Consider the following 112,134-nt stretch of genomic DNA (forward strand, 5'->3'; position numbering starts at 1 on the left):
AGCGCGATCAGGATCAGGACGCCGAGCCCGAGTACCCAGCGGGTGGAGCGCAGGGACCACAGTTTGATCCACTCGGCGGCGAGGAGACCGCGCCATCGGACGCGCGGCTCGGCCGGTGCCCGGGTGCGGGCGGAAGTGGCCGTCCGGGGTGTCACGGGCGAGGTCATCGGCGGTCACCCGCGAGGTACTCGGCGCGGTCGGCGGTGAGTTCCATGAAAGCCTCCTCCAACGATGCGCTGTGCGGGGCGAGCTCGCGCAGCATGATCCGGTGCTCGAAGGCGAGTTCGCCGATGCGGTCCGCGGTCAGCCCGGTGACCGTGAGCGTCTCCCGGCCGTCGGGCTGGACGCCGGCGCCTTCCGGGGTCAGTACGGCCGCGAGCCGGGCGGAGTCCGGGGTGCGCACGGTGACATGAGTGCGGTTGCGGGTGCCGCGCGCGGCGAACTCGTCGACGCTCTCCTCCGCGATCAGTTCGCCCCGGCCGATGACGACGAGACGGTCTGCGGTGTTCTCCATCTCGCTCATCAGGTGACTGGAGACGAGCACCGTGCGTCCCTCGGCGGCCAGCCCTTTGAAGAGGCCGCGCACCCATCGCACGCCCTCCGGATCCAGGCCGTTGACCGGCTCGTCGAACAGCAGCACGGGCGGGTCGCCGAGGAGGGCGGTCGCGATGCCGAGCCGCTGCCGCATCCCCAGGGAGAACCCGCCGACACGGCGGCGCGCCGCGCCCGCCAGACCCACCTCCTCCAGGACCTCCCGCACCCGGCGGCGGGGCAGCCCGTTGCTGCGGGCCAGCGCCGACAGATGGGCGGCTGCGCTGCGGCCCGGGTGGACGTCTCCCGCGTCGAGCAGCGCGCCGACGTGGTGCAGGCCGGCCTGCCGCCGAAGGAACGGGCGGCCCTCGATGGTGGCGGTACCGGCGGTGGGCCGGTTCAGGCCCAGGATCATCCGCAGGGTGGTGCTCTTGCCCGCGCCGTTCGGGCCGAGGAACCCGGTCACGGTCCCGGGCCGCACCGTGAAGCTGAGGTCGTTGACGGCGAGGACGTCGCCGTAGCGCTTGGTCAGTCCGTTGACTTCGATCACGAGAACCACGGTGCCGCGCGCCAGGGGCGGGTCACATCGGCCCGGCGACAGCGATCGCAGACGCGCCTCGGCCCGGAGGCATACGCCTGCGGTCTGATGCCCGCCGAGTGGATGCCGCCTACGATCGGCCGATGCCCGTGCCCGTGCCAGTACCGGTGTCCGAGACCGTGCCCCACGCGCCTCCTCCGCCCCTGATGCAACGCCTTCCGCGCGGTGCGCGAACAGCGGTGACGGGCTGCGCGGTGGCCTTGCTTGGGCTGCTGCTGTACGCGGCGATCACGGGCGGTGCGCAGCCGGGAGACGGGCCGGACAGCGGGGGCGCGGGCCTCGCGGCGGCGACGGTCGTGATGGCCGCCCCGCTCGCGGTGGCGCGGCGCCGGCCCTCCGCAGCCCTCGCGCTCCTGCTGGCCGAGGCCGCCGCCGCGGCGGCCCTGGGCCTCCGGGCCGAGCAGGTCTGGCCCCTCTTCCCGGTCACCGGCCTGCTGGTCGCCGCCGTCGCGGCCACACGGACGCCCCGCGCCGGTCTCGCCGCCGCCTTCGCCACGGTCGGCGTCCAGGAGACGTACCTCCAGGTGGACCTCTTCCGGGAGGGCGGCTGGGCCCGTGTACTGGCCCCCGGCTTTCTCGGCGTGACGGCATGCCTGGCCCTGCTCGTCCTGCTGGCCTGGCTGACCGGCACGTACGTACGCCAGCGGCGCACGTACGGCGAGGCGCTGCGCGCCCACGCGGCAGCCCGGGCGGTCACGGCCGAACGGCTGCGCATAGCCCGCGAACTCCACGACATGGTCGCGCACAGCATCGGGGTGATCGCCATCCAGGCGGGCGCCGGAAGCCGGGTGATCGACAGCGAACCGGAGCGGGCGCGCGGCGCGCTCACCGCCATCGAGACCACGAGCCGCGAGACGCTGCGCGGACTGCGGACCATGCTCGACGTCCTGCGCAGAACAGACCCGCAACCGGAGTCGGGCGCCGAGGCCGGGCCGTTCTCCGGACTCGGCGACCTCGACCGGCTGGTCGCGACGACGGCGCATGCCGGAGTGCGCGTGGAAGTACGGCACGGTGGGGAACGGCGTGGACTGGCCGAAGCCGTCGACCGGTCCGCGTTCCGCATCATCCAGGAGTCCGTGACCAACGTGGTGCGTCACGCGGACGCCCGGCACTGCCGGGTGACGGTCGACTGGCGCCCCCACGCCCTGTCCGTCGAGATCGTCGACGACGGCCCCGGCCACCCGGACACCGCAGGTCCCCGGGATGCGGCAACCGGAACCGAGACCGGCTACGGGATCCGCGGCATGCGGGAGCGGGTCGCCCTCCACGACGGCGACTTCACCGCCGGGCCCCGCCCGGAGGGCGGCTACCGGGTCGCGGCCCGCTTCCCCCTCACCCCCACCGAGGCGCCATGACGACGATCCGCGTCGTCCTCGCCGACGACCAGCCGCTGGTCCGCACCGGCCTGCGCATGGTCATCGACAGCACACCCGGCATCGACGTCATCGGAGAGGCCGAGACCGGCGCCCAGGCCGTCGCCCTGGCCAGGGAACTCGCCCCCGACATCGTCGTCATGGACATCCGCATGCCCGGAATGGACGGCATCGAGGCCACGCAGATGATCACCGCCGAGTCCCCGGAGGCCCGGGTCGTCGTCCTGACCACCTTCGACAGCGACACCCACGTCCACGCTTCCCTGCGGGCCGGAGCGAGCGGCTTCCTCGTCAAGGACATGGATCTCGACGGGTTCCTCACCGCCCTCCGGGTCGTTGCCGCCGGCGACGCCTTGATCGCGCCCGGCGTCACCCGCCGCCTCATCGCGGAGTTCGCGGGCCGCCCCGTACCCGCCCCGCCCGCCCCGCCAGCGCCGGAACTCGCCGCCCTCACCGCGCGAGAACGCGAGGTGCTCACTCTCGTCGGCCGCGGCCTGTCCAACACCGAACTCGCGACCCACCTCCACATCAGCCCCGGCACCGCCAAGACTCACGTCGCGAGCCTGCTGTCAAAGCTGCGCGCCCGCGACCGCGTCCACCTCGTCATCGCGGCCTACGAGGCAGGACTGGTGTCGCCGTCCCGCTGAGGGAGAAGGAATCCTCCGCGCGGGCATCGACTCCTGAGACGTTCCGGCGAGTTGGGGCTCGACGAGGCCGAAGAGGTCCAGACAACGAAGAAGGCCCAGGTCGCTGACCTGGGCCTTCTTGCAAGAGCGGATGACGGGAATCGAACCCGCGCCATAAGCTTGGGAATCTATGGCGCGGAACGCATCTGTAGGGCTTTTGACATGCGGTAATCGGCCTTCTGGAGCGGCTTCGGGGTCGTTTCTGCGCTCCGGTTCTGACCGCTGTTGACCGTCCCTAAGGGCACGGTTGGGGCACGCCCCTCACGCTGGCCTCTGTGGCGTGGCCTGAGTCGTCCGGAACGCCTACGAGTGGCCTTCGGCGGCAGGCGGCTGGATCGGGGATTGCCCCCTCAAGCGCTCAGGCGGACGAGGTGGGGATCTGTGGCTGCCGTGCACCCGAACGGTGCGCGGCACTCCGGCCCTCTCCCTGCTCAGTAGGAGATGACAACGGCTCCGTCGTGGCCCTTCTCGCCTGGCGCGCCGGCGGCGCCGTCGGTTCCCGCACCGCCGCTGACGCCGGCGGTGCCTCCACCGCCCCCGCCGCTCTCGCCGACACCGGTCGCCTTCTGACCGCCCGCACCACCGCCTCCGCCACCGGCGCCGCCGGTGCCGCCTGCACCGCCGCTGCCGGAGCCCCACACCCTGACCGTGATCCGGTCGACTCCCGCAGGAACCTTCCAGCTGAACGATCCGGGCTTGTCGAACGTCACCTCCTTCCCTGCGGCAGAGGGGACACGGGGGCGGTGAAGGCGCCGGCGCCCATCACCGTCCTGGATGCGGGTGCGCAAATAGCGGGCAAGGTCCTGGTAGTGCTTCAGAACGTCGATGACGCCGGAGCGGCCCAGGTGACGCAGGGTGGCCCACAGTTTCAGGGCGGGGGTGCCGGGGCGGGTGAGCTCGATCGTGTAGTCGGACATCACGGGCCACACCCTGTCGACGCAGTCCGGCGCGACCCTCAAGGACACGCTGGTCCGCGCCGGCCAGTCTTCAGAGAAGGCCGCGATGATCTACCAGCACTCCGACGACGAACGCCAGCAGGAGGTCGCCGGGGGCATCGACGCCCGGGTACGCGCTGCCCGCGTCAAGGGAGCGGTGAAGAGGCAGGCGAAGGGCGCTTGACGATCGGTGGGGGAGGGGAGGGAGGCGTCTCGCCTTCCTCCCCTCACCGGCTCTCTGGGTGCCGTTGGACCCGAACAGCAGCGGCGGCGCTCGTCGATGGCCCGTCTACGGCCGTGCCGTGTCGAGAGGAAACCTGGCGCTCAGACACACCTCCATGCGTCGAGGAAGGCTTTCCGCTCAGCCGGATCAGCTGATTTGTGGTCCGCGTGCAGGACCCGCCAGGCGGTGAGTTCGAGATCCCGGAGCCACAGCTCGCCGATGACCTGCGTCTTGAGGTCGGGGAGGTGGTCGGATTCGGCGAGCGCCTGGCCGATTACCTCTCCGGCTGCGACGCGCTGGGGCGGGGTCATCTCGTCGACAGCCGAGAGGATCTGACCGGCCAGACCGGTGCCTTCTCCGGCCAGCGAACTCAGCACGAACGTCTTGATGTTGGCGGGCAGCAGGTAGAGGGAGCCTGAGGTCCTCCACAGGTCCGACCAGAAGCGTTCTCCGGCATCGGTGGGAGCGGGGAGCGCGGCCAGCAGTCCGAGGAGGTGCGCGGTGGCCGCGTACCCATCGGAGTGGGCGGATGCGACGACGGCGATGTCGGCGACGCGCTCGACGTCGATTCGGCCCGCTTCGAGGCGTGGGTCCAGTCCCAGTCGCTGTTCCAGCTGGTGGGAAAGGGGGGCGGATGCGTGGGAGCGGAACTCGGGAAGCATCGGCGGTCCTTGAACGTAGGAGAGCGGAGAGGCCCGTTCGGAAGCCCTGATCGTTCCCATGGCCCGCCGACTTACACGACTTCCACGGCCCCAGTTGGCGGCAGGCCTCCAGGACCGGAACCATGGACGGCTGAACAAACCGTGTCCGGCGGTGCCGGCCCGGTGGTCCGAGGCAGGCCTCGGGCCATGCTCCTGCGGGCAGGCTCCTAACATGAGCACGTGGTTGCCAGTGACGCCCAGCAGTCCGAGGCAGGAAGGGAAGCAGTGTCCCGCGACGACGTCGAAACCGGCGGTGTGTCTTCCGCACCGACGGTCGGAGGCTGCGAGGCAAGTGGTCCTCCCTCCGGATCGCACCGTGACAAGGCCGCCGAGGACTCCCACCCGGTTGCCGACCTGGTCGAGCGAGCGGCCGATCTGGTGGAGCCGATCAAGCCGAAGCTACGAGGCTGGCTTCACGCCGGAATGGTCCCCGCATCGCTGGCCGCGGGCATCGTCCTCATCTGCCTGGCTGGGACGCCGGACGCCACCCTGGCCTGCACCGTGTACTCCGTCACCGCCTGGATGCTGTTCGGGACGAGCGCCGTCTACCACCTCGGCACGTGGGGACCACTCGGTGAGGCCGTTCTGCGTCGCCTCGACCACGCCAACATCTTCCTGATCATCGCCGGCACCTGTACCCCGCTTGCCGTGCTCCTTCTTCCCCCTGACCAGCGGTCCGTCCTGCTGTGGATCGTGTGGACGGGCGCTCTGGCCGGCATCGCCTTCCGTGTCCTGTGGGTCGGAGCTCCCCGCTGGCTGTACACCCCCTGCTACCTGGCCCTGGGCTGGGCACCGGTGCGTTACCTGCCCGACTTCCTGGACAGTGGTGGGACGCCCGTACTCGCCTTGATCGTGACCGGCGGGCTTCTCTACAGTGCGGGCGCGGTTGTCTACGCCCTTCAGCGCCCCGACCCCTCGCCCCGCTGGTTCGGCTTCCACGAGGTCTTCCACGCCCTGACCGTGGCAGCCTTCACCGCGCACTACATCGCCATCTCCTTCACCGTCTACTGAGCACGGCAATGTTCTGCCCGGGGCTGCTGTCGCCCTGGGGCGGGCGAGTTGCCGACTGGCTTCGGGTCAGGGTGCGAGGGGGCGGCGGAGGGAGAGGTAGTAGTCGCCGACGGCGGACAGATAGCGGTGGTCAGCCGTTTTGCTGTCGGTGGTGAACTGGGGAGCGGCTTTGATCTCTTCCCGGGTCCCTGACACCTTTACCGTCCGTGTTTCGGTGTCGATGCCGGCGACGGCGCCGGCCGGGATCAAAATGCTCTTGCCGAACACCCACACGCCGGTGTCGACGACCAGGTGTTGCATGCCGGGCTGGTCCTGCTGGCGGTCCACGTGCCCGATCGTTCCGTCAGCCGCCTCAACCGTGAACCCCACCAGTGACTGCCGGGACGTGTAGCCGCTGTCCTGTGCGTACATCCACACACCGCTCACAACCCCGTCTCCTCACGCTCGGCTCGAAGGCGACGGCCACAGCCACACCGCCGACTTGACTCGTCCATCCCCATGCCCCGGTGCTTGCCCCGCAACCGGGTCCTCAGAGGATTCCGGGCGGGCGTGCTATGCCGGTGACCGGGCAGCGTCCCCGAGTAGGGCCGATGCCTGCTGTTCGGGTGAACCAGTCAGGCAGCGCGGCCTGCGCGGGCAGCAGCAGCCACCTGGCGTGCGGGTCCTCGGGCAGGGTTGAGCACGGTCGGCCCCGCGGGTTTCCCGGATCTGTGCCGGCCGTGGTCACAGGCTGCGACCCCAGATGGATGGCTTCGCGACGAGGCAGTGGGGGCCGACCGTAAGGCCTCGGGCGCTCGGAAAGAGCGTCAGGGAGCAGTTCTCGTGGAGGGGCCGGTCCCACGGTGTCGGAGGAGGAGAGGAGCGGTCATGCCCCCAACCGAGGAGCGAGATCCAGGCGCCCATCAGGGACGCGCCGGCGGAGAGCAGCTGGTGGAGGTGGACCTTGCGGGCGTGCTCGCGGCAGCGGAATCCGCCTCCCCTGTGGAGTCCCTGGACGTTGTCGCGCGGCTGCTCCGGGACCGCCTGCAGGCTGCCTCGGTCTCGTTCCTGATCGTCGACTTCACCGGTTCGTCAGTGGTGCGGCTCGGGGCAGCCGACAGCGTCGAGTCTGACGAGCCCCCTGAGCGCGTCGCTCTGCCCGGCACCCTCTACGCGGACGCGTTGCGCACACAGCGGCCGGCCCTCCAGCGAGAGGGCAACAGCCGGGTCAGGGTCGTGGCGCCCGTCACTAACCGCGGCGACGCCATCGGCCTGCTCGAACTCTTCCTGCCGGATCACCCCGACGACTTCGCGATGAGGCAGATCGGCGCGACCGCTCACGCCCTGGCCTACATCGTGATCGCCAATCGGTCCTTCACCGACGTCTACCAATGGGGTCGCCGTACACGGCCCCTGAACCTGGCCGCCGAGATCCAGCACCGACTCCTGCCCACCTCACTGGCGTGTGAGGCAGCCCAGTTCACGGTCGCCGGAGCGCTGGAACCGGCCACGCACGTCGGCGGTGACACCTTCGACTACGTCGTCGACCGCGACACCATGCAACTCTCCGTCACCGATGCCATGGGCCACGACGTGGAAGCCGCGCTACTCGCCACCCTCGCAGTGGGCGCCCTTCGCAGGGCCAGGCGTGCCGGCGCCGAGCTCGAAGTACAGGCCTTGGAGGCCAACCGGGCCGTCATCGACCACGGCAGGCGAGGCTTCGTCACTGGGCAGCTGCTGCGCATCAGCCTGCTCGACGGGACCACTCAGTTCGTGAACGCCGGGCATCCCTGGCCGCTCCGCCTCAGGCGGGAAAGGGTCGAGCAGATGGTTCCCGAGGTCGATCTCCCCTTCGGTATCCAGCCGCGTACCGACTATCGGGTGCAGCGGCTGGACCTGCAGCCGGGTGACCGCCTCGTGATGCTCACCGATGGCATGCTCGAGCGCCGCGCTGTGGAGGTCGATCTGCCCTCCCTGGTTGTGCGCACGGGCGATCTCCACCCCCGCGAGGCCTCCCGCGCTCTGGTCGCCGAGATTCTGCGCGCGCATGGTGGCCGTCTCCAGGACGACGCGACGGTCATGTGCCTGGACTGGCACGGTACCCACCAGGTCACACGCAGCGCTGACGCCGGGGCGGACCTGGCGGAGGCGTCCGCACCCGAGTAGCACTCCTTCGACGACCGAGGCCCGCCGATCCCGACGGGCACACTCGGGTCAGGTTGAGGACGGCGACGCGGAAGATTCGGCGGCGCGGCGGTACTCGGCGTTGATGCGCTGCGCCTCCTCGAGCTGATCTTCGAGGATGATGATGCGGCAGGCGGCCTCGATGGGGGTGCCCTGGTCGACGAGCTCCCGGGCGCGGGCGGCGATGCGCAGCTGGTAGCGGGAGTAGCGGCGGTGGCCGCCCTCGGAGCGGAGCGGGGTGATCAGGCGGGCTTCGCCGATGGCGCGGAGGAAGCCCTGGGTGGTGCCGAGCATCTCGGCGGCCCGGCCCATGGTGTAGGCGGGGTAATCGTCGTCGTCGAGCCGGCCGAACGAGTCGTCTGCTGTCATTGAACCTCTCTCGTGGAACGCGTGGAGGGGCCCTGGTGCCGTACGGCACCAGGGCCCCGAAGGAACTACTACACCATCTGTCGGCCCTGATACTGCGCCGACCCTGTGTTTCCGCCGACCCGGCCGACACGCTGCCGGGAGTGCGGGGATCGCGGTTGCTTGACCGGAGACCACCTCACTATCGATGTCCTGCGGTACCCGGGCTCTAGGCTTCCGCCCGGGCGATCCTGATGGTGCTCGGCTCCTCCGTTCTTCCCTCGGTGATCAACTGCTTACTGCTTGTACTGCTCTACTTCGTACTGCTCAGTGGCCTGTGTCAGCGCCACTCTTCGGCAGCCAGCCCCGTTGCCCATCTTGCGTCTGCTCTGGCGTAGAACCCCACTGCCGAACTTCCCGGTGCGTGCGCCTGCAGCCGACGCCTTCACCGAGGTGCTGCTCACTACTTCACTGCTGGGTACTGCGAACTGCACTTACAGGTACTGCCACTGCGTTAACTGCTGGTACTTCTCGCGGCGGCCCCTGATGACTGCGGGCCACCCGGTCCGGTCGTCAGTCCCGTCGCCGTCCTGCAACAACCCTGGCTTTGGAACTCCACCACCGCACCGTCCTGCGAACTGCAACTGCGGGTACTGCTGCCCGGCAGTTCGTCTCTGCCGGACCCTGCTGTCTCTCTGGGCTACGAGAGAAACCATAACCACGCCACAGCTCAATGTCTACTCCGGCCGTCATAGATTTTCGCGTGGCGGGTGAGGAGGTAATCGACCCCGAACGCACGATCGCTCCTGTCGATGCGCAGCACAGGGAGCAGCTGGGGGCGGTCAACGGTGTGTGCCTCATCGAGGGCCAGAGCAACGGTCGAGAGCGTCGCGGCACACCGGAAGCGGTGTCCTGGAGGATGGAAGAATCGTTTTGACGAACGTGACGGACGATCATTGGACGGACTCCAGCCGCGGCGCACAGGCCGGCAGTGGCAAGCGCAGAGAGGTTGGCCGTCTTCCGGAAAAAGCGCGCCGAAGGCCTTCCCATAGCCCGGGCACGCGCCCGTGGCCGGATTCCCGGAGAACCCCCGGACCAGGGCACACCCCTATACACGCAGCTTGCCGAGGAGTGGGCTGCCCGCGGCGCCACCGTCCCCGGCCTCCCCGACCTGCTGTGGCAGCGTCTGGCCTCTTCCGAACACCTCAGGCGCGAGACGGAAAGCACCATGCGCCAGCTCCGCCCGGCGGGGGAGCCCCGCCCCGTGGACGGCGCAGCCGGGTCGGTTCAACCGGAGGCACTCACGTGAACCACGCTGCACTGGTGTGCCGGGGCTGCTTCGGCAACCTCTACGCCGTCTCCACCAACTGCGCCCCCGCCGCACCCTTGCCCACCTGGGAAGTCGACCACGATCACACCCCGGCCGACTGTCCTCTGCGCCCTCTCCTGCCGCTGGAAGGCGCGGCCGCCCACGTCCACGAGCTCCCCGACGCCGGCCACGTCCTGACCGAGCCGGCCTGACACGATCCCGGCTCGTCACACCGCGCTCCGGCTCGCTGGCGCGGTCACCTTCATGAGGCGCCGCGCGGACCGCTGCGGCATCCAGGCCGGCTGGACCATGGCCGAACGCTTCGCCCCGAGCGTCACCCCATTGCCAGCGGCCCGTCTGTTTAGGAGGGATCCCGCCGGTCATACGGGGTTCTGTAAGACCTTTCCATCGAACAGGGAGTGATCAGCTGTGTCTGGTGAGCAGAAGGCCGAGGCGAAGGGCGAGCAGGCCAAGGGCAAGCTCAAGGAGACCGCTGGCCGCCTGACGGGCAATGAGCGGCTGACCGCCGAGGGCCGCGCGGAGCAGGCCAAGGGCGATGCCCGCGAGGCCAAGGAAAAGATCAAGGACACCTTCAAGCACTGACCCCTCGCGCGCACGGGGCCGGGACCGCTGGAGCGGTCCCGGCCCCGTTGCATGTCCGCGCGCAATCGGCCCCGGTCAGGCGGCGGCGTGCTGAGGCCGGCGCAGTTGCGCCTGACCGAAGAGGAGTGCGTAGTCGTCGGGGAGTCGATGGAGGACGCGGGCAAGGAGGTCGGGTCCGGCGAGCGCGGTGACGGTGGCGAGTACGGCGCCGGTGTCCCAGCGGGCGACGGCCGGGCTCACGCCGGTTCGTGCGGCCAGGTCCTTGACGAAGCCCCAGCCGGTGAGGTGTTCGGTGTCGGGGATCTGGGCGGTCAGGGTGAGGGCGGCTTCGACGGGCAGGCACTGGGCGAGGTCGACGCGCTCGTCACCGGTGACCTGCCGGCCGAGCGCGGCAAGCACGGTGCGGACGGCTTCTTCCGCGCGTTCGCGGGTGGGGTAGGCGCCCTCGTAGCGGACGCGTTCCAGCATCTGGTCGAACGTCATGGCGGGGGTGGGCCGGTCCGGTCGAGGCTGGTCGTACATGGTGCTGCGGTTGCCTTTCTCTTCGAAGGTTCGAGTTCCGGCCGTCGGCGCCGTCAGATGGGCTGGGGGTGGCCGAAGAGGAGGTCGTAGCCGGGCGGGAGCTGGATCAGGACCTCGCGCATGAGGACGTCACCCGCCGCTGCGGCCACGGTGGAGAGGACCGCGCCGATGTCCCACAGGGCTGTCTTCTCGGTGGCGCCTTCGATCCAGGCCGCGGTCGCGCGGACGAAGCGTTCGGGTGAGAGCGGTTCGGCGGCCTGCAGGGGATTCAGAAGGATCAGGGCGTACGTCTCGGGGAGCCGGGCGGCGAGCTCGGCCCGCACGGTGCCGACCAGGTGCGCGCCCAGTAGGGCCAGGACGACGCGCGCCGCCCGTTCGGCTTCCGGCAGGGTCGTGTACTCGCCGCGTTCCTGGACGTGGGCCAGGAACGCCTCCCTGCGTATCGACATCACGTCACCTCCGGGGAGGGGTGAAGGGGCGAGGGGCGCGGAGGACGGGATGCCGGAGGGGGATCGGTTCCCCGTCCTCCGCCGCTGTGGGGCCGATCAGCCGGAGATCTGCTTGCGGCCGGACTCGCCGCCGATGCTGATCTTGCGGGGCTTGGCTCGCTCGGCGATCGGGATGCGCAGGGTTAGGACACCCGCGTCGTAGTCCGCTTCGATGTGCTCGGTGTCGAGGGTGTCGGCGAGCATGACCTGGCGGGAGAAGACGCCCAGGGGCCGCTCGGAGAGCTCCATCTGCACGCCGTCGGACTTCCCCGTGGGACGACGCTCGGCCTTCACCGTCAGCATGTTCCGCTCGACGTCGATGTCGATCGCCTCGGTGCTCACGCCGGGGAGGTCGAAGGCGATCACGTACACGTCGCCCTGACGGTAGGCGTCCATCGGCATCACCGACGGCTTCGACCACGTGCCCGACGCACCCGACAGCTGCTGGACGATCCGGTCCATCTCGCGGAACGGGTCGGTGCGCATCAACATCGCGAAACACCTCCAGTTGGTTCAGGCAGGAACTGCCAATGCGCTTCAACGTGCTCCCGTTGTAACATGTCATCGAAACGATGACAAGCAAGCAGTCATCTGGAGGATGACAAGCCAACGGAGAGTCCCATGAACGAAGCCGAACGCGAGGCCACCCCACCGCCCACCCAGATCCCCTTCCTCGCCGCCGCGGCGGCACTGGAGACCATTGACCAGGCCCTGCGGGACGCGCAGCAATCCTCCGCAGCACCAGCGACGGCCCCGACGGGGTGCGTGCCGGACCCGGGTCGACACCCGGCCCTGGCCGCACTGTTGCTGCTGCGCGAGGTCCGCGAGCAGCTCGCCGACTGGGAGAGCGGGCTGATCGAGACCGCCCGCGGGCGGGGTGCGAGCTGGGCCGACCTCGCGGGCCCGCTCGGGGTCGCCAGCCGCCAGGCCGCAGAACGGCGCTACCTGCGGCTGCGCCCGGGAGCGGCCGGGAGTACCGGCGAGCAGCGCGTCCAGGCCACGCGCGACACGCGCGCCGCCGACCGCACGGTGACCGCCTGGGCTCGCGACCACGCGGCCGACCTGCGCCGTCTTGCCGGCCAGGTCACTGCTCTGACCGGTCTCCCCAGCGGTGCCGAGGGCGCCGTCGGCGACCTGAACCTGGCCCTCGCCGACGACGACGCCGCCCGCCTCGTCCGCCCTCTGATCGAGACCCGTGCCCACCTGCGACCCGAGGACACCGAGCTCGCCGAACGCATCGACGCCCTGACCCGGCACACCGACCGGCTTCGCCAGGAAACCCACGACCAGCGCAGCACCTGACCCGCCCCTCCCCCGAACCGCCGACCGGACCACGGGCTTCGGGGGCCACGCCACGAACCTAAGGAGTGACCCACCATGGCCGAACGCCCTTCCCCGGAGGCCGGCGGCAACGCCATCGCCGTGGAAGTCCTGGAGCACGCCGTTGCCATCAGGCCCTCGGGCGAGATGGACATCGAGACGGCCCCCGCCCTGCGGTTCGCCCTCGCCGAAGCCCTCACCCACGCCTCACCGGCCAAGCCCGTGACGGTCGACTGCAGCCGCGTCTCCTTCTGCGACTCCGCCGTGCTCAACGCACTCCTCGCCGCCCGGCGCGCAGCACAGGAGACCGGAACCGTCGTTCGGCTGGCAGTCCCCAACCACCAGCTCCTGCGCCTCCTGGAGATGACCGGCACCCTGCCCCTCTTCCCCGTGGACCACGACCCGCCGACCAGGACCGAACCCTCGGGCCGCCGTCGCTGGGGTGGGCTGGAGTGGGGGTGACACTGCTTCGGCGCCAGGCGGTCCGAAGTGTGGCGTGCTCGCGGGACGTCTGCTCCGCATGGCGCAGGACCCGGCCGGTGTGGCTACGGGGCCCCGGCCGGGTCCTGCTTGCGTGGGGCAACCCGTCGTCGTACCCCACGTGCACTGTCACATGTGCCCGGTTGCGCGTCCTGCTGGGTGCAGCGGGTGGGTGACCTGGTGGGCAGTACGGCGGCGTCGGCGTGCGCAGCTCCTGCTCTGCCCTGACCATGGGCCCGTATTGTCCCTCCCCCTGTCCGTCAGGAGTCTCTCGTGCTGGAACGCGCCGTGCGCAAGAACCGCGCCAAGGTCACCTTCGTTCTGCCCGCCGACATGCCTGCGGCCGAGGTGAGCGTGGTCGGCGACTTCAACGACTGGTGCCCCGGCGTGCACCCTCTTACCCTCCGCAAGGACGGCAACCGCGCGGTCACCGTTGAGCTGCCCACCGGCAGCAACCATTCCTTCCGCTACCTGGCCGCCGACGACTACTGGTTCAACGACGACACCGCCGACGAGCACGACGGCCCCAACAGCCGTATCCGCACCTGATCGCGTCTGGCAAGTGCTCTCCTAGTCCTGGCAGCTGCCGTCCTGGGCGATGAAGCCGGCTCCTTCTCCGCATCAACCTTCACGGCGAGGCCTCCCACTCCATGCGGAACGCGGAGGGTAATCGCCCTGGTTCGTGACTAGCCGGGCCGCTTCCACGACAGTGCCGTGGCCGACGAGCTCCCGGACGTGGGCGGCGCTGCGCAGCTGGGTAGCGGAAGTAGTGGCGGAGGACGCAGGCGAGCGGAGCGGGTGATCAGACAGGCCTGGAGAGCAAGAGGGGGCGGAACGAAAGGAGGGGCCCCGGTGCGTTCAGCACCAGGGCCCCGAAGGAACTGCTACACCATCTGCCGGCCCTAGTTCTGCGCCGGCCTACTGTCTCCGCCGACCCGTCCGAACGGGGACAGGCTGTGCGGGGATCGCGGTTGCTCGACCGGAGACCACCTCACTATCGATGTCCTGCGGTACCCGGACTCAAGACTTCCGCCCGGGCGATCCTGATGGCGCCTCAACTCCTCCGTTCTTCCCTCGGCGATCAACTGCTTACCAAACGGGAGAGACTGCAACTGCGGGTTACTGCGGTACTGCGTACTGCTGGTGGCCTGCTGCAGCGCCACTTTTCGGCAGCCAGCCCCGTTGCCCATCCTGCGACTGCTCTGGCTTAGAACCCCACTGCCGAACTTCCCGGTGCGCGCATCCGCAGCCGACGCCTTCACCGAGGTGCTGCTCACTACTTCACTGCTGGGTACTGCTCACGGCGGCCCCTGATCACTGCGGGTCACCCGGTCCGGTCGTCAGTCCCGTCGCCGTCCTGCAACAACCCTGGCTTCGGAACTCCACCACCGCACCGTCCTGCGCACTGCAACTACGTACTGCTGCCTGGCAGTTCGTCTCTGCCAGGCCCTGCTGTCTCTCTGGGCTACGAGAGAAACCATAGCCACGCCACCACCCAATGTCTACTCCGGCCGTAATAGATTTTCGTGCCCGCCGAGGAGAGCTAGACATCGCGGTCGGAGTGGATGCGCAGAGCAGCCTGCACAGCAGGTCAGGGGCTCGGGCCCGTGTCCTGTGTGGCCATACCGGTGGATTCGGCTGGCCCATGGTCACGGCATCGCCCGAGCAACCGGTGTCGTCACCCGTCGGGCCTCCGGCGGGACGGCGGTGAGTGCACTTCTCGGCCGGTAGCGCTACCGGTCGAGAGGACGGGACGACTGGTGCATAAAATCGGCTCTCATGTCGAACCCTGACGAGCTGCTCGTTGACGTTGCCACCCTGGTGGAGTCCGGGCAGAGCAATCAGATGTCCCTGACCGTGGTCACCGGTGGCGCTGTCATCACCGGTCGGCTGGCACCGGAAGCTGTGTGGAGGCAGCGCGTGTCGGAGGTCCTGACTGACTCCACCCGCTTGGGCGAGTTCGCCGCCATCTTCACCGCCACGACACCTCACGAGGGACCGCCCACTCACCTGCACTTCCACGTAGCCCGCATCCTTCAGGGCACGGTCGGGATCCCGGAGACGGGTGGGATGTATCGCGTCTCGATCGCGGATGTCAGCGCATGGACCATGGGCGACTTCAGCTACTCCGACCACTGACCCGACATCGCGTAGGACACCCCTGGGTACGCGGGAGGGCCCGACCGGCGTATGCCGGTCGGGCCCTCCTCGCTGTGTTCGGGTGTCGGCTCGTGCCGGTCCTGTCCGTCAGACGGTCACCGGGATGCCGAGCATCGCTGAAGCCTGCTGGAGCGGGCTGAGGATGCGCGTGGGCACGGTAGCCAGGGGGAGGCCGCGGCAGGTGAACCCGAGCTGGGTCATGGCCCGGAGGACTTCACCGGCGCTGAAGTCACGCCGGTCCTGGCGGGTGATGACCTGGCCGACCTGCTTGACGGGGTAGGTACGGCGCCCGATGATCACGGACTCGCCGACGACCTACTCGGGCTTGACGCCCTTCATCGACTCCAGGACACCGCTCTTGGTCAGGTCGAACGGGAAACGGGCGATGACACAGCGCATGTTGCCTCACAGGAAGAAGAAGGGGGGACGGCCGTGCCGCGGTGAGGCGGTTCAGCGGGCAAGGGCGAGGACGCCCAGAGCACTGCCCTGCTCATCGACGACCGGCAGGGCATCGAGCCGGCGGTAGCGCATCGCGTGTTCGGCTTCGGCCATCGTGGTTGCGGGTGAGGCGACCGGCCCGCGGTCCCCCAGCAGGTCGCGGAGACGGACCCGGTCGGTGTACGCCGCGCTGTCGTGGACAGCGGTGAGCTGGGCCTGCGTGACCAGCCCGGTGCACAGGCCGTCCTCGTCGCAGACGAGCAGATGATCCGCGCGGGCGCCGGCCATGACGGCCAGGGCCACCGCGACCGTCATGTCGTCACATACCTGTGGACCGGCCGCCTCCATCGCGTCGTCCACCGTCCGGTGCACAGGGTTGGCGTTCGTCGAGCGGTGCTGCATCTGGACCAGCGTCAAAACGTGCCTCCTGCAGAGATGGGTCAGTTTCCTGATCACGTGGTTCTCAGGCCGCCGCATCGAAGGCGGACTGCCGCACGCTCACGCGCCGGACCGTCGAAGCGGGCCGTCGCCTGCCGCGGGAGGCCGTGCTGCGCTTGGCGCGTTCGACGACGGGTGCGGTGATGACGACGGGGATGCCGGAGGGGGCTTGGGCGCCGGTGATCCGGTTCAGTGCCTCTTCGCCGGAGCGGACCTGGGTGGTCTGCGGTGTGATGCCGGCGGCCTGCATGAGGCGGGTCATGTCGCGGCGCTGGTTGGGAGTGACGAGGGTGACGACGCTGCCGGACTCGCCGGCGCGGGCGGTGCGGCCGCCGCGGTGGAGGTAGTCCTTGTGGTCGGTGGGCGGGTCGACGTTGACGACGAGGTCGAGGTGGTCGACGTGGATGCCGCGCGCCGCCACGTTCGTCGCGACCAGTACGGTCACGTGTCCGGTCTTGAACTGGGCGAGGGTGCGGGTGCGCTGGGGCTGCGACTTCCCGCCGTGCAGGGCGGCGGCCCGGACACCGCTGTTCAGCAGGTCCTGGGTCAGCCGGTCGACGGCGTGCTTGGTGTCCAGGAACATCATCACCCGGCCCTCGCGCGCCGCGATCTCCGTCGTCGTCCGGTGCTTGTCGGCGCCGTGGACGTGCAACACGTGGTGCTCCATCGTCGTCACCGCACCGGCCGAGGGGTCCACCGAGTGCACGACGGGGTCGGTCAGGTAGCGGCGCACCAGCAGGTCGACGTTGCGGTCGAGGGTGGCGGAGAAAAGCATCCGCTGCCCCTCGGGACGCACCTGGTCCAGGAGGGCGGTGACCTGCGGCATGAAGCCCATGTCGGCCATCTGGTCGGCCTCGTCCAGGACGGTGATCGCGACCTGGTTAAGCCGGCATTCGCCACGGTCAATGAGGTCCTTCAACCGGCCGGGCGTAGCCACGACGACCTCGGCGCCTCCGCGCAGCGCTCCGGCCTGCTTGCCGATCGACATGCCGCCGACGACCGTGGTCAGGCGCAGCTTCACGGCGCGGGCGTACGGGGTGAGGGCGTCGGTCACCTGCTGTGCCAGCTCGCGGGTGGGGACGAGGATCAGGGCGAGGGGCTGGCGGGGCTCGGCGCGCTGCCCGGCGGTGCGGGCCAGCAGGGCGAGGCCGAAGGCGAGGGTCTTACCGGAGCCGGTCCGTCCGCGGCCGAGGACGTCGCGGCCTGCGAGGGTGTTGGGCAGGGTGGCTCCCTGGATCGGGAACGGCACGCTCAGGCCCTGCGCGCCTAGGGCAGCAAGCAGCTCCGCCGGCATGTCGAGGTCGGCGAAGGCCTCGACGGCGGGCAGCGCGGGAGTGATGGTCTTCGGCGGAGCGAACTCGCCCTGTACCGCTGCGGGTCGGCGGCCGTAGCCGCCCGAGCGGCGCGGACCTCCGGAACGGCTCGGGGCCGACGAGCTGAAGCGGCTGCCCCGCTCCGAACCGGCGGCAGCGCCGAAAGCGGGACTGCCGGTGCGGCTGCGGGTGCGAGAGGAACGGTCGTTCGTACGTGTGCGGTTCATTCAGAACCTTTCCTTGATGCGGCGCGTATCAAGGAATTCCCGCTGCGAAACGCAGCGCAGGGAATCACAAGAACGGGCCGAATGGAATGCGAAAGCGACTTTGGCCAACAGAGATTCTGTACGGGCGCATGCGCTGAGATGAGGTGGCGTCACGGGGACGCGAAATCAAGAAATCGAGTGGGGTGAAGTGCCGAGCAGGCTGTAACCCTGAAATACTTCATCCCGCAGGTGACACCACTGCGGGAAATGCGTGCAGCTGGGGCCCGCACCCCGAGGGATGCGGGCCCCAGCTACGAAATGCGCGTCAGCGTCAGGCGGGAACGATGTTCTCGGCCGTCGGGCCCTTCTGGCCCTGCGCGATGTCGAAGGTGACCTTCTGGCCTTCCAGCAGCTCGCGGAAGCCCTGGGCGGCGATGTTCGAGAAGTGGGCGAAGACGTCGTCGCCGCCACCGTCCTGCTCGATGAAGCCGAAGCCCTTGGCTGCGTTGAACCACTTCACGGTGCCAGATGCCATGTCATATCTCCTTTGGGGCAGTACACCAGCATCCGCACCATACGGACACCGTGTCGCCGCGATGATGCCCCGCCGGAAAATGACCGGAAATATGAAGCACTCGAATGTGGCGCGGAGGCGACTGGAGCACTTGAAGTTTTTGGGTACCAAAACTGCAACCGAGACCGACAGTAGCACGCTGCAGCGGTTCGTGTGCGTTAAATATCTCCATCGTGTGCGGTGCGGAAAAACTCTCCCTGCGGGGTCCATTAAACTCTCTGACCGCGGGGATAGATATTGATTCCCCCCGAGTGCAGCGTTTCGCGAGCAAGGGCGTCCGCCAGCTGCGACGTGCAGTCCAGGGGACGTGAGCCTGCGGGGTGGGTCCGCAGAGCCCTCCCTAAGGATCGGCAGCTCGCAGGTGCTCCATGGGTAGGCCCGTACCATCCCGCCGACCGGCATCGGGGGATGGTGAGGTGGCGCATTCCTTCCTGCCCGCAGATCGCGTGCTGGCGGGGAGAGAGGACTAGGCAGACCCGTCGAGGGTCTGAGCCAACCCCTCCGACCAACCGCCCCTTTTGGAAAGCGAATTCACGCGACGGAGACAGCGGTGTGACGCAGGTCATCGAGGACGTGTCTCACGACGCGAGACCGGCGGGGGCTCGTGTGGTGCAAGTGGTGCGCGAACAGCCCTCCGGCCAGGGAGTTCCTGCGAGTTGGGGCACGCGGAGGGCACGGTGAGGGGTGAGAGGTCTAGACAACGAAGAAGGCCCAGGTCGCTGACCTGGGCCTTCGTTCAAGAGCGGATGACGGGAATCGAACCCGCGCTATAAGCTTGGGAAGCTCATGTTCTACCATTAAACTACATCCGCGCGGTGGGCCAGTTGCCTGGAGCTCCATCGTCGCCCACTCTACCTCATGATCGACCCCCGGTGAATTTGCCGCGGGGTCGTCGTCGTGTGTGGTGTGCACCGAGGCGTGTGCGTGCGGGAGTTGGGGCGTACGGTGTGGGTGCGGAGCGGCGGCTGGAGTGGGTGCCGATCATCCCCTAATGTGGCGATTCGTCGCAGTACGGCTCGTTGGGGAAAGGGACTCGATGGAGCACACCGTCGTCCGTTGTGCCGAAGGGCACGTTTTCAGTACCGCCTCCTTCCCGCTGCAGCACCTCGGTGCCGGCCGGATCGGGCCCGGGCGGCTGCTGCGGTGTCCGCGGTGCGCGCGGTTGCGGCACGCCGTGCCCGTCGGGGCGGTCAAGCGGTAGCGGACGGGCGCGCGGGCGCCGCTCTCGATTGGGGGTGGCCCGCGCGCTCTGCGTATCCTCGGGACGTGCTTCTCTCTGACAAAGACATCCGGGCCGAGATCGACAGCGGACGGGTTCGCATCGACCCGTTCGAGGAGTCGATGGTGCAGCCCTCCAGCATCGATGTACGTCTCGACCGGTTCTTCCGGGTGTTCGAGAATCACCGGTACGCCCACATCGATCCGGCGATCGAGCAGGCGGACCTGACCCGGATGGTCGAGCCGGAGGGTGACGAGGCCTTCATCCTGCACCCCGGTGAGTTCGTGCTCGCCTCCACCTACGAGGTCATCTCGCTGCCCGACGACATCGCCTCCAGACTGGAGGGGAAGTCCAGTCTGGGCCGCCTCGGCCTGGTGACGCATTCGACCGCCGGGTTCATCGACCCGGGGTTCTCGGGCCACGTGACCCTGGAGCTGTCGAACCTCGCCACGCTGCCGATCAAGCTCTGGCCGGGCATGAAGATCGGACAGCTGTGCATGTTCCGGCTCAGCTCGCCCGCGGAGTTCCCGTACGGCAGCGAGCGGTACGGGTCCAGGTACCAGGGGCAGCGCGGTCCGACCGCCTCGCGCTCCTTCCAGAACTTCCACCGCACCCAGGTGAGGCACGAGGCATGAGTGACGCAGTACGCGAGAACCTCGACTACGAGGGCTTCGGGCGGGCCGTGCGGCAGCTCGCGCAGACCATCGCCGACGACGGGTACGAGCCCGACATCATCCTGAGCATCGCCCGTGGCGGCGTGTTCGTCGCCGGTGGGCTGGCCTACGCGCTCGACTGCAAGAACATCCACCTGGTGAACGTCGAGTTCTACACCGGTGTGGGGACCACGCTGGAGATGCCGGTCATGCTGGCACCCGTGCCCGAGGCGATCGACTTCACCGCCAAGAAGGTCCTCATCGCCGATGACGTGGCCGACACGGGCAAGACGCTGAAGCTCGTCCACGACTTCTGCCTGGGCCACGTCGCCGAGGTGCGCTCCGCCGTCATCTACGAGAAGTCCCACTCGCTCGTGAAGTGCGAGTACGTGTGGAAGAAGACCGACGAGTGGATCAATTTCCCCTGGTCGGTCGAACCGCCCGTCGTGAAGCGCGAGGGCCAGGTCCTCGACGCCTAGCCCCCCGCACAACCCGAAGGACCCGCCGCGCAGAGACTGCGCGGCGGGCCCTTTTCGTGTGCGGGGGCTACGGCTAGATGGTGCCCAGCTTGATGATCGACAGGAGTGCGATCAGCTGGATCGCGGAGGCGCCCAGGGCCTTCGGCCACGGCAGGTCGTGCGACTTGCTGATCAGCGAGGTGAAGAGCGCTCCGGCCGCCACCCAGGTGGCCCAGCCGAGGACCTGCACGACCATGTTGTCGCCGCCGAGGAACACCGCGAACAGCAGGCGCGGCGCGTCCGTGATGGACATGATCAGCATGGACAGGCCCACCGTCGGCTGCCACGTGCCGTCGCCGCCCAGCTGGCGGGCCAGCGTGTGGGTGACCGCGCCGAGGATCAGGCCGCAGATGACGAAGGCCACGCCGGCCGACAGGACGATCGGGACGGCCTTCGACAGGGTCGCGTTGATCGCGTCCTCGCGGGCGTCGTCGAGGCCGAAGACCGCGAGGAGGCCGTAGAGGAAGGTCACGGTCAGCGCGGGGCCCCAGACGGAGTAGTCGCGCATCTGCAGGAAGGTCTGGCCCGGCCGCGTCACGATGCCGCGCAGGAGCTCCTTCCAAGGCAGCCGCGGCCCGGCCGGCGCGGCCGCGGCCGCGCCCGCCTGGTAGGTCGCGCCCTGGCCGTACGGGTCCTCGCCGACCGCGAAGACCTGGGTGTGACCCGGGTTGTCGTTCGTGTACCCGCCGCCACCACCGTGACCGCCGCCACCGGGGCCTCCGTGGCCGTACGGGGGCTGCTGCTGCGGGTGCGGCGGCTGCTGTCCGTACGGGTCGAAGTACTCCGGCTCGCCGTGGCCCCCGCCGCCCGGCTGCGGCCACTGCTGCTGCGGAGGTGGGCCTCCGGCAGGAGGGTAGGGCTGCTGGCCGTAGGGCGGCGGTTGCTGCCGGCCGTACGACTGCTGCTGCTGCGGGGGTTGTTGCGGAGTGCGGTTGTTGTCCCGGCCGCGTCCGATCCTGAATCCAGCCACGTGATCGAACGTACCTGGTCCCGCGGACTCCGGTGGACGGTCGCCCGGATAAGGCACCCTTTGCGGCTGACCTGTGACATCCCCTAGGGGTACCCCGAGGACCCTGCCGAGTGTCTGTTTTACGTGGCTGCGCCACAGTCTGCGGCTCTTCGTTACGTTGCCGACGGAATGCGCACATATCGGGCCCGTAGCTTCGTGTTCGTCGCCACCCCGCAGCACGAATGAGTACGTACGAACGAACGAGCACGAGGAAGAGCCCCCACCATGCGCAGCACCCGCCGAACCACCCTCCGTACCGCCGCGGTCGTCACGGGCGCGGCCGCCGTCCTGGCCCTCCCGGTCGGGTCCGCCTTCGCGGATTCGCCGGCCGTCCCGGAGCCGGAGGTACTGCCGGGCATCGAGCAGCCGTCGGTCGATCCGTCGGTGGAACCGCCCGTCAAGCCGAAGCCGGGCGTTCGGGCGTACGTCACCACCGTGAAGCTGGCGGACGGCTCCGTCGCCAAGGTCTACAAGATCGGCGACAACCACTTCGAGGCGGACATCTTCGCCGGCCCGACCAAGCTGGACACGCTGGTCAGCAAGGGCGCGGCGTCGGCGTACGGGCAGAACAACGGCCTGCACGTCGTGCTCCAGCCGAACGGCACCGTGACCTCGTGGGTCGAGGGCGCGCCGAAGCCGAAGCCGGACGTCGAGAAGGACGTGAAGCCGGAGGTCGTGAAGGAGAGCTCGGTGCGCGTCACCATGCCCGACGGGCGGATCGCGAAGCTGGTCGACGGCCCGAAGGGCAAGCGCGTCGAGATCTCCACGCCGAACGGCCGTGCCCTGGGCACGATCGACCTGAAGCGTCCCGGCACGCAGCACGACGGCTGGACGTACAAGCTCGTCCAGGACGGCAAGCGCGTGAAGTTCGTCGTCATCGACGGCAAGGGCGGCGGGAACAGCTGGGTGTACGACTTCAGCGGCCGGCTGATCGAGAAGTACACGGTCGACCCGGTGAAGAAGGACGCGCAGAAGGACGTGAAGCCGGACGTCAAGGTCGTCCCGAAGGGCGGCGTGAGGGCCGGTGCGGAGGGGGTCGCCCCGCCGGAGGACGGGGCGCCGGTACTGGTCGCCGCGGGCGGCAGCATGGCCTCGGCGGGCGCGGCCGGGCTCGGCTTCGCGCTGCTGCGCCGCCGCCGTGCGGGGGGCGAGGGCTGAGCCCCGCCGCTCCGCTTCCCCGAAACGCCGGAACGGCCGGCCCCCGGAGTGGGGGCCGGCCGTTCCGTTCCGCGTTTCGTTCCGCCGGAGCGGGCCGACGCTACTTGGCGTCCTCGGGCTTGGCCTCTGAGGATGCCTCCGCCTCGGCCTCCGCAACGGGCTCCGCCTTGGCCTCGGCCTCCGGCTCGGCCTCGGCGTCCGCCGCACCCTCCGGCTTGACCTCCGCGTCAGCCTCCGCCTTGGCCTTCGCCTCGGCCTCGGCCTTCGCTGCAGCTTCCGCCTCCGCCTTCGCAGCAGCCTCCGCCTTGGCCTTCGCCTCGGCCTCGGCCTTCGCAGCGGCTTCCGCCTCCGCCTTGGCCTTCGCCTCCGCCTCGGCCTTCGCGGCAGCAGCAGCCTCGGCCTCCGCCGCGGCAGCCGCCTCGGCTTCCGCCTCCGCAGCGGCGAGCTCCGCCTCCGTGGGGCCGGGCGTCTTGACCGACTCCAGCAGCAGCTGCGCCACGTCGACGACCTGCACGGACTCCTTCGCCTTGCCGTCGTTCTTCTTGCCGTTGACCGAGTCGGTCAGCATGACCAGGCAGAACGGGCAGGCGGTGGAGACGATGTCGGGGTTCAGGGACAGGGCCTCGTCGACACGCTCGTTGTTGATGCGCTTGCCGATCCGCTCCTCCATCCACATCCGCGCGCCACCGGCGCCACAGCAGAAGCCCCGCTCCTTGTGGCGGTGCATCTCCTGCTGGCGCAGCCCCGGCACGGCCGACATGATCTCGCGCGGCGGCGTGTAGACCTTGTTGTGCCGGCCCAGGTAGCACGGGTCGTGGTACGTGATCAGACCGTCCACCGGCGTGACCGGCGTCAGCCGGCCCTCGTCGATCAGGTGCTGCAGCAGCTGCGTGTGGTGGATGACCTCGTACTCGCCGCCCAGCTGCGGGTACTCGTTCGCGATGGTGTTGAAGCAGTGCGGGCAGGTCGAGACGATCCGCTTCGCCGACTTCGGCTTCTTCGTCGACGGGTCCTCGTCGTCCTCGCCGAAGGCCATGTTCAGCATGGCCACGTTCTCCTGGCCCAGCTGCTGGAACAGCGGCTCGTTGCCCAGGCGGCGCGGCGAGTCACCGGTGCACTTCTCGTCGCCGCCCATGATCGCGAACTTGACGCCCGCGATGTTCAGCAGCTCGGCGAAGGCCTTCGTGGTCTTCTTGGCCCGGTCCTCCAGCGCGCCGGCGCAGCCGACCCAGTAGAGGTAGTCGAACTCGGAGAGGTCCTCCGCGTCCTTGCCGATGATCGGGACCTCGAAGTCCACCTCCTTGGTCCACTCGACGCGCTGCTTCTTCGCCAGGCCCCAGGGGTTGCCCTTCTTCTCCAGGTTCTTGAGCATCGTGCCCGCCTCCGACGGGAACGCGCTCTCGATCATCACCTGGTAGCGGCGCATGTCGACGATGTGGTCGATGTGCTCGATGTCGACCGGGCACTGCTCCACGCACGCACCGCAGGTCGTGCAGGACCACAGCACGTCCGGGTCGATGACGCCGTTCTCCTCGACGGTGCCGATCAGCGGGCGCTCGGCCTCCGCGATGGCCGCGGCCGGGACGTCCTTCAGCTGCTCCGCCGTGGCCTTCTCGTTGCCCTCCATGTCCTTGCCGCCGCCTGCGAGCAGGTACGGGGCCTTGGCGTGCGCGTGGTCGCGCAGCGACATGATGAGGAGCTTCGGGGACAGCGGCTTGCCCGTGTTCCAGGCCGGGCACTGCGACTGGCAGCGACCGCACTCCGTACACGTGGAGAAGTCGAGGATGCCCTTCCAGGAGAACTGCTCGACCTGGGAGACGCCGAAGACGTCGTCCTCGCCCGGGTCCTCGAAGTCGATGACCTTGCCACCGCTGGTCATCGGCTGGAGCGCGCCGAGCGCGGTCGCGCCGTCCGCGTTCCGCTTGAACCAGATGTTCGGGAAGCCGAGGAAGCGGTGCCAGGCGACACCCATGTTGGTGTTGAGCGAGACGACGATCATCCAGATCAGCGAGGTGCCGATCTTGATCATCGCGGTGAAGTAGATGGCGTTCTGCAGCGCGCTCGCCGAAAGCCCGTCGAAGGCCAGGACCAGCGGGTACGAGATGAAGTACGCCGGCTCGTACGAGTCCACGTGGTGGATCGCGCCCTCGAGGCCGCGCAGGCACAGGATCGCGAGGCCGATGGTCAGGATGATGTACTCGACGAAGTACGCCTGCCAGGCCTTCGAGCCGGTGAAGCGCGACTTGCGGCCGGCCCGCGAGGGCAGGCTGAGCAGTCGGATCGCGATCAGGACGAGGATGCCGAGCACCGTCATCAGGCCGATGAACTCGATGTAGAGCTCGAACGGCAGGAAGCCGCCGATGATCGGCAGCGTCCAGTCGGCCTGGAACAGCTGGCCGTACGCCTGCGCGAGGGTGGGCGGCAGCGTCAGGAAGCCGATCGCGACGAACCAGTGCGCGAAGCCGACGATGCCCCAGCGGTTCATCCGGCTGTGGCCGAGGAACTCCCGCACGAGGGTGAGGGTTCGGGCCTTCGGGTCGTCCGTGCGGCTGCCGGCCGGCACGGCCTGGCCGAGCTTCACGAAACGGTAGATCTGCGCCACGGCTCGGGCGAGCAGCGCGACGCCGACCACGGTCAGGACCAGCGACACGATGATCGCGGCGAGTTGCATGGGAGGGCTCCTCGGGCGGCACTTACTAAGCGGTAACTTATGAAGTCAAGGCTTGAGGTTACCCATTCCCGACGCCGCAATGTAGCCGAGCGTGCGGTGATCTGTGTCGCTCAGGCGAGCCTTTGCCGGTAGGCCGCCCGCGGGGTCTGAGCCAGGATCGCCAGGTCCATCCCGAGCCAGTGGTTCTCCACATAATGCCGGTCGAGCAGGGCCATCTCTTCCCAGGGTAGGTCGGAGCGCGCGCTCACCTGCCACAATCCGGTCATTCCGGGCCGTACGAGGAGCCGGTCGGGGCGGTCCGTACGGGCTTCCGGGCGCGGCCCGACCAGCGACATCTCACCGCGGAGCACGTTGAGCAGCTGGGGGAGCCCGTCGAGGGCGCAGCGGTCCAGGGCCGCGCCCAGCCGGCCCGTGCCGGCGGTGCGGAGCCGCCACGTGCGGAACGGCCTCCCGGCCAGGCCGGCGGCGGGCTCCCGTACGAAGGGGCGGCCGCCCTGGGTCGCGTACAGCAGTGCGGTGACGGCGGCGAGCGGCAGGCCGAGCGCCGCGAGCAGGATCACCGCCCCGAGCAGGTCCACCACCCGCTTGGCCGGTGGCCGGGCCGGCCGGAGCCCTGGCAGGGCGGGGAGGGGCAGGAGCAGGGGCATGCCAGCACGCTGCCGCATGCCTACGGCGGTCTTGCGGTGGCGCGCGGCCGTGGTGACCCGTTCGGCCCCGGCTCACCGTCAGGGCTCCGCCCCGAACCCCGCTCCTCAAACGCCGGAGGGGCTGGATGTGGTTGCGCGTAAGTGTGACCTAAAGGTTGAGTCGACTCGACTCAGCTCTGTTGACGCAAGCGCGGCGATACGGCATGGTTGAGTCTGTTCCACTCAAGTCAGCTGGAGGAATTGAAATGGCACGTGCGGTCGGCATCGACCTGGGCACCACTAACTCCGTCGTCAGCGTTCTGGAAGGCGGCGAGCCCACCGTCATCACCAACGCCGAGGGCGCCAGGACCACGCCGTCCGTCGTCGCCTTCGCCAAGAACGGTGAGGTCCTCGTCGGCGAGGTGGCCAAGCGCCAGGCGGTCACGAACGTGGACCGGACCATCCGCTCCGTCAAGCGCCACATGGGCACTGACTGGAAGATCAACCTGGATGGCAAGGACTTCAACCCGCAGCAGATGAGCGCCTTCATCCTGCAGAAGCTGAAGCGCGACGCCGAGGCGTACCTGGGCGAGAAGGTCACGGACGCGGTCATCACCGTCCCGGCCTACTTCAACGACTCCGAGCGTCAGGCGACGAAGGAGGCCGGTGAGATCGCGGGCCTGAACGTCCTGCGCATCGTCAACGAGCCGACCGCCGCCGCCCTGGCCTACGGTCTCGACAAGGACGACCAGACCATTCTCGTCTTCGACCTCGGTGGCGGCACCTTCGACGTGTCGCTCCTGGAGATCGGCGACGGCGTCGTCGAGGTCAAGGCCACCAACGGTGACAACCACCTCGGTGGCGACGACTGGGACCAGCGCGTCGTCGACTACCTCGTGAAGCAGTTCGCCAACGGCCACGGCGTCGACCTGTCCAAGGACAAGATGGCGCTCCAGCGTCTGCGCGAGGCCGCCGAGAAGGCGAAGATCGAGCTGTCCTCCTCCACGGAGACCACGATCAACCTGCCCTACATCACGGCTTCCGCCGAGGGCCCGCTGCACCTGGACGAGAAGCTCACGCGCGCCCAGTTCCAGCAGCTGACCGCGGACCTGCTCGACCGCTGCAAGACCCCGTTCCACAACGTCATCAAGGACGCCGGCATCGCGCTGTCCGAGATCGACCACGTGGTCCTGGTCGGCGGCTCCACCCGCATGCCGGCCGTCGCCGAGCTCGTCAAGGAGCTCACCGGCGGTCAGGACGCCAACAAGGGCGTCAACCCGGACGAGGTCGTCGCCATCGGCGCCACCCTCCAGGCCGGTGTGCTCAAGGGTGAGGTCAAGGACGTCCTGCTCCTCGACGTGACCCCGCTGTCCCTCGGTATCGAGACCAAGGGCGGCATCATGACCAAGCTCATCGAGCGCAACACCACGATCCCGACCAAGCGGTCCGAGATCTTCACGACGGCCGAGGACAACCAGCCGTCCGTGCAGATCCAGGTCTACCAGGGCGAGCGCGAGATCGCGGCGTACAACAAGAAGCTCGGCATGTTCGAGCTGACCGGCCTGCCCCCGGCCCCGCGCGGCGTCCCGCAGATCGAGGTCTCCTTCGACATCGACGCGAACGGCATCATGCACGTGACCGCGAAGGACCTCGGCACGGGCAAGGAGCAGAAGATGACCGTCACCGGCGGCTCTTCGCTCGGCAAGGACGAGGTCGACCGCATGCGCCAGGAGGCGGAGCAGTACGCGGACGAGGACCTCCGCCGCAAGGAGGCGGCCGAGTCCCGCAACCAGGGCGAGCAGCTCGTCTACCAGACGGAGAAGTTCGTCAAGGACAACGAGGACAAGGTCCCGGCCGACGTCAAGACCGAGGTCGAGGCCGCCGTCTCCGAGCTGAAGGAGACCCTCAAGGGCGACGACACGGCCGAGATCCGCACCGCGACCGAGAAGCTCGCCGCGGTCAGCCAGAAGCTCGGCCAGGCCATCTACGCCGACGCCCAGGCCGCTCAGGGCGCCGCGGGCGCCGAGGGTGCCCAGCAGGCCAAGGCCGACGACGACGTCGTCGACGCCGAGATCGTCGACGACGAGAAGCCGAAGGGTGGCGCTGCCTGATGTCGGAGGAGACCCCGGGCTTTGACGAGAAGCCCGAAGTCCCCGTCGACGGCACGCCCGACGAGCCGAAGGCCGCCGACTCCGCCAAGGAGGAGGCGGCGGCCCCGGCCGGGGACGCAGCACAGGATGTAGCGCTGCTGGCGCAGCTGGACCAGGCCCGTACGGCGCTCTCCGAGCGCACCGCGGACCTCCAGCGGCTGCAGGCGGAGTACCAGAACTACCGCCGCCGGGTGGAGCGGGACCGGATCACCGTCAAGGAGATCGCGGTCGCGTCCCTCCTGACGGAGCTCCTCCCGACCCTGGACGACATCGGCCGGGCGCGGGAGCATGGCGAGCTGGTCGGCGGCTTCAAGTCGGTGGCCGAATCGCTGGAGACGGTGGCCGCCAAGATGGGGCTGCAGCAGTTCGGCAAGGAGGGCGAGCCCTTCGACCCGACGATCCACGAGGCCCTGATGCACTCGTACGCGCCGGATGTCACCGAAGACACCTGCGTGGCGATCCTGCAGCCGGGGTACCGGATCGGCGAGCGTACGATCCGTCCCGCACGGGTCGCGGTGGCCGAGCCCCAGCCGGGCGCGACCCCCAAGTCCTCCGGTTCCGACGCAGCGGTCGCGGAGGGCGAAGCGCCGGAGGGCTTGGACGCGGATGCCCCCGACGAGGGCTGATGCACCACATGTAGCGGTACGAGAGGAGGGACACCGGGGATGAGCACGAAGGACTTCGTCGAGAAGGACTACTACAAGGTCCTCGGTGTCCCGAAGGACGCCACCGAGGCCGAGGTCAAGAAGGCGTACCGGAAGCTCGCGCGCGAGTTCCACCCGGACGCCAACAAGGGCGACGCCTCCGCCGAAGAGCGCTTCAAGGAGATCTCCGAGGCGAACGACATCCTCGGGGACCCGAAGAAGCGCAAGGAGTACGACGAGGCGCGCGCCCTGTTCGGCAACGGTGGCTTCCGCCCCGGGCCGGGCGGCGGCGGCTCGTTCAACTTCGACCTGGGCGACCTCTTCGGCGGCACCCAGCAGGGCGGCGGCCAGGCCGGCGGCTTCGGCGGCGGCCTGGGCGACGTCTTCGGCGGCCTCTTCAACCGCGGCGCCGGCCCGGGTGCGGGCACCCGTACCCAGCCGCGCCGCGGCCAGGACATCGAGTCGGAGGTCACCCTCTCCTTCACGGAGGCGGTGGACGGGGCCACGGTCCCGCTCCGGATGTCCTCCCAGGCACCCTGCAAGGCCTGTTCGGGCACCGGCGACAAGAACGGCACGCCCCGCGTGTGCCCGACCTGCGTCGGCACCGGCCAGGTCTCGCGGGGCAGCGGCGGCGGCTTCTCGCTGACCGACCCCTGCGCGGACTGCAAGGGCCGCGGCCTGATCGCGGAGACCCCCTGCGACGTCTGCAAGGGCAGCGGCCGGGCCCGTTCCTCGCGCACCATGCAGGTCCGGATCCCGGCGGGCGTCTCCAACGGCCAGCGGATCCGGCTGCGCGGCAAGGGCGCGCCGGGCGAGCGCGGCGGTCCCGCCGGTGACCTCTACGTGCTCGTGCACGTCGACTCGCACCCGGTGTTCGGCCGTAAGGACGACAATCTGACGGTGACCGTGCCGGTGACGTTCGCGGAGGCGGCGCTGGGTGCCGACGTCAAGGTCCCGACCTTGAACGGCCCCTCGGTGACGCTGAAGCTGCCGCCGGGCACCCCCAACGGACGGACCATGCGGGCCCGCGGCAAGGGGGCGGTCCGCAAGGACGGCACCCGCGGCGACCTGCTGGTGACGGTGGAGGTCACGGTCCCGACCGAGCTGTCGGACAAGGCCCGTGAGGCACTGGAGATGTACCGCGAGGCGACGGAGTCCGAGGACCCGCGCTCCGCGCTGTTCGAGTCCGCGAAGGGAGCATGAGCATGGACGGCCGCCGACGACAGTCCTCCCGCTTGGGCGGGGGCTACCAACTCACCGACGAGACCCCGGTCTACGTGATCTCGGTGGCCGCCCAGCTCTCGGGTCTGCATCCGCAGACCCTGCGCCAGTACGACCGTCTCGGCCTGGTCTCCCCGGACCGTACGGCCGGCCGCGGCCGGCGCTACTCGGCCCGCGACATCGAACTGCTCCGCACGGTGCAGGCGCTGTCCCAGGACGAGGGCATCAACCTGGCGGGCATCAAGCGGATCATCGAACTGGAGAACCAGGTCGCCGCGCTCCAGCAGCGCGTGGCCGAGCTCTCCGCGGCGGTGGACGGCGCGGCCGCCACGCTGCAGGCCCGCGAGGCCCAGGTGCACGCCTCGTACCGGCGCGACCTGGTCAAGTACCAGCCCCCGCAGCCGGGCAGTGCCCTGGTCGTCTGGCGGCCCAGCCCCAAGCGGCCGATGGACTGACCACGGTCCCACTTGCTCATGTTCAGGCTCCGCCCCTCCAGGGCGGGGCCTGACGGCTTTCTAGAGGCCTTCCCGGTCCTCGTGGGGGTCCTGGTCCAGGTCCTCGTCGCAGTCCCCGTCCGGGGCGGAGGGACGGCCCAGGATGCCCGACTGGGCGATGAGGTAGCCGAGCTGGGCGCGGCTGCCGCTGCCGAGGGTCGTGGCGAGCTTGGCGATGTGGGCCCGGCAGGTGCGGACGTTCATGCCGAGGCGGCGGGCGATGGCCTCGTCGACGTGGCCCTCGATGAGGAGCTGCGCGATGGTCCGCTGCACGCCGGAGATCCCGCCGGGGGTCCTGCGGTAGGTCACTTCCTCCTGGAGGGGCACGGCGCGGTGCCACAGCTGCTCGAACACCTTGATGAGGTAGTCGACGAGGCCGGGGTGGCGCAGTTCCAGTGCGACCCGGCGGTCGTCGCTCACCGGTATGAAGGCGACCGTGCGGTCGAAGATGATGAGGCGCTCTATCAGCTCTTCGAGGGTGCGGATCTCCACCTTCCCGGTGGAGATGCGGTCCACGTAGGCGAGCGTGCCCTGGCTGTGCCGCGCGGTGTGCTGGTAGAGGGTCCGTATGCTGACCCCGCGGTCGATCAGCGGCTGGTCGCGCTCCAGTGCCTGGGTGAGGGCCTCGGAGGGCCGGGCCCCGCCCGGCTGTACCGTCAGCACCTCGGTGTGGCATTCGGCCGTCGCGAGGTTGAGGGCGGCGTTGATCCGCTCGAAGCCCTCCAGCACGGTGATGGCGTGGGTGTTGGCCGGGCTCTGCGCGCTGATGGCCAGGAAAGGCTCGAAAGTGTCGGTGAGATCTACAGCGCTGCGCCGGCGGTCTTGGATCTCGCGTTCAATCGGATGGAGCCGTTGAGCCAAAGCGACGGACGGGGGAACCGGGCGCAGTTGGTTCGCGTCATCCGGGTCGGGCTGCAGAAGAGCGAATTCAAGCAGGCAGGGGGCGTTCTGGATCTCGCCCCGGGCTATCCGGCCGGTGCTCAGTGCAGTCGCGTAGAGCCGCGTTCCCTCGGTGCACATGGACGTGACGGGGTGGGGATGTGTCGCCATTGTCTCGTTTCGCGTCAAATCTCCACCCCCCAGGGTCCTGAACATGCAAGAACATGATGCATCGTCCCTGTGGCATTGACGTGCCTGAATGAGCCATCGTCTGACACGCGGGGGAGAGGATTCCATCAAGTGAGGACGAAGCCGACCATGTTCAAGAGAATGCTTCGCTCGGTGCTTGCCATAGGTTTCTCCGCCGTTGCGGTTTTTGGGGCAGTCAGCGCCGTCGAAAGTGACGCGGGGAGCGCTAGGGGCGGTCAGGGCACCAGCCTGACGAGCACGGAGTTCGACACCGGCTGGACCACGGCTCCCGTGGGTAAGTACGCCGACACCGGCTGGACCAGCGGCCGGCTTGGCGGAGAGGGTGGCGATACCGGCTGGACCGAGGTTCCTGTGACGGTGTCCGCGTGACCCCCGACGATCGCGGTTTCCGCCGCGAGATGGCATCCGCCTACCGCTCGGGGTGGCAGTTCATCGATCTCGCCACGGCCATCCCCCACGCTGGCGATTCGTTGATGGTCACCCTGTTCGGCCAACCGATCGTCGTCGTGCGCGAGGAGGACGAGGACGTACGTGCCTACCGGTGCCTGCGCCGCCCGCGCGGCGCGCCGCAGCCCGTCCGCTGCGAGGTGCGCTACGGAATGGTCTTCGTCAATCTCGATCAGCGCGACCACCAGCTCTTCGAACCCGATATCACCACCGCCACCCCCCGCAGTGCCTGAAGCGATTCCCCCGTCGTTGCAGATCGCTCAGGCGCTACCCCCACACAACGGCGCCATCGTGGACCTGACCACGATGGCGCCGTTGTGATGCCCGCGTCCAGTGCCTGAACCGGACAAGATGAAGAATCAACGGCTCACGCGCGACCCATCGCCCGGTCCAGGGTGATCTCGATGACCACGCGGTCGGGATTGGGCGACGGCGTCCGGCCGTACCGCTGCGCGTAGCGCGCCACGGCGTCGGCGACCGACGCCTCGTCGGTACGGATCACCGCGCGCCCTTCGAGGGTGGCCCAGCGGCGCCCTTCCATCTGGCAGACCGCGACCCGGGCCCCGCCCGCCGGCGCCGCCTGCGCCGCGAGGACGTTGCGCACCTTCTTGCTGTGCTTGTTGCTGATCACCCGTGCCAGCCCGGCCTCCGGGTCGTACGTCACGCCCACCGGCACCACGTGGGGCGTGCCGTCGGGGCGCGGGGTGGTCAGCGTGCAGACGTGCCGCTCCCGCCAGAAGGCGAGGTACTCGGGCGTCGGGTTGAGTACGTCATGGGACATGGGCCGAAGGGTACGGGCCGATGGTGTCCTCACTTGCCTTGAGTGGAATAGACTCAACTTTGCATAGGTTGACTCTGTCAGATTCGTCGGATTTACCCCTCGGGGAGAGGAGAAGACGCAGTGGACGCCGAGCTGACCAACAAGAGCCGGGACGCGCTGAACGCGGCGACCAGCAGGGCCGTCAAGGACGGCCACGCCGACCTGACCCCCGCGCACCTGCTGCTGGCCCTCCTCGCCGGCGAGGACAACGAGAACGTCACCGACCTGCTCGCCGCCGCCGATGCCGACCAGGCCGAGGTGCGGGCCGGTGCGGAGCGGCTGCTGGCCGCCCTGCCCAGCGTCACCGGCTCCACGGTCGCGCCCCCGCAGCCCACCCGCGATCTGCTCGCCGTACTCGCCGAGGCCGACGCCCAGGCGGGCCGGCTCGGCGACGAGTACCTCTCCACCGAACACCTGCTCATCGCCATCGCCGCCAAGGGCGGCGCGGCGGGTGAGGTCCTTTCCGACCAGGGCGCGAGCGCGAAGAAGCTGCTGGCCGCCTTCGAGAACGCACGAGGAGGACGGCGGGTGACCACCCCCGACCCCGAGGGTCAGTACAAGGCCCTGGAGAAGTTCGGCACCGACTTCACGGCGGCCGCGCGCGAGGGCAAGCTCGACCCGGTCATCGGCCGCGACCACGAGATCCGCCGCGTCGTGCAGGTGCTCTCGCGCCGCACGAAGAACAACCCGGTGCTCATCGGCGAGCCCGGCGTCGGCAAGACGGCCGTCGTCGAGGGCCTGGCCCAGCGCATCGTCAAGGGCGACGTCCCCGAGTCCCTGAAGAACAAGCGCCTGGTCGCCCTGGACCTCGGCGCGATGGTCGCCGGCGCCAAGTACCGCGGCGAGTTCGAGGAGCGCCTGAAGACCGTGCTCGCCGAGATCAAGTCCAGCGACGGGCAGATCATCACCTTCATCGACGAGCTGCACACGGTCGTCGGCGCGGGCGCCGGCGGCGACTCCGCCATGGACGCGGGCAACATGCTCAAGCCCATGCTGGCCCGCGGCGAACTGCGCATGGTCGGCGCGACCACCCTCGACGAGTACCGCGAGCGGATCGAGAAGGACCCGGCGCTGGAGCGGCGCTTCCAGCAGGTGCTGGTCGCCGAGCCGTCCGTCGAGGACACCATCGCCATCCTGCGCGGGCTCAAGGGCCGCTACGAGGCCCACCACAAGGTCGTCATCAACGACAGCGCGCTCGTGGCCGCCGCGACCCTCTCCGACCGGTACATCACCTCCCGCTTCCTCCCCGACAAGGCCATCGACCTCGTCGACGAGGCCGCGTCCCGGCTGCGCATGGAGATCGACTCCTCCCCGCTGGAGATCGACGAGCTCCAGCGCTCCGTGGACCGGCTGCGCATGGAGGAGCTGGCACTGAAGAACGAGTCCGACCCGGCCTCGATGGAGCGCCTGGAGAAGATCCGCAAGGACCTCGCCGACAAGGAGGAGGACCTGCGGGGCCTGACCGCCCGCTGGGAGAAGGAGAAGCAGTCCCTCAACCGGGTCGGCGAGCTCAAGGAGCGCCTGGACGACCTGCGCGGCCAGGCCGAGCGCGCCCAGCGCGACGGGGACTTCGACACCGCCTCCAAGCTGCTCTACGGCGAGATCCCGGCCCTGGAGCGCGAGCTGGCGGAGGCCACCGAGGAGGAGGCCGAGGCCTCCAAGTCCGGCACGTCCAAGAACACGATGGTCAAGGACGAGGTCGGCCCGGACGACATCGCCGACGTGGTGGGCGCCTGGACGGGCATCCCGGCGGGCCGCCTGCTGGAGGGCGAGACCCAGAAGCTGCTCCGCATGGAGGACGAGCTGGGCCGCCGCCTGATCGGCCAGGGCGAGGCCGTACGGGCCGTCTCGGACGCCGTGCGCCGCACCCGCGCCGGCATCGCCGACCCCGACCGCCCGACCGGCTCCTTCCTCTTCCTCGGCCCGACGGGCGTGGGCAAGACGGAGCTGGCCAAGGCCCTCGCCGACTTCCTCTTCGACGACGAGCGGGCCATGATCCGCATCGACATGTCGGAGTACGGCGAGAAGCACAGCGTGGCCCGCCTCGTCGGCGCCCCGCCCGGCTACGTCGGCTACGAGGAGGGCGGCCAGCTCACGGAGGCCGTGCGCCGCCGCCCGTACAGCGTGGTGCTCCTGGACGAGGTGGAGAAGGCCCACCCCGAGGTCTTCGACATCCTGCTCCAGGTCCTGGACGACGGCCGCCTCACGGACGGCCAGGGCCGGACCGTGGACTTCCGCAACACCATCCTGATCCTGACCTCGAACCTCGGCAGCCAGTTCCTCATGGACCCGGCCACCCCCGCGGAACAGAAGAAGCAGCAGGTCCTGGACGTGGTCCGGAGCTCCTTCAAGCCGGAGTTCCTGAACCGCCTGGACGACCTGGTGGTCTTCTCCGCCCTGAGCGGCGACGAGCTCGCGCACATCGCCGAGCTCCAGATCGGCCGCCTGGCCAAGCGCCTGGCCGACCGGCGCCTCACCCTGGACGTCACGCCCGAGGCCCTGGCCTGGCTGGCGGTCAAGGGCAACGACCCGGCGTACGGCGCCCGGCCGCTGCGCCGCCTGATCCAGACGGCGATCGGCGACCGGCTGGCCAAGGAGATCCTCTCGGGCGAGGTCCGCGACGGCGACACCGTACGGGTCGACGTGGCGGGCGAGGACCTGCTGGTGGGCAAGGCGCTCTGACCCGGCCGGGCGGACCCCGTGTCCGCCCGCAGCGGATCGGCGCTGCAAAGCTGGACACGGGGTAGGCGGCATGGGGGAGGATGCATGTATCCGCACGAAGGGAAAAACACGGTGAGCATCGACCCGGCCTCGATTCCGAACTTCGGAGGGCAGCAGCCCGATCCGCAGGCCACAGGACCGGCGGGCCCCGTCGTCCCCGACCAGGATCTGGTCAAGCAGCTGCTGGAGCAGATGGAGCTCAAGTACGTCGTCGACGACGAGGGTGACCTCGCGGCGCCGTGGGAGGAGTTCCGCACGTACTTCATGTTCCGCGGCGAGGACGAGCAGCAGGTTTTCTCGGTGCGGACCTTCTACGACCGTCCGCACAAGATCGACGAGAAGCCGCAGCTTCTCGAGTCGATCGACGACTGGAACCGCCGCACCCTGTGGCCGAAGGTCTACAGCCACACGCACGACGACGGCTCGGTCCGCCTGATCGGTGAGGCGCAGATGCTGATCGGCACCGGCGTCAACCTGGAGCACTTCGTGTCCTCCACGGTCAGCTGGGTCCGTGCGTCCATCGAGTTCGACAAGTGGCTCGTCGAGCAGCTCGGCCTGGAGAAGGAGATCGACTCCACCGACGGCGAGAGCGACGGCGACGGCGACGCCACGAACTGACTAGAGCGGCACCCGGGCCACCAGCAGCAGGTACAGCCCGTAGCCGTAACCGAGCCCGGCCACCACCGCGGTCACCACGACCGCGGTGCGCGGCCGGGCTCGCGCCATGACGGCGGCCAGCGGCAGGAGCAGCGGGAAGGCCGGCAGCAGGAAGCGCGGCTTGGACTCGAAGAAGCCGGCCCCGCCGAAGGCCATCACCAGCAGGACCGCCGTGTACGCGAGCAGCGCGAGCGGGGTGCGGTCCAGGAACAGCAGCACCGCCAGCAGCCCGGCCGCGGCCAGCAGGACCACCGTCACGGTGGTCGCGAAGGACACGTGCCCGCCGGTCAGCACCCGCTCCGCCGAGCGCAGCGTCCCGGCGCCGAAGTCGAAGCGGGAGCCCCAGCTGCGCTGCACGGCGAAGTAGCCGCCGAAGGGGTCGCGCACCTTCACCCCGACGGCCAGGACGTACGCCGCCCAGCCCGCCGGCGCCACCAGCCCGGCCACCCACACCTCGGGCGCCCGGGATCTTCGTACGAGGATGGCGTGGAGGGCCATGGCCGACACGGCGGCGGCGACGGCGAGCCCGGTGGGCCGGGTCAGCCCGGCGAGCACGGCGAGGCCCGCGGCCCAAAGCCAGCGCTCGCGCAGCAGGGCGTGGAGCGCCCAGGCGGCGAAGGCGGCCAGGAGCGCCTCGGTGTAGGCGAGGGTGAGGACCACCGAGTGCGGCAGGGCCGCCCACAGCCCCACGAGCAGCAGCCCGGCGCGCGGCCCGATCACCCGCTCCCCGACCCGGTGGATCCCGACGGCGGCGACGGCGGCGGCGGTCCACGCGACGAGGAGCGCGGCGGGGACGGGCCCGCCGGGCAGGATGCCGGAGACGGCCCGGATCAGCGCGGGGTAGAGCGGGAAGAAGGCCTGGTCGCTCTGTACGGGCCCGGTTCCGGTGACGGCGTCGGGCCACATCAGGGTGCGCCCGTAGCCGTGGGTCGCTATCCGGAGGTACCAGTCCGCGTCCCAGGACCGGCCGAACACCCTCAGCGGATCCCGCCCGGCCCACCAGGAGCCGAGGGCGAGCACCAGCACCCCGGCCCCGCGCACGGCGGCGAACACGCCGAGCGCTATCACCGTCGTCGGCGCGGCCGACAGTACGGCCCGGACCGCGCGTATCTCCCGGGGCGACGCGGACACGGTCGCTCTGCCCGTTGCCATGAATCCCGACTTCCGTCTCTCGGTGGGGTCCGCTCACCGGGGAGGGTGAGGGCTTCGGGCGCTCGTGCGAGCGACAGCTTCACACCGGCCTCGGCCACCCCGCAAGCAGGCCTGGTGGCCGACCCCGGACGCGGGTCGCGGCCGGGGTCGGGGCCCGCGTGGCGGTCAGAGGCGGCGCAGCCGGGAGGCGGCCTCCCGCAGGACGTCCTCGCGCTTGCAGAAGGCCCAGCGGACCTGGGTGGCGCCGGCGGACTTGTCGTCGTAGAAGACCTGGTTCGGGATGGCGACCACGCCGCAGCGCTCGGGGAGGGCGCGGCAGAAGGCGAGGCCGTCCTTCTCTCCGAGGGGGGTGATGTCGGTGGTGATGAAGTACGTGCCCTGCGGGCGGAAGACCTCGAAGCCGGCCGCCGCGAGGCCGTCGGCGAGGATGTCGCGCTTGGCGGCCAGGTCGGCGCGGAAGGCGTCGTAGTAGGTGTCGGGCAGGGCGAGGGCCTCGGCGATCGCGTACTGGAAGGGGCCCGAGGAGACGTAGGTGAGGAACTGCTTCGCCGAGCGGACCGCCGTGACCAGCTCCGGGGGCGCGGTGACCCAGCCGACCTTCCAGCCCGTGAAGGAGAAGGTCTTCCCGGCCGAGGAGATGGTGACCGTGCGCTCGCGCATGCCCGGGAGGCCCGCCAGGGGGATGTGGGCGCCCTCGAAGACCAGGTGCTCGTACACCTCGTCCGTGACGACCAGCAGGTCCCGCTCGACCGCCAGCTCGGCGATCGCGGCGAGCTCCGCCGCGGTGAGGACGGTGCCCGTCGGATTGTGCGGGGTGTTCAGCAGCAGGAGGCGGGTGCGCGGGGTGACGGCTGCGCGCAGTTCGTCCAGGTCGAGGGCGAAGGCGCCGGCGTGCGGGCGCAGGGTGACCGGGACGCGTACCGCGCCCGCCATCGCGATGCAGGCCGCGTACGAGTCGTAGTACGGCTCCAGGGCGATGACCTCGTCACCCGGCTCCAGCAGGGCGAGGAGGGAGGCCGCGATGGCCTCCGTGGCGCCCGCCGTGACCAGGACCTCGGTGTCGGGGTCGTAGGACAGGCCGTAGAAGCGCTGCTGGTGCGCGGCGATCGCCGTGCGCAGCTCCGGGACGCCGGGGCCCGGCGGGTACTGGTTGCCGCGGCCCGTGAGGACCGCGCGGGAGGCCGCTTCGGCGATCTCCGCCGGGCCGTCGGTGTCGGGGAAGCCCTGGCCGAGGTTGATCGAACCGGTGCGGGCGGCCAGCGCCGACATCTCCGCGAAGATCGTCGTGCCGAAGGCCGCCAGACGGCGGTTCAGGAAGGGGCGGTCGCTGCTCACGGGTGCGCTCATGGGCGTCATCCTGGGGTCAACCTCTGGACTTCCTCAAGTGTGCTTTGGGCCGTGCGGCCCGGGGGCATCCCCCCTTCACGCGGGACGCGGGGATCCCGCTCCCCGGGAAGACCGGGGCATGAGAGAAGGGCGGACCACATGTTCGTCGGCATCGTGATTGCAGTGGTGGTCATCGCTTTCGTCGTGACGATCTCAGCCCGTTCGTCCAAGGCCGGGCACACCCGCGGCCGCGGCAAGAGCAGCGGCTCGTGGGTCGACGGGGGCGGCGCGGGCGGGGGCTGCGGTTCCTCCTCGTCCTGCGGCTCGTCGTCCTCCTGCGGCGGCGGGGGGTGCGGTTCCAGCTGACACGGGGCAGCGGGGACCGCGTGGCAGGGGGGGGGCGCCTGGCGGTCGGATCCGGGTCGGGCGTCCCCGTCATTCGCCCCTGCGTGACGGCTCGTTCGTCGATGCATGACGACGCGCGGGACGCAACTCGTTGAACACGTGAACTGTGGAGCCCCCGGGGGGATGTAAACCCCGTCAAGTTGGGTAAAAACGCTGTGAGTGCCGTGCCTTTCATGATTCCCTCGGTTGAGTAGACCAGTCCTCGGACCTCCCTGGACTTCCTGTGGACCCGTGCCGGTGTCCCCCCACCCGTTGACTACCGCTGGCGGGCCCCGGCCCATCTCCCTCGCGCGTTTGCGGAGCCGACTCATGCTCACGACCCTCCAGACCTCTTACACCGACACGCGTGCCGCCGATCTCGCCTGGGCCCTGGGTCGGGACCGGCTGCCCGCCCTGGCCGTACTGAACCTCGAACTGTCGGGCGCCAAGGTGGAGTTGCGCCTGCTCGGGGCCTCCCATCAGGTTCTTCTGGAGGAGGCCGAGGTGCTCTGCTCGGAGACGGTCGCCTGCATGCCCGGCAGCAGCACGCCGCTGCCGCTCGGCGTGGCCAAGCGGGTGGGTGACTGGGAGTACGAGTTCGCCGCGCGGGTCGAGACCCTGTCCCGCGGATCGTTCGCAGGGCGGGCGCAGGAGCTGCTCGCACTGGTGGCTGACCACCCGAACGGGCTAGCGGGGACCTTTCCGGGAAGTCCGCACGCCTTCACCGCCCTGCTCGCGCAACGCTACGAGGGCCAGGTGCGCTGGCGGACCTGGCACGCGTACCCGCAGGAGGGGCAGCTGGTGGCCACCCGGACCCGGGTGGGCGTACGGGCGGGGGCCCCGGCCGCCTCGGCGCCGGAATCGCCGGCGCTGCTGTAGCGGGCGGCCGGCGCCTCCGGGGCGCGGACGGCCCGTCTCCGTTACGCCAACTGGCTGGATCGATACGCCACTTGCACCCATGTGGGTGACCGGATGTAGGTGGGCGGTGACGTACGGTTCGCTTCATGATCGACCGTTCCGTCCCGCGCCGGGTGCTCCCGGCTCCGGAGCCGCGGGGCGCCGAGACCGTCCCGGCCGCCCTGCCCGTAGGGCCCCGGACCGGCCGACTCCTCGTCCTGGCCACCGTGTTCGTCTGCGCCGCCTGCGGGCTCGTGTACGAACTGGAGCTGCTCGCCCTGGGCACCTACCTCATCGGCGACTCCGTCACCCAGGCGTCGGTCGTGCTGTCCGTCATGGTCTTCGCCATGGGCGTCGGCTCCCTGCTCGCCAAGCGCCTGCGCCACCGGCCCGCCTTCGGCTTCGGCGCCATCGAGGCCGGGCTCGCCCTCCTCGGCGGGCTCTCGGCCATAGCGCTGTACGCGAGCTTCGCCTGGCTGGGGGAGTCCCGTCCCGCCCTCGTCGCCTTCTCCTTCGTCATCGGGGTGCTCATCGGCGCGGAGATCCCGCTGCTGATGGTCCTCATCCAGCGCATCCGCAGACAGGACGCGGGCGGGGCCGTCGCCGACCTGTTCGCCGCCGACTACGTGGGCGCCCTCGTCGGCGGCCTCGCCTTCCCCTTCCTGCTCCTCCCGATGCTCGGCCAGCTCACCGGCGCCATGCTCACCGGCACCGTCAACGCGGCCGTCGGCGGCGGGCTGGTCCTGTGGCTGTTCCGCCGCGACCTGAGCCGCCGCTGCCGCTGGCTGCTGATCGCCGCGAACGTGACCGTGCTGGCCGTGCTGGCCTCGGCGACCGTCCTCGCCGACGACTTCGAGCGGGTCGCCCGGCGCGCCGTCTACGGCGCGGAGGTGCGGGTCGCCGTCCAGACCGGCGTGCAGGAACTGGTGCTCACCGGCCCCCCGACCGGCTCCCCGCGCTCCCTCGACCTGTACCTCGACGGGCGGCTGCGGGTCAGCGGCTACGACGAGTACCGCTACCACGAGGCCCTGGTCCACCCCGCGATGACCGGCCCGCACGCCAGCGTCCTGGTTCTCGGCGGGGGCGACGGGCTCGCCGCCCGCGAGGTGCTCCGCTACCGGGACGTCGCCTCCGTCACCGTCGTCGAGCTCGACCCCGGCGTGGTCGGGCTCGCCCGCACCGATCCGATGCTCTCCGCACTCAACGCCCGGGCGTACGAGGACCCGCGCACGGCCGTCGTCACGCAGGACGCCTTCCGCTGGCTGCGGGAGCCGGCCGCCGCCGGCCGGTTCGACGTCATCGTCTCCGACCTCCCCGACCCGGGCATCACCCCCAGCACGAAGCTGTACTCGCAGGAGTTCTACGGGCTGGCGGCGCGGGCCCTGCGCCCCGGGGGCCGGATCGCCGTGCACGCCGGGCCGCTGGCCACGCGCCCGCGGACGTACTGGACCGTCGACTCCACCCTCCGCGCGGCCGGCCTGCTGACCTCCCCCTACAGCGCGGGCGGCCGCCTCTCGGGCTTCGCCGCCGGACCCGACCGCACCCCCCTCGGCGTCGCCGGCGCACCGCCGCAGGACTGGGGCTTCGTGCTGGCCGCCCGCGACGGCGTCCCCCCGCTGCGCGTGGACCGCGACACGCCCGCCCTGCGCTCGCTGTCGACCCGCTCGCTGCAGGACGCCGCGCGCGATGCGGAGCGCACCCGGGTGCCCGGTCTCCCGCCGTCGACCCTGCCGCACCCGCGGTATTCGTGACCCGGTGCGCTGTCGTCGGTAGGCTCGACCGCATGGAGCATCAGGTGTTCGTCCCGGTACCGGCAGACGATCTCCGCGCCGTGCTGCGCGACCCCGCCCGGGTGGCCCGGTGCGTCCCGGGCCTCCAGCAGGACGCCGACACCGAGTCCGGGCCGGTCTCCGGCCGGCTGAAGGTCCGCGTCGGCGGGAGCACCGTGACCTACCGGGGAGCCCTGGCCGTCATCGAGCGGGACCCCGGACACTTCACCTTCGAGGGTGAGGGCACGGAGGTCCGCGGCAGCGGGACCGTGAAGTTCTCGGTGGACCTGCGGCTGTCCCCGGCCGAGGACGGGACCCGGCTGGACTTCACCGCCGGGGCCACCGCCGACGGGCGCGCCGCCGCCTTCACCCCCGAGGCCGCGGCCGCCGCCGTACAGCGGCTGCTGGACCGGGCCGCCGACCAGCTGACCGCCGGGTCCGCTCTCGGCGACCCCGTGGCCGAGGCCGAGGAGGCGGAGGAGACCGGCGACAGCGACGACACCGGCCCCGGGTTCGTCGGGGACGGCGTCACCGAGGTCACCGCCTCCCTCTTCGACACCGAGGTGCCGCCCCCCTCGCTGGACCCGTTCCTGGCCGGCGGGTTCGAGGAGCTCGACGGGGCCCCGCGGCCCCCGGCCGAGGCCGCCCACGCCCGCCGCACCATGATCGGCCGCAGCGCGGAGGAGGTGGACCACGCGCCTCCGCGCGGCCGGTACGCCCCGGTCCCCGCGCCCGCCACCACCACCGCCGGCGACAGCCTGCGCTGGATCGCCCCGGCCGCCGCCCTCGCGCTGGCCTCGGCGGTCGTCATCGGCCGGGCCCTGCGCCGCCGCCGCTGACCTGCGGCCGCGGCCCGCATTAGGGTCGACCGCATGAGTACGCAACTGAGCGCCGGCGGCGCCGAGGTGACGGTCGACCAGGAGAACGGCTGCCGCATCAGCAGCCTGCGCATCGACGGGACGGAGCTGCTGCGCCAGGGCCCGCGGTACGGGGCGTTCCCGATGGTCCCGTGGTGCGGACGGACCGAGAACGGCCGGTTCCGCGACGGCGGCACCGTCCACCAGATGCCGGTCAACCACCCGCCGCACGCGCTCCACGGCTTCGGCCGCGACGCCCCCTGGCGCCCCGCCGGGGCCACCGCCACCGAGGCGGCGTTCACCTACGACCTGGCGGAGCCGTGGCCGTACCCGGGCCGGGTGACCCAGGTGGTCGCGCTCGCCGAGGACGCGCTGACCCTCACCATGGGCGTCGAGACGTACGGGGACTCCTTCCCGGCCCAGGCCGGCTGGCACCCCTGGTTCCGGCGCGACCTCGGGACCGGCGGCGGGGCGGCGGAGCTCTCCTTCGAGCCCGCCTGGCAGGAGGAGCGCGGCGCCGACCACCTCCCGACCGGCCACCGCATCGACCCGAAGCCCGGCCCCTGGGACGACTGCTTCGGCATGCCGCACGGGGTCGACGTCACCCTCACCTGGCCCGGCGCCCTGGAGCTGCGGATCACCAGCCGGGCCGAATGGGTGGTCGTCTACGACGAGGAGTCCGAGGCCGTCTGCGTCGAGCCGCAGTCCGGTCCGCCGAACGGGCTGAACACCCTGCCGCGCCTAGTCACCCCCGTGGACCCGCTGGAGGTCTCCACGACGTGGACGTGGCGGCGGCTGCGCTAGGGCGCAATTAAGCTCAGAGCCATGAGTGACGTACGCGATGCGCTTCTGCAGCAGATCAAGGACAAGGCCGTCGTGCACGGCAAGGTGATCCTCTCCTCCGGCCGGGAGGCCGACTACTACATCGACCTCCGCCGGGTCACCCTCGACGGCGAGGCGGCCCCGCTGGTCGGTCAGGTCATGCTCGACCTGACCGCCGAGCTCGAATTCGACTGCGTCGGCGGTCTGACCCTGGGCGCCGACCCGGTCGCGACCTCGATGCTGCACGCCTCCGCCGCGCGCGGCCAGCGCCTCGACGCCTTCGTCGTCCGCAAGGCGCAGAAGGCCCACGGCATGCAGCGCCGCATCGAGGGCACCGACGTGAAGGGCAAGCGCTGCCTGGTCGTCGAGGACACCTCGACCACCGGCGGTTCCCCGCTGACCGCCGTCGAGGCGGTCCGCGAGGCCGGCGGCGAGGTCGTCGCCGTCGCCACGATCGTCGACCGCGGTGCGGCCGACGCCATCGCCGGGGCGGGCCTCCCCTACCTCACGGGCTACGAGCTCGAGGACCTGGGCCTGTCCTAGGTCCCCTCTGCCGGCCCGGTCCGGCCACCGCGAGAACTGGTGCCGAAGGTCCTCGGCCGCCCCGCTGAGCGGCCTGACCTGGCAAAACCCGGCGGCCCGGGATGTTTCACGTGAAACATCCCGGGCCGTTCGCCCACCACGTGAGACCGGCAGGCTGGACCCTCGCGCTGAGTCTGGAAAGATAGGCGCGACGATGACGTCGCCCCCAGGTCAGGGCCCGCAATAAGCACACTCCCCGCACATCCAAGGAGCCGGCAGATGCCCATCGCAACCCCCGAGGTCTACAACGAGATGCTCGACCGGGCGAAGGCAGGCAAGTTCGCCTACCCGGCCATCAACGTGACCTCCTCCCAGACCCTGCACGCTGCACTGCGTGGCTTCGCGGAGGCCGAGAGCGACGGCATCATCCAGATCTCCACCGGTGGTGCGGAGTTCCTGGGTGGCCAGCACAACAAGGACATGGTCACCGGCGCGGTCGCCCTGGCCGAGTTCGCGCACATCGTGGCCGCCAAGTACGACATCACGGTCGCCCTGCACACGGACCACTGCCCGAAGGACAAGCTGGACGGCTACGTACGTCCGCTGCTCGACATCTCCGCCGAGCGCGTGGCCCGCGGCCTGAACCCGCTCTTCCAGTCGCACATGTGGGACGGCTCCGCCGAGACCCTGGCCGACAACCTGGCCATCGGCCAGGAGCTGCTCGCCAAGGCCGTCGCCGCCAAGATCATCCTTGAGGTCGAGATCACCCCGACCGGCGGCGAGGAGGACGGCGTCAGCCACGAGATCAACGACGAGCTCTACACCACCGTCGACGACGCGATCCGCACCGCCGAGGCCCTCGGCCTGGGCGAGAAGGGCCGCTACCTGCTGGCCGCCTCCTTCGGCAACGTCCACGGCGTCTACAAGCCGGGCAACGTGGTCCTGCGCCCCGAGCTCCTCAAGGACCTCCAGGCCGGTGTCGCCGAGAAGTTCGGCAAGGCATCGCCCTTCGACTTCGTCTTCCACGGCGGCTCGGGCTCCACGGCCGAGGAGATCGCCACCGCGCTGGAGAACGGCGTCGTGAAGATGAACCTCGACACCGACACCCAGTACGCCTTCACCCGCCCGGTCGTGGACCACATGTTCAGCAACTACGCCGGTGTGCTGAAGGTCGACGGCGAGGTCGGCACGAAGTCCAAGTACGACCCCCGCACCTGGGGCAAGGCCGCCGAGGCGGGCATGGCCGCGCGCGTCGCCGAGGCGTGCGCGAACCTGCGCTCCACCGGTACCAAGCTGAAGTAGTCGGCCCCGGCGAGCCGCACCGCAGGGCCCGGCCCCGTCCCACGACGGAGGCCGGGCCCTGCGGCGTTCCCCGGCACGACACCGCGCCGGGCCGCAGCGCGAGGGTGGCTGCACGGTCCGAACGAGGCCTTCCGGTGCGACTGTTCCGCAACGCGGCCGGCCCTGACATCGTGTCCGCCCGCGCCCCGCGAGCCGGTCGGGGCGACCGCCCCCGCGAACTGACCCGGCCCCTCCCCACGTCAAGGGCCCGTACCCGGCAATGCGAATGACGCGGCAGCGGCGTGGGGCCGCGGACCAGCGCATACGGCGGGGCGGCGACAGCGAGGGGACAGCGGGTTTCGCGGACCACCGCACCCGGCAGACTGGGGGCATGTCCATTCACCAGAACCTGCTCGGGGGCCCCGCCCCCACCCACCTTCCCGACGAGCCGGGCCGTGAGGCCATCGCGGCCGGCACCCCCGCCGTCGAGGTGGCCGCCGCGCACCCGACGTCCTCCCTCGCCTGGGCGATCCTCGCCGACGAGGCCTTCGCCGCCGGCAGCACCGTCGAGTCTTACGCCTACGCCCGTACGGGCTACCACCGCGGCCTCGACGCCCTGCGCCGCGCCGGCTGGAAGGGCCACGGCCCGGTCCCGTGGGAGCACGAGCCGAACCGCGGTTTCCTGCGCGCCCTGCACGCCCTGGCCCGCGCGGCCGAGGCGATCGGCGAGAAGGAGGAGTACGAGCGCTGCTCGACCTTCCTGCGCGACTCGTCCCCGACGGCGGCGGACACGCTGAGCGCCTGAGTCCGTACGGCGGGGAGCGACACGCACCGAATTGTGTGGTCTGTGTCACTCCCCGCTGGAGCGCCGGCGCGCCGGTGTCCTATGCTGCGGGCAGGGGACCGGGGCTCCACTCACCTCACGGAAGGAGCGGACCGCTACCCGGAAGCACGTGTCGAGGAGACAGAAATGTCGAACACCCTTGATGCCTCCGGAGTCGGCGGGTCGGACACCCCGAACCTCGACTTCGACGGCACCACCCCGTACGAGGACTACGTCCAGGCGGACGTTCTCACCCACCTCCAGCACCTCCGCTCGGACGACCCCGGCGAGATGGTCTTCCTGGTCACGACCCAGGTCATGGAGCTGTGGTTCACGGTCATCGTCCACGAGTGGGAAACCGCCGCGAAGGCCCTGCGCGAGGACCGCATCCCGGTCGCGATGGATGCGCTGAAACGTTCCCTCCGCGAACTCGAAGCCCTCAACGCCTCCTGGCGCCCGCTCGCCCAGCTCACCCCCGGACAGTTCAACGCCTACCGCTCCGCGCTCGGCGAAGGTTCCGGTTTCCAGTCCGCGATGTACCGCCGGATGGAGTTCCTGCTCGGCGAGAAGTCCTCCTCCATGCTCGTCCCGCACCGGGGCGCGCCGCGCGTCCACGCGGAGCTGGAGAAGGCCCTCCACGAGCCGAGCCTCTACGACGAGGTCCTGCGCCTCCTCGCCCGCCGCGGCTTCCCCGTCCCGGCCGCCGTCCTCGACCGCGACCTCTCGCTGCGCTACGAGCCCTCGGCCGAGGTCGAGGCCGTCTGGACCGGCCTCTACGCCACCCCGGACGAGCACCTGGACCTCCACCGCCTCGGCGAGGTCCTCACCGACGTCGCCGAGCTCGTCTGGCGCTGGCGCAACGACCACCTGGTCGCCACCCGCCGTGCGATGGGCGCGAAGACGGGTACGGGCGGCTCGGCCGGTGTGACCTGGCTGGAGAAGCGCGCCACGAAGAACGTCTTCCCGGAGCTCTGGACGGCCCGCAGCCATGTCTGAGGCATCCAGCGCCGCCGACCTGGCGGCCCGCGCGCAGTCCCTGGACACCGCCGACGAGCTGGCCAAGCTCCGCGGGCGCTTCACGCTCCCCGACGGAGTCGTCTACCTGGACGGCAACTCCCTCGGCGCGCTCCCGGCCGGTGTCGCCGGCACCACCGCCGACGTCGTCTCCCGGCAGTGGGGCGAGCTCCTCATCCGCTCCTGGGAGGAGAGCGGCTGGTGGACCGCCCCCGAGCGGATCGGCGACAAGCTCGCCCCCCTCATCGGCGCCGCCCCCGGGCAGGTCGTCGTCGGCGACTCCACCAGCGTCAACCTCTTCAAGGCCCTGGTCGGCGCCGCACGCCTCGCGGCCCCCGGCCGGACCCGGATGCTGGTCGACGCGGCCACCTTCCCGACCGACGGCTACATAGCCGAGTCGGCGGCCCGGATGACGGGCCTGACCGTCACCCCGGTGGATCCCTCGCACGCGGCGGAGGCGATGGACGCGGACACCGCCGTGGTCCTCCTCAACCACGTCGACTACCGCACCGGGCGGCTCCACGACCTGCCCGCCCTCACCACGGCGGCCCGTGCCGCCGGGGCGATCACGGTCTGGGACCTGTGCCACTCCGCGGGGGCCCTCCCCGTCGGCCTCGACGCGAACGCCGTCGACCTCGCGGTCGGCTGCACGTACAAGTACCTCAACGGCGGCCCGGGCTCGCCCGCGTACCTGTACATCGCGGCGCGCCACCAGGCCGGCTTCGACTCCCCGCTCCCGGGCTGGAACGGCCACGCGGATCCCTTCGCGATGACCCCGGCCTTCGAGGCGGCCCCGGGCGCGACCCGCGGTCGCGTGGGCACCCCGGACATCCTGTCGATGCTGGCCCTGGAGTCGGCGCTCGACGCCTGGGAAGGGGTCTCGGTCGAGGCCGTACGGGCCAAGTCGCTCGCCCTGACCGACTTCTTCCTCGAATGCGTGGCGGCGTACGTCCCGCAGGGCCGGGTCGAGTCGGTCACCCCGGACGAGCACGGCCGCCGCGGCAGCCAGATCTCGCTGCGCACCGAGAACGCCCGCGAGGTCATGCGGGAACTCATCTCGCGGGGCGTCATCGGCGACTTCCGCGCACCCGACGTCCTGCGCTTCGGCTTCACCCCGCTCTACGTCGGTTTCGCCGACGCCGAGCGCGCCGCGCGCACGCTGGGTCACATTTTCGGGTGACTCGGTAGCGAAACGTCACATCACCGGGCGGGCGGGGCTACGGCTCCGTCCGCCCGGTCACATCCCGGACCCTGCACGGAACCCCCCGTTCCAGACTGATACGGTCCCGCTCTGCCGGAACACCGGAACATCTGTCCCCGCTGTCCCACGCGTTACCGAGAGGTTGAGCCGATGACGGACCCCGCCGCAGTGGAACGGGACGCCACCGAGGCTGCCTCGGCCTTCTCCCATCCGGCCGTTGCGCCGGACGCGACCGCCGCGTACGGGGAACACCCCGACCACGTCGTCGACTTCTACGCCCCGCGCGCCGAGACCCCGGGCGGCCCGGTCCCGCTGGTGGTCGTCCTGCACGGCGGCGCGTGGCGGGCCCCGTACGACAGGCAGCACATCACCCCGTTCGCGGACTTCCTGGCCCGGCGGGGTTTCGCCGTCGCGAACGTCGAGTACCGCCGCGGGAGTTCCCTTCCGCACCAGAACGCCGACGGGCCGGTCGCCGGCCGCTGGCCGGAGACCTTCGACGACGTCGCCGCCGCGATGGACGCCCTGCCGGGGCTGGCCGCCGAGGCGCTCCCGCAGGCCGACGTCCGCCGCGTGGTCGTCACCGGCCACTCGGCGGGCGGACACCTCGCACTGTGGGCCGCGGCCCGGCACGTGCTCCCGTACGACTCCCCGTGGAGGCTGTCTTCCCCGCCGATGCTGCGCGGGGTGGTGGCGCTGGCGCCGATCGCGGACTTCGCGGTGGCGGAGGAACTGGGCGTGTGCGGCGGTGCGAGCGCGCAGCTGCTGGGCGGCGAGGAGTACTTCGCGGACCGCCTCCCGTACGCGGACCCGGCGGCCCTGCTGCCGACGGGGATCGCCACGGCGGTGGTGCAGGGACGGGACGACATCGTGGTCCCGCAGCAGGTGGCCGAGGCGTACGTGGCGGCGGCGGCGAAGGCGGGCGAGATGGTCGGGCTGACGCTCCTCGACGCCGTCGGGCACTTCCCGCTCATCGACCCGGCGGCGGACGCCTGCGCGGTGGTGTCGGAGGAGATCGCGCAACTGGCCTGGTAGCGCCGGTGTTCCGGCCGCCGACCGGGCCGGGGCGCCCGTCCCGGCCGTTGCGCCGGTGTGCGAGGATCCGCGCACAGGCACCGAGCCCCGTGGATCCCGGGGGCTCATCGAGCGGTCGGGGGAGAGCGGACATGAGCAGCAGCACCCTGTGGTGGTTCGAGGGGCGCGCGTGATGGCCCGGTGGGGGTTGCTCGTCGAGCAGCACATGGGCAACGGCGAGGGCCGGGAGTGGTCCATCAAGGTCCTGGGGCACGTCGACGGGACGCGCGAGGAGGCGGTTGCCGCACTGAGGGAACAAGCCGAACAGTACAAACCCCAGCATCCGTACAGGCCGAAGCGACGGGTCCTGTACCGGGACGGCGATTCCTTCCTGCTGGTCCTGGACGGGCGCTGGCAGGTCTTCCACTGCCGGTTCACGGTGGCGGAGCAGCTCCACGACAGCGCAGGCTGACGCGCGGGCAGAATCTCGCCAACTCCCGCCCCCTGCGGTGATATCGGCTGATCATGCGACGAGGATCTATGTACTGTGGCCCCGACAGTTCCTGAGCATGTTCAAAAAATGGGGGGAACGGTGCGCAGTCGCCGTCTCGTAATTTCCGTGGCCGTCATCGCGGCCACGGCCGGTCTCGTCCCGGGGATGGCCCACGCGGCCGACCCGGTGGCTCCCGTCGCTCCGGTAGCGCAGGGTGTGGCCGCTCCCGCCGCGGATCTGGGGAAGGCCGCGGCGCCGAACCTCAAGACCTTCAAGAGCCCCGCCGAGCGCTCGGTCCGCAAGGGCCTGCCCGGCGGGAAGGCCGGGGCCGCTGCCTCGCAGGCCGCCGGCAACCCGGAGCTGGCCCTCGTGCTGAACGCGGCGAGCACCACCGCGCACGCGCTGGACCTGGAGACGACCGTCATCAGCGCGGACTCCACGCTGAAGGTCACCGTCGACTGGGGCGACGGGAACACCGACGGGCTGGACGCCTACGGCTCGACCGTCCTCAAGAGCAGCCACACCTACGCCGAGCTCGGCGAGTACACCGTCAAGGTCACCGTGACGGACCCGGCGAACCAGGCCGAGGTCGTCAACGAGTTCCAGGCCATGACCGCGGGCTCGGACTTCGTCCCGTACGCGCCCACCCGCCTCCTCGACACCCGCGACGGGACCGGCGCGGCCAAGGGCAAGGTCGCCCCGTACGGCTCCACCCGGGTGAAGGTCGGCGGCAACGGCGCGATCCCCGCCGGGGTCACCGCCGTGGTCCTCAACCTGACCGTCACCAACACCACCAGCGCCGGCCACATCACGGCCTTCGCCGAGGAAACCGAGCGTCCGACCACGTCGAACGTCAACTTCGAGGCCGGTCAGACCGTCCCGAACCTGGTGATCGTGCCGGTCGGCAAGAACGGCTACGTGGAGCTGGCCAACCGCGGCTCGGACTCGGTCGACCTGATCGCGGACGTGACCGGCTACTTCACCCGGACCCAGGCGAGCGGCTACACGCCGATGACCCCGGCCCGTTTCGTCGACACCCGTGACGGCCTCGGCACGGTCAAGGGCCAGCTCGGCGGGCGGAAGACCTTCTCCACCCAGATCGGCGGCCTGCGCGGCGTGCCCCAGGGCATCACCGCCGTGGCGCTCAACGTGACCGTCACCAACCCGAAGGAGTCCGGCCACCTGTCGGTCTTCCCGGGCGGCGGCGCCACCCCGACCGCGTCCAACCTGAACTTCACGCCCGGCCAGACGATCGCCAACTCGGTGATCGTGCCCGTGGGTGCGGACGGCAGGATCAGCGTCTTCAACGGCGCCTGGGCGGGCACCGACGTGATCGTCGACGTCGTCGGCTACTACAGCAAGGACAGCAAGGCGTCCTACATGCCGCTCAAGCCGGACCGCATCATCGACACCCGTGACCCCGCCTGGCCCTACGGCCCGCTGCGCGCCCGGAACTACATCTACACCTACAACGGGAAGTCGCCCGGCGATGTGGGTGTCGACGGGTACGTGCTGAACACCACCGTGACCAACACGAGGGGCACCGGCTTCCTGTCGGTCGCACCGGACCCGAACACGATCCAGCAGTACAAGGACCAGACCGCGGTCTTCCCGGAGCGTCCCAGCGCCTCGACCCTGAACTGGACGGCCGGCAAGACCGTCCCGAACCTGGTCCAGGCGAGCTCCGGCAAGAACGGCATCGTCGACTACTGGAACCAGGGCTGGGAGGACGTCGACCTCATCGTCGACATCTTCGGCTACTACGAGTCCAAGTGATCCACCGCTAGGCGCCCAGGGGACGGCCTGCCGTCCCCTGGGCGCCTAGCGTTCCGGTTTGCCCCGGGCGAGGTGTTCCACCAGTTCGGCCAGGTCCTCGCAGACCTGCTCGATCTTCAGGCGGACGTTGTTCTGCTCGGTGACCATCGCCGACAGCAGCAGCCCGGTCAGGGCCGCCGCCCCGTTGAGGGCCTGCAGGTTGATCATGGTTCCCAGGAGGGTCTGCCCGTCGAACGGCCCGGTCCGGTCGCTCGCCGCCGAGATCGCGAGGACGGACACGAGCAGGGTGACCGGGGCGCTCCCGGCGAGCTGGAAGCGTACGGCCGCCCAGATGATCAGCGGGAAGACCAGGAACAGCAGGGACAGGGAGCTCCGGGTGGCCACCACGGTGACGACGACGGACGTCAGTACCAGGGCCGCCACCTCCGGCACGCGGTAGCCGCCGCCACCGGGGCGGCGGACCCGGCGCAGGACGAGCAGGAGGGGCGTCACCACGAGCACGCCCATCGCGTCCCCGGCCCACCAGGCCGACCACACCGGCCAGAACCGGGCCGAGGGCAGGTCGCCGCTGAGCACCAGCGTCCAGGTCCCGATGGTCGCGCTGATCAGCATCGGCAGCAGACCGCCCAGGAAGACCAGCGCCAGGGCGTCCCGCAGCCGGTCGATCTCGCTGCGGAAGCCCGCCTTGCGGAGCATCAGGTACGCGCACACGGGCGCGAGGGTGTTCCCCGCGACGATGCCGAGGCCGGAGAGGTTGAAGTCGCCGATCCGCTCGATGGCGAGGTACGTGCCGAGGGCGATCCCCGGCCATGTCCGCAGGCCGAGCCAGAGCAGGGCGGCGAGGGCGATGCCGGTGGGCGGCCACAGGGGAGTGACCTCGGCGCCGTTGACGACCACGGACTGGTGCAGGCCGATGCGCCCGCCCGCGTAGTAGGCGAGGGCGACGGCGAGGATCAGCAGGACAGCTGCGGGCAGACGTCGCCATTCCTCGGTGCGCACCACAGCATCAGACAACAGGCCCGCGCCCGGGCGGGGCGTGACGCGCCGCGTCGTGGGTGAGGACGAGTACTGCGGCGTCATCGGCGTGGCCGGTGGAGTCGGCCACCTTCATGACCTCGGCGGCCAGCTCGTCGGGATCGGTGCCCGCCGCTTCCCTGACGACGCGGGCGACGCGCTCCAGCCCCACCTCGATCGGGAACCTGGGCCCTTCGACCACGCCGTCGGTGAGCAGGACGATCGATCCGGCCTTGGTCAGCCGGCGCCGGGTCACGGCGTACCCCGATCCGGTCTGCAGGTTCAGCGGCAGCCCGCCGTCGTCATCGGTGATGCCGTACCGGCCGTCGACGGTGGCCCAGATCGCGGGCACGTGGCCGGCCCGGGCGCTCTCCAGCTCCCGTGTCTGCGGATCGAAGCGGAGCAGGCTGCAGGTCGCGAAGAGATCGCGGTCCATGGAGAGCAGTACGTCGTTGGCCCGGCCGAGCACCTCGCCCGGATCGGCGACGACGGCCGAGATGGCGCGCAGGCAGATCCGGATCTGCCCCATGAACGCGGCCGCGTCCACGTCGTGTCCCTGGACGTCGCCGATGCAGAAGGCCAGGGCGCCCTCGGGCAGCTGGAAGCCGTCGTACCAGTCGCCGCCGATGTCCAGGCCGTGCCGGGCGGGCGCGTACCGGGCCGCGGCGCGCAGCCCCGGCAGCTCGGGCAGCGAGGTGGGCAGCATCTCGCGCTGCAGTGCCTCGGCCAGCTCGACCCGGGCCTGCTGCAGCTCGACCCCCTGCCGCGCCTGGTCGGTGAGCCGTCCGAGCATGCTGAGCAGGTCGGCGCTCGCCACGCGCGGGGGGCGGCGCGGGCTCATGGAACGCTCCGAGGTGCATCCATTCGTCCCTGCTTCCGCTCCGCTCACGAGCCCGTGCACATCATATTTCCGGGCACCCGGAACGCGCTCCCCGAGACGGCCCCGGCCCGGCCGATCCGCACCGGGAACGCGCTCCCGGGCATTCGTTCGAACATCAGTCGCATTGCGTGTCGGCCGGCGAGGCGACCGGATGGGGAAGGATTCTTTTCCCGAAAACGCGGAGGGCCCCGCCCGATCTCCCGATCGGACAGGACCCTCACTCGTGTGCACGGGACGGCGTCAGGACGTGAAGTAGCCGTTCAGGTCGGCGATCACGTCGACGGAGCCCGAGTTGTTGAAGAACGTCACCCGTCCGTCCACGACCGGGACGACCACCAGGTTGGCGACGGTCTGCCCGGCGGTGTAGTTGAGGTTCGACACGTTGGGACGCGTGACCCCGTGCGGGTGGACGATCAGGTGGCTGGCCCCGGTGGGGTTGGTGACCGTGACGTTCAGGACGACGGCGGTCACACCCTGGGCGGGCACTCCCGCGACGCCGGCCACCTGCAGGTTCACGAGGCCGCCCGGACCCACGGCGCCCGCGGCGGCACCGGTGCCGTCACGGGTGTCGAGCAGCCGGACCGGACCCGCCGCGGAGAAGGTGGAACCGGTGGCCGCGTAGTAGCCGGTGACGTCGGCGATCAGGTCGACGGAGCCGGCGTTGTTGCGCAGGTCGACCTTGCCGTTGACGACCGGGACGGTCACCAGGTTGGGGACGATCTGCCCGGCCGCGAAGTTGAGGTTCGACACGTCCGGCGCCGCCTGCCCGTTGGGGTAGACGGTGACGTGCCCGGCCTGCGTCGGGTACACGGCGGTCACGTTCATGACGACCGCGGTCACCCCGGTGGCCGGGATGCCCTTCACACCGGAGACCTGGAGGGTGACGACCCCGCCCGGTCCGACCTGCTTCTTCGGTGCGCCCGTGCCGTCCCGCGTGTCCAGGAACCGCGACGGCGTGATCGAGTTCAGCGCGGAGCCGGCCCCGGCCTTGTCGGTGTAGTAGCCGGTGACGTCCGCGATGAGGTCCACCGATCCGGCGTTGTTGCGCAGGTCGACCTTGCCGTTGACGACCGGGACGGTCACCAGGTTGGGGACGATCTGCCCGGGCGCGAAGTTGAGGTTCGACACCTTGGGCGTGGCCTGCCCGTTCGGGTAGACCATCACGTGTCCGGCCTCGGTCGGGTATACGGCGGTCACGTTCATGACCACGGCCGTGACACCCGTCGCCGGGATGCCCTTCACGCCGGCGACCTGGAGGGTGACGACCCCACCGGGACCGACGCGCTCCTTCTTCGCACCGGTGCCGTCCCGCGTGTCCAGGAACCGCGACGGGCCGTGCGGCACGAACCGGCTGCCCTTCTGCACGGGCGCGGGGGCCGTGACCGTGTAGGCCTTGGGCAGGTAGCCCGGGGACGGGACCCCGCTGGTGTACGCGGCGCCGTCGAGCAGCAGGTCGTACTGCCCGGGCTCCAGCCCGTTCGTGTCGACCTTGACGTACAGCTGCTTCCCGTCGGTGTTCGCGGTGACCGGCTCCAGGGCCCGGTCCGGCGAGCCGCTGCGGATCAGCTTGAGCTTGGTGCCGAAGGTGAGACCGGTCCCGCTGACGACGGCGTCGGTACGCGTACCGACCTGGCTCGTCGACGGGCTGATGCCGGTCGGGTTCGGCGTCGGCGGCTCGACGCAGCCCTCCTGGCACTCTCCCTGCAGGGAGAAGTCGACGGGGGTGCGGGCCCGCTTGGGACTCAGCAACAGGACCGCCTGGCCGGGCGCCGCGCCCGTGCCCGTCCCGCAGCTGAAGGCGAACCGGTCGGTCGAGGCCAGGCACGCGTAGCCGGAAGTCTCGGAGGTCCACCCCGGGCCGCTCAGCAGGTCCAGGCCCGGCTTGTCGAACTCCGTGGTGCTGGTGGTGCCCGAGACGGCGAAGGTCTGGCCGAGCTTCATGTCGATCACGGCGCAGTAGGCGGTGGAGGTCTCGGAGAGGGTCCCGCTCCGCGTGGGGAAATCGTTGATCGAAACGCGGTTGGCGGTGCATTCCGGGGCCCAGCCCGATGCCGTGCCCACGCGCCAGGTGTCCAGCTTCGCGGCCACCGGGATGCTGCCGGACTTGTCCGGGCCGATGACCGCCAGGTACGAGGTCGAGCCGGCGACACGGCAGGAGCCGGTCTCCATGCACACGGCGCGGCCGTCGCCGTCGACGACGGTCAGCGGGGCGCTGTCGACGTACGGGACGCCCGGTGTCCGTGACGCGATCCAGAACTTGTCCGTGGCGGCGCCCTTCACCCGCACGCAGCGGGTGTCCAGGGGCGACGTCAGGTCGTAGGCGAGGGAGGGTCCGCCCGTCTTCGTCGAGGGCGCGTCCGTGCACTGCGCGGACGCGGACACGTCGCGCCGGACCAGCCGGTACGTCTCCGTTCCGCCAAAGGCGACGGCCCAGCTCTGGAGCAGGACCGTGTACGGCACACCGGAGGCGAGGGAGCACACGTTGGTCCTGGTGGAGGACGTGGTCTCACACCGGACGTTGCCCGCCGCGTCGACCACCTTGACGGTCGCCGTCACGTCCTTCCGGGTGTCGGAGACGTGGTCCAGCAGCTCCGTGGTGGAGTGGGCGTTGCCCGGCACGCTCAGGCAGGCCTGCGCCCTGTTGAAAGCCACCGGCACCTCGGCACCCCAGGTGCCGTTGCCGAACGTGGACTGCGGCCACGGCGTGCAGCCCTCGGCCTCGTCGGTCCGGTGGAACACCAGTCCGAAGGTCGTGGTGAGGGTCGTGGTGGGTGAACTCCTCAGCACCGCGCGGAAGGGAGCGGTGCCGGTCAGCTTGCAGATGGTGCCGCCGTTGCACTGCTGCAGGGTGCCGGACGCGTCGTAGATCTTGTACGCGGTGTAGCCGTCGCCGGCCGACGGCCGGTTCAGCACGTAGACGCCCTTGCCGCTGGCGGTGGGCAGGGTCAGGCAGAGCGCCTGCCCCGGCCCGGCGAAGGTGCCCTTTGCCGGACCGGCCACCAGGCCGTTGTCGTGGGTCGGGGTGCAGCCTCTGGTCTCCCTGGCGGAGTGGAAGGCGATGCCGAAGGCCTTGAAGCTGTTGCTCTGGGGGTTGGCGGACCAGGTGTAGTCACCCGGGGCCAGGTTGCAGACGCCGTTGTCGCAGCCGGGCACGACCTCGCCGGCCTCGGTCAGGAGCGGCGACGGAAGAGGGTGGACGCTTCCGGAGGCGACGACATCGGCGTAGGTGTATTCGGCTGCCTGCGTGACCCGCAGGATGCGGCAGTGCTCCGTCGGGGTCAGATCCGGGAGGCTCCCGAAGGCCTGGGGCTCGACCAGCGCGCAGCCCTCCGGCTTGGAGAGCCGGGCCACCGTGTAGTCGTAGCCGTCGACGGCCTTCCCCGAGGACTGCAGTGCCGAGATCCGGAACGGTGCGGTGCCCGTGAGCCTGCAGTCCAGGGCGTACGCCCCGCGGCCCTTGGACGTGCAGACCTCTTTGCCCGAGGCGTCGTACACACCGTGCACGACCTCGGACCGGGAGCTGAACGCGCGCAGGACGTCACCGGCGGCCAGGTCCAGGGTGTAGCAGTCGCCCGCCGAGCCGACCGGCAGCGAGCCGTGCAGCACGGCCGGTGCGCCGAGCCGGCGGTCGGCGGCGCCCACTGCCTTGCACCCGGTGGTGGAGAGCAGCGGGGCGTACGACACGGAGATGCCGTTTGCCGCGTCGCTCTTGTCCGTGACCTGCACCGTGTACGTCCCGGCCTGAGCGGTGGGGCACCGGAGCGCCGTGTACGCGGCGCTGTGGACGCTCTCGCAGGTGACGGCGGCGCCGCCGGGCGCGATCAGCTGGGTCGTGGACCACTGGGTCGTGATGACCTGGAGCATGACCAGGTCCTTCTGCTGCGGCAGGGTGAGCGAGAAGGACGCCGTCTTGGACGGGTCGACCGTGCAGGTGACGACCGTGTGCGGAGCGACGGCTGCCGGGCACGGACCGGAGAGGTCGCTGTTCTGCAGCGTGCGTACGGCCGCCTGGTGGTCGGCCTTGGGGTCCGGCTCCGGCGTGGCCTGCGGGCCCGCGGCCTTCGGCTGGGCCGTGGCCGGGGAGGCCGTGGTGGTGCCGGCCGCCGCAGGGGCCGCGGCGGCGGTGCCGCTCTGGCCTGCGAGCGAGGCCAGCAGTGCGAGCAGCAGGGTGCCCGAGGCGGCGATCGCGCCGCCCCGCCCCCGTCTGCTCCGTTCTCTTCTGCCGATAGGCAGCAAACTCATGAACCCCCCAGTTCGGATGGGCCCGACCCCCGTGACCTGCTCGGGGGCTCTGGGCAGCCGGAGTGTAGCGCCCGCCCCGAACAGCCCGAAGGGCGGGACGCCTTATGCGCGTCCCGCCGCTGCGGTGAGTGTCCCTCCTGCTTACAGGAAGGAGTTGATCTCGATCGTCTCGGTGCGGCCGGGGCCGACGCCGATCGCGGAGATCGGGGCGCCCGACATCTCCTCGAGGGCCTTGACGTACGCCTGCGCGTTCGCCGGCAGGTCCTCGAAGGTCTTGGCCTTGGTGATGTCCTCGGACCAGCCGGGGAGGTATTCGTAGATCGGCTTCGCGTGGTGGAAGTCGCTCTGCGAGTAGGGGAGCTCCTCGACGCGCTTGCCGTCGATCTCGTACGCGACGCACACCGGGATCTGCTCCCAGCCGGTCAGCACGTCCAGCTTGGTGAGGAAGAAGTCGGTGAGGCCGTTCACCCGGGTGGCGTACCGTGCGATCGGCGCGTCGAACCAGCCGCAGCGACGGTCACGGCCGGTGGTCACACCACGCTCGCCGCCGATGCGGCGCAGGTCCTCGCCGTCCTGGTCGAACAGCTCGGTCGGGAACGGGCCCGCGCCGACGCGGGTCGTGTAGGCCTTGAGGATGCCGATGACACGGCTGATCTTCGTCGGGCCCACGCCGGTGCCGGTGCAGGCGCCGCCCGCGGTCGGGTTCGACGAGGTGACGAAGGGATAGGTGCCGTGGTCGACGTCGAGCAGGGTGCCCTGGCCGCCCTCGAAGAGCACGACCTTGTCCTCGTCGAGCGCCTTGTTGAGGATCAGGGTGGTGTCGGCGACGTACGGCTTGATCTGCTCCGCGTACTGGAGCATCTCTTCGACGATCTGCGCGGCGTCGATCGCGCGGCGGTTGTAGAGCTTCGCCAGGAGCTGGTTCTTGCCCTCCAGCGCCGCTTCGACCTTCTGGGTGAGGATCGACTCGTCGTAGAGGTCCTGGACCCGGATGCCGATGCGGTTGATCTTGTCCGCGTACGTCGGGCCGATGCCGCGACCGGTCGTACCGATCTTGCGCTTGCCGAGGAAGCGCTCGCCGACCTTGTCGAGGGTGACGTTGTACGGCGTGATCAGGTGCGCGTTGCCGCTCAGGAGCAGCTTGGAGGTGTCGATGCCGCGCTCGTTCAGGCCGCGCAGCTCGGAGAGCAGGACGGCCGGGTCGACGACGACGCCGTTACCGATGACCGGGGTGCATCCGGGGGAGAGGATGCCGGAGGGGAGAAGGTGCAGCGCGTACTTCTGGTCGCCTACGACGACCGTGTGGCCGGCGTTGTTGCCACCCTGGTAGCGCACTACATAGTCAACGGATCCACCGAGCAGGTCGGTGGCCTTTCCCTTGCCCTCGTCACCCCACTGAGCTCCGAGCAGCACAAGAGCGGGCACAGGCGTACACCTCTTCCGGATGGGGCATGTCCAAGGTCAGGGGGGCGTACGACGATGTACGCAGGCTGAGCCGTCGGACCGGTACCCCGGAATAGACGAAGGCCCTGGCGCAATAGCGCAAGGGCCTCTTGCACAAAGATGCTACCCGAGGAAGGACCGAGGTGTCGGCTCCAGAGCCCACCATGAGCCATGCGGGCGCGCCGGTAGGCGGCCTGCTCGTGCTCGTCGACCCGGTCGCCCGCCGTCTTGACGGCGAGTCCGTGCGGATCGCGAAGGATGTGTTGTCAGCGGGCGCGGCAGCGAAAATCTGCCTCCCGGATTCGCAGGAGGAATTTGCGCGGGCTCTTGCCCGCCGGGGTCATCGGCAGCCGGTGATCGTGGGCGACGACCGGGCCCTGGTCCGGGCCGTGGGGCTGCTGTACCGGGAGCGGGCGCTGGGCGAGGGCGCCCTCGCGCTGGTCCCGGTGGGGCCCGTGGGATCCCTCGGGCTGGCGGGTTCCCTCGGGGTTCCGCTTTCGGCCGTTTCCGCTGCCCGGGCGGTGCTCGACGGGACGGTGCGGATGTGCGACCTGCTGGTCGACGACAGCGACGGGGTGGTGCTGGGTGCGCTGCGGATCCCGCCGGTGCGGGGGATCCCGCGGCCGGCCGGGCCGTCGGTGTGGAGCGCGTACCGCTCGCTGGTCCGCACGCTGGTCCGCCCGGTGGCGGCGGGCGCCGGCGGGGGCGGTGGTGCGGGCGGGAGCGGGGCCCACCACCGGCTGCGGGTCGAGGCCGACGGGGTGCTGTTGGCGGACGTGGACCAGCCCGTGGAGGACGTCTCGGTGCGCACGTGCGACGACGGAGGTCCGGCCGAGGTCGTGGTCCGCACCGGTGGCGGCCCGGCGGGTTCCACGGTGACGGCCCGGGCCAAGACGGTGACGGTGTCGGGCGCGGACTTCCGCTACCGGGCCGACGCGGCGATGACCGGGCCGGTCCGCCGCCGTACGTGGACGCTGAGGCCCGGGGCATGGACGCTCACCCTGCCCCGGTGACGGAGGCGGTGGCCGATGCGCTGGGCGACTGGCGGCGGGACGGGCTCCTGCTCTGCCTGCTGCCGGTGTTCTGGTGGCCGGCGGTGGTCGCGGCCGTGCTCACCCGGCCGCTGGCGCTGGTGGTGCTGCTGAGCCCGGTGGTGCTGGGGGTGCGGGAGCTCCACGCCGTCCGGCGGGCCCGGCGCGCGCTGCGGGAGCCCGCGGTGCGCTGGATCCCGTACGAGGCCGTGGTGGTCCGCGCGCGGTGGCGCCCGCCGGTGCTGGTCCTGGCGGACGGGCGGTACGCGCTGACCCTGGGCGTGCTGGGCCGGCGGGTGCTGCCGCCGCGCCCGTGGCCCCGTACGGCACCGGGCGCGCAGGCCCCGTCGGCGTCGGCGTCGTCTGCCCCGTCGGCCGTGTCGGGGCGCCAGGTGCAGGTGGTGCAGGTGGTGCAGCTCGCGGGGGATCCGGCCGCGGGTGGGGTGCTGTGGGCTCCCTACTCCGGCGGCCTGGGCCGTGCCCGTCCCGTGCGCTGCGCCGCGCCGGGGGTGCGCTAGCCGAGGCCGAGCTTCTTCCTGTGGTCCCGCCAGCGGTCCATCATGGCCAGCATCTCGCCCTGCAGGAACTCGAAGAAGGCCGCCGTCTCCGCGACCCGCGCGCCGGCCGGCGAGCCGGCGCCGAGGGTGGCGGCGCCCTCGCGCAGGGTCTTCTCCCACAGGGTCAGGACCTGGTCGCGCCGGGTGAAGGTCTCGTACCAGAGCTCGTTGTGCAGGACGTACCGGTCGCGCCGTGATCCCGGCTCGCGTTCGCGGCTGACCATGTTGACCTGGGTCAGGTAGGACACGGCCCCCGACACCGCCGCCGGGCTGATCTGCAGTGCCTCGCCCAGCTCGGCCGAGGTCATCGCGCCCCCGTCGCTCGCCAGCAGCTGCGCGAAGACCCGCGCGGCCATCCGCTGCATGCCCGCGTCGGTCAGCTGCGCGGCGAACCGCTCCACGAAGCGCGAGACCGCTTCGCCGTCCCTGTCGTCCGGCTGGGCCAGGCCCGTATCCACATCCACCATGTCGTCCGCCACCTTCCCGACTTTACGTGATTCTTGAGATTCCCAATATTCACAAACTTGTGAAAGTCACGTACGTTCAGAAGTGTGACGAAGGCAATCCGCGTCGCCGGACTCCACAAGGCGTTCGGCCGCACCCGCGCACTGGACGGACTCGACCTCTCGGTCACCACCGGCGAGGTCCACGGCTTCCTCGGCCCCAACGGAGCCGGCAAGTCCACCACCATCCGGATCCTGCTGGGCCTGCTGCGCGCCGACTCCGGCACCACCGAGCTGCTCGGCGGCGACCCGTGGGCCGACGCGGTCTCCCTCCACCGCCGGGTCGCCTACGTCCCCGGAGACGTCACCCTGTGGCGCAACCTCTCCGGCGGCGAGGTCATCGACCTCTACGGGCGGCTGCGCGGCGGCCTCGACCGGGCCCGCCGCGCCGAGCTCCTGGAGCGGTTCGAGCTCGACCCCACCAAGAAGGGGCGCACGTACTCCAAGGGCAACCGGCAGAAGGTCGCGCTCGTCGCCGCCTTCGCCTCCGACGTCGAACTGCTCATCCTCGACGAGCCCACCTCCGGCCTCGACCCGCTGATGGAGGAGGTCTTCCAGAGCTGCGTCGCCGAAGCCCGCGCGGCCGGACGCACCATCCTGCTCAGCTCGCACATCCTGAGCGAGGTCGAGGCCCTCTGCGACCGGGTCAGCATCATCCGCAAGGGCCGCACCGTGGAGACGGGCACCCTCGCCGACCTGCGCCACCTCACCCGTACGTCGATCAGCGCCGAGCTCGCCGGACCGCCGAACGGGATCGCGCACCTGCCGGGCGTCCACGACGTGGAGGTGCAGGGGCTCAAGGTCCGGCTGCAGGCCGACACCGACAAGCTGGACGCCGTACTGCTCTCCCTCACCGCATCGGGGGTGCGGTCGCTGACCTCGACACCGCCCACCCTGGAAGAGCTGTTCCTGCGCCACTACACGGGCGAGGCGAACGGGCGATGAAGCGACAACTGGCGGGCACCGGCGCCCTGCTCCGGCTGGCCCTGCGCCGCGACCGCGTGATGATGCCGGTCTGGATCCTGGTCACCTCGCTCCTGGTGGTGAGCATGCCCGGCTCGCTGGCCGCCGTGTACGGCACCGCGGCCGAACGCGCCCGGACCGCCGCCTCCATGAACGCCAACGCCTCGATGCGCGCCCTGTACGGGCCCGTCTTCAGCGACTCCCTCGGCGGCCTGACCGCCTGGCGGGCCGGCGTCTACGGCGCCGTGCTCGCGGCCGTGATGAGCCTGGTCATCGTCATCCGGCACACCCGCGAGGAGGAGGAATCGGGCCGTCAGGAACTGCTCTCCGCCGGTGTGGTGGGGCGGCGCGCCCCGCTGACGGCCGCTCTGCTGGCCGCCCTCGTGGCCAACGCGTGCGTCGCCCTGCTCGTCGCGGGCGGCCTCGCGCGGCAGGGCGCGCCGGGAGCGCTCGCCCTCGGCCTGGCCACGGCCGGCAGCGGCATGCTCTTCGCCTCCCTGGCGGCCATCGCCGCCCAGCTGACCGAGAGCGCCCGCGCCGCCAAGGGAATCGCGGCCGCAGTGCTCGGCGCGGCCTTCGTCCTGAAGGCCGCGGGCGACTCCGGGACCGCCGCCGGGAGTTCGGCCCTGACCTGGGCCTCGCCGCTCGGCTGGGTCGAGAACGTACGGGCCTTCGCCGCCGAACGCTGGTGGGTGCTCCTGCTCTTCACCGCCGCCGTCGCGGTGCAGGCGGGCGCGGCGTACGCCCTCACGGGACGGCGGGACCTGGGCATGAGCTTCCTGCCGTCCCGGCCGGGCCCGGCCGAGGGGCGCCTGGGCACGGCGGGCGCGCTGGCCTGGCGGCTGCAGCGCGGCAGCGTGGCCGGCTGGAGCGCCGGCTTCCTGCTCGCCGGCGTGGTCTTCGGCGGGATGGCGGACGGCGCCGCGGACCTGGTCGGCGGCAACGAGAAGACCCGCGAGATCATCGAACGGATGGGCGGGCAGAGCGGCCTCACCGACGCCTTCCTCGCCACCCTGGCCGGGATGTTCGGCCTGGTCGCAGCCCTGTACGTCGTCTCGTCGGTGCTGCGCGCGGCCGGTGAGGAGGCGGGGCTGCGCGCGGAGCCGCTGCTCGCGAACGCGGTCGGCCGGCTGCGCTGGGCCGGCGGCCACCTGGCCGTGGCCTTCGGCGGCTCGGCGCTGATCCTGCTGCTGGCGGGGCTGGGCCTCGGCATCGGGCACGGCCGCGAGGTGGGGGCGGCGATCGGCGCCACGCTCGCGCAGCTCCCGGCGGTGTGGCTGATCGGGGCGCTGGCGGCGCTGCTCCACGGCGCGGCCCCCCGGTACGCGACAGCCGCCTGGGCGGTGGCCGGGACCGCGCTGGCCCTGGGCTGGGTCGGCCCGGCGCTGAACCTCCCGCAGGCCGTCCTGGACCTCTCGCCCTTCGCCCACCTGCCCAGGCTCCCGGGCGCGCAGGCCCTGGCCTGGGGCCCGCTGCTGACCCTGACCGCCCTGGCGGCGGCCCTGACCGCGGCCGGCCTCGCCGCCCTGCGCCGCCGCGACATGACCGCGTGAGCGTGGGCGGGGGTCTGCGGGCTAGAACTCCACGAGCAGCTGCTCCAGCCCCCGGATGACGTAGCCGTCCCGCCACCGCGGCTCCTCGACGAGCCGCAGGGGCGGGACTCCGTCCGCCAGCAGCGCCCCGAACGAGGCCTCCAGCTCCCGCCGCGCCAGCGGCGCCCCCAGGCAGTAGTGGATGCCCGCCCCGAAGCTCAGGTGCGGATTGTCGGCCCGTACGAGGTCCAGGGCGTCGGGCTCCTCGAAGCGCGCGGGATCCCGGTTCGCGGACCCGAAGAGCAGCGCGACCTCGGCTCCGCGCGGGATCTCGGTGTCCCCGATCCGGATGTCGTCGAGCACCCAGCGCTCGAACATCTGCAGGGGAGTGTCGTACCGCATGAGTTCATCCACAGCTGTGGACAACTTTTCGGGATCGCGACTCTCGCGGAGCGCGGCGAGCTGCGCGGGGTTGCGGAAGAGCGCCCACCACCCGTTCACCGTGGTGTTGACGGTGGCCTCGTGTCCGGCGTTCAACAGGAGCACACAGGTGGAGATCATCTCCTGCTCGCTGAGCCGCCCCTCCTCATCGTGGGCGGCGATCAGCCCGGAGATCAAATCCTCCCCGGGGCGGCTCCGCCGCTCGGCGATCAGCCCCCGCAGGTAGCCGCTGAACTCGACGCTCGCCCGCACCGCGCGCCGCGCCGTCTCCTCGTCCGGCCGGAGCTCGAACATCCCGCAGATGTCCGCCGACCACGGCCGCAGCAGCCCCCGGTCCGCCTCCGGCACGCCCAGCAGCTCTGCGATCACGGCCACCGGCAGCGGCTCGGCGACGGTCGCGAGCAGATCCCCGCCCCCGTCCGCCCGCAGCTGCTCCACCAGCCCGTGGGCCAGCCGCTGCACGGCGGGCACGAGCCGCTCCACCGTGCGCGGGGTGAAGGCCTTCGCCACCAGCCTGCGCACCCGCGCGTGCGCGGGATCCTCCAGGTCCAGCAGGCCGTTGCCGTTGAGCACGTGGAAGGGCTCGTGCTCCGGCGGCGGAGCCTCGCGCCCGAACTCCTCGTGCGAGAAGCGGTGCAGGTAGGTCCGCCCCAGCCGCCGGTCCCGCAGCAGAGCGCTCACATCGGCGTAATGCGGCACCAGCCACTGCCCGGTGGCCTCCCACCAGACAGCCCGCCCCTGCTCCCGCAACTCCCGGTACGCCGGATACGGATCGGCGACGAACGCGGCATCCCACGGATCAAAGCCCATCCCCGCACCCTAGGGCTTCTCCGCTCCCCGGGGCCCGTCTTCCGGACCAGGCCCTACGCCGGTGTCACCAGCCGGGTCTCGTAGGCGAACACCGCCGCCTGCGTGCGGTCGCGCAGACCCAGCTTCACCAGGATCCGGCTCACATGGGTCTTGATCGTGGACTCCGCGACGATCAGCTGGGCCGCTATCTCCGCATTGGACAGGCCCTGGGCGATCAGCACCAGCACCTCCGTCTCCCGCTCCGTCAGCTCACCCACGCCCGCCGGATCCGCCAGCTTCCGCGCCTCGGAGATCTTCGAGAACTCCGCGATCAGCCGCTTGGTCACCGAGGGCGCCAAAAGGGCCTCCCCGGCCGCCACCACCCGTACCCCGTCCGCCAGCTGACGGGCCGACGCGTCCTTGAGCAGGAACCCGGAGGCCCCGGCCCGCAGCGCCTGGTACACGTACTCGTCGAGGTCGAAGGTCGTCAGGACCAGCACCTTCGCATCCGTGTCCGCGGCGACGATCTCCCGCGTCGCCTCCAGCCCGTTCATCTGCGGCATCCGGATGTCCATCAGCACCACATCCGGCCGCAGCGCCGCCACCTGCGCGATGGCCTCCCGGCCGTCGACCGCCTCGCCCACCACCTCGATGCCGTCCATGGCGTTCAGCAGGACGGAGAACCCCTCCCGCACCATCATCTGGTCGTCGACGATCAACACTCTGATCGTCATACGGACCCCGCCCCCAGCACCGGCTCCGGCTCCTGGCGATTGCGCACCGGTATGAACACCGCCACCTCGTACCCGCCGGCGGCCGTCTGTCCGACCGTCATCTCCCCCTCCAGCATGGCCACCCGCTCCCTCATCCCGGTGATCCCGTGCCCGGCTCCCGGCGAAGGCCGCGCATCCGCGGTCGCCGCCTGATTGACGATCCGTATGCCCAGACCACCCAGCACGTACGAGACCTCCACCGCGGCCGCCGCTCCCGGCGCGTGCCGCAGCGTGTTGCTCAGGGCCTCCTGGATGATCCGGTACGCCGACAGTTCCACGCCCTGCGGCAGCTCCCGCACCGCGCCGGTGATCGTCTTCTCCACGCTCAGCCCGGCCTCCCGCACGTTGGCCAGCAGCCCGTCCAGCGAGGCCAGCGTCGGCTGCGGGGCGTCCGGAGCCTCGTAGTCGGAGGAGCGCACCACACCCAGCACCCGCCGCAGCTCCGTCAGGGCCGCCACCGCGTTCTCCCGGATGGTGACGAACGCCGCCTCCAGCTCCGGCGGCGGGTTCTTCACCCGGTACGGCGCGGCCTCCGCCTGGATCGCCACCACCGACATGTGGTGGGCCACCACGTCGTGCAGCTCCCGGGCGATCGTCGTCCGCTCCTCCAGCAGCGTCCGCTTGTCCCGCTCGACGGCCGTGACCTCCTGCTGCGCCGTGACCTCCTGCCGTGCCTCCTTGCGGGTGTTTCGGACGGTCACCGCGAGGAGGGAGACAGCGGACAGGAAGGCCATCGGTCCGGGTTCGAGGGGCTGGCCTATCAGCGAGGGCAGGAAGGACCCGGTTGCCACGGTGATCAGCCACAGCCACCCGGCCACCCGCGGCCGGCTCCGCAACGCCACGATGGTGATCACGACGAGGTGGGCGAAGAAGGTGCCCGGAGACCACGGCCAGGTCATGCTCGTGCTCTCCACCATGGCCAGCGGCAGGGTCACGCCGAGCACCACCCACAGGGCGCCGACCGGCCGCACCAGCGTCATCAGCACCGGCGCCGCGGCCAGCAGCCCCAGCAGCAGCGACAGCCCGGAGGGGACCCACTGGTTGTTGATGATGGTGACGAACACCGTGATCACGGACAGCAGGACCACCACGGCATGGGGCAGGAACGCCGTCCTGGGGCGCAGCGCCCGCGGAACCCAGCGGGCGAGCCGCCCGTCCGTACGGATCGGCGGCAGCGGCCGGTAGGCGAACGCATCGGTGATCAGGTCGTCGCGGAGGCTCTTGAAGAGCCCAGAAGCGAGTCGGAACTCAGGTGGCCGGGCTGTCCCCCCGGTGGTCGTCTCGGTCATGCCCCCCACCGTAGGGCGGCGGGCCCGTCGTCCGCGTCGCCGCTGAAGGGGATATCCCGGCATCCCCCTCAAGTACTACGAGGGCTGCGAGGACCACCCGGGCCGCCTCAGTATCCGGTCGGCCGGACCAGCCCCGTCTCGTACGCGAACACCGCCGCCTGCGTCCGGTCCCGCAGGCCCAGCTTCACCAGGATCCGTCCGACATGCGTCTTCACCGTCTGCTCCGCCACCGTCAGATGGGCTGCGATCTCCGCATTCGACAGGCCCTGCGCCACGAGCGACAGCACCTCGGTCTCCCGCTCGGTCAGTTCGTCGATCCGGGCCCGCGACGGCGCCCGCGGCGCCCCCATCCGGGAGAACTCCGTGATCAGCCGCTTCGTGATGTTCGGCGAGAGCAGCGCCTCGCCGGCCGCCACCACCCGCACCGCCTCGGCGAGCTGATCGGCCGAGGCGTCCTTCAGCAGGAACCCGGAGGCCCCGGCGCGCAGCGCCTCGTACACGTACTCGTCGAGGTCGAAGGTGGTCAGCACCAGCACCTTCACCGTGGCATCGGGAACCCCGGTGATGACGGACGTGGCCTCGATGCCGCCCATCCCCGGCATGCGGATGTCCATCAGCACCACGTCCGGGGCCAGCTCGGCGACCTTCGCCACGGCGTCGGCCCCGTCCACCGCCTGCCCGACGACCTCTATGTCGGGCTGCGCGTTGAGAAGCACGGTGAAGCCCTGCCGCACCATCATCTGGTCGTCGGCGATCATCACCTTGATCGGGGTGCTCATGGGGCCTTCTTCGTCTCGGGGGCGGTGCCGGCGGGCGGGTCCTGAGGGTCCATCGGCAGTACGGCGCTGACCTCGTACCCGCCGTCGGGGCGCGGGCCGGCGGCCAGTTCGCCTCCCAGCATGCCTGCCCGCTCGCGCATCCCCAGCAGCCCGTGCCCCGCCCCCTGGGAAGGCGGCGCGGGGCGGGTCGGCACGGTGTTGGCGATGCACAGGTGCAGCTCGCGCGGCCCGTACGCGATACCGACCTCCACCTGCGAACCGGGCGCGTGGCGCAGACAGTTGCTCAGCGCCTCCTGCACGATCCGGTACGCGGTGAGCTCCACGCCGGGCGTCAGCGGCCGGCGTATCCCGGCGATCGCGGTGGTGACGTCCAGCCCGGCTCCCCGGACGTTGTCGACGAGGCCGTCCAGCTCGGCGAGGGTCGGCTGCGGATGGTGCGGGTTGGCCGGATCGTCGGGGTGCTCGGAGCGCAGCACCCCGAGGACGCGGCGCAGCTCGGTCAGGGCCTCCAGCGCGTTCTCCCGGATGCCCGCCAGGTTCTCCTTGAGCTCCTCGGACGGGTTCTCCACCAGGTGCGGGGCGACCTGCGCCTGGATGGAGATCACCGACATGTGGTGGGCGACCACGTCGTGCAGCTCGCGGGCTATCCGGCTGCGCTCCTCGAGCAGCGTGCGCCGGGCCCGCTCCTCCTCGGTGAGGGTTTCCTGCTCGACGAGTTTGCCTCGGGCCAGGCGGGTGGCCCGCAGGGCGTAGCCGAGGATTCCCACGAACCCGAAGAGGAGGGCCACGCCCGCGATGACCGTCTGGCTCTGCGGGGGTCTGAGGACGGCCTCGGCCAGTCCGGAGAGGGCGAGCGTGATGCCGATGACCCAGACGGTCACCCGGGGCGGCACCCGCAGGGCGACCATCAGGATGAGGGGCGCGAACGTGAACGGCCCGGCGGGCGTCCAGGGCCAGGACTGCCCCTGGCCGACGTGGTCGTGGATGACCCAGGCGATGAGAGCGGTGGTGACGATGCCGAGCCACCAGGCGGCGATCGGCCGGAACATGCTGAGCAGGACGGACGCGGACGCCAGCAGCGACAGTCCCAGCACGGCCGCGCCCCGGATCCCGTAGTGGTCGTTCAGCAGCATCCCCGTCAGGACACCGCAGGGAACGGCCGCGTAGCCGAGGACCACATGCGGCAGCCAGGCCAGCCAGCGCGGCCGGGACATCTTCGGGAGGGGATCCCACCTCAGGGTGAACAGCTCCCGGGCCAGGCCGCGCGGCGCGGGGCCGGCGCCACGGCTTTGGCGGGCGTCGGGTACCGGGGACTCGCTCGGATCGATCACGGGCATCAGCCTAGGCATGGGTGACTTCCTCGACGGGGGCCGTCGACCGGTGGGAGCCGGCGACGATGCGGTGGGGGCCCTCCGGCTTCGGCCGGCCGCCCCGCTCGTACGCGCGGAACGCTGCCCAGCACACCGTCAGGGCGGCGGCGAAGACCGGCAGCCACAGCAGCCGGGCGGCTATCCAGTCCACCGAGTCGGGCACGGTGTGCAGACCGGGCAGCTCGGCCGAGAGCAGCAGCCCGAGGGCGGTGACGGCCATCATGGCGGTCTGGTGCCACAGGAAGACCGTCATGGCGGAGAGGTTCACCAGAGCCACCTTCGCCCAGGCCGAAGGCCGCCGCATGGCCCGGGCCAGCGGTTCGCGCACCAGCAGGGCCAGCCCGCACTGGGCCAGTCCGAACGCGGCCGCGGCGAGCGTCGGCGGGTTCAGATTCGACACCGTGGCTCCGGGGACGCCCACCATGGACGCCGGGTACCCGCCCCACAGGACCAGCGCGACCGTGGCCACCGTCCCCGCACCGAGCAGGAGCAGCGCCGGCCGGCGTCGGGCGAAGGCCCCGCGGGACCAGGCGGCGCCCAGCGTGAAGGGGACGAGCCAGCCTGCGGCCACATTGACCCAGCCGATCCACTCGGGCCCGCCGAGGCCGAAGCGCCACACGTCGACGCCCGCCACCACGGCCAGCGGCCACAGCGGGTTGAGCCGGGCCACGAGCGGGGTCGCGGCGGTCAGCGCGGCGAACACCAGCAGGAACCACAGCGGCGACAGCACCAGCTTGACCAGGGTCCGTACGGTGTCCAGCTCCGCCCCGCCGACCAGCATCCCGCCCGCCACGACGGTCCACAGGACGAGCACCGCGGCGACCGGCCGGAACAGCCGGCCCAGCCGCTGCCCGACCCATGTGCCGTACGAGACCTGCCGCTCGCGCGCCGCGGCGTACCCACGGGCGGCGACGTGACCCCCGACGAGGAAGAAGACGGCCAGGGTCTGGAACACCCAGGAGACCGGCGCCAGCCAGGGCATGTGCGCCAGCGGGCTCGTGGTGCTCAGTCGGCCGTCGGTGGCGGTGAGGGCGGTGACCAGCCAGTGCCCGAGGACCACACCGAGGATCGCGAAGGCGCGCAGCGCGTCCACGCTCCGGTCCCGGCCGGCCGGGGTGGCCGCGTCGATGCCCGTCGCGAGGGCGGACCAGCGGGCGCGGGGCTTATGCATGGGGTGCCTCCGAGGCGGGGGTGGTGCCGAGGACGATGGCGGCCAGGCTCTCCAGGGACTCGGTGCCCGGCTTGAGGTAGTCGCTGTGGCCGACGGCGCCGGCGGTGAAGGCCCGTGCCCCGAAGGCGGGGTCGACGGGGTCGGCGCCGAAGCCGAGCCCGCCGAGCCGGACGTGCGGGACGTTCGCCACCCAGTCGCCGCTGCCCCGCCCGGCCCAGACCCGGGCGCGGGTCGGCAGGTCCCGGGCGGCCGCGGCCCCCGTGCCCGGGCTGCCGAAGAGAGCCATGTCGCCGACTGCGGGCCCGGTCGAGGTCCGGGCGCAGACCACGGAACCGTAGGAGTGGCAGAGCAGGGAGAGCCGGGCGCCCGGCGCCGCCATGCCGGCCAACCGGTCGAGGAAGGGCGCCAGTTCGGCGGCGGCCACATCGGCGCGGGCGGCGGTCAGGACGGTGGTGCTGACCGTGCCGGGGGTGTCGTACCCGAGCCAGGCGACCACGGCGGAGCGCGGATGCTCGGCCTGGAGGCGCTGCTGGAGGGCGACGGCCCCGGCACGGAACCTTTCCCAGGTGTCGAGCGTGGTGTCGGAGCCGGGCACCAGGACGGTGACCCGGTCGGCGGTCTCGAGCTCGCCGAACACCTCGACCGCCCGGCCCCTGCCGCGGCCGTCGAAGGCGAGGAACTGCGCGGCTCCGGCCGCGTCCATGGCGCGAAGCCTGGTGGCCCGCCCGGTGCGGTCGCCTTCCCGGGCCATACGGGCCGCCTCGGCGAGATTGGCGCGGTTGGCGGCGTACCGGACCTGGGGCGCGGCGTCCTCCGCGAACGAGGCGGGCGCGGGGGCGGGGGCCTCGGCGGAGGCGGCTGCGGATACGGGGAACACCACGGCAGCCGCGACCAGGGCGGCCAGCAGGGTGCGGCGTATCCGGCCGCCCCAGGCCCCCGCCCCGGCCGCTCCGGCGGCGAGAGCCGTCCCCGCCGAGCCGGTCGTGCCCGCAGAGTCCGCCGTCGCAGCGCCAGTCCCCGTCCCCGTCCCCGTCCCCGTCGCCGTCCCCGTCGCCATGGTGTGTTCCCCCGGTCGTCCGGAAGAGCCGTCAGTGCTCTTCTCTGCTACCGAAGTTAGAAATCCGGGCCCGTGGTCGGCGTCCCGCCATGGAGCCGTGTCTGCACGTAGCTCTCAGGTATGACAGGGGCTACCTGAGAGTCACGGACAACGGCGAACACCCTTGAAAAGACATGTGGTTAGGGTTCAGTCGTGATCGACGACGACTGGCGGCACGACCGCATCGGAAGCGCACACCGGGGCGAGAACCCGACCGTCCTGCGCCGCCTCGACTCCGGCTTCGCCGTCATCGGCGACCGGCAGTTCCTGCCCGGGTACTCGGTACTCCTGACCGACGACCCGGCCGTGACCCGGCTCTCCGACCTGCCCCGGGCGCGCAGGGCCGCGTACCTCGGCGACCTGGAGCGGCTCGCCGAGGCCGTCGAGCGGGCCTGCTCGCGGCTCGACCCGGCCTTCCGCCGCGTGAACATCGAGATCCTCGGCAACACCGACCCGTATCTCCACGCCCACATCTGGCCCCGCTACGACTGGGAGCCCGCCGACCGCGTCCGGCTGCCCGTGTGGCTGTACGAGGAGGAGTGCTGGCGCGGTGAGCAGCACGCGCTGGGCCCCCGCCACGACGCGCTGCGGGCCGCCATCAGTGCGGACCTGGACCGGCTGGGAGGGGCCTGAGGGCTGCCCCGCCACCCCTCACCCCTCACCCCTCACCTCTCCTCCCCAACCCCCACCCCCTCACCAGCCACAGGTGAACAGGCCGCTCAGTCCGCGACCAGGGGTTCGACATAGCCCGCCCGCCAGCGCGGCGCGGGGTCCTGGCCGGGGCTGGTCCAGTACTCCCTCGCCTCCACGATCTCGCCGTCCCGCACGGTCCACAGGGAGACGGCCCGGTAGACGACGTGGTCCTGAGGTATCTCCACCTCGGTGACGACGAGGTCGCCGTCGGCCAGGATCCGCAGCAGTTCCACCGACCTCTCGTCCGCGTAGCCGTCGTCGCTGTTCACGGCTATGAAGTTGGCGCGTCCCACGATGCGTTCACCGCTCACGGGCCATTCGATGACCGCGTCCTCGGCGATGAGCCCGGCCACGCCGTCCCAGTCGCGTGCCTCGATCCGCTCCCACAGTTGTGCCACTACCGTCAACGGCTCCATGTGCCGCAGTGTCCGACAGCCCCGTTACACGCAACAAGCTTTGCTTGCAGGCTTATTGACCTCGACACAATCGGCTGTTCCGTCACTTCCTGCGGTAGCTGAGCGGTGGGTTGTCACTGCCCACCAGCTCCCGCTGGAGGGTCCCGTCGGGCAGCAGCCGGAGTCGGCTCCAGCCGCCCGGGGTGCAGGTCGGCGGGGTGCCGGAGGTGACGGTGGAGGCGTCGAGCTCCACGGGATCGGGGGCGTGGCGCAGGGGCGCAGTCCAGGCGCAGGCGAAGCCGGGGGCCTCGACGGCGAGGGACATCACCGGATCGCCGACCGCACCGCGGGTGAGGGCGAGCCGCCAGGTCTGGCTGCCGTGGGTGGCGTACCAGGTGCCGAGGTACGCCTCGGGCAGTCCGGCGGCCGAGGCGACGGAACCGGGCCCGGGCCCGGCCGCGGCTCCGGAAGCGGATGCCGATGCCGATGCCGAGCCGGAGGGGGACGCGGGCGGCGGCGCGCTCGGGGTACGGGCACCGCCGACGGGCGGCCGGGGGTCCTCGGCCCCGCTCATCACCGCGTACACCGTGCCGGCGGACAGGACGGCGACGACCGTGGCCACCGCCAGGAGCAGGGCGGTCGACGCGGTCCAGGGGCGGGGCGCCGGCTCCGCCCCCACCGGCGCGTACGAGGAGTACGCGGACGGCATCGGCATCGGCGCAGGGGCGGTGGCGGTGGCGGGCGGCCGGTCCGGACCGGCGTCCTCGCGGTCCAGCAGCTGTACGGCGTGCCGCCCGAGCCGGGCCACCAAGGGGGCCGGAAGCCAGGGCTCCAGCGCCCTCCCGTCGGCCACGGTGTCACCCGCGCCGACCCGCGCCAGCACCTCGGCCGGCCCCGGCCGCGCGGCGGGATCCCGGTGGAGGCAGTCCCGTACGAGCTCGTGCAGCTCGGTCGGTACGCCGGCCAGGTCCGGCTGCGCCTCCGTGCTGCGGAGCAGCAGCCCCGCCAGGCCGCCGGGCTGCTCCGCGTCGCCGAAGGGCAGCCGGCCAGTGGCCGCGTACACCAGGACCACGCCGAGGCAGAAGATGTCGCAGGCAGCGGTCACGGGCTCGCCGCGGATCTGCTCGGGCGCCATGAAGCCGGGGGAGCCGATGAGTTCGCCGACGCGGGTCAGGCCGCCGCCGGCCGTGTCGCCGGGCTCCGCCGGGGCGCGGGCGATGCCGAAGTCGATGACGCGCGGACCGTCGAGGGTGACCAGGACGTTCGAGGGTTTCAGGTCGCGGTGGACGATGCCGGCCCGGTGGATGTCCTGGAGGGCGTACGCGAGGCCCGCGGCCAGGATCCGTACGGAACGGCCGGGCAGCGGGCCGAAGTCGCGGGCCACGACCTCGCGCAGGCTCGGCCCGGCGACGTAGCCGGTGGCCACCCAGGGGGTCGCGGCCTCGGTGTCGGCGTCGAGGACGGGCGCGGTCCATTCGCCACCGACCCGCCTGGCGGCGGCGACCTCGTGGCGGAAGCGGATGCGGAACTCCTCGCGGGTGGCGAGGTCGTGGTGGACCAGTTTCACGGCGACGGTGCGGCCGCGGTCGGAGCGGGCGAGGTAGACCTGGCCCATGCCGCCGGCGCCCAGGCGGGAGAGCAGGCGGTAGGGGCCGATGTGGTGGGGATCGTGTGGATGCAGGTGTTCCATGCCGGGGTCCCTCCCGTGCCGAGCACTGGCCGAACGGCTCCGCAGGGAAGGACGGTTGGGGGTGCCGGGCGGTTGCTCCCGCCTGGGCTCCGCCGCCTGGGCTCCGCCCCGGGCTTCGGCCGGCGGGGCTCAGAGCTCGGGCTCCGCCCCCGGACCCTCCCCCAGACTCCGTCCGGGGGGCGGGGACCCCGCGCCTCAAACGCCGGCGGGGCTGGATTTGCCTGCGGCACCGCTGGATTGTGTGGCGGGGCTCAAAGATCGGGGCTCCGCCCCGGACCCCGCGCCTCAAACGCCGGCGGGGCTGGATGCGGGGATGCGGACAGGGTGTCCAGGGCCCGGGTCAGGCGTTCCAGGACGTGGACCGTTTCCGCGAAGGCGGTGTCACCCAGTTCCGCCGCGAGGCGGGTGGCCAGGGAGGCGTGGCCCGGGCCGATGCGGGCCACCGCCGCGTGCCCCTCCTGGGTCGGGCGCAGCAGCTTCGCCCGGCGGTGGGCGGGGTTCGGGGCGTATTCGGCCAGGCCCTTGGCGACCAGCAGGTCCGCGATGCGCTGCACGCTCTGCCGGGTGATCCCCATGGTCCGGGCGATGCCCGCGACGGACTGCGGCTCCCGCAGCACCGCCCCCAGTACCTGCCACCAGGCGGCCGTCAGCCCGGCCGGCCGGGCCAGCTCCTCCGAGACGGAGAGGAACTGGCCGTTCAGCCGGAACACCCCGAGCGCCGTGCGGCTCAGCAGGTCCTGGCGGGCCCGGGTGGAGCCGGGCGGCTGCGCCTCAGGCATCGCCGGCCTCCGCGGCCGCCATCAGGACCGGGAACGCGCTCGCGTCGGAGTCGTGGAAGAGCCGGTACCACGCGTCCAGGACGTCCGGCTTGTAGGCGTCGAGGCGGGCGAAGACCTCGCGGGCGAAGGCCACCGGTTCCGTCGGCCCCGCCGTGATCAGGTCGCCGTCGGTCACCGCGTCGGCCTCGACGTAGTGCTCGGCGCCCCCGTAGCCCGGCTGCGGGGCCAGGTAGAAGGAGGCTGCGCTGGTGTGGGCCCGGCCGTCGAGCAGGCCCGCGCGGGCGAGGCCGGCGGTGGCTCCGCAGATGGCCGCGACCGGTACGCCGGCTGCCAGGAACTCCTTCGCCTTCGCCGCGAACGGTGCCAGCTCCTCGCCCGTGTCCCACAGCGAGGCGCCGGTGAGGATCAGCAGCGAGGAGTCCTCCGGGCGCAGGTCGGCCAGGGCCTGGTCGGGCAGGATGCGGACGCCGCCCATGGTGGTGACCGGCTGGTCGGCGGCGAGGCCGACCGTGTGGACGACGTGGCCGCGCTGGGTGAGGTGCGCGGTGGTGTGTCCGGTCTCCCAGTCCGCGTACGTGTCGTAGACCGCGAGGTGGACGGGCTTGCGCGGGGTCTCGCTCATGGTGGTCGCCTCCAGCGTCGAATCCGGCTGCTCCGGTCGGGCTCGTCTGGCGAGCCCTTATGACAAGAGACTGTCATCTCGACAGGATGCTGTCAATCATTTCACCGGCACACCCGGGCGGGCGGACGGGCCGACAGACTGCCGAGACCGGCCCCCCACCCGCATACAGTCCGCCGATATCCCTCCCCACCTGCGCACTTCTAGCGTGACGTCATGACCCCTCATGTCACCTCCCCCACCCTTGCCGCTGTGAAGGACGCAGACCGGAAGCACGTCTTCCATTCCTGGTCCGCCCAGGCCCTGATCGACCCGCTCGCCGTCGCCGGGGCCGAGGGGTCGTACTTCTGGGACTACGACGGCAAGCGCTTCCTCGACTTCTCCTCCCAGCTGGTCAACACCAACATCGGCCACCAGCACCCCAAGGTCGTCGCCGCGATCCAGGAGCAGGCCGGCCGGCTGTGCACCCTCGCCCCCGGCTTCGCCGTCGACGTCCGCTCCGAGGCCGCACGCCTCATCGCCGAGCGGACCCCCGGCGACCTGGACAAGATCTTCTTCACCAACGGCGGCGCCGAGGCCGTCGAGAACGCCGTCCGCATGGCCCGCCTGCACACGGGCCGGCAGAAGGTGCTGTCCACCTACCGCTCGTACCACGGGGCCACCGCCGCCGCGATCAACCTGACCGGCGACCCGCGCCGCTGGCCCTCCGACACGGCCGCCGCCGGCGTCGTGCACTTCTGGGGCCCGTACCTCTACCGCTCCGCGTTCCACGCCACCACCGAGGCCGAGGAGTGCGCCCGCGCCCTCGCCCACCTCGCCGACACCATCGCCTTCGAGGGGCCGCAGACCATCGCGGCGATCATCCTGGAGAGCGTGCCCGGCACCGCCGGCATCATGACCCCGCCGCCCGGCTACCTCGCGGGCGTGCGCGAGCTCTGCGACCGCCACGGCATCGTCTTCATCCTGGACGAGGTGATGGCGGGCTTCGGCCGCACCGGCAAGTGGTTCGCGGCCGACCACTGGGACGTCACCCCCGACCTGATCACCTTCGCCAAGGGCGTGAACAGCGGGTATGTGCCGCTCGGCGGCGTGGCCATCTCGGCCGCCATCGCCGAGACCTTCGCCACGCGCCCCTACCCGGGCGGACTGACGTACTCCGGCCACCCCCTGGCCTGCGCCGCGGCCGTCGCGACGATCAACGTCATGGAGGAGGAGGGCATCGTCGAGCACGCCGCCCACCTCGGCGAGAACGTGATCGGACCGGCGCTCGCCGAGATCGCCGAGCGGCACCCCTCGGTCGGCGAGGTCCGCGGCCTGGGCACCTTCTGGGCCCTGGAACTCGTACGGGACAAGGCGACGCGCGAGCCGCTCGTCCCGTACAACGCGGCCGGCGCGGACAACGCGCCGATGGCCGAATTCGCCGCGGCCTGCAAGGCGTCCGGCCTGTGGCCGTTCGTCAACATGAACCGCACCCACGTCGTCCCCCCGTGCACCATCTCGGAGGCGGAGGCGAAGGAGGGGCTGGCCCTGCTGGACGAGGCGCTGACGGTCGCCGACCGGCACACCGTATAACGGGTTGTACCTCCGCATATCGATTAGCAACCGCTCGGTTTCGGCCGCGCTGTCTGGCCTATGGTGTCCGGAGTCCTACGACAGGAGACGGACCCCTATGCCAGGCAGCGGAGCTGTCACCCGCAACACACTTCGCCAGCAGATCGCGGACGCGCTGCGTGACGAGGTGCTCGCGGGACGCCTGCCTCCGGGGACCGAGTTCACCGTCAAGCAGATCGCCGAGCAGTACGAGGTCTCCGCGACCCCGGTGCGCGAGGCGCTCGTGGACCTCTCGGCCCAGGGGCTGCTCGAACTGGTCCAGCACCGGGGCTTCCGGGTCCGGATCCTCACCGTGGACGACTTCAGGGGAATGATCGAGGCCCGCTCGCTGGTCGTGGACGGCATCTTCCGCCGGCTCGCCGAGCGCGGTACCGCGCCCGGCTCCGGCGAGATGCTGGTGTCGGTACGCCGCCGGGGCGAAGAGGCGCGGCGGGCCGCACAGAGCGGTTCGCTCGAAGTGCTGATCGGCTACGACCTGCGCTTCTGGCGGGAGCTCAGCGAGCTGGTCGCCAACACCTACATCTCCGATTTCCTGCACCGCATCCGCGTCCAGTGCTGGGTCTTCGCCGTCCCCCACCTCCAGCGCGAGCCGCAGCTGCGGGAGGCGCTGTGGGACGGGCACAGCGATCTGGTGGACGCGGTGACGCTGGCCGACGCCGACGCCGTGCGCCTCATCGTGCAGGGCTACAACCAGCACGCACTGGACTGGGCCGCCCGGATCTGAGGGCCCCAAGGCGCCCCGCGTGCTCACAGGTTCTGCGCACCCCTTCGCGGAGGGTGTTCGGCGCACTACGCTGGCCGGATCGGCGACAACGACTGATCGGAGGCCGTGTGGCCTGTGACCTGTGGCTGGTCCCCCTTGTCGACGTGCTGTGCCACAGCCCCGACAACCCCTTCGCGGAAGAGATCGCCTCGTACGACAAGGCGCTGGGCGAGGCCGGACTGCCGTCCGTGCCCGTGTTCGCGTACATGCCGGGCCTGAGCGGGGACGTCGCCCCGGTCGCCGGCTTCGACTACGACGCCCTGCATTTCCTCAGGCGGGCGTACCTGCTCCAGCTCTGCGGGCTGCCGGTGACCCCGGTGGACGAGCTGGGCGGGGACTACGAGCAGCTGCTGGAGATGTTCGAGCCCACGGCGCAGCAGTCGCACCTGGTGTGGCACTACGACCACGCGGGCGCGTACGTGCCGGTGGACTTCGCGGCCCCGCTGGCGAACGAGGAGCTGCTGGCCGGGGGTGGTCCGCTGGGGTCCGCGCAGGGGTTGCTGCGGGAGCTGGCGTTCGTGGCCCCCGCGATCGGGATAGACCCGGGGAACCCGCCCGCCGCGCCGGCTCCGCCGGGGCGGCCGACGTCGCTGGAGGAGCCGGCGGGGCCGATCCCGTACGACGACAGTCCCTTTGCGCGTGAGCGGCACGTGTGGCTCGGGCTGCACGCGGCGGCGACCCGCAGTCTCGGGCAGGGCTCGATGATCATCTTCAGCTGACGCCGGGCCGGACGCGGTGGGGGCGGGGTGGGTGCGGGTGCGGTGCCGCTGCGCGGAGCCGTCCCCGCCCCGCCCGTTCTCCGCCTCCCGGGGCTCCGCCCCGAACCCTCCCCCAGACTCCGTCCGGGGGGACCCCCACGCCTCGAACGCCGGCGGGGCTGGATCCTGTCCGGCCGGGCTGGATCGTGCGGCCCTCAGCGGGGCTGTTCCGGGGGACGCTGGCGGGGCATGTTCGGGCGGGTGCCCGGGGGGAGGGGGAAGCGGGCCGGGGGGATGTTCGCGTCCGCGCGGACGCCGGAGGCGCCCAAGGACTGCATCACCAGGGGGGCGGGGCCGGAGCTGAACTCCACCATCCACTCCGCCGTCTCGGAGCGCACCAGCTCCGTCACGTCCTCCGAGAAGCGCCGCAGCACGGTCAGGCACCGCTCGGCGGCCTCGCTGGCCGTGCCCTCCGTGGGCCCGAGCACCTCGCGCACGTTCTCCGACGCCCAGTCGAACTGGAGGGTCTGGAGCCGCCGCTGCACCGCCTGGGCCGTGGCCACGTCCCGCATCCAGCCGGACGTCAGTCCGAAGAACCGGTCGCAGGCCAGCGCGGCCGCGCCCAGCAGCAGCGCCAGGTACCCGTACGTAGAGGCGCCCGGCGCCGAGCCTGTCAGCTCCAGCAGCGGCATCGCGGCGCCGGTGACGGCGCCCACGGCCGCGCCGACGCGCAGCACCCGCGCGCCCCGGCGCTTCCACGCCCGGTCCGACAGGTACCACTCGGCGGTGCGCAGCGCATCGGCCTCGACCCGCCGGTAGAGCTCGTCGAGCCGCTCCGCGGGTTCGCCCCAGTCCCCGAGGGGGAACGGCCGGCCGGTCAGATCGCCCGCCGCCATCGGTCCGCCGCCTTCCTCCCGGGGATCCCGGGGTGGCCCCTCGGGCTGCATCTCCGGCTGGCTCACCCGGCACTCCCTCTGCCTGCGCTGACGTGTGGTGGTGCGCGTGTGCGCAATGATGCGCATGCTCTTCCTACCTTCGATTGACGGGCGATGGGCGCCGAATCCCGGGATTTCCGCCCGCAAGGAGGTCTCCATCAGGTACGCGTAGGCCTCGTCTCTCACTCGAAAGAGTTGGTCCTCACGGCGTAGGGCGCAGCGCGCGGGGAGCACGTAGGCTCGGATTGACCAAGCGTTGCGAGGTCCCGACGGCCCGACGGTCCCGACGAACGGAGTGAGTGTCCTGTGATTCCCGGTGGTGGCCAGCCCAACATGCAGCAGCTGCTCCAGCAGGCCCAGAAGATGCAGCAGGATCTCGCGGCCGCCCAGGAGGAGCTGGCGCAGGCCGAGGTCGAGGGCCAGGCGGGCGGGGGCCTGGTGAAGGCGACCGTCACCGGTTCCGGAGAGCTGCGGGCGCTGGTGATCGACCCGAAGGCCGTGGATCCCGAGGACACGGAGACGCTGGCCGACCTGGTGGTGGCGGCGGTCCAGGCCGCCAACGAGAATGCCCAGGCGCTCCAGCAGCAGAAGCTGGGCCCCCTGGCCCAGGGACTGGGCGGCGGCAGCGGCATCCCCGGCCTTCCGTTCTAGTCCCGCAGTACCCCCACACAGAGAGAAGGCAGTCCGTTGTACGAAGGCGTGGTTCAGGACCTGATCGACGAACTGGGCAGGCTGCCCGGCGTCGGGCCCAAGAGCGCGCAGCGGATCGCCTTCCACATCCTGCAGGCCGAGCCCACCGACGTCCGCCGCCTCGCGCACGCGCTGCTGGAGGTCAAGGACAAGGTCCGGTTCTGCGCGGTGTGCGGGAACGTGGCGCAGGAGGAGCGGTGCAACATCTGCCGCGATCCGCGCCGCGACCTCACGGTCATCTGTGTCGTCGAGGAACCGAAGGACGTCGTCGCGATCGAGCGGACGCGTGAGTTCCGGGGCAAGTACCACGTCCTCGGCGGTGCGATCAGCCCGATCGAGGGCGTCGGCCCGGACGACCTGCGCATCCGCGAGCTGCTGGCGCGCCTGGCGGACGGCGAGGTGACCGAGCTGATCCTCGCCACCGACCCGAACCTGGAGGGCGAGGCGACCGCCACCTACCTCGCCCGCATGATCAAGCCCATGGGCCTCAAGGTCACCCGCCTGGCCAGCGGGCTCCCCGTCGGGGGAGATCTGGAGTACGCGGACGAGGTCACGCTCGGGCGGGCCTTTGAAGGAAGGCGACTTCTCGATGTCTGACGCAATGCTGCACGCTCTCGGCCAGGATCCGGACGACTTCGCCGCCTCGATCGCGGACCAGATCGAGTCGTTCATCGTTGCGGTCACCGAGGTCGCCAAGGGCGAGGACCCGGACAGCGCGGTGCCCTTCCTCCTCCTGGAGGTGTCCCAGCTGCTGCTGGCGGGCGGCCGGCTGGGCGCGTACCAGGACGTGCTGCCGGACGAGCGGTACGAGCCCGATCTCGGCCCGGAGCCGGACGTGGACGACCTGCGCGAGCGGTTCGCGGTCATGCTGGAGCCGGTCGACGTCTACTCCGAGGTCTTCGACCCGTACGAGCCGCGCAAGGCCCCGGTGGCCCACCGGATCTCCGACGACCTGGCCGACGTGGTCGCCGACCTGCGGCACGGGCTCATCCACCACCAGTCGGGCCGCATCACCGAGGCGCTGTGGTGGTGGCAGTTCTCGTACTTCACCAACTGGGGCCCGACGGCCTCGGCCACCCTGCGCGCCCTCCAGTCGCTGATCTCGCACGTCCGGCTGAACCAGCCGCTCGAGGCCCTGGACGGCCTGGACACGGACGAGGACATGACCGAGGACGATCTCGCGGAGCAGGCGGGACGGGTGATGGCGGAGGAGCTCGGCGGCCTCGGCCGCAAGTGAGCGCCCGGCGCGGGAACCCATTCTTTGATCTTTTCGTCTCATGATGTGGTACGAAGCGGTCGGATCCCGGTCGCTCGTTAGACTGCACCAGCAAATGAGACGGACTGAGCGAGGAGCGCACGTGGGCCTTGTCGTGCAGAAGTACGGAGGCTCCTCCGTAGCCGATGCCGAGGGCATCAAGCGTGTCGCCAAGCGGATCGTGGATGCCAAGAAGAACGGCCACCAGGTGGTCGTCGTGGTATCCGCGATGGGCGACACGACGGACGAGCTGATCGATCTCGCCGAGCAGGTTTCTCCCATGCCTGCCGGGCGCGAATTCGACATGCTGCTGACCGCCGGAGAGCGGATCTCCATGGCTCTGCTGGCCATGGCGATCAAAAACCTGGGCCACGAGGCCCAGTCGTTCACCGGTAGCCAGGCAGGCGTGATCACCGACTCGGTCCACAACAAAGCGCGCATCATCGATGTCACGCCGGGCCGTATCCGCACCGCGCTGGACGAGGGCAACATCGCCATCGTCGCCGGCTTCCAGGGCGTGTCCGCGGACTCCAAGGACATCACCACCCTCGGCCGTGGCGGCTCGGACACCACGGCCGTGGCGCTCGCGGCGGCGCTGGACGCCGAGGTCTGCGAGATCTACACCGACGTCGACGGCGTCTTCACCGCGGACCCCCGCGTCGTGAAGAAGGCGAAGAAGATCGACTGGATCTCCTCCGAGGACATGCTGGAGCTCGCCGCTTCCGGTTCCAAGGTGCTGCTGCACCGCTGTGTCGAGTACGCACGCCGATACAACATCCCGATCCACGTCCGGTCGTCCTTCTCGGGACTGCCGGGCACCTGGGTCAGCAACGAGAATCCGCAAGGGGACGAGCAGGTGGAGCACGCCATCATCTCCGGAGTCGCTCACGACGTCTCCGAAGCCAAGATCACGGTCGTCGGCGTCCCGGACAAGCCGGGTGAGGCCGCGGCGATCTTCCGCGCCATCGCGGACGCCGAGATCAACATCGACATGATCGTGCAGAACGTCTCGGCGGCCTCGACGGGCCTCACCGACATCTCCTTCACGCTCCCCAAGACCGAGGGCCACAAGGCCATCGACGCCCTGGAGAAGGCGAAGGGCGCGATCGGCTTCGACTCCCTGCGCTACGACGACCAGATCGGCAAGATCTCCCTGGTCGGCGCCGGCATGAAGACGAACCCGGGCGTCACCGCCTCCTTCTTCCAGGCGCTGTCCGACGCGGGCGTCAACATCGAGCTGATCTCCACCTCCGAGATCCGCATCTCGGTCGTCACCCGCCAGGACGACGTCAACGAGGCCGTCCGCGCCGTGCACACGGCCTTCGGCCTCGACTCCGACAGCGACGAAGCAGTCGTCTACGGAGGCACCGGACGATGACCGCGACCCGGTCCTCCGCCCCGGCACTCGCCGTGGTCGGGGCGACCGGAGCAGTCGGTTCCGTCCTGCTCCAGATCCTGTCCCAGCGGGCGGACGTCTGGGGCGACATCCGCCTGATCGCCTCCGCGCGCTCGGCCGGCCGTACGCTGGCCGTCCGCGCGGAGGAGACCGAGGTGCTCGCCCTCACCGAGGACGCCTTCGACGGCTTCGGTCCGGGCGACGTCGCACTCTTCCTGACCCCGGCCGAGGTCTCGGCCCGGTGGGCGCCCGTGGTCACCGCGCGCGGCACGGTCGTCGTCGACCAGTCCGCCGCCTTCCGGGCGGACCCCGAGGTCCCGCTCGTGGCGCCCGAGGTCAACGGGCACGCCGTACGGATCCGCCCGCGCGGGATCGTCGCCGGCCCGGACTGCGTGACCGCCGCCATGATCGCGGCCCTGGGCGCCCTGCACGCCGAATACGCCCTCACCGGGCTGGTGGTCTCCTCGTACCAGGCCGCGAGCGCCGCGGGCCGGCCCGGCTCCGAGACGCTGCGCCGCCAGCTGTCGCTGGTCGCCGGGACCTCCCTCGGGGAGCAGACCGGGGACGTCCGCCGTGCCGTGGGCGAGGACACGGGCCCCTTCGCCGGTCCCCTCGCCCTCAATGTCGTGCCCTGGTCCGGAGAGCTGCGCGAGGACGGCTGGTCCTCGCACGAGCTGGCGGTCCGGGCGGAGACGCGCCGGATCCTGCAGCTGGAATGGCTCCCGGTGTCCGTGACCTGCGTCCAGGTGCCGGTGCTCACCGGGCATTCGCTGACCGTGCGGGCCCGGTTCGAGAACGAGGTGGAGGCCCCGCACGCCCGGGAGATCCTGGAGGCCGCGCCCGGCGTGGTGCTCGTGGACGATCCCGCGGCGGGGGAGTTCCCCACCCCCGCGGACGCCGCCGGGACGGATCCTGCCTGGGTGGGGCGGGTGCGGGCCTCGCTCGACGACCCCCGCGCCCTGGAGTTCTTCGTGTGCGCCGACAACCTCCGCAGGGGCGCCGCTCTGAACGCCACGCTGATCGCGGAACTGATCGCAGGTGAATTTGCGTAATTCGCTTTGTAGGATCGGTGCTGATCCCTTGATCAAGGTGATGGCCCGACCGCCGTCTCGATAAGACGGGGCACATCGGGAAGAGCGGGTACGCATGAGGGCAATGGGGACATGGCTGGTGAGGCTGCCTCGCGCGTACAACCCTGACGGGGGGACGCGTGTCCTACAGGCGTGGCAGAGGCACTGCTCGAACCGGCACTCCTCCCGGCGCACCTCGGGACCATCCCGTCGCGCCGGGGTTTCCGTGCGTCCGGCGGCGGTCTCCCCGTGATCGTGCCCGTCCCGCCGGCGGAGCCCTCCGAGGCGCCCGTACTGACCGCCGCACCGATCCCGGGCGGTCTCGTGCCCCCGCCGCGCGACAGCGCTGAGGCGGCGGGGAGCAGCCGGAGCGAGCCGGCCGAGGTGACGTCGGAGACGACGCCGGAGGCAGCGGCCGAGGTGATGGCCGAGGTGACCGTCGAAGTGGTGGCCGGGACCACCGTCGACCACCTCACGGCGACCTACCAGGCGCACTACCGCTCCCTGCTCGGCCTGGCCGCCCTGCTCCTCGACGACACCGCCTCCTGCGAGGACGTGGTCCAGGAGGCGTTCATCCGCGTGCACTCGGCCCGGAACCGGGTGCGCGACCGGGAGAAGACCCTGGCGTACCTGCGCCAGACCGTCGTGAACCTCTCCCGCTCCGCCCTGCGCCGGCGCATCCTCGGCCTCAAGCTGCTGTCGAAGCCGATGCCGGACATGGCGAGTGCCGAAGAGGGCGCGTACGACCAGCTGGAGCGGGACGATCTGATCAAGGCGATGCGCGGACTGCAGCGCCGTCAGCGCGAGGTGCTGGTGCTGCGCTACTTCGCGGACATGACGGAGGCCCAGGTCGCCGAGACGCTCGGGATATCGCTCGGCTCGGTCAAGGCGTACGGATCGCGGGGCATTGCCGCGCTGCGGGTGGCGATGGAGGCTGCGCAGTCATGATGGACGACCACACTCAGCCGGGCGGAGCGAGCGAGGAAGAGGCGCTGCGGGGCCTGTTCCACGGGGCCGTCGAGGGCCTGCAGCCCTCCGCGGACGCCCTGGAGCGGCTGCGGCACGCCGTCCCCGCGCGCCGGGCCCGCAAGCGCCACGCCCTGGTCGGCGCCGCGGCGGTGGCCCTGCTCGCCGGGACGGCGATCCCGGCCCTCATGCACCTGGCGGGCGGCGAGGGCGCGGCCACGGACCACGCGGCCATGGCCGGGCACGGCGAGCGCGCCGGCGACAAGCCGGGCGCCGTCGGCTCCGCCCCGCACCAGAACGGATCCGGGAACCAGCCCAGGTCCAACCGTTCCTCCGGCAGCGCGCCGGCCGTGGGCGGTTCCACCGGGCAGCCGGACGCCACGCTGGGCGGTTCCCCCGTGGGCGGTCTGACGGCGGGCCCCTCGGGCACCGGCAGCGCGTCCGCCGGCACGGCCGGTTCGGTGGCGGGCTCGGGCCCGATGCCCCCGGTGGCCGCGCCGGGCGTGCCCGGGTGCGGCGCGGACCAGCTCGGAGTGGTGGGCTCGGCACGCGCCCCGGAGACCGACGGCAAGGTGTACGGCAGCTTCCGGGTCACCAACGTCTCGGCGCAGGGCTGCGCCGTCACCGGCCAGGACGCCGTCTCGGCGGCCCCGGCGCCCGGTGCGCCGGCCGGCCAGGGCTCCTCGGTCGCGGTGGTCGGCCACACGGCGGGGGATCCGGCGAGCGGGCTGCTGCCCGATCCGTCGGCGGAGGCTCCGGTGCTGGTGCTGCCGCCGAACACGGCGTACGAGGTCCGCTTCGCGTGGGTCCCGTCGGGGGAGGCCTGTACGCCGACCAACCCGGACGCCGGAGGGAAGCCGCCGCAGACCGCCTCCGCGGGCGGCGTGACCGCCCCGGCGCACGGGGCGGTCACAGAGCCGCAGACGGGAGCGCCCCCGGTGCCGGCGGGCGTCTCGGTCTCGCACACCCCGCAGCCGGGGTCCTCGACGACGCGGACGACGCTTCCCGAGGCCTGCGGCGGAACGGTCTACCGGACGGGTGCGATCCCGCTCGACAAATAGGCCGGCCGGCGAGCCCCGCAGGCGGCGGGTTCGGATGTGTTCCGTGCCGAAGGCGGCCCCGGGGCCGGAGCCCCGGGGTGCGCGGGTTCAGTTGACGACGGGGCCCGTGGGGCGGTCCGGGGCGGTGTAGATGGCGTAGTCGTCGCCCAGGCGGGGGCCGACGTCGGTGCTGTTGTTGCCACCGTTGCCACCTTGCTCGTCAGCCTTTCCGCCGGTATGGCCGTCACCCGTGAGCCAGGGGTTGCCGCCGGTGCCGCCTTCACCAGTCTTACTGCCGGCAGCGCCGTCACCCGTGAGCCAGGGGTTGCCGCCGGTGCCGCCTTCACCAGTCTTACCGCCGGCACCGCCGTCACCGCGCAGGAACATGCTGTTACCGCCCTTCCCCTGGGGCTCGTCGGTCATGATGGGGAGCTTCCACTTGGGGGTCTGCGGGGTCTCGGCGCTGTCGCCGCCGGGCGGCTCCGTGTCGCCGCCTCGGGCGGCGTCCGAGCCGATCTTGCTGAGGTTGCCGAGCTTGCCGAGCATTCCGACCAGCCTGTTGGCACCGGGGTTGTCGCCGTCGGTCGTGACGCTCGCGGTGGTGGCGGGGGCGGCGAACGCGGACGTGGAGGCGAGCGAGACGCCTCCGACTGCCAGCGTGGTGGCGATCAGGAGGGGGGCGAGGCGGCGGGTCCTGGTGATGGCCATGGGGAGGCGGTCCTTACCGGGTCTTGGAGGGCCGGCCGCGGTTGCGGCCGGGACTCCATTGGGCCCCGGGCAGGGGGTCGCGGTCATGGCCCGGAAAGTCGGGACTTGACACCGCCGCCCCGCGGCCTATGCGCGCGAGGCCGCGCCGCCCGAGGGCTCGGGTTCCGGCGCGGGGGCGGCGGGAGCAGCCTCCGGCAGCAGCCCGGCCTCCGCGTCGCGGAAGGTCTCCACCTCGCGGCGGTAGAGCCGGAACCACATGAAGAGCACGAAGGCGACGAAGACGAACCACTCGCCGGTGTAGCCGAGGTTCTGGAAGGCCTTCAGGTCGAGTCCGGTGTTCGTCGGCGCCTGCGCGGGCACCGGAACCATCCCGTCCGCCGGGGTCTGCACGGTCAGCCAGGCGTCGTACAGGTCGTAGGGGACGATGTTGACCAGCGAGGCCGCGCCGATCACCCCGAGCTGCCCGGCCGGCAGGCCGCCCTGGGAGTGGACCCCCTTCGTACCGGAGTTCTCCGAGGACTGCAGGGCGCCGGTGACCTCGACCCGGCCGGTCGGCGGGGCCGGGGCCTTCGCCGGGTCCGCCGCTCCCGGCAGCCAGCCCCGGACCACCGGGACGACCTTGCCGGAGTCGGTCTTCAGCAGGGTCAGCACGTAGAAGCCGGACTCGCCGTCGAGCCGCCGCTCCGGCACCAGCATCTGATCGGCGTACACCCCGGCCGTGGAAGCCAGCCGTCCGGAGGTCGTGGTGTCCACCGGAAGCAGCGAGTCCAGCGGTGCGGCCACCTGGTCTGCGGGCCGCTCGGCCGTCGACTCCCGGTGGCTGTCGACACGGTCCTCGAACCGGCCGAGCTGCCAGGACCCCATGAACAGGCAGAAGGGGACGGCGAGCGCGACGAAGACGTTGATCCCCCACCAGCGCGGGGTCAGGAGAAACCGGTGCACCCCACCACCGTACGGGGGGTGCACCGGACCGGGACTAGCGGGGCAGGTGCTTCAGCGCGAACTCCAGCTCCATCCGGACCTGCTTGATCCGCTCCTCCACGACCAGCGAGCCGTGCCCGGCGTCGTACCGGTACACCTCGTGCTCCGCGCCGCGCGCCACGAGCCGGTCCACGTAGTTGTCGATCTGCCGGATCGGGCAGCGCGGGTCGTTGACGCCCGCCGCGATGTGGACGGGAGCCTTCACCGCGTCGACGTAGGTGAGGGGCGAGGAGACCTCGAAGCGGTCCGGGACCTCCTCCGGGGTACCGCCGAAGAGGGTGCGGTCCAGGGCCTTCAGCGCCTCCATCTCGTCGTGGTAGGCCGTCACGTAGTCCGCGACCGGTACGGCGGCCAGGCCCACCGCCCAGGCGTCGGGCTGCGTGCCCAGGCCCAGCAGCGTCAGGTACCCGCCCCAGGAACCGCCCGACAGCACGAGGCGCGCCGGGTCCGCGAGGCCGGAGGCCACCGCCCACTCCCGGACCGCCGCGATGTCCTCCAGCTCGATCAGCCCGACCCGGTGCTTGAGGGCGTCCGTCCACTCGCGGCCGTAGCCCGTCGAGCCGCGGTAGTTGACCCGCACGACCGCGAAGCCGTGGTCCAGCCAGGCCGCCGGGGTCGCCGCGAAGGCGTCGCTGTCGTGCCAGGTCGGACCGCCGTGGATCTCGAAGATCGTCGGGAAGGGGCCCTCACCGTGTCCGGCCGGCCGCTGCGCGAGGGCATGGATCCGCCCGCCCGGGCCCTCCACCCAGACGTCCTCCACCGGCACCGAACCGGGGGCCTTGAAGCCGGGAGGGTCCAGGACGACCCCGCCCGCGGTGGACCGTACGGTCGAGGGCTCGGCGGCCGAGGACCACAGGTACTCCACGGTCCCGTCCGGCCGCGCGCCGGCTCCAGACACCGTCCCGGGCGGCGTGTCCACCCGTACGAGCTCCCGCGCGGCCAGGTCGTAGCGCCACAGCTCGCTGCGTGCCTCGAAGCTGTGCGCGACCAGCAGCGCGGATCCGTCCGGGTACCACTCGGCGCTGACGTCGCCCGGCAGGTCGATCGCGAGCTCCTCCTCGGCGCCGGTGGCCACGTCCCACACCATCGGCTCCCAGCGGCCGCGCCGCTGGTGGCCGACGAGGAGGCGGGTGTCGCCCGGAACCGGCGCGAAGCCGAGGACCTCCAGGCCGAGCTCCTGCGTGCCGCCGCGGGAGTCGTCCAGCTCGGCGACGGTGGACCCGTCGAGGGTCAGCACGCGCAGCGAGGAGTGCATCGCGTCACCGTGCTCGGTGTGCTCGACGGCCACCAGCGTCCCGTCGTGGGACAGGTCGCCGACGCCGGCCGACTCCCGGTGCCGGTAGATCACGGTGGGCGCGGATCCGTCCGGGCGGACCACGTGGACCGTCGAGCCGTCCTCGTCCGTGGAGCGCCCGACGACCGCCGTGCCGTCGCGGCCGATGGCCAGACCGGCGGGGTACGAGGGCTCCAGGCCGGGCGTGGCCGGCTCGTCCGGGCCGCCGCCGAAGGGCTGGCGCACCCAGGTGCCGAACTCGTCGCCGTCCGTGTCGGAGAACCACCAGATCCACTCGCCGTCGGGGGAGAGGGCGCCGTCGGTGGTGCCGTTCGGGCGGTCGGTGGCCTGCCGCTGGACGCCGGTGGCGCGGTCCCACGCGTAGAGCTCGAAGGTTCCGGTCGCGTTGGACACGAAGAGCGAACGGTCCGGGGCGTCCTCGGCCCAGTCGGGCAGCCCGACGCGCGGTGCCCGGAACCGCTTCTCCCAGTCGGGCGTCTCGGGGGTGATCTCGCTGTCGCTGGTCATGCGCCCCATTGTGGCCGCAGTGGTCCCCGGGATGCCGACTGCTCCGAACGGGCGCAGAGTGGAACCCGTAGCCCAAGGAGGAACGATCATGGCCAAGAAGGCGCACACCGGCCACCACATCCACCAGGACTCCGAGCGCGCGCTGGCGAAGAACACGGCCGCCGAGGCCCGCGCCAAGGCCGCGGCCAGGGAGATGCAGTCGTCCGCCGCGAAGACGCGCGGCATGCAGCAGAAGGCGCAGGCCAAGCGCGGCTGAGGCCGCAGCTGCGCGCGGGTCCGTAGGCTGGCGCCATGCGGATGATCGTCCGGGGCGCCCGGCTGCTGCACACCTCAGGCCTGTCCGACGTCGAGGTCGCGGAGGACGGCCGGATCTCGCGCGTGATCCCGCACGACGACCAGAAGGAACCGCCGGCCACCGGCATTCTCGTCGAGGCCCACGGCGCCCTGCTCAGCCCGCCCTTCGTCGAGCCGCACATCCACCTCGACACGGCGCTGACCGCCGGTGAGCCGCGCCCCAACGCGTCCGGCACCCTCTGGGAGGGCATCGCCTGCTGGAGCGAGCGCAAGCGGACCCTGACCCGTGAGGACGTGATCGCGCGGGCGACCGAGGTGCTGCGCTGGCAGGCGGCCCAGGGGGTGCTGCACGTGCGCACCCACTGCGACATCACCGACCCGGACCTCACCGCCCTCGACGCGCTGCTCGAAGTGCGCGACCGGGTGCGGGAGGTCATGACCCTGCAGATCGTGGCCTTCCCGCAGGAGGGCATCGCCTCCTTCCCGGACGGCGAGGCGCTGCTGCGGGAGGCGGTCGCCCGCGGGGCGGACGTCGTCGGGGCGATCCCGCACTTCGAGGACACCCGCGAGGACGGGGTGGCCTCCTTGAAGACGGCCTTCGCACTGGCCGAGGAGCACGGGCTGCGGGTGGACGCGCACTGCGACGAGATCGACGACGAGCAGTCCCGTTTCGTGGAGGTGCTGGCCACGCTGGCCCTGCGCTCGGGCCTGCGCGAACGCGCCACCGCCTCGCACACGACGGCCATGGGCTCCTACAACGGCGCGTACAGCTTCAAACTCCAGCGGCTGCTGTCCCGTTCGGGCATCAACCTGGTCGCCAACCCGTTCGCCAACCTCAACCTCCAGGGCCGCTTCGACGCCTACCCCAAGCGGCGCGGCCTCACCCAGGTCAAGGAGATGCTGGCGGCCGGGGTCAACGTGGCGTTCGGCCACGACGACGTGATGGACCCCTGGAACGCGCTCGGCACCGCCAACCCGCTCCAGACCGCCCTCGTCGGGCTGTACGCCGCCCAGCTCACCGGAGCGGACGAGATCCCGTTGGCCTTCTCGATGGTGACGGACCGTGCGGCGCGCGTCCTGGGCCTGTCGGACAAGGAGTACGGCATCACGGAAGGCGCCCCCGCCTCCTTCGTCCTGCTCCCGGCCCCCTCGCCCGAGGAGGCGATCCGCCGTCAGGTCCGGCCCCGGTACGTCGTCTCCCGCGGCTCCGTCCTCGCCGAGACCCCGCCAGCCCCGGCCCGGCTGAACTGGCCGGGGGAGGCCCCGTCCGAAGTGGACTTCAGCCGCCGCCTACGCTGACGCCCCATGACGTGGACCCTTGACACCAACTCGGCCCGAACCGCCCTGCAGATCGCGTCGGAGTACGCGGACCCGGCGCTGCTGAACCACTCCGTACGCTCCTACGCCTTCGGCGCGCAGTACGCGGACCAGCACGGCCTCGCGTACGACGAGGAGCTCTTCTACGTGGCGGCCCTCCTCCACGATCTCGGCCTGACCGCGCCCTTCGACAGCCACACCCTCCCCTTCGAGGAGGCCGGCGGCCACGTCGCACGCGTCCTGACGGCGGGCCTGGGCTGGCCGGCGGCCCGCCGGGCCCGCGCCGAAGAGGTGATCGTCCTGCACATGCGGGACGACGTGACGGCGGCCGAGGACGTCGAGAGCCACCTCCTGCAGGTCGGCACGAGCGCCGACGTCTCGGGCCTGCGCCTCTCCGAGTTCGACCCCGCCTTCACGGCCGCCCTGCTCGCCGCCCACCCGCGGGCCGGCTTCGGCGCCGCCTTCACCGCACTGGTCGAGGACCAGGCGAAGCGCAAGCCCGACTGCGCGGCGGCCGCCTACGTCGCGGGCGGCGCGGCGGCCCGCATCGCGGCCAACCCTCTGGGGGCGTGAAGGCCGGGGCCGGGGCCTGAGCCGAGGCCGGGGCCGCCCTTCCGGGGCGGCCGGGGTCACGCACATCCGCCACCGCGTCGGATAGCGTGCCCGCATGTCGTGGGACGAGGACGGAACGCCGCACCCGCTCGCACTGCGCCGCACCGGCCGCAGCGAACTGGAGCCGGACCGGCTGCCCGAGATCCGGGAGCTGGAGGTGCTCGGCTGGGAACCCGCGCCCGAGGACCTGCGCTGGGCGTTCCTCCCGTACGTATGGCCCCCGGCGGCCCGGACCTGGATCCCCGACCGTTCCACCCACTGGGCGGTGGACACCTCCCTCGACGGCCACGGCCACATCACCGGCGTGGAGTGCGCCCCGCTCGCCGAGCCCGACCTGCACGACCTCGACCAGGAGGCCGACGCGGCCCTCGCCGATCTCGGACTCCCGCCCCGCCCCCGGGGCCGCCTCTGGCTGCTCCGCCCGGTCGGCTCCTTCACCACCGTCGGGGCGGTCCTGGACCACCTCGACGCACTGGCCGCACAGCACGCAGTGGAGGCCGGCCCGTCCACGGCCTTCCTCGCCCTGGCGCGCGCCGAACTCTCCGCACTCTCCGCGCCCGGCACCGACTAGAGCGCAGCACCGGGCCTTCCCGGGCCGTGCCCGGCTCTGCTGGCTACGCTTGTCGTGAGGGGGCCACGGCGGGAGGCGGTCTCATGAGGCGGCGCCATCACTTCCACATCGACCACGCCGGGCACTCGGTCAGTGCCACGGTCCAGACGGGCCACACCGCCGTCGTCGAGGTGCTCGTCGACGGCAAGGAGACGGGCTACGCCACGACGCGCGCCGACCACCCCGTGACCGTCCACGTCGAGCTGCCGACGGAGCCGCCCACGCCCGTATCGGTGCGCGCGACCGCCGCTCCGGTGCCCGCGTGCGTCTTCGAAAGCCCGGCCACCACCCCACAGCCCATGCAGCCCCGCCCCTTCTGACGACCGACCGCGGCGATCACGCCGGGGCGCTGGGGCGCTCCGGAGAAGGCCGACCGCCACGGTCACCCCGTGCGCTCGGCCGAAAGCCGGCCGCCACAGTCACGCCGGGGCGCTCCGCCCGAAAGCGGGCCGCCGCGGTCGCGCCCCGCGTACTCGGCCGCCCCTCCCGCCGGCCGCCACGGTCGCGTCCGTCCGCGCGGCCGCTAACCGGCCGCGGTAGCCGCGCCCGCGTGCCCCGCTGACAACCGGCCGTCGCAGTGACGCCGGGGCGCTCGGCCAAAGCCGGCTGCCGCGGTCACGCCGGGTCGCGCCGCCCAAAAGACAGCCGGCTGCCGCGGTCACGCCCCGCGTACTCGGCCGCCCCTTCTGCCGGTTGCCGCAGCCGCGTCCGCGCTCCGCCGTCCCTCCCGCCGGCCGCCGCAGCCGCGTCCGCGCGCTCCGCCGGCTGCCGCGGTCGCGCCCCGCGCGCTTCGCCCGTCCCCTCCTACCGGCCGCCCTTGCGCTCCTGCGTCGCCGCCCGGATCTCCTCCGTCGCCTCGCGGAACGCGGGGGCCGCGCGGGTGAAGTAGTCGAAGAGCAGGTCCAGTTGGTCCGGCGTGTATCCGGCGAGCACCTCGCCGATCCGCTTGCGGGCCGGTCCCACGGCCGCCTCGACGCCCGCCAGCGCGTCCGGCACCGCCTCGACCACGACCTTGCGCCGGTCGGCCGGGTCCGCGGTGCGGCGTACGTACCCCGCGCGCTCCAGCCGGTCGATCAGCCGCGTCGTCGCCCCGGTCGTGAGTCCCGTCCCGGCCGCGAGTTCGCCGGAGGTGAGCCCGCCCGCCAGGGTGATGCGGCTGAGCGCGTACCACTCGGACGCCTGGAGGCCCGCGGCCTCCGCGCCCGCCATGCCGTGCAGCCCCACGGCATCGATGTAGTCCCGAAAGACCGCCCGCCGGTCGTCCTGCTCCGTCATCACGACACCCGTACCCTTCCCCTTGCCATTTATCTGCACGCGTGCAGATAATGCATACGTGCAGTTGTTGCGCCAGTGTAGTCAACGCGGCGGCTGCCGTCATCTGCCCGTTCCGCCGCCAGAGAGGCATTCCCGTGAACAAGAAGACCGCCAAGCGCGCCGCCCTCGCCACCGCCGCCGTCCTCGCGCTCGGCGCCGCCGCCGCGTACCTCTACCTGGACACCACCTCCGGCATACAGCGCACCGGCACGGAGAACTGCGCCGACGTCATCCCGGCGGGCGCGAACCGCGCCGACGGCGAGGCCATCTGCGCCACCCTCGACGCCCTCACCGACGCCTGGGCCCGCGGCGACGCGGACGCGTACGGCCGACAGTTCACCGAGGACGGCACCTACACCACCTACATCGGCAGCCACTACGAGGGCCGCGCCGACATCACCGAAGGCCACCGCGCCCTCTTCAGCGACTTCGTCAAGGGCAGCAAGCTCGCCGCGAGCTACCTCGACCTGCGCTTCCTCGGAAAGGACGCGGCCGTCCTGACCGGCCGCGGCGACGACTACACCGGCGGCAGGCCCGGCCCCGCCGAGCTGTCCAAAGTCCAGACGTACACCCTGGTCCGCGACACCGACGGCGCCTGGCGCATCGCCGCCTTCCACAACACGAAGCGCCAGAACGTGATGGAACGCTTCTCCTTCCTCTACTCGCCCGCCACGGCCCCCAAGGCGGAGAAGTGACCGCCCTGATCACCGGCGCCACCGAGGGCATCGGCCGCGCCTTCGCCCTCGCGCTGGCCGCCGAGGGCCGCACCGTCACCGCCGTCGCCCGCACCGAGCAGCACCTGCGGGTCCTCATGACCGAACTCGGCCCCGGTGGACCCGGCGGCGGACACGACTACCTCGTGGCCGACCTCGCCACCCCCGAAGGGGTGCGCACGGTGGCGGACGCGCTGACGGCCGGCCCGTACGACCTGCTGATCAACAACGCCGGCCTCGCCCGACCCGGCCCCTTCACCGACACGCCCCTCGACCAGGCCCTGCCGGCCCTCCGCCTGAACTGCGAGGCGGTCGTCACCCTCGCGCACGCCTTCCTCGCCACCGCCGGCCCCGGCGCCGCCCTGGTCAACGTCGCCTCCACCCTGGCCTTCGCCCCCCAGCCCGGCCAGGCCGTCTACGGCGCGACCAAGGCCTTCGTCGCCTCCTTCTCGGAAGCGCTCTGGTACGAGCAAAGGCCGCGCGGGGTCTACGTGATGGCCCTTTGCCCCGGCCCGACCGCGACCCGCCCCGGCCTGCACGCCGACGTCCCGGCCGCCCTGGTCCAGTCGCCCGAGGCGGTCGTGGCCACCGCCCTCACCGCCCTGCGCCGACGCCGCCGCCCCACCATCGTCCCCGGCCGGGCCAACGCCCTCCTCGCCGCGGCGACCAGATTCCTCCCCCGCACCACGGCCCTCTCCCTCCTCGCCGACGGCCGATGACCGATGACCAAGAAGCCCCAACGGCCGAAAACGCAGAAAGGACCCGATCCGCGATGCGGATCAGGCCCATCACTGTCTTACGAAGTCGGGGTGGCGGGATTTGAACAACGCTGACCAGCGCCGCAGGAGTACCGCTCTCCACCACAGGCGTATGGGCCGACGCCACCGCTTCCGGGCGCGGATGCGGCATATGCGCGCGCACTGCTTCCGTGTACGGCGCCCATCCGGAATCCGGGACGGGTGGGGGTGGCTGGGGAGACGTTTCAGCCGGAGGGCTGACCGGCGAAGCAGGAGGGTTGAGCAGCTGGTCGGCGACGGTACAGGCGTCGTCCTTGCCAACCGTGCGGCGTGCGACTCGTACCTCGCGTTCGTTCAACCCCATCAGGTCAGCCACGGCGGCGTCGCTGCCGACCGTCACGGCCAACGCGGCCAGTGCCCTGGTCCGGCTCGCCAGCGCCTCGTCCATGACCGCCTGCGCCTCACGCACCCGATCGTCCCTGCTGCAGAAGGCCTCGGCCCGCAGCGCGTTGCGTTCCCATTGTTCACGTGGCTCCACGCAGGCATCAACGTTTCTGCACCGTCCGCGACACACCCATCACAACCGCATCACCCGAAGGGCGTATCAACAGCCCTGCTGACCCGCGCCCTTGGTGATCGCCCACAGGCGTCCGGCCGACCGGTCCACGTCCTCCAGGCGCACCCCGAGCAGTTCGCTGGCGCGGGCGCCGGAGCTGACGTAGCAGGCCGGCAGGGCACGGTCCCGATCGCATCTCATCTGCGCGAACAGCTCGTCCCACAGCCGATCCGGAATCGCCCGGGGCCGGCGCTCGCGCACCTTCGGCCGCAGCCGGGCCCGACGGTCCCGGCTTTCGGACACCGGGTTGACCACCGGTCCCGGCCGTAGTGCTGGTGGAAGGCGTAGAAGTCGTGCACCACGGTCAGCGCGTGCGCGATCGTCCTCGGCGCGTACCCATCCAGCAGTGTGGACGCGCTCTGGCAGCAGTTCGAGGAGCAGGGGTGGGAACGGCTTGCCGCCGGTGATCAGTGGACGGAGAAGGGGCTGGTCTTCTCCTCGGCCACGGGGACCGAGCTGGACTCGACGAACGTCCGACGAGCCTTCCGGCAGGCGATCACCGGCGCCGAGGGAGTCGCCGCGAAAGAGTGGACCCCGCGGGAGCTGCGGCACAGCTTCGTCTCGCTGCTCTCCGACAACGGGGTCCCGCTCGAAGAGATCTCCAGGCTCGTGGGGCGCTCCGGTACGGCCGTGACCGAGGCGGTCTACCGGAAGCAGATCAGGCCCGTGATCCAGACCGGGGCGACGGCCATGGATGAGATCTTCAGCGCCGGTTCGAACCCGTAGTCACTCAGTTGGTCACCCACAGAAACAGGTCAGGCCACCTACTACGAAAGTAGGTGGCCTGACCTGGTACTACAGCGTCGGGGTGGCGGGATTTGAACCCACGACCTCTTCGTCCCGAATGAGGTACGAGTCTCGCGCCAGCGCGCCACTTTCGAGGAAATGGCAGGTCAGGGCGTTGGAGAGCGGCGGCCCCAGGGGGCCGTGATGGGCGTTCGTCTCAAGATTTTCTCCCAGGATTCTCCCAGCACCGCTCCCCGAGGACCGACTGCAACGGTGGGGTGCGCGCCGCGGCCAAGACCCTGTACGAGGGGGAGATCCGGCCCCGGAACGGCCGACGGATGTTAGACGCTTCTGCGCTGCCTCGGAACGACGTTGTACAGCTGCTGGAGGCCGTGCAGAGCGGCATGGAAGGCAGCCGCGATCTCGCGGGCCCTCTCCTCAGTCTCGATCGAGCTCATGGAGATGTAGTCAGGCGCAATGTCGGCCTGCGTCACCGTGTCAGCGAGTACCAATGCCTTAGCCGCGGGCCGAAGGACTGTCATTGCTTCGTCCGGAATCCGGGGCCCGCTGCTAGTCATTGCGTCAAGCTCCACCTTCCAGCGCCGGCCTTGACGAGCGATGCATACGAAGATCGCCTTGTTGGTCTTGGCGCTTCGATAGGCCGTGCGGTGAGCTTCCAGGTCGGTGCAGTCGGGGATGAGTGCAGCTGAGAGAGGCGTTCCGGGCGTCGGCATGCACCCATCGTCGCAGGCACTCACGCAGAAAACAGGCAAACAAGAGGTCGGCCACAGCCCTGATCGTTTGGGGTGCCGTCCGTCTCCGTCAGGCCGCGAGCAGTCGAACCCCGTCGTGTGACCGCACGTGCGGCACCGTACCGTCCAAGGCGTCGGCCACGCGCACGGCGAAGACTTCCTGCATCGACTGCTCCACCTCATTAGGGGTGAGCCAGCAGACCGCCGTCGATTCGTCGGACAGCTGTTCCTCCCCACCGACAGGCCGGCACCGGAAGACCAGAGCGATCACGCCAAGGGTGAGGTTCTTGTAGACACCGGTAAGCCGCTCCACCTCGACGGCGATCCCGGTCTCTTCGGCGACTTCCCGCTGCACGCCTTCCTCGGGTCGTTCGTCTCGTTCGAGGATGCCGCCTGGTGGCTCCCAAGCCCCGTTGTCGGCACGCCGGATCACGAGCACGCGTCCGTCGTCCCGGATGACGATTCCGGCGACAGAGACGGAGTGCAACGGCCTCTCGGCGGTAGCGTTAGTCATATACATGAGTCTAGGAGAATCAGCAGCGTATGCCCCTCTCGACAGCACGTGACGCAGGTCGCCCCCGCTACCTCCAGATCGCGGACGACCTCAGCCAGCAGATTCAGGAAGCCCTCGGGGATCCTCAGGCAGCGCTCCGCCCCGGGGCGAAAGTGCCGAGCGAATCCGAACTCATGGATCGTTACTCGGTCGCGCAGGGAACTGTTCGTAAGGCCATGACTGAGCTGCGGGTTCGCGGTCTGGTCGACACGCACCACGGCCGGGGCTCGTTCGTCCGTAAGGCCCCGCCGGTCCAGCGGAAGTCCAGTGACCGCTTCCGTCGGTCGCACAGGAGGGCAGGTAAGGCTGCCTACCTGGCGGAGGCTGAGCAGGCTGGGGCGAAGCCGAGCGTCCGGGTGCTCTTCGTCGGACAGACCGAGGCCCCTGCCGAGGTGGCAAGCCGCCTTGGGCTGCCAGTCGGCACCAAGGTCCTCGCACGTCGCCGCCTCTACTACAGCGACGGCATTCCTACGGAAGAGGCGACGTCGTATCTGCCCTGGGACCTGGCCGAGAGCATCCCGCAGCTCAGGGAGGAGAACCCAGGGCCGGGAGGCATCTACGCCCGTCTCGAAGAGGGGGGTGACCTCTTGGTGGAATTTCGAGAGACGGTGCGCGTCCGCCTTGCCAGCAAGGAGGAGCAGTCCGCTCTGAGTCTGAGCCCAGGCGCCCCGGTCATCCACCTCACTCGGAACGCTCAAATTGAGTCAGGTCGAGTGGTCGAGGTCTGCGACACCCTCATGAGCGCTGACCAGTTCGTTCTGGAGTACCGCATCCCTGCCGCAGACTGACGAACCGCCACGTTTGAGCCATCCAGCAACGCGGTGAGCAGCATTGCGGGTTGACTCCTCTACATGAGTACAGCACTCTCTTACTCGGAACTCCTGCACATGAGTAGTTGAGTGTAGGAGGTACGACCAGGAGCCCCGCAGTAGTTGGACGGGGGGAGGGATACCGGACAGCCGAAAGGCCCCTTGTCAGTCCGGATGGCAGGTCTCTGCCTACCACGGGATTGCGGGCCGTACCTGACACGGCAGTCCGTCCCCGAAAGAGACACCCAACGTTTTACTGCCGCAGCCTCTGGCGCGGCCGGTTGCCTCCTCCGTCCGTCCGGCGCCTTTCGGCGGCGTACGGGCGGGGTGGGGGAGCTGGAGTTCTTCCTGTTCCACAACGACGTGCAGCCCCGGTGGGCAAACACCGGGGCTGCTGTTCGGGCCCGTTCCTGTCTGAGAGGAGCAAGACCCAATGAAGTCCATCGTTGCACGTCACACGGGTGTTACCGCCCTGCCGGCCGATCTGGAGCCGACCGACGCGGAGCTGGACGCGATCGAGGCCGAGATGCCCGTGGTCCTGGCCGAGGTCGAGTTGCTGGATGCGCTGATCGTCCTGCTGGACCGGTCGGCGTCGGAGTTCGACGCCCGCCGGATCCGCCGGGCCCACCACCGCGTTCTGACCGCCCGCCGGGACGCGGCCAACCGCGCCGGTACGCAGGTCTCGGGGGACGCGGCATGAGCGACCGCGAAGCGGCTCACGCCGACCTGCTGGACGCGATCGTTGCCGCGCTGGACTTGCCGCTGCCGGCGATCGAGGTGGCGGACGAGCGGCTCTACTACCGGCTGTTGGAGCGCCGGGCACTCGCGGTGCGGATCGTCCTCGAATCGAACCGCGCCGGCAGTCGGGACCCGCGGCTGGCCGCGGACGCGATCCGCACCCGGACCACCGAGGAGCCCGTCACCTACACCCCGTGGAAGGACGAGAGGGACGGGGACGCCCGGTGAACGGCCGCCCGCCGCTGGAGCAGATCGCGGCATTGTCGGGGTTGCTGTCGCGGCTGACGCGGGTCCTGGTGGCCGTCGCCTCGGTGGCGCTGGTGTTCACCGCGTCGAACGTGACGATGTTCGCCATCGACCATCACGTGTCCGTGTGGATCGCGTGGCTGCTCGATCCGATGGTCGCGGTGGCACTGGGTACGGTCCTGATCTTCGATGGGCGTCTGTCGGAGTACGGCCTCTACCCGTCGGGTTGGGCGACGGTGCTGCGCTGGTTCGCCGGTCTCGGCACGTGGGTGATGAACTGCTGGACCTCGCTCTGGCCGGCGGGATCCGACTTCGGGATTCCCCGCCAGGTGGACCCGGCGGGTCTCGTCCTCCACTCCGTTCCCCCGGTCCTCCTGATCGTTCTGGCCGAGGCCATCAGCCACTACCGGCACCAGATCCTGACCAAAATCACCGAACTGCAGGCCCAGGTGGACGCCGGGGTGGACGAGGTGGAAGCCACCCCTGCCCCCACCGCTTCCACCCCGCCTGCCGACCCGGCGCCGGTGGCTGCACCGCCGGAGCCGGTGGCGGCGCCGGTGCGGGCGATTCCGCTGGTCATCTGTGGTGACCGGCAGGTGTTCAACCCGCTCTTGCCCCTGGCGTCCACCTCCGTCCACCGCAAGGAGTTGGAACCGTCCCGGCTGTCGGCGGAAGAGGCTGCGAATGTGATCCGGGCCTGCTGGGTGCAAGGCACGTCGCTGCCGGAGGCGGCCCGGCTTTCCACTCGTTCCACCTCCTACGTCCACAAGATCTACCAGCGACTGAACGAGTCCCGCCAAGCCCGTGACGTCCTCACCGTGACGGTGTTCTGATGGCCACCGCCACCCTCCCCGTCTACCGGTGGCGCCTCGCCCCCGACGGACTCGCCACCCGCCGACAGCTCCGCGCCCTCGGCCTGCGCCCCGGCGGACAGGACGTCGCCGCCCAGGTCGAACGGCCCCGCCGCCGGCGCGGCCCGATGGTCGCTTACCTCTACCGGATCGACCTGGCCCGCCCGGTCCGGCCGATGACCGCACGGCGGGCCGCCGCTCTGGCGAAGGCCAACGCGGCCCGCCGCTGGTGCCCGTCCTGCCGCCGTGATGCCGGGTACGTGATCCCGGCCTCGCTCGGCATGTGCACCCCGTGCGCCTACCCCGACGAACAGCGCGTCACCTCAACAGCCGACCTCATCAGGAGAGTCACGTGACCACGCCCGACACACCCTCGACCGCGGACGCTGCCGCGCAGGGCTCGCACCAGTGGATTCTCACGCTGGAGCTGCCCGGGCGCGCCGCAGCGACCGAGTACGGCACGTGGAACCCGGTCCCCGGATCGACGCGCCACGACGTGTTCGTCGCCATCCGGCACCACGTGATCAGCAGGTTCCCGGAGCTGGAGCGCGCCACCGTCGCGTTCTTCGCCCTGGAGCCCAACCAGCTTTGACCTGCCTGTATCAGCAGGGCCCGGCCACCGCCTCCTACAGCACCCGGCCGGGCCCCTCATCCCCTGAAGGGGGCTCGTACAGCATGACCGAGACCATCGTCGAAGTGGTACCGCAGACACCACCCGCTCCAACTCCGGCCGCACCGAAGGGTGCTGAGGCTTTGGCGCCGTTGCCGGGTGTTCCGCTGGCCGTGGCCGGGGCGAATGCCCTGGGTGCGGTGGTGGCCGGCGCGGTGGCCGTGGGCGGCCCGGCTGGGCTGGCCGTGACCGGCGCCGTCATGGGCGCCGCCGCGGCCACCGGCCTGGCCCGCCGGATCAGGGCCCGCCGGGCGAAGAACAAGCCCAAGTCCCTGCCCGCGCAGCGCACCCCGGCCGGCGGCCGGGATCGCTCCTCGCCCTCGTCCTCGTCGGGTGGCGGGTCTGGCGGTCACCGCCGTACGTCCGGGCCGCGTTCCGGCGGGCTCCTGGGCAGGGGGCCCGGGGCTTCCGCTGCCGGCCTGCGGGCGGCGGCCCGCAACCTGGGCCGTCACCGCGCCGACAACCGACCTGTCGGCACGCAGATCCCCGGCGGGGCGAAGACCGCACCGTCCGCGGGCGGGTCGCCCAAGAACCGCACCAGCAGTTCCAACCCCTCGTCCCGCCCGGTCTCGTCCGGCGGTGCCAACATGCCGCAGCGCCGTTCCGGCGGCGGGTTGGTGCAGGCGGCGCGGCGGGCTGCGGTCGGCGCGGCTGCCGGGGCGATCCGGGCCGGGCATGCCCGCTACTCCGCGGGAGCTCCGACCCGTGCCGGTAAGGCCGAGGCCCGGTCGGCGCGTCGTATGGCGAAGGGTGAGGCGAAGGCTCGTCGGCAGTCCGGTCTCGACCCGGCCGGCAACCCCACCGCCAAGGCCGCGCCTGCCGCGATACGGCAGAAGGCACTGCGCCGCTCCGCGCTGAGGCACGCGGCCCGGATGACCGGCAGTGCGCTGCTGGCCGCGGGCGCCGGTGTCGTGTCGGGGGTGTGGAACTGGAAGAAGCCCGGCGTCGCCACCCGGCACCTGCGGTCCGTGTGGCGGCGACTGGCGGGCCGGGCCCGGCAGGTGCGGGCCGCGCGCGATGCCGCCATCAACGGCACCTCCACCGACGGCAGTAAGCCCGTGGTGGCGGTGCCTGCGACGCAGGTGAACAACCCCAACCGCCCCAAGGATCGGGAGCTTGCCCCGGTCCTGAAGTCCGTGAAGTCCCGGCCCGTCGTTCTGGCGGGGGCCGACCGTAGTGGAGGCACTGTGTCCGAGTCCGGTACCGCGTTCACCCGCCTGTCCGACGCTGCTGAGGTCATGCTTCAGGCCGCGTCGACCTTCGACCCGGAGTACATGGCTGAGTTCCAGGACCTCATCGACGACCTGCCCGAGGCCATGTCGACCGTGCAGGAAACCCTGCGCGTGCTGGCGGAGCTGTCGCAGGAGAAGCTGCCGGTCGATCCGCTGGTGGTGGAGGAGATCGGCGAGGGCTACCGCGCCATGAGCCGCGTGGTCAGCGCGCTCGACGAGGTCGGCACCGTCTACCGGCGCGTCCACGCCGACGACATCGAGCGGATCGAGAACCCCCGCAACGGCATCGACGGCGAACGCCGCTGGAACGTCTAACCCCCATCCCCTGCTCGACCGGTTTCGGCCTGCCGTCCACAGCCTGTGGGCGGCAGGCCGCTGTCATCGCAAGGAGAGAACACCTGTGAGCAGCAACAAGAACAGCGTGCGGGTCGATTGGAAGGCCCCGCACGGCATCCTGACCGGCACCCTGAACGCCACCGCCGGAACCCTCGTCACCACCGCCCTCGCCCACTCCGCGGGCATGCCGTCCGGGTACGCGCTCGCCGCCGGTGCGGCCGGAGCGGTCGGCTCGTCGGTCGCGGGGTGGCGGAACCGGCTGACCGGCGCCACCGTCGCCTTCCGCGCCGCCTGCTGGACCGCCGCCGGCACCTGGTCCTGCTGGGCCCTTGCCAGCGCGGGCCCCATGACCCTGGGCGGTCTCGGCTCTCTCCTCGTCGGCGGAGTCGCGACCGGGACGCTGGCGGCCGGGTTCGCGGCGCGCGAGGAGACCGAGCAGGCACGGCGCCGCATGCTCCTGTCCATCGGCACCCGCCGTGCGCTCGCCGCCGAGTGGATCGAGCGCATCGCGAGGGTGTGCCGGGTGGAGGGCGTGACGGTGTTGGGGATCGAGCACTGGCCGTCCGGCATGGGCTACACCGTCGAGATCGAACTTCCCGAAGGCGGCGTCACCCGGAAGCAGGTCGCCGACCGTACCGACGCGCTCGCTTCCGACCTCGACCTTCCCGACGGGTGCGGCCTCCAAGTCCTCCCCGGGATTTCCCGGCGCCGCCTGCTGATCGAGGTAGCGACCAAGACCTACCAGGGGCAGGAGATCCCGTTCCCGGTCGAGGAGATGTCCGAGACCACCACGATCAACAACCCCGCCCCGATCGCGCTGCTGTCGGATGGTGGGCGGGCGGAGCTGGATATGCGGCAGGCCTCCACCGTCGTCGCCGGCGGCACCGGCACGGGCAAGACGAACTGGCTGCAGACGCTGATCGCCCGGCTGCTGCAGACCAACGACACCCTCGTGTGGGTCATCGACCTCAACGCCGGCAGCCTCGGCCTGCCCTGGCTGCACGCGTGGCGGGAAGCCCAGACGGACCCCGCGCGTCGGGAGGAGGTTCCGGCGCCGGGGGTGGATTGGCTGGCCTCCACCCCCGCGGAGGCGAAGCTCATGCTGGACGCGGCGATCGCGATCGCCAGTGCCCGGAAGATCGCGTATCAGCAGCACATGCGGGACGAGGACGACGACAAGCTTCCCGTCTCCCCTCAGATCCCGGAGATCGTCATCATCATGGACGAGAGCGCGGAGGTGTCCGCGACCAAGGCCGCGAAGGAAGTGATGGCCGGGGTCGTGAAGGTCATCCGCGTCGCCCGCGCGATGGCGATCCGTGCGGTCATCTCCGCGCTGCGGGTCACGCAGGACGTCCTGCCGGACCCGATGGTGCGGAAGATGGCCTCCAACCGCGTCTGCACCGGCGTCAACGAGGACTCCGAACTCGGCCACCTCTTCGGCTGGCGCGCACTCACCGCCGAGAACAGCTTCTCGGGGCCGGGGTCGATGCTGGTCGGGACGGAGGGCAAGCAGCCCAAGACCGCCCAGCAGTGGCGCATCACCCCCTCCGGCATCGACGCCGTCACCCGCGCCACCGCCCACCGGCGGCCCGCTCTCGACACCGTCTCGCTCCAGGCCGCAGGAACCGCCTACACCGACAGGTGGAGCGAAGCACGGTGCGGCCACCTCTGGGGGCAGCCCGTCGCGACCGGCGCCCCGGCCGCCCCAGGCCCGGGTACGGGCCCGTTGCCGGGGCGGCCGGGCGGGCAGTGGAAGGCCACCGCGGGATGGGACCAGCCCCGCCCTGTCACCACCCCCGGCGCGGACGAGCTGGAGGCCCTGTTCCTGATGCCGTCCGCCGACCCCGAGACACGGGCCGAGAGTGACGGGCTCACGGACTGGTCCGACCCGTCCTCGTGGACGGCCGGTCGCCCGGTGCGGGAACCGGAACAGCCCGACGCGAGGCAGGCCGCACTCGATCTGATCCTGGCGGCCGGGCCCGCCGGCACCGGCGCGTCCGCGATGGAACGGGACCTGAAGGACACCTACGGCACACGCCGCCCGGTGATTCAGCGGTGGCTGAAGGAGTGGGCCGACTCCGGCGAGATCGCCCGTGTCGGGGAGGGCAGCAAGGCCCGCTACGTCCACCGCCGCCACCTCCCCGAAGCCTGACCCCCGGCCGCCTGTCTGTCACCTGTCACACCCCCTACCGAACCCCCGTGCTGAGGGCCTGAGGGCCTGTCACCCCTGCTGTGACCTGCGGATGACAGGTGACAGGCAGGTGACAGGTGACAGACAGGTGACAGGCCGGATGACAGGCACCACCCACCGTCTTCCACCCGCCTGAAGGAGCCCCGACGTGCATGAGCCCAACCGCACGATCACCACCCCCGCCACCCGCTACGGCGACCCCATCCACCGACCCCGACCGGTCGAACCGCACACCGTCCTGCTGCCCCAGGACATCCCTCCGGGCGTCGACTGGGTGACCCTCCCCAACGGGGTCCGCACCCTCGCCTACACCCACCCCCACCCCGCACCGGTCACCGAAGCGGAACCGGTCCGGGAGTCGATTCCGCGGTGGGCCAGGACGACCGCGCTCCTCGCCCCGACGCTCGGCGGCGGGATCGCCGCGGCCGGGTTCGGGATCTCCTACGCCGCCCCCGGAGTCCTCGCCATGGCCGAAGCCCTCTGGGCCACCGTCGCCCTCATCGCCGCCGGCGCCCTCGCCCCACTCCTTCTCCGCGCCACCGGCAGGACGGGCGGGCGGGGTGCGGGGCCGGTGCAGCACATCACCCAGAACATCAGCGCGTCCGGGATGTTCGGCCGCGCGACCGGAACCATCAACAACCGCTGAAGGAAGACCACATGGCCCGACTCCGCCTTGAGTGGACCCGCCCTCTCCTCGTACTCACCGACACACCCCGGCCCGACTGCCGGACCTGCCGCGGCGAAGGAGGGATCGCCTGCGACTACGGCGACGAGACCGGCGAGTACGCCGGAACCGACTGGGAGCACTGCGACTGCTGGAACCCCGACCAGCACTGGACCCTGCTCCGCCTGCCCCAGCGCCGCCGCCCCTACCGCGACCCCTGGACGCCCCCCAGCGGGTACAGCGACGAACCGCCCTTCTAGCAACGCCGAGGGCGGCCCCCTCTCGCCAAAGTGCGGGGCCGCCCTCGTCCACAACCCATCAAGAGACCTGTGGAGGACTCCAGCATGACTGACCCCACCGACTTCCCGCGAGACCCCCGCCAACCGGCCTTACCCACTCACCTGCGGACAGCCCTCTGGCTCGCCGGAATCGGACTGCCCGTCCTGCCCCTGCGCGCGAGCAAGCTCCCCGTCGGAAACTGCTACGACTGCACCAGCAGCAAGACGGCCGGGCCCTGCCGGTGCGGGGACCGGCCGAACATGAAGTTCGCCGGGCCCTGCCAGTGCCCCGCCCCTTGCCACGCCTGGGCCGCCGCCACTACCGCCCCGGCAGTCCTCACCTCCCCGGCGTGGGCGCGCGCCTGGCGGCAGGCCGGAGGGGTCGCCTACCACCCCGGCGGAGCCCACCTCACGGTCGTGGACCTCGACAACGCCGAAGCGGTCGCCTGGGCCCGCCAGTCCCTCCCCGCGACGAAGACCGTGGCGACCACCCGGGGTGAGCACTGGATCTACCGGGGCGCCATGCAGTCCGCCAACGGGGTCCGGCCCGGCGTGGACATCAAGTCCCTGATGTCCTACGCCCGCTGGATCAACACCGGGACCGGCACCATGACCCACCTGCCGGACGCCGTGCGCGCGCTGGTCGGCAGGGAAGAGTCCACCGCCACCCGCTCCCGGGGAGGGTCGGTGGACTCTTCCTCACCAGCCCGCGCCACCTGGGACCGATCCGTCGCCACCGGCTGCCGCCACAACGACACCTACGTCCGCACCGGCCTGCAACGAGGACTCGCCAGGATCACCGCCTGCCGGAAGGAGGGCGCCGGATCCAAGGCCTACGGCGTCGCCCGCTTCCTCGCCAACCAGCACACCACCTGCCCCGGCCCCTGCGGCCTGGAGATCCTCGCCCGGCACATCATCGACGCCGCCGTATCCGTCGACGTCCCCGAGGCCTACGCCGAGCGGGCCGTCACCAACGGATTCGGCGCCCTGCTGGTGACGGCGTCATGACTGCCCGTCCCGGCCCCGCCGAACCGGCCCCCGCCCTGGACGGCAGTAGCGCGCCGAAAGGCGTCGCCGAAGGCGTCCCTTCATCAGTTCGCCCTGACCCGCACGCCGACGACGGACGCCGGCCCATCGCCTGGCTCCACATCGTCGCCCCGCCCTCCTACGGCGCCAGCCCCAGCGTCCGCTCCTGGTGCTCGTGCGGCCGGGACCTGTTCGCCGCCGGGCGCGCCCGCGCCCTCGCGCTCATCACCGACCACGCAGAGCACCGCACAGCTTGTTCCCGCCTCACCCCGCGAAGGGAAGCCGCATGACCACGCACAACCCCGAGCTGTGGGAAGGGTTCGAGGAGATGACCCCGGAGGCCGTGGCCGGGCCCGTGTGGGACGAGCCCGTACCGCTCAACCCCCGCGGGCAGCTCCCCGTCTTCCCCGTGGACGCCCTGCCCGACTGGCTCGCGGCCATGACGGCGGGGGTCGCTGAGGAGACACAGACGCCTGTCGACCTCGCCGGGTGTCTCGCACTGGCTGTCATCGGGACCGCCGCCGGCGGGCGCCTGACCGTGACCGTGCGCGGGCAGTGGAGCGAGCCGGTCAACCTCTACACCGCCGTCGCCCTCCCGCCCGGCAACCGCAAAAGCGCCGTGTTCGCCCTGATGACCAAGCCCCTCCTTGCCGCCGAGAAAGCCCTGATCGAGCTGACGGCGCCCCAGCGGGCCGAGGCCGCAGCGTCCGCGCGGATCGCGAAGGCCGCCGCCGAAAAGGCCGAAAAGGTCGCGGCCAACGCCGAGGCCGACAAGCTGGCCGATCTGACCGCTCAGGCCGTCTCTCTGTCGGAGGCTGCGGAGCGGGCCGCCGTCCCGGCGGAACCGCAACTCATCGCCGACGACATCACCGCTGAGAGCCTGACTACCCTCCTCGCCCAGCAGGACGGACGGATCGCGATCCTGTCCCCCGAAGGAGAGATCTTCGAAATCATTGCCGGACGCTACACCGGCGTCCCCAACATGGGGATCTTCCTCAAAGGTCACGCCGGCGACATGGCCCGCGTCAACCGCCAGGCCCGAGACGCCCAGTACATCGAGAACCCCGCCATCACCATGGGCCTGGCCATCCAGCCCGAGGTCCTGGACTCCATCGGGCAGATCAAGGGCGCCGACGGCCGCGGCCTGCTCGCCCGGTTCCTCTACTCCAAGCCCGAATCCCTCGTCGGCTACCGCAACCTCACCCCCGAACTCCTCAGCCCCGACACCGCAGGCACCTACGCGCAGAAGCTCGGAGGCCTGGCTCTGGCCCTGGCGGGCTGGACCGAGACCGCTGAACTCACCCTCACCCCCGAGGCGGACGCCGTCCTCCTCGCCTACCAGCGGGTCACGGAATCCCGCCTGCGCAAGGACGGGAGCCTCGCGCCGATCGTGAACTGGGCCAGCAAACGCGACGGCGCCGTCGCCCGCATCGCAGGCCTCCTCCACCTCGCCGCCCACCCCGAGGACGCCTGGCACCAGCCGATCGCCGCCGCCACCATGGCCGCCGCCACCCAGCTCGGCGACTACTTCACCGCCCACGCCCTCGACGTCTTCAACGCCATGAAGGCCGACCCCGCCCAAGGCGCCGCCCACACCGTCCTGACCCACCTGACCGAGACCCGCACCACCGCCTTCACCAAACGCGACCTCTTCCGCGCCATGCCCCGCAGCGAGTTCCCCGCCATGGGAGACCTCGACCCCGCCCTGGACCTCCTGGAGGAACACGGCTGGGTCCGCCAGCAGCCCCCGCCACCCCGCACCACACGCGGTGGCCGGCCGCCCTCCCCCCGCTACGAGACCCACCCCCGCACCACCCCCGCCGCCTGAAAACCCCCCAACCCACTGACAGAACTGACAGAACCCCCTGCGCAAGCCTCTGACCTGCGCAAACTGGCACTTTCGGAGCTGTGACAGAACCTCCGAAAACTCTGACAGAACTCCAAAAACCTCGCCACGGGGCGAGCCGCCCGGTCTGACACAACCTAGGTTTTCGAGGTTCTGTCAGAGTTTTTTGAGGTTTTGTCACGCGGCCAGAACCGGCCGAAACAGCAGGTCAGAGGCCACATGGAGAGGTTCTGTCAGTTCTGTCAGTGCTTTCCGGGGTTTCCGCGCCCCGGACCTACCGGCCATGGGCCATCCCGGCCCCATCGAGAGGACAGGACCAGCCTGTGAAGCGAGACCCGCTGCCCCACCTCTACTACCCGGCCGATGTTGCCAGCGCGCTCGGCAAGTCCGAGTGGTGGGTCAAGGAGCAAGCACGCAACGGTCGGATCCCGTACACGAAGCCGGGCCGCGCGTACCGGTTCACGGCCGAGCAGTTCGCGGAGATCATCAGGCTCTTCTCTGAGGGCCCCAGCGGCCCGCGCGTCGTCCGCCAGGTCCGGCCGGCCGAGGTCCGCACGCAGGGGCCGGCCAAGCCTCTGCGGCCAGCGCCCTCCACGCGACTGCGAGCGCGTCCGCCGCGGCGCGCAGTCCAGCAGGACCAGCAGCAGACCGCTGCCTGATCACCGCCCCGCCCGGGACTCCGGGCGGGGCTCACTCATAGAGAGAGCACCTTGGGATTCGCAGAGAACCGCGGGGACTACTGGCGCGGGCGATACAAGATTGAGCCCAGCAAGTACGGCACCGTCAAAGACGAGTACGGCAAGACGATCCGCTTCCGAACCAAGCGCGCAGCGGAGAAGGCGGCGGCCGTAGAGGAGGAGAAGGCCCTCACCGCCAGCCGTGCCATGCCGGTCGCCACCCCCGAGCGCATCACGTTCGGCGACTACGCGAGCCGCTGGTACGAGGCGCAAGACCTCGCCGCCTCCACCATGCAGAACTATCGCCGGCACATCGAAGAGCACCTTCTCCCGCAGTTCGAGGAAGCAGTCGTCAGCGAGATCACGAAGGGAGAGATCGACAGCTGGGAGCGAGGCGAGCGCGCCCGCGGGTACGCGGCCAGCAGCATCAAGACCTGGCGCGGCACCCTGCACCTGATCCTCGCCGACGCGGTGGACGAGGAACTGCGCGAGTCGAACCCGGCAACCCGCCGCCGGGGCCGCGGGAAACGGGCCGGCCGATCCCGGAGCCGCGGCCCGGAGAAGGCGGTGACGTCCGCCCTCGGTGTTCTGCTGATCGCCGAGCGCGCCGCGCTGTTGTCCGGCCGGGACGACGAGTTCGTCGGCGTCGTGGCCAAGGGCTACACCGGAATGCGATGGGGCGAGATCGTCGGGCTGGAGACCGAGTACGTGCGCCCGACTGCTGTGAGAGTCGAGCATCAGCTCTACGAGCTGGACTCGGGGGAGATGCACCGATGCCCTCCCAAGGACGACTCCTACCGGACCATCGACACCCCCGAGTGGCTGGCCCGGCTGTTGCGGGGCCAGGGAGCCCGCGCGGGGGACCGGCCGTGCAGCTGTCACGGTCGGCGCTACCTGTTCAGCGGTCATGCCGCAGCGAACGGGGCGGTGCAGCGCCCGGGAGCGAAGCTGGTGGACGTCGCCCGCGTGGCAGGGGTCTCCACCGGCACGGTCTCCAACGTGTTGAACCGGCCGGCCGCGGTTGCCGACAGCACTCGGGTCGCGGTCGAGCGGGCCATCGCCGATCTCGGGTACATCCGGTACTGGCCTGCGACCGAGAACGCGCCGCACTGGCGGCGCAACGGGTTCGCAACCTGGCTGTTCCAGCCTGCGGCGACCGGCTGGTATCCGAAGAAGGCTCCGCAGGAGGCACGGCCGGTGCCGCTCCGGGCGGGCCCGTGGCCGGGGGTCCCCGCCCGTGGGCGGGGTGCCGCCAAGCGAGCTGAGGCGTCGTGGGTGCCGATCGCGCGGGGGCTCACGCCGCACGGGCTGCGGCACAGTCACAAGACGATGATGGACGAGCTGCGGACCCCGCCGAAGCTCCAGGACGAGCGGATGGGGCACGAGGACGGTTCGGTGCAGGCCCGCTACTCCCACATCACATCGGAGATGCGGCAGGAGCTGATGGCCGGCCTGACCGGCATGTGGGAGGAGTCGCTCGCGGCTCGCCGCCGGATGTCGCCAGGGTCGCCGGTGATGGTCCTCGACGCCCTGATGAGGGCGGAGAGGTAGGGGAGCGCGGGAGCCGTTTCGGCGGAGGTTTCTCCCAGGATTCTCCCGAGAGTGCTGGGAGAAGCAGTCAGGGCCGGTCTCCTCGGAAGGAGACCGGCCCTGAGCTGGTGTTTCTCTGTCGGGGTGGCGGGATTTGAACCCACGACCTCTTCGTCCCGAACGAAGCGCGCTGCCAAGCTGCGCTACACCCCGATCGCCGCCTTGCAGCACTTGCTGTCCTGGCGACATCGATTACTTTAGCGGACCTCTCGCCGGAGACGAAATCCGGTTTTCGCGGAGCGGTCGCGCAGGCGCTATGCCTGCGGGGTCAGCGTCAGGAGTGTCGCCTCCGGCGGGCACGCGAAGCGGACCGGGGTGAAGCGGTTGGTGCCGCAGCCGGCCGACACGTGGAGGTACGCCCGCTGCCCCGCCGCCTCGTGCGTGGACAGGCCCTTCACCCGCTTGGTGTCGAGGTCGCAGTTGGTGACGAGCGCCCCGTAGAAGGGGATGCACAGCTGTCCGCCGTGGGTGTGCCCCGCGAGGATCAGCGGGTACCGGTCGGCGGTGAAGGACTCCAGGACGCGCAGGTACGGGGCGTGCACCACGGCCATCGAGAAGTCTGCGTCCGTCTCGGGGCCGCCGGCGACCATCTCGTAGCGGTCCCGCTTGATGTGCGGGTCGTCGAGCCCGGTGAAGGCCAGCTCCAGGCCTTCCAGCTTCAGCCGCCCCCGGGTGTTGGTGAGGTTCAGCCAGCCCGCCGCGTCGAAGGCGTCCCGCATTTCCTCCCACGGGTTGTGGACGGCGCCGACGACCGGCTTGTTGCCGTTCAGTCCGTGCCGGCCCTGGGCCTTCTCCAGCAGGTAGCGCCCGGGGTTGCGCAGCCGCGGCCCGTAGTAGTCGTTCGACCCGAAGACGTACACGCCCGGGAAGGACATCAAGGGGCCCAGCGCGTCGAGCACCTCGGGGATGCCCTCGGTGTCGGAGAGGTTGT

115 protein-coding genes, 2 tRNA genes and 3 pseudogenes (2 of these 120 only partly in view) are annotated in these 112,134 nt (G+C 71.2%); 73 read left to right on the top strand and 47 right to left on the bottom strand.

Translation table 11 applies throughout. From position 1 onward, the window contains the following. Together OG472_RS24025 and OG472_RS24030 are read right to left on the bottom strand one after the other, a co-directional pair. On the bottom strand, positions 1-167 hold the beginning of the coding sequence (locus OG472_RS24025; RefSeq protein WP_405942035.1) for an ABC transporter permease subunit. The gene continues 688 nt to the left of window position 1, outside the view; 167 of the gene's 855 nt are visible here — the first part of the coding sequence; it begins with the start codon at positions 165-167; its stop codon lies beyond the left edge, outside the window. Continuing rightward, complete coding sequence (locus OG472_RS24030; protein WP_405831183.1) at positions 164-1,081, bottom strand: ABC transporter ATP-binding protein; 918 nt, start codon at positions 1,079-1,081, stop codon at positions 164-166. The genes OG472_RS24025 and OG472_RS24030 overlap by 4 nt, the downstream gene beginning before the upstream one ends. Before the next feature lie 242 nt (positions 1,082-1,323). Between OG472_RS24030 and OG472_RS24035 the strand changes: the two genes are divergently transcribed. Both OG472_RS24035 and OG472_RS24040 read left to right on the top strand, forming a co-directional pair. Next, a complete protein-coding gene (locus tag OG472_RS24035) occupies positions 1,324-2,484 on the top strand; it encodes a sensor histidine kinase (protein ID WP_405942036.1) in 1,161 nt (386 codons plus the stop codon). Further along, the gene (locus tag OG472_RS24040; protein ID WP_405942037.1) at positions 2,481-3,149 is read left to right on the top strand and encodes a response regulator; all 669 of its coding nucleotides are present in this window, start codon (positions 2,481-2,483) and stop codon (positions 3,147-3,149) included. Before OG472_RS24035 ends, OG472_RS24040 begins: the two co-directional genes overlap by 4 nt. Positions 3,150-3,619: 470 nt before the next feature. On the opposite strand, the gene OG472_RS24045 is transcribed toward OG472_RS24040, so the two are convergent. Beyond that, positions 3,620-4,105, bottom strand: a complete 486-nt coding sequence (locus tag OG472_RS24045; RefSeq protein ID WP_405942038.1) for a hypothetical protein — start codon at positions 4,103-4,105, stop codon at positions 3,620-3,622. Position 4,106: 1 nt separating this feature from the next. Here OG472_RS24045 and OG472_RS24050 point away from each other — a divergent pair. Further along, positions 4,107-4,307, top strand: a pseudogene (locus OG472_RS24050) (site-specific integrase); the annotation flags it as partial. A 140-nt stretch (positions 4,308-4,447) separates the two neighbouring features. Here the strand turns inward: OG472_RS24050 and OG472_RS24055 are convergent. After that, on the bottom strand, positions 4,448-5,008 hold the full coding sequence (locus OG472_RS24055) for a hypothetical protein (protein WP_328789501.1): 561 nt from the start codon (positions 5,006-5,008) through the stop codon (positions 4,448-4,450). Positions 5,009-5,272: 264 nt separating this feature from the next. Between OG472_RS24055 and trhA the strand changes: the two genes are divergently transcribed. Then, positions 5,273-6,058: a PAQR family membrane homeostasis protein TrhA gene (gene trhA / locus OG472_RS24060; RefSeq protein WP_401611162.1), complete on the top strand. Its 786-nt coding sequence runs from the start codon at positions 5,273-5,275 to the stop codon at positions 6,056-6,058. A 66-nt stretch (positions 6,059-6,124) separates the two neighbouring features. On the opposite strand, the gene OG472_RS24065 is transcribed toward trhA, so the two are convergent. Beyond that, positions 6,125-6,484, bottom strand: a complete 360-nt coding sequence (locus OG472_RS24065; protein WP_401611139.1) for a PRC-barrel domain containing protein — start codon at positions 6,482-6,484, stop codon at positions 6,125-6,127. Positions 6,485-6,994: 510 nt separating this feature from the next. Between OG472_RS24065 and OG472_RS24070 the strand changes: the two genes are divergently transcribed. Next, positions 6,995-8,203 (top strand): PP2C family protein-serine/threonine phosphatase, encoded by a 1,209-nt coding sequence (locus OG472_RS24070; RefSeq protein WP_401611160.1) that lies wholly within the window; start codon positions 6,995-6,997, stop codon positions 8,201-8,203. Positions 8,204-8,251: 48 nt separating this feature from the next. Here OG472_RS24070 and OG472_RS24075 read toward each other — a convergent pair whose 3' ends face one another. Beyond that, on the bottom strand, positions 8,252-8,590 hold the full coding sequence (locus OG472_RS24075) for a MerR family transcriptional regulator (RefSeq protein ID WP_384580330.1): 339 nt from the start codon (positions 8,588-8,590) through the stop codon (positions 8,252-8,254). A gap of 1,281 nt (positions 8,591-9,871) precedes the next feature. On the opposite strand from OG472_RS24075, the gene OG472_RS24080 reads away from it, so the two are divergent. Together OG472_RS24080 and OG472_RS24085 are read left to right on the top strand one after the other, a co-directional pair. Next, a complete protein-coding gene (locus OG472_RS24080) occupies positions 9,872-10,087 on the top strand; it encodes a hypothetical protein (protein WP_327384162.1) in 216 nt (71 codons plus the stop codon). A gap of 217 nt (positions 10,088-10,304) precedes the next feature. Next, positions 10,305-10,478, top strand: a complete 174-nt coding sequence (locus tag OG472_RS24085; protein WP_109779112.1) for a CsbD family protein — start codon at positions 10,305-10,307, stop codon at positions 10,476-10,478. A gap of 75 nt (positions 10,479-10,553) precedes the next feature. On the opposite strand, the gene OG472_RS24090 is transcribed toward OG472_RS24085, so the two are convergent. The 3 genes from OG472_RS24090 to OG472_RS24100 form a co-directional block, all read right to left on the bottom strand. Then, on the bottom strand, positions 10,554-11,000 hold the full coding sequence (locus OG472_RS24090; RefSeq protein WP_385130244.1) for a DUF2267 domain-containing protein: 447 nt from the start codon (positions 10,998-11,000) through the stop codon (positions 10,554-10,556). A gap of 53 nt (positions 11,001-11,053) precedes the next feature. Then, a complete protein-coding gene (locus tag OG472_RS24095) occupies positions 11,054-11,449 on the bottom strand; it encodes a DUF2267 domain-containing protein (RefSeq protein WP_266594581.1) in 396 nt (131 codons plus the stop codon). 96 nt (positions 11,450-11,545) lie between these two features. Further along, the gene (locus OG472_RS24100; RefSeq protein WP_385130247.1) at positions 11,546-11,980 is read right to left on the bottom strand and encodes an Hsp20/alpha crystallin family protein; all 435 of its coding nucleotides are present in this window, start codon (positions 11,978-11,980) and stop codon (positions 11,546-11,548) included. 129 nt (positions 11,981-12,109) lie between these two features. Between OG472_RS24100 and OG472_RS24105 the strand changes: the two genes are divergently transcribed. The 4 genes from OG472_RS24105 (at position 12,110) to OG472_RS24120 (ending at position 15,427) form a co-directional block, all read left to right on the top strand. Next, positions 12,110-12,790, top strand: a complete 681-nt coding sequence (locus tag OG472_RS24105) for an HSP18 transcriptional regulator (protein ID WP_385130249.1) — start codon at positions 12,110-12,112, stop codon at positions 12,788-12,790. A gap of 75 nt (positions 12,791-12,865) precedes the next feature. Continuing rightward, positions 12,866-13,270, top strand: a complete 405-nt coding sequence (locus OG472_RS24110; RefSeq protein ID WP_405831208.1) for an STAS domain-containing protein — start codon at positions 12,866-12,868, stop codon at positions 13,268-13,270. Positions 13,271-13,561: 291 nt separating this feature from the next. Further along, positions 13,562-13,837 carry an isoamylase early set domain-containing protein gene (locus tag OG472_RS24115; RefSeq protein WP_385130254.1) on the top strand — a complete coding sequence of 92 codons (276 nt, stop codon included), beginning with the start codon at positions 13,562-13,564 and terminating at the stop codon, positions 13,835-13,837. Between the two features lie 1,230 nt (positions 13,838-15,067). Beyond that, on the top strand, positions 15,068-15,427 hold the full coding sequence (locus tag OG472_RS24120; protein ID WP_385130257.1) for a hypothetical protein: 360 nt from the start codon (positions 15,068-15,070) through the stop codon (positions 15,425-15,427). Positions 15,428-15,535: 108 nt separating this feature from the next. Here the strand turns inward: OG472_RS24120 and OG472_RS24125 are convergent. From OG472_RS24125 to OG472_RS24145, 5 genes and pseudogenes are all read right to left on the bottom strand, one after another. Beyond that, positions 15,536-15,847 (bottom strand): annotated as a pseudogene (locus OG472_RS24125) (SCO5918 family protein). Between the two features lie 51 nt (positions 15,848-15,898). Next, the gene (locus tag OG472_RS24130; RefSeq protein ID WP_405831210.1) at positions 15,899-16,303 is read right to left on the bottom strand and encodes a CBS domain-containing protein; all 405 of its coding nucleotides are present in this window, start codon (positions 16,301-16,303) and stop codon (positions 15,899-15,901) included. A gap of 46 nt (positions 16,304-16,349) precedes the next feature. Continuing rightward, positions 16,350-17,864, bottom strand: coding sequence for a DEAD/DEAH box helicase (locus OG472_RS24135; RefSeq protein ID WP_401611132.1), 1,515 nt, complete (start codon positions 17,862-17,864; stop codon positions 16,350-16,352). 310 nt (positions 17,865-18,174) lie between these two features. Then, on the bottom strand, positions 18,175-18,378 hold the full coding sequence (locus OG472_RS24140) for a cold-shock protein (RefSeq protein WP_030647895.1): 204 nt from the start codon (positions 18,376-18,378) through the stop codon (positions 18,175-18,177). 780 nt (positions 18,379-19,158) lie between these two features. Further along, a tRNA-Gly gene (locus OG472_RS24145) sits at positions 19,159-19,229 on the bottom strand. A 454-nt stretch (positions 19,230-19,683) separates the two neighbouring features. Between OG472_RS24145 and dcd the strand changes: the two genes are divergently transcribed. Further along, positions 19,684-20,271, top strand: coding sequence for a dCTP deaminase (dcd, locus tag OG472_RS24150; RefSeq protein WP_030009868.1), 588 nt, complete (start codon positions 19,684-19,686; stop codon positions 20,269-20,271). Next, the gene (locus OG472_RS24155) at positions 20,268-20,768 is read left to right on the top strand and encodes a phosphoribosyltransferase (RefSeq protein ID WP_401611130.1); all 501 of its coding nucleotides are present in this window, start codon (positions 20,268-20,270) and stop codon (positions 20,766-20,768) included. The genes dcd and OG472_RS24155 overlap by 4 nt, the downstream gene beginning before the upstream one ends. Positions 20,769-20,841: 73 nt before the next feature. Here the strand turns inward: OG472_RS24155 and OG472_RS24160 are convergent, their stop codons facing one another. Next, the gene (locus OG472_RS24160) at positions 20,842-21,777 is read right to left on the bottom strand and encodes a Yip1 family protein (protein ID WP_401611129.1); all 936 of its coding nucleotides are present in this window, start codon (positions 21,775-21,777) and stop codon (positions 20,842-20,844) included. A 264-nt stretch (positions 21,778-22,041) separates the two neighbouring features. On the opposite strand from OG472_RS24160, the gene OG472_RS24165 reads away from it, so the two are divergent. Beyond that, entirely contained in the window at positions 22,042-22,974 is a 933-nt protein-coding gene (locus OG472_RS24165) for a hypothetical protein (protein ID WP_401611128.1), read from the top strand. 100 nt (positions 22,975-23,074) lie between these two features. On the opposite strand, the gene OG472_RS24170 is transcribed toward OG472_RS24165, so the two are convergent. Both OG472_RS24170 and OG472_RS24175 read right to left on the bottom strand, forming a co-directional pair. Next, positions 23,075-25,645, bottom strand: coding sequence for a (Fe-S)-binding protein (locus OG472_RS24170; protein ID WP_401611127.1), 2,571 nt, complete (start codon positions 25,643-25,645; stop codon positions 23,075-23,077). 110 nt (positions 25,646-25,755) lie between these two features. Continuing rightward, the gene (locus OG472_RS24175) at positions 25,756-26,292 is read right to left on the bottom strand and encodes a sugar transferase (protein ID WP_401611125.1); all 537 of its coding nucleotides are present in this window, start codon (positions 26,290-26,292) and stop codon (positions 25,756-25,758) included. A 245-nt stretch (positions 26,293-26,537) separates the two neighbouring features. Here OG472_RS24175 and dnaK point away from each other — a divergent pair, with 245 nt between their 5' ends. The 4 genes from dnaK to OG472_RS24195 are packed head-to-tail and all read left to right on the top strand — an operon-like array spanning position 26,538 to position 30,741. After that, positions 26,538-28,382 carry a molecular chaperone DnaK gene (gene dnaK, locus OG472_RS24180; protein ID WP_383567109.1) on the top strand — a complete coding sequence of 615 codons (1,845 nt, stop codon included), beginning with the start codon at positions 26,538-26,540 and terminating at the stop codon, positions 28,380-28,382. Next, on the top strand, positions 28,382-29,047 hold the full coding sequence (gene grpE / locus OG472_RS24185) for a nucleotide exchange factor GrpE (protein WP_383567106.1): 666 nt from the start codon (positions 28,382-28,384) through the stop codon (positions 29,045-29,047). The genes dnaK and grpE overlap by 1 nt, the downstream gene beginning before the upstream one ends. Before the next feature lie 39 nt (positions 29,048-29,086). Then, positions 29,087-30,268, top strand: a complete 1,182-nt coding sequence (gene dnaJ, locus OG472_RS24190; protein WP_405831218.1) for a molecular chaperone DnaJ — start codon at positions 29,087-29,089, stop codon at positions 30,266-30,268. A gap of 2 nt (positions 30,269-30,270) precedes the next feature. Next, the gene (locus OG472_RS24195) at positions 30,271-30,741 is read left to right on the top strand and encodes a heat shock protein transcriptional repressor HspR (RefSeq protein WP_319725175.1); all 471 of its coding nucleotides are present in this window, start codon (positions 30,271-30,273) and stop codon (positions 30,739-30,741) included. A 60-nt stretch (positions 30,742-30,801) separates the two neighbouring features. Here OG472_RS24195 and OG472_RS24200 read toward each other — a convergent pair whose 3' ends face one another. Further along, positions 30,802-31,875, bottom strand: a complete 1,074-nt coding sequence (locus OG472_RS24200; protein WP_401611121.1) for a helix-turn-helix transcriptional regulator — start codon at positions 31,873-31,875, stop codon at positions 30,802-30,804. Between the two features lie 102 nt (positions 31,876-31,977). Between OG472_RS24200 and OG472_RS24205 the strand changes: the two genes are divergently transcribed. Next, positions 31,978-32,238 (top strand): hypothetical protein, encoded by a 261-nt coding sequence (locus OG472_RS24205; RefSeq protein ID WP_383567096.1) that lies wholly within the window; start codon positions 31,978-31,980, stop codon positions 32,236-32,238. A 29-nt stretch (positions 32,239-32,267) separates the two neighbouring features. Further along, positions 32,268-32,549: a (2Fe-2S)-binding protein gene (locus OG472_RS24210; protein ID WP_051858941.1), complete on the top strand. Its 282-nt coding sequence runs from the start codon at positions 32,268-32,270 to the stop codon at positions 32,547-32,549. 134 nt (positions 32,550-32,683) lie between these two features. Here the strand turns inward: OG472_RS24210 and OG472_RS24215 are convergent, their stop codons facing one another. After that, positions 32,684-33,097 carry a pyridoxamine 5'-phosphate oxidase family protein gene (locus OG472_RS24215; RefSeq protein ID WP_401611118.1) on the bottom strand — a complete coding sequence of 138 codons (414 nt, stop codon included), beginning with the start codon at positions 33,095-33,097 and terminating at the stop codon, positions 32,684-32,686. A gap of 120 nt (positions 33,098-33,217) precedes the next feature. Here OG472_RS24215 and clpB point away from each other — a divergent pair, with 120 nt between their 5' ends. Both clpB and OG472_RS24225 read left to right on the top strand, forming a co-directional pair. Continuing rightward, positions 33,218-35,818: an ATP-dependent chaperone ClpB gene (clpB, locus tag OG472_RS24220; protein ID WP_401611116.1), complete on the top strand. Its 2,601-nt coding sequence runs from the start codon at positions 33,218-33,220 to the stop codon at positions 35,816-35,818. Between the two features lie 111 nt (positions 35,819-35,929). Further along, a complete protein-coding gene (locus OG472_RS24225) occupies positions 35,930-36,475 on the top strand; it encodes a YbjN domain-containing protein (protein WP_401611114.1) in 546 nt (181 codons plus the stop codon). Here the strand turns inward: OG472_RS24225 and OG472_RS24230 are convergent, their stop codons facing one another. Next, on the bottom strand, positions 36,476-37,666 hold the full coding sequence (locus OG472_RS24230) for a hypothetical protein (protein ID WP_405942039.1): 1,191 nt from the start codon (positions 37,664-37,666) through the stop codon (positions 36,476-36,478). 165 nt (positions 37,667-37,831) lie between these two features. Next, positions 37,832-39,022 (bottom strand): pyridoxal phosphate-dependent aminotransferase, encoded by a 1,191-nt coding sequence (locus tag OG472_RS24235; protein WP_383567081.1) that lies wholly within the window; start codon positions 39,020-39,022, stop codon positions 37,832-37,834. Between the two features lie 129 nt (positions 39,023-39,151). On the opposite strand from OG472_RS24235, the gene OG472_RS24240 reads away from it, so the two are divergent. The 13 genes from OG472_RS24240 to OG472_RS24300 all read left to right on the top strand — a co-directional run bounded on the left by OG472_RS24240 (position 39,152) and on the right by OG472_RS24300 (position 51,842). Further along, complete coding sequence (locus OG472_RS24240; RefSeq protein WP_401611112.1) at positions 39,152-39,358, top strand: hypothetical protein; 207 nt, start codon at positions 39,152-39,154, stop codon at positions 39,356-39,358. A gap of 348 nt (positions 39,359-39,706) precedes the next feature. Then, entirely contained in the window at positions 39,707-40,255 is a 549-nt protein-coding gene (locus tag OG472_RS24245; RefSeq protein ID WP_401611111.1) for a DUF2617 family protein, read from the top strand. A gap of 125 nt (positions 40,256-40,380) precedes the next feature. After that, entirely contained in the window at positions 40,381-42,024 is a 1,644-nt protein-coding gene (locus OG472_RS24250) for a polyamine aminopropyltransferase (RefSeq protein WP_401611109.1), read from the top strand. Positions 42,025-42,056: 32 nt separating this feature from the next. Continuing rightward, positions 42,057-42,881: an SRPBCC family protein gene (locus OG472_RS24255; RefSeq protein ID WP_405831222.1), complete on the top strand. Its 825-nt coding sequence runs from the start codon at positions 42,057-42,059 to the stop codon at positions 42,879-42,881. 33 nt (positions 42,882-42,914) lie between these two features. Next, positions 42,915-43,703: an aldose 1-epimerase gene (locus tag OG472_RS24260; protein WP_405831224.1), complete on the top strand. Its 789-nt coding sequence runs from the start codon at positions 42,915-42,917 to the stop codon at positions 43,701-43,703. A gap of 21 nt (positions 43,704-43,724) precedes the next feature. Next, the gene (pyrE, locus tag OG472_RS24265) at positions 43,725-44,264 is read left to right on the top strand and encodes an orotate phosphoribosyltransferase (RefSeq protein ID WP_405942040.1); all 540 of its coding nucleotides are present in this window, start codon (positions 43,725-43,727) and stop codon (positions 44,262-44,264) included. 258 nt (positions 44,265-44,522) lie between these two features. Beyond that, positions 44,523-45,545: a class II fructose-bisphosphate aldolase gene (gene fbaA / locus OG472_RS24270; protein WP_033214531.1), complete on the top strand. Its 1,023-nt coding sequence runs from the start codon at positions 44,523-44,525 to the stop codon at positions 45,543-45,545. A gap of 370 nt (positions 45,546-45,915) precedes the next feature. Then, the gene (locus OG472_RS24275) at positions 45,916-46,329 is read left to right on the top strand and encodes a DUF3151 domain-containing protein (protein ID WP_030012083.1); all 414 of its coding nucleotides are present in this window, start codon (positions 45,916-45,918) and stop codon (positions 46,327-46,329) included. Between the two features lie 165 nt (positions 46,330-46,494). Next, positions 46,495-47,343 (top strand): tryptophan 2,3-dioxygenase family protein, encoded by an 849-nt coding sequence (locus OG472_RS24280; protein ID WP_383567060.1) that lies wholly within the window; start codon positions 46,495-46,497, stop codon positions 47,341-47,343. After that, on the top strand, positions 47,336-48,541 hold the full coding sequence (gene kynU / locus OG472_RS24285; protein ID WP_405942041.1) for a kynureninase: 1,206 nt from the start codon (positions 47,336-47,338) through the stop codon (positions 48,539-48,541). Before OG472_RS24280 ends, kynU begins: the two co-directional genes overlap by 8 nt. Before the next feature lie 171 nt (positions 48,542-48,712). Further along, complete coding sequence (locus OG472_RS24290) at positions 48,713-49,594, top strand: alpha/beta hydrolase (RefSeq protein WP_405942042.1); 882 nt, start codon at positions 48,713-48,715, stop codon at positions 49,592-49,594. A 172-nt stretch (positions 49,595-49,766) separates the two neighbouring features. Continuing rightward, positions 49,767-50,045, top strand: a complete 279-nt coding sequence (locus tag OG472_RS24295) for a hypothetical protein (RefSeq protein ID WP_401611102.1) — start codon at positions 49,767-49,769, stop codon at positions 50,043-50,045. Positions 50,046-50,165: 120 nt separating this feature from the next. Beyond that, positions 50,166-51,842 carry a PKD domain-containing protein gene (locus tag OG472_RS24300; protein ID WP_405831234.1) on the top strand — a complete coding sequence of 559 codons (1,677 nt, stop codon included), beginning with the start codon at positions 50,166-50,168 and terminating at the stop codon, positions 51,840-51,842. 45 nt (positions 51,843-51,887) lie between these two features. Here OG472_RS24300 and OG472_RS24305 read toward each other — a convergent pair whose 3' ends face one another. The 4 genes from OG472_RS24305 to OG472_RS24320 form a co-directional block, all read right to left on the bottom strand. Then, entirely contained in the window at positions 51,888-52,844 is a 957-nt protein-coding gene (locus tag OG472_RS24305) for an MASE1 domain-containing protein (protein ID WP_405831235.1), read from the bottom strand. Between the two features lie 4 nt (positions 52,845-52,848). Further along, on the bottom strand, positions 52,849-53,697 hold the full coding sequence (locus OG472_RS24310; protein ID WP_405831237.1) for a PP2C family protein-serine/threonine phosphatase: 849 nt from the start codon (positions 53,695-53,697) through the stop codon (positions 52,849-52,851). Between the two features lie 279 nt (positions 53,698-53,976). Next, a complete protein-coding gene (locus tag OG472_RS24315; protein ID WP_405942043.1) occupies positions 53,977-57,978 on the bottom strand; it encodes a hypothetical protein in 4,002 nt (1,333 codons plus the stop codon). A gap of 141 nt (positions 57,979-58,119) precedes the next feature. Next, positions 58,120-59,403, bottom strand: a complete 1,284-nt coding sequence (locus OG472_RS24320; protein WP_405831240.1) for an adenylosuccinate synthase — start codon at positions 59,401-59,403, stop codon at positions 58,120-58,122. Between the two features lie 182 nt (positions 59,404-59,585). Between OG472_RS24320 and OG472_RS24325 the strand changes: the two genes are divergently transcribed. Both OG472_RS24325 and OG472_RS24330 read left to right on the top strand, forming a co-directional pair. Continuing rightward, complete coding sequence (locus OG472_RS24325) at positions 59,586-60,434, top strand: diacylglycerol kinase (protein WP_401611158.1); 849 nt, start codon at positions 59,586-59,588, stop codon at positions 60,432-60,434. After that, positions 60,431-60,970, top strand: a complete 540-nt coding sequence (locus OG472_RS24330) for a hypothetical protein (RefSeq protein ID WP_405942044.1) — start codon at positions 60,431-60,433, stop codon at positions 60,968-60,970. The genes OG472_RS24325 and OG472_RS24330 overlap by 4 nt, the downstream gene beginning before the upstream one ends. On the opposite strand, the gene OG472_RS24335 is transcribed toward OG472_RS24330, so the two are convergent. Further along, a complete protein-coding gene (locus tag OG472_RS24335; RefSeq protein WP_405942045.1) occupies positions 60,967-61,476 on the bottom strand; it encodes a GbsR/MarR family transcriptional regulator in 510 nt (169 codons plus the stop codon). The genes OG472_RS24330 and OG472_RS24335 overlap by 4 nt on opposite strands. Before the next feature lie 84 nt (positions 61,477-61,560). On the opposite strand from OG472_RS24335, the gene OG472_RS24340 reads away from it, so the two are divergent. After that, positions 61,561-62,457, top strand: a complete 897-nt coding sequence (locus OG472_RS24340) for an ATP-binding cassette domain-containing protein (protein WP_405942046.1) — start codon at positions 61,561-61,563, stop codon at positions 62,455-62,457. Further along, positions 62,454-64,028 carry an ABC transporter permease gene (locus tag OG472_RS24345; RefSeq protein ID WP_405942047.1) on the top strand — a complete coding sequence of 525 codons (1,575 nt, stop codon included), beginning with the start codon at positions 62,454-62,456 and terminating at the stop codon, positions 64,026-64,028. Before OG472_RS24340 ends, OG472_RS24345 begins: the two co-directional genes overlap by 4 nt. 21 nt (positions 64,029-64,049) lie before the next feature. Here the strand turns inward: OG472_RS24345 and OG472_RS24350 are convergent, their stop codons facing one another. From OG472_RS24350 to OG472_RS24380, 7 genes are all read right to left on the bottom strand, one after another. After that, entirely contained in the window at positions 64,050-65,258 is a 1,209-nt protein-coding gene (locus tag OG472_RS24350) for a cytochrome P450 (RefSeq protein WP_401611089.1), read from the bottom strand. Between the two features lie 53 nt (positions 65,259-65,311). After that, a complete protein-coding gene (locus tag OG472_RS24355) occupies positions 65,312-65,971 on the bottom strand; it encodes a response regulator (protein ID WP_401611087.1) in 660 nt (219 codons plus the stop codon). Continuing rightward, positions 65,968-67,299 (bottom strand): sensor histidine kinase, encoded by a 1,332-nt coding sequence (locus OG472_RS24360; RefSeq protein ID WP_405942048.1) that lies wholly within the window; start codon positions 67,297-67,299, stop codon positions 65,968-65,970. The genes OG472_RS24355 and OG472_RS24360 overlap by 4 nt, the downstream gene beginning before the upstream one ends. Positions 67,300-67,406: 107 nt before the next feature. Further along, complete coding sequence (locus OG472_RS24365; RefSeq protein ID WP_383567010.1) at positions 67,407-68,078, bottom strand: response regulator; 672 nt, start codon at positions 68,076-68,078, stop codon at positions 67,407-67,409. Further along, positions 68,075-69,415 (bottom strand): sensor histidine kinase, encoded by a 1,341-nt coding sequence (locus OG472_RS24370; protein WP_401611157.1) that lies wholly within the window; start codon positions 69,413-69,415, stop codon positions 68,075-68,077. Before OG472_RS24370 ends, OG472_RS24365 begins: the two co-directional genes overlap by 4 nt. Positions 69,416-69,419: 4 nt before the next feature. Continuing rightward, on the bottom strand, positions 69,420-70,619 hold the full coding sequence (locus OG472_RS24375; RefSeq protein ID WP_405831251.1) for an acyltransferase: 1,200 nt from the start codon (positions 70,617-70,619) through the stop codon (positions 69,420-69,422). Continuing rightward, entirely contained in the window at positions 70,612-71,676 is a 1,065-nt protein-coding gene (locus OG472_RS24380; RefSeq protein ID WP_405831253.1) for an alpha/beta hydrolase, read from the bottom strand. The genes OG472_RS24375 and OG472_RS24380 overlap by 8 nt, the downstream gene beginning before the upstream one ends. Before the next feature lie 195 nt (positions 71,677-71,871). On the opposite strand from OG472_RS24380, the gene OG472_RS24385 reads away from it, so the two are divergent. Next, complete coding sequence (locus OG472_RS24385; RefSeq protein ID WP_405834920.1) at positions 71,872-72,348, top strand: HIT family protein; 477 nt, start codon at positions 71,872-71,874, stop codon at positions 72,346-72,348. 86 nt (positions 72,349-72,434) lie between these two features. Here OG472_RS24385 and OG472_RS24390 read toward each other — a convergent pair whose 3' ends face one another. From OG472_RS24390 to OG472_RS24405, 4 genes are all read right to left on the bottom strand, one after another. Next, positions 72,435-72,824: a nuclear transport factor 2 family protein gene (locus tag OG472_RS24390; RefSeq protein WP_401611081.1), complete on the bottom strand. Its 390-nt coding sequence runs from the start codon at positions 72,822-72,824 to the stop codon at positions 72,435-72,437. Positions 72,825-72,906: 82 nt separating this feature from the next. Further along, positions 72,907-74,493, bottom strand: coding sequence for a serine/threonine-protein kinase (locus OG472_RS24395; protein WP_405831255.1), 1,587 nt, complete (start codon positions 74,491-74,493; stop codon positions 72,907-72,909). 251 nt (positions 74,494-74,744) lie between these two features. Beyond that, positions 74,745-75,272 (bottom strand): MarR family winged helix-turn-helix transcriptional regulator, encoded by a 528-nt coding sequence (locus OG472_RS24400; RefSeq protein ID WP_405831257.1) that lies wholly within the window; start codon positions 75,270-75,272, stop codon positions 74,745-74,747. Beyond that, entirely contained in the window at positions 75,265-75,894 is a 630-nt protein-coding gene (locus OG472_RS24405) for a DJ-1/PfpI family protein (protein ID WP_405831259.1), read from the bottom strand. The genes OG472_RS24400 and OG472_RS24405 overlap by 8 nt, the downstream gene beginning before the upstream one ends. Positions 75,895-76,107: 213 nt before the next feature. Here OG472_RS24405 and OG472_RS24410 point away from each other — a divergent pair, with 213 nt between their 5' ends. The 3 genes from OG472_RS24410 (at position 76,108) to OG472_RS24420 (ending at position 78,984) form a co-directional block, all read left to right on the top strand. Next, on the top strand, positions 76,108-77,463 hold the full coding sequence (locus OG472_RS24410; protein ID WP_401611076.1) for an aspartate aminotransferase family protein: 1,356 nt from the start codon (positions 76,108-76,110) through the stop codon (positions 77,461-77,463). Between the two features lie 97 nt (positions 77,464-77,560). After that, positions 77,561-78,226 (top strand): GntR family transcriptional regulator, encoded by a 666-nt coding sequence (locus OG472_RS24415; RefSeq protein ID WP_401611074.1) that lies wholly within the window; start codon positions 77,561-77,563, stop codon positions 78,224-78,226. 107 nt (positions 78,227-78,333) lie between these two features. Then, positions 78,334-78,984 carry a hypothetical protein gene (locus OG472_RS24420; RefSeq protein WP_319733147.1) on the top strand — a complete coding sequence of 217 codons (651 nt, stop codon included), beginning with the start codon at positions 78,334-78,336 and terminating at the stop codon, positions 78,982-78,984. 194 nt (positions 78,985-79,178) lie between these two features. Here OG472_RS24420 and OG472_RS24425 read toward each other — a convergent pair whose 3' ends face one another. Beyond that, complete coding sequence (locus OG472_RS24425) at positions 79,179-79,925, bottom strand: SLATT domain-containing protein (protein WP_383566976.1); 747 nt, start codon at positions 79,923-79,925, stop codon at positions 79,179-79,181. Positions 79,926-80,204: 279 nt separating this feature from the next. Here OG472_RS24425 and OG472_RS24430 point away from each other — a divergent pair, with 279 nt between their 5' ends. From OG472_RS24430 to OG472_RS24460, 7 genes are all read left to right on the top strand, one after another. Then, on the top strand, positions 80,205-80,549 hold the full coding sequence (locus OG472_RS24430; RefSeq protein ID WP_078892798.1) for a YbaB/EbfC family nucleoid-associated protein: 345 nt from the start codon (positions 80,205-80,207) through the stop codon (positions 80,547-80,549). A 36-nt stretch (positions 80,550-80,585) separates the two neighbouring features. Next, positions 80,586-81,185, top strand: a complete 600-nt coding sequence (recR, locus tag OG472_RS24435) for a recombination mediator RecR (protein ID WP_030709293.1) — start codon at positions 80,586-80,588, stop codon at positions 81,183-81,185. Beyond that, on the top strand, positions 81,178-81,825 hold the full coding sequence (locus OG472_RS24440; RefSeq protein WP_327415353.1) for a DUF5063 domain-containing protein: 648 nt from the start codon (positions 81,178-81,180) through the stop codon (positions 81,823-81,825). The genes recR and OG472_RS24440 overlap by 8 nt, the downstream gene beginning before the upstream one ends. 121 nt (positions 81,826-81,946) lie before the next feature. Further along, the gene (locus OG472_RS24445; RefSeq protein WP_319722162.1) at positions 81,947-83,221 is read left to right on the top strand and encodes an aspartate kinase; all 1,275 of its coding nucleotides are present in this window, start codon (positions 81,947-81,949) and stop codon (positions 83,219-83,221) included. After that, positions 83,218-84,291: an aspartate-semialdehyde dehydrogenase gene (locus tag OG472_RS24450; RefSeq protein ID WP_401611072.1), complete on the top strand. Its 1,074-nt coding sequence runs from the start codon at positions 83,218-83,220 to the stop codon at positions 84,289-84,291. Before OG472_RS24445 ends, OG472_RS24450 begins: the two co-directional genes overlap by 4 nt. Before the next feature lie 222 nt (positions 84,292-84,513). Then, positions 84,514-85,257: a SigE family RNA polymerase sigma factor gene (locus OG472_RS24455; protein WP_405943206.1), complete on the top strand. Its 744-nt coding sequence runs from the start codon at positions 84,514-84,516 to the stop codon at positions 85,255-85,257. After that, complete coding sequence (locus OG472_RS24460; protein WP_401611070.1) at positions 85,254-86,336, top strand: hypothetical protein; 1,083 nt, start codon at positions 85,254-85,256, stop codon at positions 86,334-86,336. Before OG472_RS24455 ends, OG472_RS24460 begins: the two co-directional genes overlap by 4 nt. Before the next feature lie 87 nt (positions 86,337-86,423). Here the strand turns inward: OG472_RS24460 and OG472_RS24465 are convergent, their stop codons facing one another. From OG472_RS24465 to OG472_RS24475, 3 genes are all read right to left on the bottom strand, one after another. Then, a complete protein-coding gene (locus tag OG472_RS24465) occupies positions 86,424-87,023 on the bottom strand; it encodes a hypothetical protein (RefSeq protein ID WP_405942049.1) in 600 nt (199 codons plus the stop codon). Between the two features lie 126 nt (positions 87,024-87,149). Continuing rightward, positions 87,150-87,965: an SURF1 family protein gene (locus tag OG472_RS24470; protein WP_401611067.1), complete on the bottom strand. Its 816-nt coding sequence runs from the start codon at positions 87,963-87,965 to the stop codon at positions 87,150-87,152. Positions 87,966-87,999: 34 nt separating this feature from the next. Beyond that, positions 88,000-89,805: a prolyl oligopeptidase family serine peptidase gene (locus OG472_RS24475; RefSeq protein ID WP_405942050.1), complete on the bottom strand. Its 1,806-nt coding sequence runs from the start codon at positions 89,803-89,805 to the stop codon at positions 88,000-88,002. 88 nt (positions 89,806-89,893) lie between these two features. On the opposite strand from OG472_RS24475, the gene OG472_RS24480 reads away from it, so the two are divergent. The 5 genes from OG472_RS24480 (at position 89,894) to OG472_RS24500 (ending at position 92,958) form a co-directional block, all read left to right on the top strand. After that, positions 89,894-90,061 (top strand): hypothetical protein, encoded by a 168-nt coding sequence (locus OG472_RS24480; protein ID WP_383566956.1) that lies wholly within the window; start codon positions 89,894-89,896, stop codon positions 90,059-90,061. Positions 90,062-90,096: 35 nt separating this feature from the next. Continuing rightward, positions 90,097-91,398 (top strand): cytosine deaminase, encoded by a 1,302-nt coding sequence (gene codA / locus OG472_RS24485; RefSeq protein ID WP_405942051.1) that lies wholly within the window; start codon positions 90,097-90,099, stop codon positions 91,396-91,398. Positions 91,399-91,404: 6 nt separating this feature from the next. Then, a complete protein-coding gene (locus tag OG472_RS24490; RefSeq protein ID WP_362814035.1) occupies positions 91,405-91,989 on the top strand; it encodes an HD domain-containing protein in 585 nt (194 codons plus the stop codon). A gap of 94 nt (positions 91,990-92,083) precedes the next feature. Then, positions 92,084-92,599, top strand: a complete 516-nt coding sequence (locus OG472_RS24495; RefSeq protein WP_405942052.1) for a DUF5956 family protein — start codon at positions 92,084-92,086, stop codon at positions 92,597-92,599. A gap of 83 nt (positions 92,600-92,682) precedes the next feature. After that, positions 92,683-92,958: a hypothetical protein gene (locus tag OG472_RS24500; protein ID WP_401611062.1), complete on the top strand. Its 276-nt coding sequence runs from the start codon at positions 92,683-92,685 to the stop codon at positions 92,956-92,958. A gap of 484 nt (positions 92,959-93,442) precedes the next feature. Here OG472_RS24500 and OG472_RS24505 read toward each other — a convergent pair whose 3' ends face one another. Further along, entirely contained in the window at positions 93,443-93,913 is a 471-nt protein-coding gene (locus OG472_RS24505) for a MarR family winged helix-turn-helix transcriptional regulator (RefSeq protein ID WP_401611061.1), read from the bottom strand. A 134-nt stretch (positions 93,914-94,047) separates the two neighbouring features. Between OG472_RS24505 and OG472_RS24510 the strand changes: the two genes are divergently transcribed. Next, a complete protein-coding gene (locus OG472_RS24510; RefSeq protein ID WP_405942053.1) occupies positions 94,048-94,647 on the top strand; it encodes an SgcJ/EcaC family oxidoreductase in 600 nt (199 codons plus the stop codon). After that, complete coding sequence (locus tag OG472_RS24515) at positions 94,644-95,384, top strand: SDR family NAD(P)-dependent oxidoreductase (protein WP_405942054.1); 741 nt, start codon at positions 94,644-94,646, stop codon at positions 95,382-95,384. Before OG472_RS24510 ends, OG472_RS24515 begins: the two co-directional genes overlap by 4 nt. Positions 95,385-96,006: 622 nt before the next feature. On the opposite strand, the gene OG472_RS24520 is transcribed toward OG472_RS24515, so the two are convergent. Continuing rightward, on the bottom strand, positions 96,007-96,261 hold the full coding sequence (locus OG472_RS24520; protein WP_405942055.1) for a hypothetical protein: 255 nt from the start codon (positions 96,259-96,261) through the stop codon (positions 96,007-96,009). A 102-nt stretch (positions 96,262-96,363) separates the two neighbouring features. Here OG472_RS24520 and OG472_RS24525 point away from each other — a divergent pair. After that, a pseudogene (locus OG472_RS24525) lies at positions 96,364-96,744 on the top strand (tyrosine-type recombinase/integrase); the annotation flags it as partial. Between the two features lie 341 nt (positions 96,745-97,085). On the opposite strand, the gene OG472_RS24530 reads toward OG472_RS24525, so the two are convergent. Further along, positions 97,086-97,478: a hypothetical protein gene (locus OG472_RS24530; protein WP_405942056.1), complete on the bottom strand. Its 393-nt coding sequence runs from the start codon at positions 97,476-97,478 to the stop codon at positions 97,086-97,088. Between the two features lie 88 nt (positions 97,479-97,566). Next, a complete protein-coding gene (locus OG472_RS24535; protein WP_405942057.1) occupies positions 97,567-98,010 on the bottom strand; it encodes an NUDIX domain-containing protein in 444 nt (147 codons plus the stop codon). 29 nt (positions 98,011-98,039) lie between these two features. Here OG472_RS24535 and OG472_RS24540 point away from each other — a divergent pair, with 29 nt between their 5' ends. From OG472_RS24540 to OG472_RS24610, 15 genes are all read left to right on the top strand, one after another. Then, on the top strand, positions 98,040-98,837 hold the full coding sequence (locus OG472_RS24540; protein WP_405942058.1) for a GntR family transcriptional regulator: 798 nt from the start codon (positions 98,040-98,042) through the stop codon (positions 98,835-98,837). Positions 98,838-99,291: 454 nt separating this feature from the next. Beyond that, the gene (locus tag OG472_RS24545; protein ID WP_405942059.1) at positions 99,292-99,558 is read left to right on the top strand and encodes a DUF6284 family protein; all 267 of its coding nucleotides are present in this window, start codon (positions 99,292-99,294) and stop codon (positions 99,556-99,558) included. Continuing rightward, on the top strand, positions 99,555-99,824 hold the full coding sequence (locus OG472_RS24550) for a hypothetical protein (RefSeq protein ID WP_405942060.1): 270 nt from the start codon (positions 99,555-99,557) through the stop codon (positions 99,822-99,824). Before OG472_RS24545 ends, OG472_RS24550 begins: the two co-directional genes overlap by 4 nt. Continuing rightward, positions 99,821-100,675: a hypothetical protein gene (locus OG472_RS24555; protein ID WP_405942061.1), complete on the top strand. Its 855-nt coding sequence runs from the start codon at positions 99,821-99,823 to the stop codon at positions 100,673-100,675. Before OG472_RS24550 ends, OG472_RS24555 begins: the two co-directional genes overlap by 4 nt. Further along, positions 100,675-101,049 (top strand): RRQRL motif-containing zinc-binding protein, encoded by a 375-nt coding sequence (locus OG472_RS24560; RefSeq protein WP_405942062.1) that lies wholly within the window; start codon positions 100,675-100,677, stop codon positions 101,047-101,049. The genes OG472_RS24555 and OG472_RS24560 overlap by 1 nt, the downstream gene beginning before the upstream one ends. Next, positions 101,046-101,285, top strand: a complete 240-nt coding sequence (locus OG472_RS24565) for a hypothetical protein (protein WP_405942063.1) — start codon at positions 101,046-101,048, stop codon at positions 101,283-101,285. The genes OG472_RS24560 and OG472_RS24565 overlap by 4 nt, the downstream gene beginning before the upstream one ends. A gap of 83 nt (positions 101,286-101,368) precedes the next feature. Further along, entirely contained in the window at positions 101,369-102,910 is a 1,542-nt protein-coding gene (locus OG472_RS24570; RefSeq protein WP_405942064.1) for a hypothetical protein, read from the top strand. Positions 102,911-102,995: 85 nt separating this feature from the next. Next, positions 102,996-105,083, top strand: coding sequence for a hypothetical protein (locus OG472_RS24575; protein WP_405942065.1), 2,088 nt, complete (start codon positions 102,996-102,998; stop codon positions 105,081-105,083). 187 nt (positions 105,084-105,270) lie between these two features. Then, a complete protein-coding gene (locus OG472_RS24580; RefSeq protein ID WP_405942066.1) occupies positions 105,271-105,768 on the top strand; it encodes a hypothetical protein in 498 nt (165 codons plus the stop codon). Positions 105,769-105,779: 11 nt separating this feature from the next. Further along, the gene (locus OG472_RS24585; RefSeq protein WP_405942067.1) at positions 105,780-106,046 is read left to right on the top strand and encodes a hypothetical protein; all 267 of its coding nucleotides are present in this window, start codon (positions 105,780-105,782) and stop codon (positions 106,044-106,046) included. An 84-nt stretch (positions 106,047-106,130) separates the two neighbouring features. Then, positions 106,131-107,072 (top strand): DNA primase, encoded by a 942-nt coding sequence (locus OG472_RS24590; RefSeq protein WP_405942068.1) that lies wholly within the window; start codon positions 106,131-106,133, stop codon positions 107,070-107,072. After that, complete coding sequence (locus tag OG472_RS24595; protein ID WP_405942069.1) at positions 107,069-107,380, top strand: hypothetical protein; 312 nt, start codon at positions 107,069-107,071, stop codon at positions 107,378-107,380. Before OG472_RS24590 ends, OG472_RS24595 begins: the two co-directional genes overlap by 4 nt. Then, positions 107,377-108,918 (top strand): YfjI family protein, encoded by a 1,542-nt coding sequence (locus OG472_RS24600; RefSeq protein WP_405942070.1) that lies wholly within the window; start codon positions 107,377-107,379, stop codon positions 108,916-108,918. The genes OG472_RS24595 and OG472_RS24600 overlap by 4 nt, the downstream gene beginning before the upstream one ends. A gap of 341 nt (positions 108,919-109,259) precedes the next feature. Then, on the top strand, positions 109,260-109,595 hold the full coding sequence (locus OG472_RS24605) for a helix-turn-helix domain-containing protein (RefSeq protein ID WP_405942071.1): 336 nt from the start codon (positions 109,260-109,262) through the stop codon (positions 109,593-109,595). A gap of 51 nt (positions 109,596-109,646) precedes the next feature. Then, complete coding sequence (locus OG472_RS24610; protein ID WP_405942072.1) at positions 109,647-111,164, top strand: LacI family DNA-binding transcriptional regulator; 1,518 nt, start codon at positions 109,647-109,649, stop codon at positions 111,162-111,164. A 118-nt stretch (positions 111,165-111,282) separates the two neighbouring features. On the opposite strand, the gene OG472_RS24615 is transcribed toward OG472_RS24610, so the two are convergent. After that, positions 111,283-111,356 (bottom strand) — tRNA-Pro (locus OG472_RS24615). Positions 111,357-111,457: 101 nt separating this feature from the next. Further along, a protein-coding gene (locus OG472_RS24620; protein WP_405942073.1) for a metallophosphoesterase crosses the window boundary here: on the bottom strand, positions 111,458-112,134 show its 3' portion. 262 nt of this gene lie beyond the right edge of the window; 677 of the gene's 939 nt are visible here — the last part of the coding sequence; its start codon lies off the right edge, out of view — the gene reads right to left on this strand; the stop codon is at positions 111,458-111,460.

This window comes from Streptomyces sp. NBC_00207, from assembly GCF_045160965.1.
Lineage (GTDB): Bacteria > Actinomycetota > Actinomycetes > Streptomycetales > Streptomycetaceae > Streptomyces.

Coding starts and splice junctions, on each gene's coding strand:
- OG472_RS24040 (WP_405942037.1), top strand. CDS start 2,481: ATGACGACGATCCGCGTCGTCCTCGCCGACGACCAGCCGCTGGTCCGC.
- OG472_RS24045 (WP_405942038.1), bottom strand. CDS start 4,105: ATGTCCGACTACACGATCGAGCTCACCCGCCCCGGCACCCCCGCCCTG.
- OG472_RS24055 (WP_328789501.1), bottom strand. CDS start 5,008: ATGCTTCCCGAGTTCCGCTCCCACGCATCCGCCCCCCTTTCCCACCAG.
- OG472_RS24075 (WP_384580330.1), bottom strand. CDS start 8,590: ATGACAGCAGACGACTCGTTCGGCCGGCTCGACGACGACGATTACCCC.
- OG472_RS24090 (WP_385130244.1), bottom strand. CDS start 11,000: ATGTACGACCAGCCTCGACCGGACCGGCCCACCCCCGCCATGACGTTC.
- OG472_RS24095 (WP_266594581.1), bottom strand. CDS start 11,449: ATGTCGATACGCAGGGAGGCGTTCCTGGCCCACGTCCAGGAACGCGGC.
- OG472_RS24100 (WP_385130247.1), bottom strand. CDS start 11,980: ATGTTGATGCGCACCGACCCGTTCCGCGAGATGGACCGGATCGTCCAG.
- OG472_RS24105 (WP_385130249.1), top strand. CDS start 12,110: ATGAACGAAGCCGAACGCGAGGCCACCCCACCGCCCACCCAGATCCCC.
- OG472_RS24110 (WP_405831208.1), top strand. CDS start 12,866: ATGGCCGAACGCCCTTCCCCGGAGGCCGGCGGCAACGCCATCGCCGTG.
- OG472_RS24120 (WP_385130257.1), top strand. CDS start 15,068: ATGTCGAACCCTGACGAGCTGCTCGTTGACGTTGCCACCCTGGTGGAG.
- OG472_RS24135 (WP_401611132.1), bottom strand. CDS start 17,864: ATGAACCGCACACGTACGAACGACCGTTCCTCTCGCACCCGCAGCCGC.
- OG472_RS24140 (WP_030647895.1), bottom strand. CDS start 18,378: ATGGCATCTGGCACCGTGAAGTGGTTCAACGCAGCCAAGGGCTTCGGC.
- OG472_RS24155 (WP_401611130.1), top strand. CDS start 20,268: ATGAGTGACGCAGTACGCGAGAACCTCGACTACGAGGGCTTCGGGCGG.
- OG472_RS24165 (WP_401611128.1), top strand. CDS start 22,042: ATGCGCAGCACCCGCCGAACCACCCTCCGTACCGCCGCGGTCGTCACG.
- OG472_RS24170 (WP_401611127.1), bottom strand. CDS start 25,645: ATGCAACTCGCCGCGATCATCGTGTCGCTGGTCCTGACCGTGGTCGGC.
- OG472_RS24175 (WP_401611125.1), bottom strand. CDS start 26,292: ATGCCCCTGCTCCTGCCCCTCCCCGCCCTGCCAGGGCTCCGGCCGGCC.
- dnaK (WP_383567109.1), top strand. CDS start 26,538: ATGGCACGTGCGGTCGGCATCGACCTGGGCACCACTAACTCCGTCGTC.
- grpE (WP_383567106.1), top strand. CDS start 28,382: ATGTCGGAGGAGACCCCGGGCTTTGACGAGAAGCCCGAAGTCCCCGTC.
- dnaJ (WP_405831218.1), top strand. CDS start 29,087: ATGAGCACGAAGGACTTCGTCGAGAAGGACTACTACAAGGTCCTCGGT.
- OG472_RS24195 (WP_319725175.1), top strand. CDS start 30,271: ATGGACGGCCGCCGACGACAGTCCTCCCGCTTGGGCGGGGGCTACCAA.
- OG472_RS24200 (WP_401611121.1), bottom strand. CDS start 31,875: ATGTTCAGGACCCTGGGGGGTGGAGATTTGACGCGAAACGAGACAATG.
- OG472_RS24205 (WP_383567096.1), top strand. CDS start 31,978: ATGTTCAAGAGAATGCTTCGCTCGGTGCTTGCCATAGGTTTCTCCGCC.
- OG472_RS24210 (WP_051858941.1), top strand. CDS start 32,268: ATGGCATCCGCCTACCGCTCGGGGTGGCAGTTCATCGATCTCGCCACG.
- OG472_RS24215 (WP_401611118.1), bottom strand. CDS start 33,097: ATGTCCCATGACGTACTCAACCCGACGCCCGAGTACCTCGCCTTCTGG.
- OG472_RS24230 (WP_405942039.1), bottom strand. CDS start 37,666: ATGGCAACGGGCAGAGCGACCGTGTCCGCGTCGCCCCGGGAGATACGC.
- OG472_RS24235 (WP_383567081.1), bottom strand. CDS start 39,022: ATGACGCCCATGAGCGCACCCGTGAGCAGCGACCGCCCCTTCCTGAAC.
- OG472_RS24240 (WP_401611112.1), top strand. CDS start 39,152: ATGTTCGTCGGCATCGTGATTGCAGTGGTGGTCATCGCTTTCGTCGTG.
- OG472_RS24245 (WP_401611111.1), top strand. CDS start 39,707: ATGCTCACGACCCTCCAGACCTCTTACACCGACACGCGTGCCGCCGAT.
- OG472_RS24250 (WP_401611109.1), top strand. CDS start 40,381: ATGATCGACCGTTCCGTCCCGCGCCGGGTGCTCCCGGCTCCGGAGCCG.
- OG472_RS24255 (WP_405831222.1), top strand. CDS start 42,057: ATGGAGCATCAGGTGTTCGTCCCGGTACCGGCAGACGATCTCCGCGCC.
- OG472_RS24260 (WP_405831224.1), top strand. CDS start 42,915: ATGAGTACGCAACTGAGCGCCGGCGGCGCCGAGGTGACGGTCGACCAG.
- pyrE (WP_405942040.1), top strand. CDS start 43,725: ATGAGTGACGTACGCGATGCGCTTCTGCAGCAGATCAAGGACAAGGCC.
- fbaA (WP_033214531.1), top strand. CDS start 44,523: ATGCCCATCGCAACCCCCGAGGTCTACAACGAGATGCTCGACCGGGCG.
- OG472_RS24275 (WP_030012083.1), top strand. CDS start 45,916: ATGTCCATTCACCAGAACCTGCTCGGGGGCCCCGCCCCCACCCACCTT.
- OG472_RS24280 (WP_383567060.1), top strand. CDS start 46,495: ATGTCGAACACCCTTGATGCCTCCGGAGTCGGCGGGTCGGACACCCCG.
- kynU (WP_405942041.1), top strand. CDS start 47,336: ATGTCTGAGGCATCCAGCGCCGCCGACCTGGCGGCCCGCGCGCAGTCC.
- OG472_RS24290 (WP_405942042.1), top strand. CDS start 48,713: ATGACGGACCCCGCCGCAGTGGAACGGGACGCCACCGAGGCTGCCTCG.
- OG472_RS24295 (WP_401611102.1), top strand. CDS start 49,767: ATGGCCCGGTGGGGGTTGCTCGTCGAGCAGCACATGGGCAACGGCGAG.
- OG472_RS24310 (WP_405831237.1), bottom strand. CDS start 53,697: ATGAGCCCGCGCCGCCCCCCGCGCGTGGCGAGCGCCGACCTGCTCAGC.
- OG472_RS24315 (WP_405942043.1), bottom strand. CDS start 57,978: ATGAGTTTGCTGCCTATCGGCAGAAGAGAACGGAGCAGACGGGGGCGG.
- OG472_RS24325 (WP_401611158.1), top strand. CDS start 59,586: ATGAGCCATGCGGGCGCGCCGGTAGGCGGCCTGCTCGTGCTCGTCGAC.
- OG472_RS24335 (WP_405942045.1), bottom strand. CDS start 61,476: ATGGTGGATGTGGATACGGGCCTGGCCCAGCCGGACGACAGGGACGGC.
- OG472_RS24345 (WP_405942047.1), top strand. CDS start 62,454: ATGAAGCGACAACTGGCGGGCACCGGCGCCCTGCTCCGGCTGGCCCTG.
- OG472_RS24350 (WP_401611089.1), bottom strand. CDS start 65,258: ATGGGCTTTGATCCGTGGGATGCCGCGTTCGTCGCCGATCCGTATCCG.
- OG472_RS24355 (WP_401611087.1), bottom strand. CDS start 65,971: ATGACGATCAGAGTGTTGATCGTCGACGACCAGATGATGGTGCGGGAG.
- OG472_RS24360 (WP_405942048.1), bottom strand. CDS start 67,299: ATGACCGAGACGACCACCGGGGGGACAGCCCGGCCACCTGAGTTCCGA.
- OG472_RS24365 (WP_383567010.1), bottom strand. CDS start 68,078: ATGAGCACCCCGATCAAGGTGATGATCGCCGACGACCAGATGATGGTG.
- OG472_RS24370 (WP_401611157.1), bottom strand. CDS start 69,415: ATGCCCGTGATCGATCCGAGCGAGTCCCCGGTACCCGACGCCCGCCAA.
- OG472_RS24375 (WP_405831251.1), bottom strand. CDS start 70,619: ATGCATAAGCCCCGCGCCCGCTGGTCCGCCCTCGCGACGGGCATCGAC.
- OG472_RS24380 (WP_405831253.1), bottom strand. CDS start 71,676: ATGGCGACGGGGACGGCGACGGGGACGGGGACGGGGACGGGGACTGGC.
- OG472_RS24390 (WP_401611081.1), bottom strand. CDS start 72,824: ATGGAGCCGTTGACGGTAGTGGCACAACTGTGGGAGCGGATCGAGGCA.
- OG472_RS24395 (WP_405831255.1), bottom strand. CDS start 74,493: ATGGAACACCTGCATCCACACGATCCCCACCACATCGGCCCCTACCGC.
- OG472_RS24400 (WP_405831257.1), bottom strand. CDS start 75,272: ATGCCTGAGGCGCAGCCGCCCGGCTCCACCCGGGCCCGCCAGGACCTG.
- OG472_RS24405 (WP_405831259.1), bottom strand. CDS start 75,894: ATGAGCGAGACCCCGCGCAAGCCCGTCCACCTCGCGGTCTACGACACG.
- OG472_RS24410 (WP_401611076.1), top strand. CDS start 76,108: ATGACCCCTCATGTCACCTCCCCCACCCTTGCCGCTGTGAAGGACGCA.
- OG472_RS24415 (WP_401611074.1), top strand. CDS start 77,561: ATGCCAGGCAGCGGAGCTGTCACCCGCAACACACTTCGCCAGCAGATC.
- OG472_RS24440 (WP_327415353.1), top strand. CDS start 81,178: ATGTCTGACGCAATGCTGCACGCTCTCGGCCAGGATCCGGACGACTTC.
- OG472_RS24450 (WP_401611072.1), top strand. CDS start 83,218: ATGACCGCGACCCGGTCCTCCGCCCCGGCACTCGCCGTGGTCGGGGCG.
- OG472_RS24460 (WP_401611070.1), top strand. CDS start 85,254: ATGATGGACGACCACACTCAGCCGGGCGGAGCGAGCGAGGAAGAGGCG.
- OG472_RS24465 (WP_405942049.1), bottom strand. CDS start 87,023: ATGGCCATCACCAGGACCCGCCGCCTCGCCCCCCTCCTGATCGCCACC.
- OG472_RS24475 (WP_405942050.1), bottom strand. CDS start 89,805: ATGACCAGCGACAGCGAGATCACCCCCGAGACGCCCGACTGGGAGAAG.
- OG472_RS24480 (WP_383566956.1), top strand. CDS start 89,894: ATGGCCAAGAAGGCGCACACCGGCCACCACATCCACCAGGACTCCGAG.
- codA (WP_405942051.1), top strand. CDS start 90,097: ATGCGGATGATCGTCCGGGGCGCCCGGCTGCTGCACACCTCAGGCCTG.
- OG472_RS24490 (WP_362814035.1), top strand. CDS start 91,405: ATGACGTGGACCCTTGACACCAACTCGGCCCGAACCGCCCTGCAGATC.
- OG472_RS24495 (WP_405942052.1), top strand. CDS start 92,084: ATGTCGTGGGACGAGGACGGAACGCCGCACCCGCTCGCACTGCGCCGC.
- OG472_RS24500 (WP_401611062.1), top strand. CDS start 92,683: ATGAGGCGGCGCCATCACTTCCACATCGACCACGCCGGGCACTCGGTC.
- OG472_RS24505 (WP_401611061.1), bottom strand. CDS start 93,913: ATGACGGAGCAGGACGACCGGCGGGCGGTCTTTCGGGACTACATCGAT.
- OG472_RS24530 (WP_405942056.1), bottom strand. CDS start 97,478: ATGCCGACGCCCGGAACGCCTCTCTCAGCTGCACTCATCCCCGACTGC.
- OG472_RS24535 (WP_405942057.1), bottom strand. CDS start 98,010: ATGACTAACGCTACCGCCGAGAGGCCGTTGCACTCCGTCTCTGTCGCC.
- OG472_RS24540 (WP_405942058.1), top strand. CDS start 98,040: ATGCCCCTCTCGACAGCACGTGACGCAGGTCGCCCCCGCTACCTCCAG.
- OG472_RS24545 (WP_405942059.1), top strand. CDS start 99,292: ATGAAGTCCATCGTTGCACGTCACACGGGTGTTACCGCCCTGCCGGCC.
- OG472_RS24550 (WP_405942060.1), top strand. CDS start 99,555: ATGAGCGACCGCGAAGCGGCTCACGCCGACCTGCTGGACGCGATCGTT.
- OG472_RS24560 (WP_405942062.1), top strand. CDS start 100,675: ATGGCCACCGCCACCCTCCCCGTCTACCGGTGGCGCCTCGCCCCCGAC.
- OG472_RS24570 (WP_405942064.1), top strand. CDS start 101,369: ATGACCGAGACCATCGTCGAAGTGGTACCGCAGACACCACCCGCTCCA.
- OG472_RS24585 (WP_405942067.1), top strand. CDS start 105,780: ATGGCCCGACTCCGCCTTGAGTGGACCCGCCCTCTCCTCGTACTCACC.
- OG472_RS24590 (WP_405942068.1), top strand. CDS start 106,131: ATGACTGACCCCACCGACTTCCCGCGAGACCCCCGCCAACCGGCCTTA.
- OG472_RS24595 (WP_405942069.1), top strand. CDS start 107,069: ATGACTGCCCGTCCCGGCCCCGCCGAACCGGCCCCCGCCCTGGACGGC.
- OG472_RS24600 (WP_405942070.1), top strand. CDS start 107,377: ATGACCACGCACAACCCCGAGCTGTGGGAAGGGTTCGAGGAGATGACC.